This window comes from Kitasatospora sp. NPDC098663, assembly GCF_044760075.1.
Classification (GTDB): Bacteria; Actinomycetota; Actinomycetes; order Streptomycetales; family Streptomycetaceae; genus Kitasatospora.
Genome location: NZ_JBIWAP010000018.1, coordinates 1 through 115343 on the forward strand (window position 1 = coordinate 1; position 115343 = coordinate 115343).

The 115343-nt window shown below is 74.3% G+C and carries 87 protein-coding genes (1 of these 87 running past the window's edge); 45 read left to right on the plus strand and 42 right to left on the minus strand.

Features of this window, described 5'->3' with window-relative positions; all coding sequences use genetic code 11:
* The 7 genes from ACIQVZ_RS20525 to ACIQVZ_RS20555 form a co-directional block, all read left to right on the plus strand.
* The coding region (locus ACIQVZ_RS20525; RefSeq protein ID WP_402451793.1) for a phosphopantetheine-binding protein at nt 1-717 on the plus strand (717 nt) is incomplete at its 5' end.
* Between the two features lie 42 nt (nt 718-759).
* The gene (locus ACIQVZ_RS20530; protein ID WP_350886618.1) at nt 760-984 is read left to right on the plus strand and encodes an MbtH family protein; all 225 of its coding nucleotides are present in this window, start codon (nt 760-762) and stop codon (nt 982-984) included.
* Nucleotides 985-1049: 65 nt separating this feature from the next.
* On the plus strand, nt 1050-2876 hold the full coding sequence (locus tag ACIQVZ_RS20535) for an ABC transporter ATP-binding protein (RefSeq protein WP_402451796.1): 1827 nt from the start codon (nt 1050-1052) through the stop codon (nt 2874-2876).
* Nucleotides 2869-4626, plus strand: a complete 1758-nt coding sequence (locus ACIQVZ_RS20540) for an ABC transporter ATP-binding protein (protein ID WP_402451798.1) — start codon at nt 2869-2871, stop codon at nt 4624-4626. The genes ACIQVZ_RS20535 and ACIQVZ_RS20540 overlap by 8 nt, the downstream gene beginning before the upstream one ends.
* A gap of 97 nt (nt 4627-4723) precedes the next feature.
* Nucleotides 4724-5563, plus strand: coding sequence for a siderophore-interacting protein (locus ACIQVZ_RS20545; protein ID WP_402451799.1), 840 nt, complete (start codon nt 4724-4726; stop codon nt 5561-5563).
* Nucleotides 5560-6627, plus strand: a complete 1068-nt coding sequence (locus tag ACIQVZ_RS20550; protein ID WP_350886607.1) for an iron chelate uptake ABC transporter family permease subunit — start codon at nt 5560-5562, stop codon at nt 6625-6627. Before ACIQVZ_RS20545 ends, ACIQVZ_RS20550 begins: the two co-directional genes overlap by 4 nt.
* Nucleotides 6624-7748, plus strand: coding sequence for an iron chelate uptake ABC transporter family permease subunit (locus ACIQVZ_RS20555; protein ID WP_350886604.1), 1125 nt, complete (start codon nt 6624-6626; stop codon nt 7746-7748). Before ACIQVZ_RS20550 ends, ACIQVZ_RS20555 begins: the two co-directional genes overlap by 4 nt.
* Nucleotides 7749-7799: 51 nt before the next feature.
* On the opposite strand, the gene ACIQVZ_RS20560 is transcribed toward ACIQVZ_RS20555, so the two are convergent.
* The 6 genes from ACIQVZ_RS20560 to dhbA all read right to left on the minus strand — a co-directional run bounded on the left by ACIQVZ_RS20560 (nt 7800) and on the right by dhbA (nt 13359).
* The gene (locus tag ACIQVZ_RS20560) at nt 7800-8297 is read right to left on the minus strand and encodes a GNAT family N-acetyltransferase (RefSeq protein WP_402451802.1); all 498 of its coding nucleotides are present in this window, start codon (nt 8295-8297) and stop codon (nt 7800-7802) included.
* Nucleotides 8294-9106, minus strand: coding sequence for an ABC transporter ATP-binding protein (locus ACIQVZ_RS20565; protein ID WP_402451805.1), 813 nt, complete (start codon nt 9104-9106; stop codon nt 8294-8296). The genes ACIQVZ_RS20560 and ACIQVZ_RS20565 overlap by 4 nt, the downstream gene beginning before the upstream one ends.
* Entirely contained in the window at nt 9103-9735 is a 633-nt protein-coding gene (locus ACIQVZ_RS20570; protein WP_402451807.1) for an isochorismatase family protein, read from the minus strand. The genes ACIQVZ_RS20565 and ACIQVZ_RS20570 overlap by 4 nt, the downstream gene beginning before the upstream one ends.
* Nucleotides 9736-9753: 18 nt before the next feature.
* Nucleotides 9754-11346, minus strand: a complete 1593-nt coding sequence (locus ACIQVZ_RS20575; protein ID WP_402451808.1) for a (2,3-dihydroxybenzoyl)adenylate synthase — start codon at nt 11344-11346, stop codon at nt 9754-9756.
* On the minus strand, nt 11343-12524 hold the full coding sequence (locus ACIQVZ_RS20580) for an isochorismate synthase (protein WP_350886590.1): 1182 nt from the start codon (nt 12522-12524) through the stop codon (nt 11343-11345). Before ACIQVZ_RS20580 ends, ACIQVZ_RS20575 begins: the two co-directional genes overlap by 4 nt.
* 82 nt (nt 12525-12606) lie before the next feature.
* Complete coding sequence (gene dhbA / locus ACIQVZ_RS20585; protein WP_402451811.1) at nt 12607-13359, minus strand: 2,3-dihydro-2,3-dihydroxybenzoate dehydrogenase; 753 nt, start codon at nt 13357-13359, stop codon at nt 12607-12609.
* A 423-nt stretch (nt 13360-13782) separates the two neighbouring features.
* On the opposite strand from dhbA, the gene ACIQVZ_RS20590 reads away from it, so the two are divergent.
* From ACIQVZ_RS20590 to ACIQVZ_RS20670, 17 genes are all read left to right on the plus strand, one after another.
* Complete coding sequence (locus tag ACIQVZ_RS20590; RefSeq protein WP_402451814.1) at nt 13783-15315, plus strand: PTS transporter subunit EIIC; 1533 nt, start codon at nt 13783-13785, stop codon at nt 15313-15315.
* A gap of 371 nt (nt 15316-15686) precedes the next feature.
* On the plus strand, nt 15687-16955 hold the full coding sequence (locus ACIQVZ_RS20595) for a helix-turn-helix domain-containing protein (protein ID WP_402451817.1): 1269 nt from the start codon (nt 15687-15689) through the stop codon (nt 16953-16955).
* Nucleotides 16956-17201: 246 nt separating this feature from the next.
* Nucleotides 17202-17603, plus strand: a complete 402-nt coding sequence (locus ACIQVZ_RS20600) for a cobalamin B12-binding domain-containing protein (protein WP_402451820.1) — start codon at nt 17202-17204, stop codon at nt 17601-17603.
* Nucleotides 17600-18889 carry a methylaspartate mutase gene (locus ACIQVZ_RS20605; RefSeq protein WP_402451823.1) on the plus strand — a complete coding sequence of 430 codons (1290 nt, stop codon included), beginning with the start codon at nt 17600-17602 and terminating at the stop codon, nt 18887-18889. The genes ACIQVZ_RS20600 and ACIQVZ_RS20605 overlap by 4 nt, the downstream gene beginning before the upstream one ends.
* Before the next feature lie 91 nt (nt 18890-18980).
* A complete protein-coding gene (locus ACIQVZ_RS20610) occupies nt 18981-19973 on the plus strand; it encodes an asparagine synthetase A (protein WP_350886573.1) in 993 nt (330 codons plus the stop codon).
* A complete protein-coding gene (locus tag ACIQVZ_RS20615; protein ID WP_402451824.1) occupies nt 19970-21241 on the plus strand; it encodes a glutamate synthase-related protein in 1272 nt (423 codons plus the stop codon). The genes ACIQVZ_RS20610 and ACIQVZ_RS20615 overlap by 4 nt, the downstream gene beginning before the upstream one ends.
* Nucleotides 21242-21455: 214 nt before the next feature.
* Nucleotides 21456-26219: an amino acid adenylation domain-containing protein gene (locus ACIQVZ_RS20620; RefSeq protein WP_402451826.1), complete on the plus strand. Its 4764-nt coding sequence runs from the start codon at nt 21456-21458 to the stop codon at nt 26217-26219.
* A 32-nt stretch (nt 26220-26251) separates the two neighbouring features.
* Nucleotides 26252-30730: an amino acid adenylation domain-containing protein gene (locus ACIQVZ_RS20625; protein WP_402451829.1), complete on the plus strand. Its 4479-nt coding sequence runs from the start codon at nt 26252-26254 to the stop codon at nt 30728-30730.
* A 9-nt stretch (nt 30731-30739) separates the two neighbouring features.
* On the plus strand, nt 30740-32509 hold the full coding sequence (locus ACIQVZ_RS20630) for a non-ribosomal peptide synthetase (RefSeq protein WP_402451831.1): 1770 nt from the start codon (nt 30740-30742) through the stop codon (nt 32507-32509).
* Nucleotides 32506-33303 carry a thioesterase II family protein gene (locus ACIQVZ_RS20635; protein ID WP_402451833.1) on the plus strand — a complete coding sequence of 266 codons (798 nt, stop codon included), beginning with the start codon at nt 32506-32508 and terminating at the stop codon, nt 33301-33303. Before ACIQVZ_RS20630 ends, ACIQVZ_RS20635 begins: the two co-directional genes overlap by 4 nt.
* 2 nt (nt 33304-33305) lie before the next feature.
* The gene (locus ACIQVZ_RS20640) at nt 33306-34490 is read left to right on the plus strand and encodes a cytochrome P450 (RefSeq protein ID WP_402451835.1); all 1185 of its coding nucleotides are present in this window, start codon (nt 33306-33308) and stop codon (nt 34488-34490) included.
* A 143-nt stretch (nt 34491-34633) separates the two neighbouring features.
* Complete coding sequence (locus ACIQVZ_RS20645) at nt 34634-34846, plus strand: MbtH family protein (RefSeq protein ID WP_063350320.1); 213 nt, start codon at nt 34634-34636, stop codon at nt 34844-34846.
* An 8-nt stretch (nt 34847-34854) separates the two neighbouring features.
* Nucleotides 34855-35850, plus strand: a complete 996-nt coding sequence (locus ACIQVZ_RS20650) for a TauD/TfdA family dioxygenase (protein ID WP_402451838.1) — start codon at nt 34855-34857, stop codon at nt 35848-35850.
* Between the two features lie 49 nt (nt 35851-35899).
* On the plus strand, nt 35900-49198 hold the full coding sequence (locus ACIQVZ_RS20655) for an amino acid adenylation domain-containing protein (RefSeq protein WP_402451840.1): 13299 nt from the start codon (nt 35900-35902) through the stop codon (nt 49196-49198).
* 6 nt (nt 49199-49204) lie between these two features.
* A complete protein-coding gene (locus tag ACIQVZ_RS20660; protein ID WP_350886695.1) occupies nt 49205-50527 on the plus strand; it encodes an MFS transporter in 1323 nt (440 codons plus the stop codon).
* Nucleotides 50528-50590: 63 nt separating this feature from the next.
* Nucleotides 50591-51403 (plus strand): dimethylargininase, encoded by an 813-nt coding sequence (ddaH, locus tag ACIQVZ_RS20665; protein ID WP_402451842.1) that lies wholly within the window; start codon nt 50591-50593, stop codon nt 51401-51403.
* 134 nt (nt 51404-51537) lie between these two features.
* Nucleotides 51538-51774 carry a hypothetical protein gene (locus ACIQVZ_RS20670; RefSeq protein WP_402451844.1) on the plus strand — a complete coding sequence of 79 codons (237 nt, stop codon included), beginning with the start codon at nt 51538-51540 and terminating at the stop codon, nt 51772-51774.
* A 68-nt stretch (nt 51775-51842) separates the two neighbouring features.
* Here the strand turns inward: ACIQVZ_RS20670 and ACIQVZ_RS20675 are convergent, their stop codons facing one another.
* Nucleotides 51843-55010 carry an AfsR/SARP family transcriptional regulator gene (locus ACIQVZ_RS20675; protein WP_402451846.1) on the minus strand — a complete coding sequence of 1056 codons (3168 nt, stop codon included), beginning with the start codon at nt 55008-55010 and terminating at the stop codon, nt 51843-51845.
* A 257-nt stretch (nt 55011-55267) separates the two neighbouring features.
* On the opposite strand from ACIQVZ_RS20675, the gene ACIQVZ_RS20680 reads away from it, so the two are divergent.
* On the plus strand, nt 55268-56341 hold the full coding sequence (locus tag ACIQVZ_RS20680; protein WP_402451848.1) for a hypothetical protein: 1074 nt from the start codon (nt 55268-55270) through the stop codon (nt 56339-56341).
* A gap of 38 nt (nt 56342-56379) precedes the next feature.
* On the opposite strand, the gene ACIQVZ_RS20685 is transcribed toward ACIQVZ_RS20680, so the two are convergent.
* The 5 genes from ACIQVZ_RS20685 to ACIQVZ_RS20705 form a co-directional block, all read right to left on the minus strand.
* A complete protein-coding gene (locus ACIQVZ_RS20685; RefSeq protein WP_402451851.1) occupies nt 56380-57375 on the minus strand; it encodes a 2-hydroxyacid dehydrogenase in 996 nt (331 codons plus the stop codon).
* A 124-nt stretch (nt 57376-57499) separates the two neighbouring features.
* Nucleotides 57500-58525: a 6-phosphofructokinase gene (locus tag ACIQVZ_RS20690; protein WP_350886672.1), complete on the minus strand. Its 1026-nt coding sequence runs from the start codon at nt 58523-58525 to the stop codon at nt 57500-57502.
* 354 nt (nt 58526-58879) lie between these two features.
* On the minus strand, nt 58880-59608 hold the full coding sequence (locus ACIQVZ_RS20695; protein ID WP_350886669.1) for a glutamine amidotransferase: 729 nt from the start codon (nt 59606-59608) through the stop codon (nt 58880-58882).
* 46 nt (nt 59609-59654) lie between these two features.
* Nucleotides 59655-60917, minus strand: coding sequence for a MurT ligase domain-containing protein (locus ACIQVZ_RS20700; protein ID WP_350886666.1), 1263 nt, complete (start codon nt 60915-60917; stop codon nt 59655-59657).
* A 262-nt stretch (nt 60918-61179) separates the two neighbouring features.
* Complete coding sequence (locus ACIQVZ_RS20705) at nt 61180-61884, minus strand: GNAT family N-acetyltransferase (protein WP_402451855.1); 705 nt, start codon at nt 61882-61884, stop codon at nt 61180-61182.
* A gap of 272 nt (nt 61885-62156) precedes the next feature.
* Here ACIQVZ_RS20705 and ACIQVZ_RS20710 point away from each other — a divergent pair, with 272 nt between their 5' ends.
* On the plus strand, nt 62157-62399 hold the full coding sequence (locus ACIQVZ_RS20710; protein WP_402451857.1) for a hypothetical protein: 243 nt from the start codon (nt 62157-62159) through the stop codon (nt 62397-62399).
* A 128-nt stretch (nt 62400-62527) separates the two neighbouring features.
* On the opposite strand, the gene ACIQVZ_RS20715 is transcribed toward ACIQVZ_RS20710, so the two are convergent.
* The 5 genes from ACIQVZ_RS20715 to ACIQVZ_RS20735 all read right to left on the minus strand — a co-directional run bounded on the left by ACIQVZ_RS20715 (nt 62528) and on the right by ACIQVZ_RS20735 (nt 66924).
* Entirely contained in the window at nt 62528-63745 is a 1218-nt protein-coding gene (locus tag ACIQVZ_RS20715; RefSeq protein ID WP_402451858.1) for a sensor histidine kinase, read from the minus strand.
* Entirely contained in the window at nt 63742-64527 is a 786-nt protein-coding gene (locus ACIQVZ_RS20720; RefSeq protein ID WP_402451860.1) for a response regulator, read from the minus strand. The genes ACIQVZ_RS20715 and ACIQVZ_RS20720 overlap by 4 nt, the downstream gene beginning before the upstream one ends.
* Nucleotides 64524-65411: a hypothetical protein gene (locus ACIQVZ_RS20725; protein ID WP_350886655.1), complete on the minus strand. Its 888-nt coding sequence runs from the start codon at nt 65409-65411 to the stop codon at nt 64524-64526. The genes ACIQVZ_RS20720 and ACIQVZ_RS20725 overlap by 4 nt, the downstream gene beginning before the upstream one ends.
* Before the next feature lie 174 nt (nt 65412-65585).
* Nucleotides 65586-66395: a class F sortase gene (locus ACIQVZ_RS20730; protein ID WP_402451862.1), complete on the minus strand. Its 810-nt coding sequence runs from the start codon at nt 66393-66395 to the stop codon at nt 65586-65588.
* Nucleotides 66396-66474: 79 nt separating this feature from the next.
* Nucleotides 66475-66924, minus strand: a complete 450-nt coding sequence (locus ACIQVZ_RS20735; protein WP_350886649.1) for a sortase-dependent protein — start codon at nt 66922-66924, stop codon at nt 66475-66477.
* Nucleotides 66925-67328: 404 nt separating this feature from the next.
* On the opposite strand from ACIQVZ_RS20735, the gene ACIQVZ_RS20740 reads away from it, so the two are divergent.
* Nucleotides 67329-68069: a DUF2306 domain-containing protein gene (locus ACIQVZ_RS20740; RefSeq protein WP_402451864.1), complete on the plus strand. Its 741-nt coding sequence runs from the start codon at nt 67329-67331 to the stop codon at nt 68067-68069.
* Between the two features lie 99 nt (nt 68070-68168).
* On the opposite strand, the gene ACIQVZ_RS20745 is transcribed toward ACIQVZ_RS20740, so the two are convergent.
* The 4 genes from ACIQVZ_RS20745 to asnB all read right to left on the minus strand — a co-directional run bounded on the left by ACIQVZ_RS20745 (nt 68169) and on the right by asnB (nt 73560).
* Nucleotides 68169-68690: a hypothetical protein gene (locus ACIQVZ_RS20745; protein ID WP_350886643.1), complete on the minus strand. Its 522-nt coding sequence runs from the start codon at nt 68688-68690 to the stop codon at nt 68169-68171.
* Between the two features lie 76 nt (nt 68691-68766).
* Nucleotides 68767-70191 (minus strand): pyridoxal phosphate-dependent decarboxylase family protein, encoded by a 1425-nt coding sequence (locus ACIQVZ_RS20750; protein WP_402451868.1) that lies wholly within the window; start codon nt 70189-70191, stop codon nt 68767-68769.
* Nucleotides 70192-70352: 161 nt separating this feature from the next.
* The gene (locus tag ACIQVZ_RS20755; RefSeq protein ID WP_402451870.1) at nt 70353-71471 is read right to left on the minus strand and encodes a hypothetical protein; all 1119 of its coding nucleotides are present in this window, start codon (nt 71469-71471) and stop codon (nt 70353-70355) included.
* Between the two features lie 238 nt (nt 71472-71709).
* A complete protein-coding gene (gene asnB / locus ACIQVZ_RS20760) occupies nt 71710-73560 on the minus strand; it encodes an asparagine synthase (glutamine-hydrolyzing) (RefSeq protein WP_350886636.1) in 1851 nt (616 codons plus the stop codon).
* A 227-nt stretch (nt 73561-73787) separates the two neighbouring features.
* Here asnB and ACIQVZ_RS20765 point away from each other — a divergent pair, with 227 nt between their 5' ends.
* Nucleotides 73788-74063, plus strand: coding sequence for a hypothetical protein (locus tag ACIQVZ_RS20765; protein WP_063350341.1), 276 nt, complete (start codon nt 73788-73790; stop codon nt 74061-74063).
* Between the two features lie 100 nt (nt 74064-74163).
* Nucleotides 74164-75990: a glutamine--fructose-6-phosphate transaminase (isomerizing) gene (glmS, locus tag ACIQVZ_RS20770; RefSeq protein WP_350886632.1), complete on the plus strand. Its 1827-nt coding sequence runs from the start codon at nt 74164-74166 to the stop codon at nt 75988-75990.
* 83 nt (nt 75991-76073) lie between these two features.
* Here the strand turns inward: glmS and ACIQVZ_RS20775 are convergent, their stop codons facing one another.
* Both ACIQVZ_RS20775 and ACIQVZ_RS20780 read right to left on the minus strand, forming a co-directional pair.
* Complete coding sequence (locus ACIQVZ_RS20775) at nt 76074-77399, minus strand: lanthionine synthetase C family protein (RefSeq protein ID WP_402451873.1); 1326 nt, start codon at nt 77397-77399, stop codon at nt 76074-76076.
* Complete coding sequence (locus tag ACIQVZ_RS20780; RefSeq protein ID WP_402451875.1) at nt 77396-80788, minus strand: lantibiotic dehydratase; 3393 nt, start codon at nt 80786-80788, stop codon at nt 77396-77398. The genes ACIQVZ_RS20775 and ACIQVZ_RS20780 overlap by 4 nt, the downstream gene beginning before the upstream one ends.
* 253 nt (nt 80789-81041) lie before the next feature.
* Here ACIQVZ_RS20780 and ACIQVZ_RS20785 point away from each other — a divergent pair, with 253 nt between their 5' ends.
* A complete protein-coding gene (locus tag ACIQVZ_RS20785; RefSeq protein WP_350886623.1) occupies nt 81042-81173 on the plus strand; it encodes a hypothetical protein in 132 nt (43 codons plus the stop codon).
* A 101-nt stretch (nt 81174-81274) separates the two neighbouring features.
* On the opposite strand, the gene ACIQVZ_RS20790 is transcribed toward ACIQVZ_RS20785, so the two are convergent.
* Together ACIQVZ_RS20790 and ACIQVZ_RS20795 are read right to left on the minus strand one after the other, a co-directional pair.
* Complete coding sequence (locus ACIQVZ_RS20790) at nt 81275-82195, minus strand: JmjC domain-containing protein (RefSeq protein ID WP_402451878.1); 921 nt, start codon at nt 82193-82195, stop codon at nt 81275-81277.
* A 481-nt stretch (nt 82196-82676) separates the two neighbouring features.
* Nucleotides 82677-84062 carry an MFS transporter gene (locus ACIQVZ_RS20795; protein WP_350887872.1) on the minus strand — a complete coding sequence of 462 codons (1386 nt, stop codon included), beginning with the start codon at nt 84060-84062 and terminating at the stop codon, nt 82677-82679.
* A gap of 408 nt (nt 84063-84470) precedes the next feature.
* On the opposite strand from ACIQVZ_RS20795, the gene ACIQVZ_RS20800 reads away from it, so the two are divergent.
* Nucleotides 84471-84650, plus strand: coding sequence for a hypothetical protein (locus ACIQVZ_RS20800; protein WP_402451880.1), 180 nt, complete (start codon nt 84471-84473; stop codon nt 84648-84650).
* A 106-nt stretch (nt 84651-84756) separates the two neighbouring features.
* Nucleotides 84757-85062 carry a hypothetical protein gene (locus ACIQVZ_RS20805; RefSeq protein ID WP_350887874.1) on the plus strand — a complete coding sequence of 102 codons (306 nt, stop codon included), beginning with the start codon at nt 84757-84759 and terminating at the stop codon, nt 85060-85062.
* 87 nt (nt 85063-85149) lie between these two features.
* Here the strand turns inward: ACIQVZ_RS20805 and ACIQVZ_RS20810 are convergent, their stop codons facing one another.
* From ACIQVZ_RS20810 to ACIQVZ_RS20820, 3 genes are all read right to left on the minus strand, one after another.
* Nucleotides 85150-85872: a heparin lyase I family protein gene (locus tag ACIQVZ_RS20810; protein ID WP_350883887.1), complete on the minus strand. Its 723-nt coding sequence runs from the start codon at nt 85870-85872 to the stop codon at nt 85150-85152.
* A gap of 153 nt (nt 85873-86025) precedes the next feature.
* Entirely contained in the window at nt 86026-87447 is a 1422-nt protein-coding gene (locus ACIQVZ_RS20815; RefSeq protein WP_350883889.1) for a solute carrier family 23 protein, read from the minus strand.
* A gap of 130 nt (nt 87448-87577) precedes the next feature.
* On the minus strand, nt 87578-88531 hold the full coding sequence (locus ACIQVZ_RS20820; RefSeq protein WP_350883891.1) for a helix-turn-helix transcriptional regulator: 954 nt from the start codon (nt 88529-88531) through the stop codon (nt 87578-87580).
* A 190-nt stretch (nt 88532-88721) separates the two neighbouring features.
* Between ACIQVZ_RS20820 and ACIQVZ_RS20825 the strand changes: the two genes are divergently transcribed.
* From ACIQVZ_RS20825 to ACIQVZ_RS20840, 4 genes are all read left to right on the plus strand, one after another.
* Nucleotides 88722-89432, plus strand: a complete 711-nt coding sequence (locus tag ACIQVZ_RS20825) for a G1 family glutamic endopeptidase (protein WP_402451883.1) — start codon at nt 88722-88724, stop codon at nt 89430-89432.
* Nucleotides 89433-89598: 166 nt separating this feature from the next.
* Nucleotides 89599-90249, plus strand: a complete 651-nt coding sequence (locus ACIQVZ_RS20830) for a TetR/AcrR family transcriptional regulator (protein ID WP_402451885.1) — start codon at nt 89599-89601, stop codon at nt 90247-90249.
* Between the two features lie 43 nt (nt 90250-90292).
* Entirely contained in the window at nt 90293-91060 is a 768-nt protein-coding gene (locus ACIQVZ_RS20835; protein ID WP_350883897.1) for an SDR family NAD(P)-dependent oxidoreductase, read from the plus strand.
* 91 nt (nt 91061-91151) lie between these two features.
* Entirely contained in the window at nt 91152-92192 is a 1041-nt protein-coding gene (locus ACIQVZ_RS20840) for an NAD(P)-dependent alcohol dehydrogenase (protein WP_350883899.1), read from the plus strand.
* A gap of 94 nt (nt 92193-92286) precedes the next feature.
* Here the strand turns inward: ACIQVZ_RS20840 and ACIQVZ_RS20845 are convergent, their stop codons facing one another.
* Nucleotides 92287-92877, minus strand: a complete 591-nt coding sequence (locus tag ACIQVZ_RS20845) for a lytic polysaccharide monooxygenase (RefSeq protein ID WP_350883901.1) — start codon at nt 92875-92877, stop codon at nt 92287-92289.
* A 199-nt stretch (nt 92878-93076) separates the two neighbouring features.
* Entirely contained in the window at nt 93077-94108 is a 1032-nt protein-coding gene (locus tag ACIQVZ_RS20850; RefSeq protein ID WP_402451888.1) for a medium chain dehydrogenase/reductase family protein, read from the minus strand.
* Nucleotides 94109-94238: 130 nt separating this feature from the next.
* Between ACIQVZ_RS20850 and ACIQVZ_RS20855 the strand changes: the two genes are divergently transcribed.
* Nucleotides 94239-94934: a TetR/AcrR family transcriptional regulator gene (locus tag ACIQVZ_RS20855; RefSeq protein WP_402451891.1), complete on the plus strand. Its 696-nt coding sequence runs from the start codon at nt 94239-94241 to the stop codon at nt 94932-94934.
* A 73-nt stretch (nt 94935-95007) separates the two neighbouring features.
* Here ACIQVZ_RS20855 and ACIQVZ_RS20860 read toward each other — a convergent pair whose 3' ends face one another.
* A complete protein-coding gene (locus ACIQVZ_RS20860) occupies nt 95008-95370 on the minus strand; it encodes a hypothetical protein (protein ID WP_350883907.1) in 363 nt (120 codons plus the stop codon).
* A 179-nt stretch (nt 95371-95549) separates the two neighbouring features.
* Nucleotides 95550-95777: a hypothetical protein gene (locus ACIQVZ_RS20865; protein WP_063350359.1), complete on the minus strand. Its 228-nt coding sequence runs from the start codon at nt 95775-95777 to the stop codon at nt 95550-95552.
* A 438-nt stretch (nt 95778-96215) separates the two neighbouring features.
* On the opposite strand from ACIQVZ_RS20865, the gene ACIQVZ_RS20870 reads away from it, so the two are divergent.
* Together ACIQVZ_RS20870 and ACIQVZ_RS20875 are read left to right on the plus strand one after the other, a co-directional pair.
* Nucleotides 96216-96419 (plus strand): cold-shock protein, encoded by a 204-nt coding sequence (locus ACIQVZ_RS20870; protein ID WP_063350360.1) that lies wholly within the window; start codon nt 96216-96218, stop codon nt 96417-96419.
* 354 nt (nt 96420-96773) lie between these two features.
* Nucleotides 96774-98216, plus strand: a complete 1443-nt coding sequence (locus ACIQVZ_RS20875) for a DEAD/DEAH box helicase (RefSeq protein WP_350883910.1) — start codon at nt 96774-96776, stop codon at nt 98214-98216.
* A 77-nt stretch (nt 98217-98293) separates the two neighbouring features.
* Here the strand turns inward: ACIQVZ_RS20875 and ACIQVZ_RS20880 are convergent, their stop codons facing one another.
* The 3 genes from ACIQVZ_RS20880 to ACIQVZ_RS20890 form a co-directional block, all read right to left on the minus strand.
* On the minus strand, nt 98294-99172 hold the full coding sequence (locus ACIQVZ_RS20880; protein WP_402451895.1) for an alpha/beta fold hydrolase: 879 nt from the start codon (nt 99170-99172) through the stop codon (nt 98294-98296).
* 162 nt (nt 99173-99334) lie between these two features.
* Entirely contained in the window at nt 99335-99745 is a 411-nt protein-coding gene (locus tag ACIQVZ_RS20885; RefSeq protein ID WP_350883914.1) for a hypothetical protein, read from the minus strand.
* A gap of 196 nt (nt 99746-99941) precedes the next feature.
* Nucleotides 99942-100871 (minus strand): glutaminase, encoded by a 930-nt coding sequence (locus tag ACIQVZ_RS20890; protein ID WP_402452008.1) that lies wholly within the window; start codon nt 100869-100871, stop codon nt 99942-99944.
* 225 nt (nt 100872-101096) lie between these two features.
* Between ACIQVZ_RS20890 and ACIQVZ_RS20895 the strand changes: the two genes are divergently transcribed.
* On the plus strand, nt 101097-103190 hold the full coding sequence (locus ACIQVZ_RS20895) for a HelD family protein (protein WP_402451898.1): 2094 nt from the start codon (nt 101097-101099) through the stop codon (nt 103188-103190).
* Nucleotides 103191-103225: 35 nt separating this feature from the next.
* Here ACIQVZ_RS20895 and ACIQVZ_RS20900 read toward each other — a convergent pair whose 3' ends face one another.
* Complete coding sequence (locus ACIQVZ_RS20900) at nt 103226-103927, minus strand: DUF3152 domain-containing protein (protein WP_387813011.1); 702 nt, start codon at nt 103925-103927, stop codon at nt 103226-103228.
* A 447-nt stretch (nt 103928-104374) separates the two neighbouring features.
* Here ACIQVZ_RS20900 and ACIQVZ_RS20905 point away from each other — a divergent pair, with 447 nt between their 5' ends.
* Complete coding sequence (locus ACIQVZ_RS20905) at nt 104375-104590, plus strand: heavy-metal-associated domain-containing protein (RefSeq protein ID WP_350883920.1); 216 nt, start codon at nt 104375-104377, stop codon at nt 104588-104590.
* Between the two features lie 96 nt (nt 104591-104686).
* Here the strand turns inward: ACIQVZ_RS20905 and ACIQVZ_RS20910 are convergent, their stop codons facing one another.
* A complete protein-coding gene (locus ACIQVZ_RS20910) occupies nt 104687-105229 on the minus strand; it encodes a DinB family protein (protein ID WP_402451900.1) in 543 nt (180 codons plus the stop codon).
* A 99-nt stretch (nt 105230-105328) separates the two neighbouring features.
* Between ACIQVZ_RS20910 and ACIQVZ_RS20915 the strand changes: the two genes are divergently transcribed.
* Nucleotides 105329-106303 carry a helix-turn-helix transcriptional regulator gene (locus ACIQVZ_RS20915; RefSeq protein ID WP_402451902.1) on the plus strand — a complete coding sequence of 325 codons (975 nt, stop codon included), beginning with the start codon at nt 105329-105331 and terminating at the stop codon, nt 106301-106303.
* A gap of 283 nt (nt 106304-106586) precedes the next feature.
* On the opposite strand, the gene ACIQVZ_RS20920 is transcribed toward ACIQVZ_RS20915, so the two are convergent.
* Both ACIQVZ_RS20920 and ACIQVZ_RS20925 read right to left on the minus strand, forming a co-directional pair.
* Nucleotides 106587-107360, minus strand: coding sequence for a maleylpyruvate isomerase family mycothiol-dependent enzyme (locus ACIQVZ_RS20920; RefSeq protein ID WP_402451903.1), 774 nt, complete (start codon nt 107358-107360; stop codon nt 106587-106589).
* An 80-nt stretch (nt 107361-107440) separates the two neighbouring features.
* Nucleotides 107441-108802 carry an aldehyde dehydrogenase family protein gene (locus tag ACIQVZ_RS20925; protein WP_402451906.1) on the minus strand — a complete coding sequence of 454 codons (1362 nt, stop codon included), beginning with the start codon at nt 108800-108802 and terminating at the stop codon, nt 107441-107443.
* Nucleotides 108803-108920: 118 nt separating this feature from the next.
* Between ACIQVZ_RS20925 and ACIQVZ_RS20930 the strand changes: the two genes are divergently transcribed.
* On the plus strand, nt 108921-109370 hold the full coding sequence (locus ACIQVZ_RS20930; RefSeq protein ID WP_402451907.1) for a MarR family winged helix-turn-helix transcriptional regulator: 450 nt from the start codon (nt 108921-108923) through the stop codon (nt 109368-109370).
* Between the two features lie 37 nt (nt 109371-109407).
* Here ACIQVZ_RS20930 and ACIQVZ_RS20935 read toward each other — a convergent pair whose 3' ends face one another.
* The 3 genes from ACIQVZ_RS20935 to ACIQVZ_RS20945 form a co-directional block, all read right to left on the minus strand.
* Nucleotides 109408-110757 carry an erythromycin esterase family protein gene (locus ACIQVZ_RS20935; RefSeq protein WP_402451908.1) on the minus strand — a complete coding sequence of 450 codons (1350 nt, stop codon included), beginning with the start codon at nt 110755-110757 and terminating at the stop codon, nt 109408-109410.
* 142 nt (nt 110758-110899) lie between these two features.
* A complete protein-coding gene (locus ACIQVZ_RS20940) occupies nt 110900-112534 on the minus strand; it encodes an amidohydrolase (RefSeq protein WP_402451910.1) in 1635 nt (544 codons plus the stop codon).
* A 48-nt stretch (nt 112535-112582) separates the two neighbouring features.
* Nucleotides 112583-113215 carry a TetR/AcrR family transcriptional regulator gene (locus ACIQVZ_RS20945; RefSeq protein ID WP_402451913.1) on the minus strand — a complete coding sequence of 211 codons (633 nt, stop codon included), beginning with the start codon at nt 113213-113215 and terminating at the stop codon, nt 112583-112585.
* A 71-nt stretch (nt 113216-113286) separates the two neighbouring features.
* Here ACIQVZ_RS20945 and ACIQVZ_RS20950 point away from each other — a divergent pair, with 71 nt between their 5' ends.
* Nucleotides 113287-114723, plus strand: coding sequence for a purine-cytosine permease family protein (locus ACIQVZ_RS20950; protein WP_402451915.1), 1437 nt, complete (start codon nt 113287-113289; stop codon nt 114721-114723).
* A 185-nt stretch (nt 114724-114908) separates the two neighbouring features.
* A protein-coding gene (locus tag ACIQVZ_RS20955; RefSeq protein ID WP_402451917.1) for a DUF6461 domain-containing protein crosses the window boundary here: on the plus strand, nt 114909-115343 show its 5' portion. Its footprint extends 228 nt past the window's final position; the window shows 435 of its 663 coding nt (coding positions 1-435); the start codon lies at nt 114909-114911; the stop codon falls past the right edge of the window.

Here is a 115343-nt window from a genome sequence, read left to right on the forward strand (position 1 = left end):
TTCGTCGCGGATCCGTTCGGTGTGCCGGGTGGGCGGATGTACCGCACGGGTGATGTGGTGCGGTGGCGTGGGGACGGTCTGCTGGACTTCCTGGGTCGGGCGGACGATCAGGTGAAGATCCGGGGTTACCGGGTGGAGCCGGGGGAGATCGAGGACGCGATCGCGGCGCACGAGGAGGTGGCGCAGGCGGCGGTGGTGGTCCGTGAGGACACCCCGGGCGTCAAGCGCCTCGCCGCCTACCTGGTCCCAGGTGAGGGTACCCTTATCGAGGTCACCGAGCTCCGGCGTATGCTGGCGGCCCGCCTGCCCGAGTACATGGTCCCGTCGGCGTTCGTCGTGCTGGACGCGCTGCCGCTGACCGTCAACGGCAAGCTCGACCGCAAGGCCCTGCCGGAGCCGGGAGCCGAGGACTACACGACCGCCGGATCGCAGCGCGAACCCCGGTACCCGAGCGAGAAGGCGGTGCACGCGGCGTTCGCACACGTGCTGGGCCTGCCCTCGCTCGGCATCGACGAGAACTTCTTCGACCTCGGCGGCCACTCGCTGCTCGCCATGTCGCTGCTCCAGCGGCTGCGCGAGGAGTTCGAGGGCGACCTCTGCCTGGCCGACCTGCTCGCCAGGCCGACCGTCGCCGCCCTCGCCGACTTCCTGGTGGACCGTCTGGTCCACACCGCCCTCGGGGCGGAACCGGGCGACGGCACCGCCTGCTCCGTCTGACCGCGACCGACCCTTCGCCACACGAATCCCAAGGAGAACCAGATGAGCGCCACCAACCCCTTCGAGGACGATGACGCCCGCTACCTCGTGCTCGTCAACGCCGAGAACCAGCACTCCCTGTGGCCCACCTTCGCCGAGGTCCCGGCCGGCTGGACGGTCGTGCACGGCGAGGACACCCGCCAGGCGTGCACCGAGTACATCGACGCTAACTGGACCGACCTGCGCCCGGCCAGCCTGATCGCGCGCACCGAGGCCGCAGCCTCCTGACCCGCCCGGGCGGGGACGGCCACGCGCCGTCCCCGCCCGCATCGTTCCCCGCCGAGACCCGACGGATGGCCATCGCCGTGAGCACCCACCAGCCAGAACCCGCCGCAGGGCCGCCCGACGGCCTGACCGCCGAGCAACTAGCCGCCGAGGAACTGGAACCCGGGGCCCTCTCAGTCGAGCGCCGCCGCCGGGCCAAGGCCCTGCTGCGCGGCTCGATCCGGCCCCACCGCAGGACGGTGGCCGCCGCCATGGTGGCCGCCGCGGTCCGCCAGCTCGCCCTGCTCGCCGTGCCCTGGTGCGTCCAGAAAGCGATCGACGAGGGCTTCCAGAAGAACGACAGCGGAGCCGTGCTGACCTGGGCCGGCGCCACCGCGCTCGCCGCCCTCGTCCAGTTCGTCGGCCTCTACGGCTGGCAGTACTGGGCGGGCTACGCCGACGCCAAGGTCGGCGCCGACCTGCGCTCCCGGCTGCTCCACCACCTCTCCGGCCTGGACCGGGCCGCCCTCGCCTCGCGCGGCCACGGCGACCTCGCGATGCGCGCCACCCGTGACACCGACCTGGTGCGCGAGTGGGTGCACGGACTCTCCATCTGGGTCGTCCTGGGCACCACCTTCATCACCGTGCTGCCTGCCATCGCCATGCTCGACCTCAGCCTGCTGCTGGTGACCCTGGGCACCCTGCCCTTCCTGATCTGGGTCAACCTGCACTTCCCGCGCCGCTTCGCCGCCGCCAGCGGTGAACTCGCCAAGGCCCACGGCAGCCGCGCCGACACCGTCGCCGACCTGCTCCAGATCGGCACCGGGCTGCGCGGCACCGGCGGGCACCGGCCGCTGGTCGAACGCCACCACACGGCCAGCGCCGAGGTCACCGAGCGCACCGTCACCGCCGCCCGGATCGAGGCCAGCTGGGCCGCCGTCGCCCCCTTCGTCCCGCGCCTCGCGGTGGCGGCCGGGGTCGGCTTCGGCGGGCTCGCCGTCCTCGACGGCCGCCTCGACACCGGCGGACTCGTCGCCTTCACGACCTGGATGGCCATCGTCACCCTCGCCACCCGGGTCCTGGTCGACCGGCTCCTGGAGCGCGGGCAGGCCGACGTCGCCGCCGCCCGCATCGACGAAGCCCTGTCCATCAGCCCCGTCGTCGCCGACCCGCCGGCCGACCTGGCCGAGGACCTGCCCGCGCACGGCACGCTGGAGTTCACCGGCGTCACCGCCGTCCGGGACGGCCGCACCGTCCTCGGCCCGGTCGACCTCGCCGTCGGCCACGGCGAGTTCGTCGCCGTCTCCGGCGCCACCGGCTCCGGCAAGAGCACGCTGCTGCGGCTCGCCGTCCGCCTCGACGACCCCGACCAGGGCACCGTCCGCTACGGCGGCACCGACCTGCGCCGGACCCGCCTGGACCAGGTCCGCACCCGCATCGCCTACGTCGCCCAGCGGCCGGTGCTGCTCTCCGGCTCCGTCGCCGACAACCTGCGGCTGGGCCGGGACATCGACCTGGCGGACCTCCAGGAGGCCTGCCGCACCGCCGGCATCCACGACCAGCTCACCGCGATGCAGGACGGCTACGACACCGAGCTCGGCGAGGGCGGCACCGCGCTCTCGGGCGGCCAGGTGCAGCGCCTCGCGATCGCCCGGGCCCTGCTCGGCGACCCGACCCTCCTGCTGCTGGACGACTCCACCTCCGCCCTGGACACCAGCACCGAACGCATAGTCCTCGACCGGCTGCGCGCCTGGGCCGGAGGCGAGCGGACCGTCCTGTTCGCCACCCACCGGTCCGCCGTGCTGGACGCCGCGGACCGGGTGCTGACCCTGGAGTCCGCGCGCGGCGGCGAGCCCGACCCCGACGCACCCGACGCCCTGACCACCCCGGACGCCATGGAGGTGGCCCGTGGCTGAACAGCCCCTGCTCCAGGAGGAGGCGGACGAACGGGCGGTGCTGCGCCGGGCCATGCCCTACCTGCGCCCGCACCGCACCCGTCTCGGCATCGCCCTCAGCGTCGGCCTCGCCGACTCCGCCGCGCTGGTCGCCGTCGCCCCGCTGATCGGCCTGGCCGTCAACTCCCTCGACAGCCGCGACCGCGGCGGCCTCGGCCTCGCGGTGGCCCTGCTGGTCGGACTCGGCCTCGTCCAGCTGGTCCTCGCCCGGGTCGGCGAACTGCTGCTCATCAAGGGCGGCGAGAACGTCGTGCGCACCCTGCGCGAGCAGGCCGTGGAGAACCTCGCCACCGCCCCGCTGCGCTTCCTGGAGACCCACCGCAGCGGCGAGCTGTTGCGCCGGGCCACCGGCGAGGTCGCCGCGCTCGCCGCGTTCGTCCGGCTGCACCTGCGCAACCTGGTCTCCGCGGTCGCGACCCTGGCCTTCACCCTGATCATGCTGGTCGGCTACTCCTGGGTGCTGCTGCTCGTCCAGCTCGCCGTGTTCCTGCCGCTGACCCTGCTGGTCACCCGGTGGTTCCAGCGGGACGCCGCGGCGGCCTTCGGCGGCAAGGCCGGCGCCGAGGCGACGGTCGCCGCCACCTTCTCCGAGACCCTGACCGCCCGTGAGGCGCTGCAGACCTCCCGGGGCCTGACCGGCTGGAGCGCCCGCTTCGAGCGCGAGAACCGGCACGCCGTGCGGGCCGCCCGCCGGGCGCTGCGGGTGGAGAACCGGATCGACCTGGTCAGCCTGATCGAGGGCGCCGCCCTGGTCGTGCTGCTCGTGGTCGGCGGCTGGATGGTCACCCGGGACGCGGTGAGCGTCGGCACCGTGGTGGTCTTCGTGCTCGCCAGCCGCAACCTCTTCGACTCCTTCGCCGACCTCTCGCAGCTCGTCGGCGAGGTGCAGACCGCCCGCACCGGCCTGGCCCGGCTGCTCGACCTGCTCGCCGCCACCACCGCCCCCGCCCGGGGGCCGCAGGCCCGGAGCGGGAAGCTGCCCGCCCGGGGGGACCTGCGCTGCGTGGCCGTCGACTACCGCTACCGCGCCGAGGGCCTCGACCTGCACGGCATCACCCTGGACCTCCCCCAGGGCAGCCGCACCGGCGTGGTCGGTGAGACCGGCTCCGGCAAGACCACCCTGTCCAAGCTGCTCTGCGGCCTCTACGAGCCCGACGGCGGCTGCGTCACCTTCGCCGGCACCGATCTGACGGACATTCCGGAGGAGGAGCTGCGCCGCCGGATCGTCCTGGTGCCGCAGGAGGTGCGGCTGGTCTCCGGGACCATCGCGGACAACCTCGCGCTGGTCCAGGGCGCGCCCGACCGGGCCCGGATCGAGCGGACCGTCGACCAGCTGGGCCTGCGGGAGTGGCTGGCCGACCTGCCCGGCGGGCTGGACGCCGAGGTCGGCCAGCGCGGCGGCAACCTCTCGGCGGGGGAGCGGCAGATCCTGGGCGTGGTGCGCGCCGTCCTCGCCGACCCGGCGGTCCTGGTCCTGGACGAGGCGACCGCCGACATCGACCCGGTGACCGCGGGCCGGCTGGAGCACGCGCTCGACGAACTGCGCGCCGACTGCACCCTGGTGGTCATCGCCCACCGCCCGGCGACCATCGCCCGGCTGCCCCGGGTGGTGCGGCTGGACGGGGGACGTCTGGTGAGTGACGGTCCGGCGGGAGACGGTCCGGGGGACGGAACCCCGCTGGTCTCCGAACTGCAGGTTAGGCTAACCTAATCGAACGATCGCCCTGTGCCGCCGTCCCGGCTTCCCTCGGGCCGGCGGCACAGGGCTGTCCGGGCCTGCACGCTCTCTTCACGGATTGGGCTGACCGATGAACACCGACACGGCGCCGCCGCGCATGCGAATAGTCCGCCATCCGCTCAAGTACCGCCTGCTGGAGGTCAAGCAGGTCACCAGGGTCAGCCCGGGCACGGTCCGGGTGACGTTCCACGGCGACGCGCTGGAGGGCTTCTGCGAGCAGGCGCCCACCGACCACGTGAAGCTCTGCTTCGCCGAGCCGGGCGCCGACCTGCCGGTCGAGCCGATCGTCGAGAACGACACCTGGATGGACGCCCCCGAGGGCATGTCCGAGCCGCTGACCCGCGACTACACCGTCCGCGGCTACCGCCGCGAGGCCCACGAGCTGGACATCGACATGGTCCTGCACGGGACCGGCATCGGCTCCACCTGGGCGGCGGCGGCCGAGCCCGGCATGCGCCTGGGCGTGTTCGGCCCGCGCGGCTCCGAGGAGATCCCCTTCGTCCACGACTGGTACCTGCTGGGCGCCGACGAGACCGCGTTGCCCGCACTGGCCCGCTGGCTGGAACTGCTGCCCGCCGGCGTCAAGGTCCTGGCCTTCGTCGAGGTCCCCGGCCCCGAGCACGAGCAGGTCCTCGCGACCTCCGCCGACGCCACCGTCACCTGGCTGCACCGGGGCGACGCCGCGGTCGGCAGCACCGACCTGTTGGAGCAGGCGATCCGGGCCGCGGAACTGCCCGGGGGCATGGGCTTCGCCTGGGTCGCCGGCGAGGCGAACACCCTCAAGCCGATCCGCCGTTACCTGCGCAACGAATGCGGTCTGACCAAGAACCAGGTCGACGTCGACGGCTACTGGAAGCGTGGCGTGGCCAACCACGACCACCACGAGGACGAGCACCAGCAGCACGCATGACCGTCGAAACCCTTGACCAGCCCGCCGCCCCCGCCGCCACGGCGCCCGTGCCCCGGGGGCGGCCCGGCACCGCCCGACGTGCCGCCTGGCTGCTGGGGGCGCTCCTGCTGCTCGCGCTGCTGGTCCTCGCCAGCATCGCGATCGGCGCGCGCTCCGTCTCCCCGGGGCAGGTGCTGCACGTCCTGCTGCACCGTGAACCGTCCTCCGAGGACTGGATCGTGGTGCACCACTCCCGCATCCCCCGGACCATGCTGGGCATCGCCGTGGGCGCCGCCCTCGGCATCTCCGGGGCGATGATGCAGGCGCTCACCCGCAACCCGCTGGCCGACCCGGGCCTGCTCGGCATCAACGGCGGCGCCGCGGCGGCCGTCGCGGCCGGCACCGCGCTGTTCGAGCTGAAGTCCTTCGGCGCCTTCGTCTGGTTCGCGCTGGCCGGCGCCGCCGTCGCCGCGCTGATCGTGCAGCTCCTCGGCGGCAGCGGCCGGGCCTCGGCGACGCCGGCCCGGCTCGCGCTGGCCGGCACCGCCGTCACCGCCGTGCTCACCGCCTTCGTCAACGGGCTGATCCTGCTCGACCCGCTGACCCTGAACCGGTTCCGCTTCTGGCAGGTCGGCACCCTCGCCGGTGTCGACGGCGCCGTCGTCGGGCAGGTCCTGCCGTTCCTGGTGGTGGGCGGCGTCCTGGCGCTCGCACTGGCCAGGCCGCTCAACGCGCTGGCCCTCGGTGACGACGCCGGGCACGCGCTCGGCGCCAACCCCGGTCGGACCAGGCTGCTCAGCCTGGTCGCGATCACCCTGCTCTGCGGGGCGGCCACCGCGGCCGTCGGGCCGATCGCCTTCGTCGGCCTGGCCGTTCCGCACCTGGCCCGTCACGTCTGCGGGCCCGACCAGCGCTGGATCATGCTGCTGTCGGCCGTCTTCGCCCCGGTGCTGCTGCTCGGTTCCGACATCGTGGGCCGGCTCCTGCTGAGTCCGGCGGAGCTCCAGGTCGGCGTCGTCACCGCGTTCATCGGGGCCCCGCTCTTCATCGCCCTGGTACGCGGCCGGAGGATCGCCCAACTGTGAACAGCCCCACCGCGGTCGAGCCGACCGCCGTACCCACCACCCCCGCCGCGCGCGCGGCCGGGTCGGCCGCCGGCCGTCCGGGCGCCGTCCCGCTGGCCGCCGTCCGGCTCCCCGGCGGCCTGTCGTTGCGCTGGCACCGCCGGGCCACCGTGGTCTCCGTGGTCCTCCTCGTGGCGCTCGTGGCCACCGCCGTCTGGTCGCTGACCGCCGGCGACTACCCGATGCCGGTCGCCGACGTCGTCGAGGTGCTGACCGGCGGCGGCCGTCGGGCCGACCGGTACATCGTCATGGAGGTACGGCTGCCCCGACTGCTGACCGCCCTCCTGGTCGGTGCGGCGCTGGGGTTGGCCGGCTCGCTGTTCCAGACCCTCGCGCGCAACCCGCTGGGCAGCCCCGACGTCATCGGCTTCACCGTCGGTTCGGCGACCGGCGCCCTGGCGGTGATCCTGGTCATCGGGGGAAGCGCCGCCGCGGTGGCCGGCGGTGCGGTGGTGGGCGGCATGCTCACCTCCGTCCTGGTCTACCTGCTGGCGCGGCGGGGCGGGACCCAGGGATACCGACTGGTCCTGGTCGGCATCGGCGTCAGCTCGCTGCTGTCCTCGCTCAACGCCTACCTGATCGCCCGTGCCTCCTTCAGCGACGCGCAGAGCGCCGCGGTCTGGCTCACCGGCAGCCTCAACGCGCGCGGCTGGGAACACTGCGGGCCGATGGCGGCCGCGCTGCTCCTGCTGCTCCCGGCGGCCGTGCTGCTGGGCCGGCCGCTGCGGATGCTGGAGATGGGCGACGACGCGGCGTCCTCGCTGGGCGTGCGCACCGAGGGCGCGCGGGTGTGGCTGGTGCTGATCGGCGTCGGCCTGACCGCCGCGGCCACCGCCGCCGCCGGGCCGATCCCCTTCGTCGCGCTGATCGCGCCGCAGGCCGTCCGCCGCCTCACCCGGGCCACCGGCCCCAACCTGCTCGGCTCGACCCTGCTCGGCGCCCTGCTGCTGGCCCTCAGCGACCTCGCGGCGCAGCGGCTGCTGGCCCCCACCCAGCTGCCCGTCGGTGTGCTCACCGGTGTGGTCGGCGGCTGCTACCTGGTCTGGCTGATCCTCGGCCAGTGGCGCGCCAAGCGCGGCTGATCGGAGGTCGCGGTCGGGTGCCCGGCCGCGACCCGGCGCCCGGGCGCGCCGTCAGACCAGGCGGGTGAACACCTGGGAGTGCCGGGCCGGGTCCAGGCCGGCGGCCCAGTCGCGGGGCGCGGCCGAGGCGGGGATCTCCCGGAAGCCGCGGCGCAGGAAGAGCGCGCCGCCGCCGGTGGTGGCGGTGACCAGGGCGCGCAGGCCCCGGCGGCGGGCCTCGGCGACGACGGCCGTCACCAGGAGCGAGCCTTGGCCCGCGCCCTGTCGGTCCGCCCGGACGCACAGGTTGTGCAGCAGCCCGGTGGCGGGTCGGCCGGCCTCCGGGGCCAGTGCGCGCAGCGCGACGCAGGCGTCCAACCGGTCGCCGTCCGGGCCCTGGCCGTGGACCACCAGGAAGGTGTCGGCCGGGTGCCGATAGGCGTCCGGCGCGCGCTCGCGCAGCGCGCCGGAGCGCATGAACGGGACGGAGAGCGCGTACAGCGCCGCCGCGTCCGAGCGTTCGGCGCGGACCGCCCGCAGGACCTGGGCCGCGTACGGCGCGGCGGTCACCGGACGGTGCCGCGGCGTGCGGGGGCCAGCGGGACGACCAGCGGGGTGCCGGTCTGCGGGTCCTCGATCACCTGGCAGGGCAGGTCGAAGACCTTCTCGACGAGGGCCGCCGTGACGATCTCGGCGGGCGGGCCCTCGGCGACCACCGTGCCGTCGCGCATGGCGATCAGGTGGCTGGCGTACCGCGCGGCCTGGTTGAGGTCGTGCAGCACCGCGACCAGGGTGCGGCCCTGCTCCTCGTGCAGGCGTGCGCACAGGTCGAGCACCTCGACCTGGTGGGCGATGTCCAGGAAGGTGGTCGGCTCGTCCAGCAGGAGCAGCGGGGTCTGCTGGGCGATGGCCATGGCGAGCCAGACCCGCTGGCGCTGGCCGCCGGAGAGCTCGTCGACGAAGCGGTCGGCGAGGGCGTCGACGTTGGTGGCCGCCATGGACTCGGCGACGATCCGCTCGTCCTCCCGCGACCACTGCCGGAACAGGCCCTGGTGCGGGTAGCGTCCGCGGGCCACCAGGTCCGCGACGGTGATGCCGTCCGGGGCGGTGGAGCTCTGCGGGAGCAGTCCGAGCCGGCGGGCGAGCTCCTTGGCGGGCAGCGCCCCGATCTGCTCGCCGTCCAGCAGCACCCGGCCCGCGGCGGGCTTGAGCAGGCGGGCGAAGGCGCGCAGCAGGGTGGACTTGCCGCAGGCGTTCGGACCCACGATCACGGTGAACGAGTCGTCCGGCACCGCCACCGACAACTCGGTGGCGATGGCGCGCTCGCCGTAGCGCAGCGTCACCCGCTCGGTGAGCAGGCGTCCTTCGGCGGTGGTCACTTCTCCTCCAGCAGTTCGTCGGTGGTCAGGACGACGGCGCACTTCTCGGCGGCCCAGCGCAGGGCCTCGCGGTGCTTCTCGGCGGAGAAGTCGGCGACGGCGTCGCCCACCACGAACGCCTGGATGTCGCGCGTCCACGCGTCGCAGGCGGTCATCATGACCCCGATGTGCGCGTAGACGCCGACGATCACCAGCTGGTCGCGGCCGGTCTCGCGGAGGATCCGGTCGAGGTCGGTGCGGGCGAAGGCGCTGTACTTCCACTTGAGCAGCATGACGTCCTGCTCGGCGGGTGCGACCACGTCGGGTACCGCCTGGGCCCGGGGGTCGGCGGGCAGGCCCGGTCCCCAGAAGTCGAGCTGCAGACCGCGTTCCCCGGGGGTCTGGCCGCCGCGCTGGTGGGAGTAGATCACGGGCATGCCCAGGGTGCGGGCGTGCGCCAGGATGCGCGCGGTGTTGGCGAGGGCCGGGGCCAGTGGGGGGCCCTCGGCGGGGAAGGCGCCGAGGAAGTAGTTCTGCAGGTCGTGGACGAGGACGGCGGCCCGCGAAGGGCTGACGTGCCACGGCACCTTGCGAGGGGGGAGGTCCTCGGGGCCGGGCAGGCGGTAGGGGGCGATGGCGGGCAGAGCCATGCGGGTGGCCTTTCTGGGCTAGCGGGTGGTGGTGCGCAGGTCCTTCTTGCTGACCTTGCCGATGCCGGTGCTGGGGAAGGCGTCGACGAACTCGACGCGGTCCGGGACCTTGTAGGCGGCCAGGCCGGCGGCGTGGACGAAGGACTTGAGCTCGGCGGGGCGCGGCCGGTCGGCGCCGGGACGCAGGATGACGTAGGCGCAGCTGCGCTCGCCCAGGTACTCGTCCGGGGTGGCGACGACGGAGACGTCGTGCACGGCGGGGTGGGCGAGCAGGACGTTCTCGACCTCCTCGGCCGCGACCTTCTCGCCGCCCCGGTTGATCTGGTCCTTGGCCCGGCCCTCGACGACGAGGTGGCCGGTGGGCGTGCGGCGCACGATGTCGCCGGTGCGGTAGAAGCCGTCGGCGGTGAACGAGCGGGCGTTGTGCTCGGGAGCCCGCCAGTAGCCGCGGATGGTGTACGGCCCGCGGGTCAGCAGGTGCCCGGTCTCGCCGTCGGGCACGTCGACGTCCTCGTCGTCGACGACCCGGACCTCGTCGTCGGGGGAGATCGGCCGGCCCTGGGTGGTGAGGACGGTGTCCTCGGGGTCTTCGGGGCGGGTGTAGTTGACCAGGCCCTCGGCCATGCCGAACACCTGCTGGAGCCGGCACCCGAGGGCCGGGCCGAGTCGGCGGGCCGCCTCCTCGCTGAGCTTGGCACCGCCGACCTGGAGCAGGGCGAGGCTGGACAGGTCGTGCCCGCTGCCCGGTGCGGCCTGGGCCCAGGCGAGGGCCAGCGGTGGGACGACGCCGGTGATCGTGACGCGTTCGCGGGCGATCAGGGACAGCGCGGTCTCGGGGCTCGGTTCGGGGGCGAGGACGACCCGTCCGCCGGCGTGGAAGGTGCCGAGCGTGCCGGGGGAGCTGAGCGGGAAGTTGTGGGCCGCGGGCAGCGCGCACAGGTACACCGTGTCCGCCGAGAGCTCGCAGATCACCGCGGACTCGCGGACGCTGTACAGGTAGTCGTCGTGGCAGCGGGGGATGAGCTTGGACAGGCCGGTGCTGCCGCCGGAGAGCTGGAGGAAGGCCAGTTCGCCGGAGTGCGGCGGGTCGGTCGGTGCCACGGGGACGTCCGCGCGCAGCTCGGCGAGCGGGGTGAAGCGGGCCGGGTCGCCCACGACGAAGACCTCGCCGAGCCCGGGCACCGCGGCGCACACGTCGGCGGCCAGCTCCCGGTAGTCGAAGCCGCCGTGGCGGTCGGCGATGAACAGCGCCTTGGCCTCGGCGAACTCGCAGAAGTACGTGATCTCGGCCCGGCGGTGTGCGGGGAGGGCCATCACGGGCACCACGCCGGCCCGCAGCGCGCCGAAGAACACCTCGAAGAACTCGGCCACGTTGGGGAGTTGGAGGACGACCCGGTCACCCTTGCGCAGCCCGCGGGCGAGCATTCCGGTGGCGAGCCGGTCGGCCCGGGCGTCGAGCTCGGCGTAGGTCCAGTGCCGGTCGCCGTCGGTCACGGCGACCCGCTCCGGTGTCGTGGCGGCGTGGCGGCGGATCATGGCGTCCAGGGGCTCGCCGGTCCAGTGGCCGGCCGCCCGGTAGCGCTCGGCGGCTTCTTCGGGGTAGAGGCTCATTCGCTGTCCTTCAGTCCGACGGCGTGCAGGAAGGTGCGGAACTTGGCGTCGGTCTCGGCGAGTTCGTGTTCCGGTACGGAGGAGGCTATGACCCCGGCGCCGGCGAACAGCCGGAGCCGGTCTCCGTCGGCCTCGGCGCAGCGCAGGGTGACGACCCACTCGCCGTCACCCGAGGCGTCGCCCCAGCCGACCACCCCGGCGTAGAGTCCGCGGTCGAAGGGCTCCAGGCCGGCGATGAGGTCCCGGGCCCGGTCGGTCGGGGTGCCGCAGACGGCGGGAGTGGGGTGCAGGGCCAGCGCGAGGTCGAGGGCGCTGGTGGACGGGTCGCGCAGGGTGCCGGTGACGGTCGTGGACAGGTGCCACATGGCCGCCGTGCGGACGAGCGAGGGCCGCTCGGGGACGACCAGGTCCACGCAGTGGGGTGCGAGCGCCCGGCGGACGGCGTCGGCCACGAAGGCGTGCTCGGCGAGGTCCTTCCCGGAGCGCATCAGGGCCTCCGCCCGCTGCCGGTCCTCCACCGGGTCGGTGCTGCGGGCGGCGGAGCCGGCCAGCGGGTTGGACACCACGCGGGTGCCCCGGCGGGAGAGCAGGAGCTCGGGGCTGGCCCCGATCAGCGTGGCGGTGCCGCCGGCCGGTACCGCGAAGGTGTGGCCGCGCGGATCGCGGTCCAGCAGCCGCCGCACCATGGCGGGGATGTCGGTGCCGCCGGGGGAGGTGAGCTCCAGGGTGCGGGCGAGGACGATCTTCGCCAGGTCCGGGTCCTCGTTCATGAGCCGCACCGCGGTGGCGACGGCGGCGCGGTAGCCCTCGGGAGCGGGGACGGGGCGTTTGGTCCACGCGCCGCCGGTGGCCGGGGCCGGGACGGGCGGGCGCGGGAGGTCTTCGGTGACCGGGCCCGCGTGCCGGACCCGTTCCGGGATGAAGAGTTCGGCGGGTCGACCGGGGGAGAAGGGGATCGCCCCGACCACGACGGCCTCGCGGCCGTCGGCCCGGGCTTCGGCCAGCAGCCGGCCGGCCGCTGCCGGGTCGGGTACGGACCGGTGCCGTCCTTCGGCGAGGAGAGTCCGGGTGGGGCCGGCCAGGAAGGCCCGGTCCGGTCCCGGGCGGTAGGCGGCGAGGAGTTCACCGCAGGTCGCGGAGGACGAGGCGGTGGACCGGGCTTCGAACGCCGTGGTCATGGTGCTCCGTTCTGACGGCGCCGCAGGGCACCGGGGTGATGGGGCTCGTGGGACGGACCGCGCGGGACCGCCCGGGCGGAGGTCAGGCCCGCAGGGTGGCTCCGCCGTCGACGTACAGGTCGTGCATCGTGATGTGGCGTGCGCGGTCGCCGGCGAGGAACAGGACGGCCTCGGCGATGTCGTCGGGGTCCGCGATCCGGCCGAGCGGGATACCCACCCGGAAGGTGGCCGGATCGCCGTCGAGCACCCGGCGTTCGGCGTCCGGGTCGGTCCACAGCGAGCGCTGCATGGCGGTGTCGGTCGAACCCGGCGAGACCAGGTTGCACCGGACGCCGGCGCCGGCGAGCTCCAGGCCGAGGCAGCGCATGAACATCGTGGTGGCGGCCTTGGAGGCCGCGTAGGCCGCCATGTTCATCCGTGGCACGCCGGCGGCGTTCGACCCCACGGTGACGATGCTGCCGCGGCCTCGCTCGGCCATGCGCCGCCCGACGGACCGGCAGGTGTGGAACACGCCGGTGGTGTTGACGGCGAAGGTGCGCTGCCACTGTTCGTCACTGGTGTCCAGGACGGATCCGGCGTGCAGGACGCCGGCCACGTTCACCAGGATGTCGATCGGGGCGTGCTCACGTTCGACCCGGTTCACCAGGTCTTCGACGGCGTCGGCGTCGGTGACGTCGAGCCGGCGGACCGACGGATCGGAGGGACGCAGGTCGCAGGCCACGACCTGGGCCCCGCGTGCGGCCAGCAGGCGGGCGACGGCGGCTCCGATGCCCTGGGCGGCGCCGGTGACCAGCGCGGTGCGGCCTGCGAACTCGGAGGACGATATCGGATCCATCGGTTACCGCACTCCTACGGCGGTCGAGGTGTCGGCGCGCCGACCGGTGGGGCGTGGCCGGACGGCACGATTGGGGACGGGGGGCATGTGAGGACTACTTCCGGAGGTCGGACCGCAACGGCGCGGACAAACGTACGACTTGGTGAGGTAAGGTTAGCCTAACCGCGCCTGGGGGTTCGGAGAGGGACGGTCGGTACGGTTCTCCGGTACTCGCTCCCGTACGACTCCCACGGCTCGCGGCCCTCCCGGGGCCCCTCGACCGGGCGATCCTTCGGTGAGACGTCCCGCGACGGGACGTTCGGCGACGACACGGGTGTCGGACGTCTGGCGGGCCGGCCCGCCGAGTGGTTCGCTGGGTACTCGACGCGGGAGCGCGCCGCCCGCCGCCTTCCGACCCCACCCCCCAGGATCCCGGGGCCCCTCATGCCGGACGAGAAGCACCGCGGCACCGCCGAAGCGATCCTCCCGCTCGTCGGCGGCCCCGCCAACATCCACTCCGTCGCCCACTGCATGACCCGGATGCGGCTGGGCCTGAACGACCGCTCCCTGGTGGACGAGGACGCGCTCAGGGCCCTGCCCGCCGTGCTCGGCGTCGTGGCGGACGACACCTACCAGATCGTCCTGGGCCCGGGCACCGTCGCCCGGGTCACGCCCGAACTCCAGCGGCTCGTCGACGCGTCCGCGCCCCGGGCCGCCGGCGGTGCCGGGGAGCCGGCGGGCTCCCGGGAGCCCGCCGGAGGCGAAGCCGCCGTCGACGCCGGGGAGCTCGCCCGGCGCGGCGCGCGACTCAGGGCACAGGCCGGGGCCAGGAACGCGACGCCGGTCAGACTCCTGCTGCGCCGGGTCGCGAACATCTTCGTGCCGCTGATCCCCGCCCTGATCGGCTGCGGCATCGTCGCGGGCGTCAACGGGGCCCTCGCCAACCTCGGTTGGGCCACCGGGCTGGTCCCGGCCCTCGCCGCGATCTCCTCGGGGTTCATGTCCCTGATCGCCGTCTTCGTCGGCTACAACACGGCGAAGGAGTTCGGCGGCACACCGATCCTCGGTGCCGCCGTGGCCTGCGTGACCGTCTACGCCGGGGTCGCCAAGGTGGAGGCCTTCGGGCACCACCTCGCGCCCGGCCAGGGCGGTGTGCTCGGGGCGCTCGGCGCCGCGCTGCTGGCGGTCCAGGTGGAACGGTGGACCCGGCGCGTGATGCCCGACGCCCTGGACGTCCTCCTCGCCCCGATGGTCACCGTCCTCGTCACCGGCCTGGTCGCCCTGTTCGGCCTGATGTTCGTCGCCGGGGAGGTCTCCACCGGGATCGGCGATCTCGCCACCTGGCTGCTGGCCCACGGCGGAGCCCTCGCCGGGCTGGTGCTCGGCGGCATGTTCCTCCCGCTGGTCATGCTCGGCCTGCACCAGGCGCTGATCCCGATCCACACCACCCTCATCGCACAGCAGGGTTCCACCGTGCTGCTGCCGATCCTCGCCATGGCCGGGGCCGGCCAGGTCGGCTGCGCCCTGGCGGTGTACGCGCGGCTGCGCCGCAACCCCTCGATCCGCGCGACCATCCGGTCCGCACTGCCCGCCGGCCTCCTCGGCGTCGGCGAGCCGCTGATCTACGGCGTCTCGCTGCCGCTCGGCCGCCCGTTCGTCACGGCCTGCGTGGGCGGGGCCTGCGGCGGGGCCGTCGTCGGGCTCCTGGGCCAACTCGGTACCGCCGTCGGCTCGACCGCGATCGGCCCCTCCGGCTGGGCCCTGTTCCCGCTGCTGGCCGGCCCGCACGGGTTCGCGGCGAGTGCGGCCGTCTACGCCGCGGGCCTGGTGACGGGGTACGCGACGGGCTTCCTGGCGACGTACTTCTTCGGCTTCACCCGCGGGATGCTCGCCGAACTCGACGTGCCCGCACCGGGGAACGACCGGAGCCCGGCCCCGGGCGACGCGGCGGACCCCGGCCGCCGGAGCACGGGCTGAACCCGTTCCGCGGCGCGGGTGGGCCTCCCGCGCAGCCTCCGTCGAGCAGTGCGGTCGCCCCGGCTCCGACGAGCCGGAGGAAGCGGGCATCCGACGGCCGTCAGGGCGCCGGGTGGGCTGTGAGGCCCGGGTGAAGGTCGTGGGTGGGGCCGGTGATCGGCCGTTGATCGGGCGTAGACGGGGAGCCTGGAGCATCTGGAACCGGAGGGGACCGGTTCGGAGGCCACAGCCTGACCACCGGGTTCCACGCGGTCGGACCACGGACCGCGCGGGTGCCCAGCGCTGATGCCGCCACTGGTCCCGACCCCCTATCAGGAGTCCGGACCACGAAGGGCAGACGAGGCATGGACGGCGGACAGTGGGTGCAAGCGGTGAGGACGGCGACGGGCTTCGGAGAGCAGCTGAGGGTGCGGCGCGAGCGGATCGGCCTGACCCAGCAGTGCCTGGCCGATCACGCCACCCTGAGCGTGCGGGCCATCCGGGACATGGAGAGCGGCCGGGTGAGACGGCCTCGGAACGAGACCGTCCGGCTGCTGGCGGACGCGCTGCGGCTGGAGGGCCGCAGCCGGGCGGACTTCGAGGAGGCCGCCCGCCGGCACCCGCTCGCCGATGAGCCGGCGGCCGTGGCGCCGGTCGCCCCGCCGGTGGCGCGGGGGGCCATCGTCGGCCGGGAGATGGAGGCCGAGGTGCTGTCCGACGCCTTCGCCGTGCACGGGGACCGGCTGGTCTCGCTGGTGGGGCTCGGCGGGGTCGGCAAGACCCGGCTCGCCCTGGAGGTGGCCCGCCGCCTGCACCTGGCCGCCTGCTGGTCGGTGCGCTGGGTGGACTGCTCCGGCGACTCGGCCCCCTGGCACGGCCGGGTGGACGACATCGTCCGGGACATCGGCGACCGGCCCGCCCTGCTGGTGCTGGACGGCGCCGACGGCGGGGTGGACGCCGACCGGCTGGACGGGCTGTTCCACCACTGCCCCGGGCTGCGGGTGCTGATCACCGCCCGGGAGGCCTGGCCGCTGCCGGGCGGGCAGGTCGTCCCGCTCGCCCCACTGCCCGTACCGTCCCCCGAACTCGACGCCCAACCCGAGGCGTTGGCGCAGATCGGCGCCGTCCGGCTGCTGCTCTCGCACCTGCGCCGGCTGCGCCCCGGCTACACCCTGGAGCGCTCCGAGGCCCCCGCCGTGGCCGCGCTCTGCCGCCAGCTGGACGGCCTGCCGGGGGCGCTGGAGCGCGCGGCGGGGTGGACGCTGGTGCAGTCCACCGCCCAGCTGCTGGCCCGGCTGTCGGCAGGCCCGTTCACGCTGGCGGCACCGCCGGTGGTGTACGGCACGCGCGGCGACGTCCGGGACGAGGTGGAGCCGGCGATCCAGCGGTTGACGGAGCGCCAGCGGGCCCTGCTGGAGGTGCTCGTGGACGAGCCCGGCGACTGGTCGGGGGAGGACGCGGTGGTCCGCAGCGGCTGGGCGCCGCAGACCTGCCTGGCGACGGTGCACGAACTGCTGTCGCGCGGACTGATCCGCAGCGTGCCCGCCCGCGACGGGGTGCGCTTCACGGTGCTCAACGTGTGCCGCCGCCTGCTCCGGGAGGAGCCCGGGCACCGGTTCGCGCCGGCCGCGGACGTCCAACTGCTCGCCGTCGCGGGCTGACCGCGCGGCGGCCGGCCGGCCGGGTGTCGATACTGCCGCTTCTTGCCCGCATCTTGCCGCACGAGCTGCCGGTCGCCGGGCCCGATCGTTCCTAGCGTTCTCCGTGGGGCTGGACCGCCGCGGAATACGCGCCGGAATTCCCGGGCCGCCGGCAGGGGCGTCGGCGGAATTCCATCGACGATCGCTACCGACGAGGGCTGGGCTGTGGAGTACGGAAACGCGGGAGAGAGCAGACCGGACGTCGTCGTGACGACGACGGCCTCGGATTCGCACACCTGGAACCTGGTGTTCCTGCAACTGCTGCTGGAGGAAATGGGCCACCGGGTGACGAACCTGGGCGCGTGCGTCCCCGACGCCCTGCTGATCTCCGAATGCCGCCGGATCGAACCGGGCCTGATCGTGGTCAGCAGCGTCAACGGGCACGGGTACCAGGAAGGGCTGCGGGTGATCCCGGCCCTGCGCGCCTGCCCGGAACTGCGGCGCACCCCGACGGTCATCGGCGGCAAGCTCGGCATCGCCGGAACCGACGACCCCGACCGCGAGCGCACACTGCTCGCGGCCGGCTTCGACCGGGTCTTCGAGGAGGGCTCCGCGGTGGCCGGGTTCCGCGAGTTCGTCGACGGGCTGCGCTCCCGGGTCCTGCTGTGACGAGCTTCGGCGCGTTCGTGGCGCAGGCCGCGGAGACCGGCGCCCTGGTGGTCCAGCCCCGGATGGGGATGGCACAGGCGGCCCGGATGCGGGAGGGCCTGCTCGCCACCCGGGCGGCGGCCGCCGTCACCGTCGGCACCATCACCCTGGACAGCTACACCCGCACCGGCGACCTCGACGCCGCGCGGCGGGCACTGGCCGCCGGGGCCGGCCTCAACGGCTACCCGATCGCCACCCACCCGGTCGAGGTCACCCGGGCGGTCCTGGCCGGGGTGGCGGACGCGGGCTTCCCGGTGCAGGTCCGGCACGGCTCGGCCGCGCCGGAGCACATCATCGGGGTGCTGCTGGCGGCCGGCCTGGACGCCACCGAGGGCGGACCGGTCTCCTACTGCCTGCCGTACGGCCGCACCCCGCTGCACGAGGCGGTGGCCCGCTGGCAGCGCAGCTGCGAACTCCTGTCTTCCATGCGGGAGTTCGGTGCGGATCCGCACCTGGAGACGTTCGGCGGCTGCATGATGGGCCAGCTCTGCCCGCCCTCGCTGCTGATCGCCATCAGCGTCCTGGAGGCGCTGTTCTTCCGCCAGCACGGGCTGCGCAGCATCTCGCTCAGCTACGCCCAGCAGGCCAACGCCCGCCAGGACGAGGAGGCGCTGGCCGCGCTCGGCCGGATCGCGGGCGAACTGCTCGCGGACGTCGACCGGCACCTCGTGGTGTACGCGTACATGGGCGTGTATCCGCGCTCGCCCGGCGGCGCCCGGCTGCTGCTGGAGGACGCCGCGCGGCTCGCGGTGCGCGGCGGTGCCGCCCGGCTGATCGTCAAGACCACGGCCGAGGCCCACCGCATCCCGACCGTCGCCGAGAACGTCCGGGCGCTGGAGACCGCCGCCGCGGCCGCCACGGCGGAACGCGCCCGCCCCCGGCCCGCCGCCCCGCCGGACACCGGGATCGAGGCCGAGGCCAGGGCCCTGATCGGCGCGGTGCTCGACCTGGACACCGACGTCGGACGGGCCCTGGTGCGGGCGTTCGCGGCCGGCTACCTGGACGTGCCGTACTGCCTGCACCCCGACAACGCCGGGCGGACGCGCAGCTCGATCGGCCCGGACGGACGGCTGCTGTGGTCCGCCGTCGGCTCGATGCCGATCGCCGGGCTCGCCGAGGGCGGCCGCGCGCCGATCCTCGGCTCGGCCGGGCTGCTGGCCGCGCTCTCCCAGGTCCAGCAGCGCTACGACGGGCGGGCCGAACGCCCGCCCGCACCCGCACCCCGGGGCCTGCCCGCCGGCCGGTGAGGCGCCGGGTGAGACGTCCGGTGAAGCGCCCGCCGAGAAACCACGCTCCACGCTCACGCTCCACGAGAGAACGAGAGAAGAGGACCCGACCATGCCCGACGCCACGCCTCTGCCGCCGACCGACCCGGGCCGGCACCTGACCGCGCCGGCCACCCGCAGCGCGCTCCGGATCCAGCAGCACCTGCTCACCGCGGCCCGCGAGTTCCTGCGCGGCCGGGGCTTCACCGAACTGCTGCCGCCGATCATCGGCCCCGTCACCGATCCCGGTGCGCGCGGCTCCAAGCAGGTGGACATCGACTTCTACGGCCACCGCTACAAGCTGATGACCAGCGCGATCCTGTACAAGCAGGCCTCGCTGCTCGCCTTCGACAAGATCTTCTGCATCGCCCCGAACGTCCGCCTGGAACCGCTGGAGACCGCCGGGACGAACCGCCACCTCGCCGAGTTCCACCAGCTGGACGTGGAGGTCGCCGGCGCGAGCCGGGACGACGTCGTCCAGCTGGCCGAGGACCTGGTGGTGCACATGGTCGACAGCACCGTCCGCGCGCTGCCCAAGGAGTTCGCCGAACTCGGCCGGGACCGGCTGGCCTTCGCCGAACTGCTGCGGGGCTCCTTCGGCCGCATCCGGCACGCCGAGGCGGTCGCCGAACTCCAGGGCATCGGGCACCCGCAGCGCGCCGAGGCCGAACTCGACTGGGAGGGCGAGGCGTTGCTGTCCGCCCGGCGGGACCGTCCGTTCTTCGTCACCGACTACCCGAAGGGCTCGCGCGGCTTCTACGACCGCGAGCACCCCGACGACCCGGGCCTGCTGCGCAACTTCGACCTGCTGGCACCCGAGGGCTACGGCGAACTGTGCAGCGGCAGCCAGCGCACCAACGACTACGCGGAGATCGTCACCCGGATGCGGGAGACCGGCGAGAACCCGCAGAAGTACCGCTGGTACCTGGACCTGGTGCGCGAGGGCGTACCGGCCAGCGCGGGCTTCGGCATCGGGGTCGAGCGGCTCACCCGGTACGTCGCCGGGCTGGACGCCGTCTGGCAGGCCAGCGCCTTCCCGAAGATCGCCGGGGTGGTGTCCCCGTGAGCGACCTCAGCGCGCCGGGATTCCCGGAGGAGGAGGTCCGGCAGCGGGCCCGCGCCGGGGCCGCCGCCGCCTTTCCGCCCGCCGAAGAGTACGGACACGTGCTGTTCGGCGCCGGCCGGTCGGGCGCGGCGGACCGGGCGGCGCCGCCGGACGCCCTGGACGCGCTGCGGATCGTCCCGCCGCTGTTCCTGCCGCAGCGGCTCGCCAAGCTGATCGACCTCGGTCGCGAGCCCGACTACCGGGACGTCAAACTGGCCACCACCATCGGCGGGTTCGCCTCCGCGCTGCCGGTGTACGTCTCCGCGACCGGCTCCACCCGGGCCGCCGGCGGTGACCTCGGGCTGGCGCTGAGCCGGCAGGCCGGGGCGCTCGGCATCCCGATGGTGATCGGCGAGAACGTGGTGCCGGTCAACGGCTACGGCCGGCTCGGCGAGGCGGCCGACCGCACGCTGCTCGGCCGGCTGCGCGCCTACACCGAGGAACTCCCGGACGGCCTCGGCGGCGTGGCCGTCCAGCAGAGCACCGAGGACGCCGACGCCGAGGTGTGGAACCTCGTCCACAGCGACCCGGCCGCCCTGCCCCTGCTGGAATCCGGGCGGCTGGCCTTCGAGTTGAAGGTCGGCCAGGGCGCCAAACCGGGCCTGGGCGGCATGACCGTGCTGGAGGCCGAGGCCGCCGCCGCGCTGGGCGACCGCTTCGGGCTGGACCCGTTGTTCGGCGACGGGCGGGTGCTGCGCGCCGCCACCCCGGGCACCTTCACCGCGGAGATCCTGCGCCAGCAGATCCGGCTGATGCGCAACAACTACCCGCGGGTGCGGATCTGGGTGAAGCTCTACCCCGGCCGGGACGTGGCCGAGGCCGCCCGGGTGGCGCACGAGGCCGGGGCGGACGCCGTCGTGGTGGACGGCGCCGAAGGCGGAACCGGCTGGGCGCCCGGGGTGTTCCTGCCGCACGTCGGACTGCCGCTCGCGGAGTGCCTGCGTCGGCTGGCGGTCGAGCCGCCGCCCTCGCTGCTGGTCTCCGGGCGGATCTGGGAAGGCGCCCGAGCGGTCAAGTGCCTGGCCCTGGGGGCCCGCGCGATGGGCCTCGGGCGGGCGGCGCTGCTCGCCGTGGCGGAGGACCGGGAATCCGGACTCCGCCGTTTCGCGGACTGTCTGGCGCTGGAACTCCGGCTGCTGATCAGTGCGCTCGGAAAGTACGCGCCGCAGGCCCTGGACCGGGAGGACGTCTGGTCCCCCGAGGAATACGGAATCACCGCCGGCCGGTAGCCCCGGCCTGCCCGGGTCGATTCCTGCGGCAGGCCCGGAAAAGCGGCACCGGAAACTGCCGATTTACTTCCTGATTTTCTGCCGATAGGGCCGTCGAATTCCCCCTATCGTCGAACTCGTCGCCGATTCATCTCACTTCTGGGGCTGAATGATGTCCTCTCGCGGTTTCCCTACTGAGAATGCTGCGCCCGAAATCACGGCGCCTGAAATCACGGTGCCCGCTTTCGAGCCGCCCGCTTTCGAGCCGTTCGCCTCCGCCGTCCGCCGCTTTCCGGAGCGGCCGGCCGTCCGCACCGGCGGCCGGACCGTCAGCTACCGGGAGCTGGACGGCCTGACCGCCGCGCTCGCCGCCCGGCTCGCCCCCGGGGGGACGGTCGCCGTCACCGGCCGCGACCGGCTGGACCACGTGGTCGCGCTGCTGGCGGTCCTGCGGGCCGGCGCCACCTACCTGCCGCTGGACCGGGAGGCCCCGGAGGAGCGCAACCGCTGGATCGCCGAGGACGCCGGGGCCTCCCTGGCCCTCGGCGGCGAGGAGCTCACCGAACGCACCGAACGCACCGAACGCACCGAACTCACCGGGCTCAGCGACGGCGCGGGCGCCGGTGCCGGTTACGTCATCTACACCTCCGGCACCACCGGGCGTCCGAAGGGCGTGCACGTCCCGCTCGCCGCGCTGACCGGCCACCTGGCCGCCGCCGTCCGGACCTTCGGCCTGACCGAGCGGGACGTGGTGCTGCAGTTCGCCCGTCCGACGGTGGACGTGGCCGTGGAGCAGGTCCTCGGCGCGCTGTCCGCCGGGGCCTGCCTGGTCCTCCCGGAGCACCGGCTCCTCTCCCCGGCCGAACTGCTGGACCTGCTGGACGCCGAGGGCGTCACCGTCGCCAACCTGGCCGCCGGCTACTTCCAGGACGTGGTGGCGGCCCTGGGCGGCCGGGTGCCGCGCACCCTGCGGCTGATGATCTCGGGCAGCGACAAGCTGGAGCCCGCCACCGCCGCGGCCTGGTGGGCCGCGACCGGGGTGCCGCTGCTGAACGCGTACGGACCGACCGAGACGGTGGTCACCGCCACCACCCACCGGCTCGCGGGCGAGCAGCCCGAGGCGGGCGTGCCGATCGGGACCGCGCTCGGCGGGCGGCGGCTCTACGTGCTCGACGAGCGGCTGCGTCCGGTGCCGCCCGGCACGGCCGGCGAACTGTACGTCGGCGGGCCGCTGCTGGCCTCCGGCTACCTCGGCCGCCCGGGCCTGACCGCCGACCGCTTCGTCGCGGACCCGTTCGCGGCCCTGCCCGCGGACCCGCCCGCGGCCCCGTCCGAGGACCCGTCCGCAGACCCCGCCGCAGCGCCGAGCGGCGCTCCCGGCGCGCGGATGTACCGCACCGGCGACGTGGTGCGCCGCGCCACCGAGGACGGGCCGCTGGAGTTCGTCGGCCGCGGCGACCACCAGGTGAAGGTCCGCGGCTTCCGGGTCGAGCCGGGCGAGATCGAGCAGGTGCTGGCCGGGTACCCGGGCGTCACCGGCTGCGTGGTGGTGGCGCGCGAGGGCCGGCTGGCCGGGTACCTGACCGGCGCCGCGCCGCGGTACGCCGAGGCGCGGGCCTGGCTGGCCGAGCGGCTGCCCGAGCACATGATCCCGGCGACGCTCACGGCGCTGGACGCCTTCCCGCTGACCGGCGGCGGCAAGGTGGACCGCCAGGCCCTGCCCGAGCCGCAGGCCGCGCCCGAGGCCCGGCCCGCCGGCCGCCCGCCGCGCACGCCCGCCGAGCAGCTGATCGCGGCGGTGTGGGCGGACGTGCTCGGGGTGCCCGAGGTCGGGGCGGACGACAACTTCTTCCACCTGGGCGGCGATTCGCTGACGGCCGTGCGGGTGGTGGGCCGGGTCTTCGACGTCTTCGGCATGGTGTCCCCGTACACCATCTTCGACGCGCCGACGCTGGCGGAGTTCGCCGCCGCGGTGACCGCCGCCTCCGGCGGTGAGCGCCCGGCGCTGGTCCGCTCGGGCGCCGCCGAGGCCCCGCTGTCCAAGTTCCAGCGCGGCCTCTGGTTCCTCGACCAGTGGAACCCGGACGCGCCGACCTACGTGGTGCCCTGGGTGTTCCGTTTCGCCGGGCCGGTCGACCCCGAGCTGCTGCGGCAGGCGCTGGCCGGGGTGGTGGCGCGGCACGAGAGCCTGCGGACGACCTTCGAGCTCGCCGAGGACGGCCCGCGCCAGATCGTCCATCCGGCCGTGGAGCCGCCGTTCACGCTCACCGAGACCACCGCGGACCAGGTGGACGACCTGGTGGCCGAGGCCGCGCTGGAACCCTTCGACCTGGAGGCCGGGCCGCTGGTGCGGGCGCGGGTCTTCCGGGCCGCCGGGGCGACCACCCTGCTGCTGCTCTTCCACCACATCGTCTGGGACGAGGGCTCGCTGCCGGTGCTGGAGGCCGAACTCCAGGAGCTGTACGCGGCGGCGGCCGAGGGGCGCCCGGCCGAGCTGCCGGAACTCGCCGTCCAGTACGGCGACTACGCGGCCTGGCAGTACCAGGACGACACCGCCGAGCAGCAACTCGACTACTGGCGTGAGCAGTTGGCCGACGCGCCGGACGCCGACGCGCTGGTGCCAGACCACCCCCGCCCCGAGGAGCAGGCCTTCCGCGGTGCGTTCCACCGCTTCGCGATGCCGGATCCGGTGGCCGGGGCCGTCCGGGCGCTCGCCCGCAGCGAGGACGCGACCCCGTTCATGGTGCTGCTCGCCGGGCTCGCGCTCACCCTGCACCGCCGCTCCGGGCAGCGCGACCTGGTGCTCGGCTCGCCGGTGAACGTCCGCGGCCGAGCCGAACTCGACGGCCTGATCGGCTACTTCGTCAACCTGCTGCCGCTGCGCCTGAACGTCGAGGAGGGCGTCTCCTTCCGCGAGCTGGTCCGGCACGTGCGCGAGGTGTCGATCGCCGGCTACCGGCACCAGGAGGTGCCCTTCGACGACATCGCGAACGCGGTGCTGGAGGAGCGCCCCGAGGACCGGAACCCGCTGTGCCAGGTGCTGCTGGAGCTGCACCCGCTGGACACCCGCCCGCTGACCGTCGGCGGGTGCGAGGTCACCCGCCAACTGCACTCCAACCCCGTCTCCCGCTTCGACCTGTCCGTCTCGGTGGACGACCGCGGCACCGGCTTCACCGGCCGCTTCGAGTACGACAGCGACCTCTTCGAGGCCTCCACCATGGCCGGACTGTGCGAGCAGTGGCTGGGCACCCTGGCCGCCGCCCTGGAGGTGCCGGGGCACGCCCTGTTCGAGGCGCAGGCCGCCCGGGCCCCGCAGGCCACCGCCCTGATCTCCGGTGAAAGGACCGTCCCGTACGGCGAGTTGAACGCCGCCGCGAACCGGCTGGCGCGCCACCTGGTGGGCCTGGGCATCGGCCGCGGCGACACCGTCGCCGTACTCGCCGACCGCGGCCCGGAGATGGTCACCGCGCTGCTGGCCGCCCTCAAGACCGGCGCCGCCTACACCCTGCTCGACCCGGACTTCCCGGCCGAGCGGCTGGCCGGCGCGGTCGCCGACACCGGCGCCGCCACGGTGATCACCCACCGCCACGCCACCGTGCCGTTCGCCGTCCAGCGCCAGGTGGACCTGGACGCCGCGGCCGCCGAACTGGCCCGGTACGCGGCGCACGACCTCGGCCTGCCGGTCGACGGCGGCGACCTCGCCTGCGTGATGTTCACCTCCGGCTCCACCGGCCGCCCCAAGGGCGCGGCCGTCCCGCACCGCGCGCTCACCATCACCTACCTCGGCCAGGACTACGCCCGCTTCGGCCCGGACGAGGTCTGGCTGCAGTGCTCGCCGGTCTCCTGGGACGCCTTCGCGCTGGAGCTCTACGGCGCGCTCTGCTTCGGCGGTGCGTGCGTCCTGCAGCCCGGCCAGCGCCCCGACCCGCAGGCCATCGCCGAGCTGACCCGCCGCCACGGCGTCACCGAACTCCAGCTCTCCGCCAGCCTGTTCAACTTCCTGCTGGAGGAGCTCCCGGAGACCTACGACGGCCTCAAGCTGGCCATCACCGCCGGCGAGCGGGCCTCCGTCACCCACGTGGCCAAGGCCCTGGAGACCTACCCCGGCCTGGTCGTCGCCAACGGCTACGGCCCGGTCGAGAGCCTCGGCCTGACCACCTGCCACCAGGTCGGCCCGGAGGACGTCACCGGCAGCTCCGTCCCGATCGGCGTCGCGCTGAACGGCAAGGGCATCCTCGTCCTGGACGAGCTGCTGCGCCCCGTCGAGCCCGGCGTGACCGGCGAGCTGTACGCCTCCGGCGGCGGTCTCGCCTACGGCTACCTCGGCCGGCCCGGCCTCACCGCCGAGCGCTTCGTCGCCTCCCCGTTCGGCGCCCCGGGCGAGCGCATCTACCGCACCGGGGACCTCGGCTACGTCAGCGCCGGGGGCCTGCTGGAGGTCACCGGCCGGATCGACGACCAGGTCAAGATCCGCGGCTTCCGGGTCGAGCCCGGCGAGATCGAGGACGCGCTCACCCGGCACCCCGCCGTCCAGGAGGCCGCCGTCACCGTCCACGAACCCGCCCCGGGCGACCACCGCCTGGCCGCCTACGTCACCGTCGGGGCCGACGCACCGGACCCGGAGGTGCTCCTCGACCACCTGGCCGGCCTGCTGCCCGAGCACATGGTGCCCGCCACCCTGGACGTCCTGGACGCCCTGCCGCTCAACCACAACGGCAAGGTCGACCGGAAGGCGCTGCCCGCCCCCGCCGGGCGCCGGGCCGCCGCCCACGACCCGCTGACCGAAGCCGAACGGCTGGTCGCCGAGGCCATGTGCGAGGTCCTCGACCTCACCGAGGTCGGCCGGGAGGACAACTTCTTCCGGATCGGCGGCAACTCGCTGGCCGCCGTCCGGGTCGCGATGCGGCTGTCCCGGGAGACCGGCACCCGCGTCCCCCCGCAACTGGTGTTCCGGGCCAGGACCGTGAGCGCCATCGCCGAACGGCTGGCCGCCCGATGACGGGCCGCACCGCACACGAAGGGAACGAGGCCGTGAGCCCGTCCGACCACCCGGCGCGCACCGCGCCCGCCTCGGGGCTGCAACGCGGCCTCTGGTTCCTCGACCGCCTCGATCCGCGGCAGGTCACCTACTGCACGCCCTGGACGGTCGACGTCACCGGCCCGCTCGACCTCCCGCTGCTCCAAGGCGCGCTGGACGCCCTGGTGGCCCGGCACGAGGTGCTGCGCACCACCTTCGCGCTGCACCCCGACGGCCCGCTCCAGCAGGTCCACCACACCCTCGCCGTGCCGCTCGCGGTGACCGATCTGCGCCCGCAGGGCGGCCCCGGGCAGGCCGGACGCCTGGAGGAACTGCTCACCGCCCGCTGCGCCGAACCCTTCGACCTGGCCGCCGGCCCGCTGCTGCGCGCCGAGGCCTTCCAACTGGCGGACGAGCGCACCACGCTGCTGTTCACCGTCCACCACATCGTCTGGGACGGCTGGTCCGCCGAGGTCTTCGAGCGCGAACTCGCCGGCCTGTACGGCGCCGCGCTGCGGGGCCGGGCCGCCGACCTGCCGGAACTGACCGCGCAGTACGCCGACTACGCGGTGGAGGAGCTCGGCACCTCCTTCGAGGAGCACCTGACCTACTGGAAGGAGCAACTGCACGGCGCACCCGCCCTGCTGGAGCTGCCCACCGACCGGCCCCGGCCCGCCGAGCGCGGCGCGGCGGGACGGACCGAGGAGTTCGGGCTCGCCCCCGGCACGGCGGCGAAGGTCCGCGCCCTGGCGGAGGCGGAGGGCGTCACCCCCTTCACCGTCCAACTGGCCGCCTTCGCCCTGCTGATGAACCGCTGGACCGGTGCCGACGACCTGGTGATCGGCACCCCGGTCACCACCCGCAACCGGCCCGAACTGGAGCACCTGCTCGGCTACTTCGTCAACCTGCTGCCGCTGCGCCTGCGGCTCGCGCCCGGGCTGAGCTTCCGCGCCCTGCTGGAGCACGTCCAGGACGTCGCCTTCGAGGCCTACGGCTACCTCGACGTGCCCTTCGACCAGCTGGTCGACCAGCTCGGCACCGCCCGCACCGCGCAGCACCCGCCGCTGGTCCAGGTGGTGTTCGGCGCCCACAGCGAGGACCGCACCCCGCTCGCGCTCGGCCCGGCCACCGCCGAGAGCCGGGTGCGCTCCAACGGCACCAGCAAGTTCGACCTCACCTGGTCCGTCTTCGACAGCGGCGGGACCGGCGGCGGGACCGGCGACCCCGGGGACTGCGGCGGCGAACTGCGCGGCGAGGCCGAGTACCGCAGCGAGCTGTTCGACGCCGGGACGGTGCGCCGGCTGGCCGCCGACTTCGGCGCCCTGCTCACCGCGGCCCTGGACGACCCCGACGCCACCGTGCTGCGGCTGACCGGCCGCACCGCCGCGGCCGAGGCCGTCCGGGCCACCGACACCCCCGGCCACTGCCTGCACCGGCTGTTCGAGCAGGCCGCCGACGCCCACCCCGACCGGCCCGCCGTCAGCGACTCCGGCCACACCCTGAGCTACGCCGAACTCGACCGCCGGGCCAACCGCCTGGCCCACGCCCTGCGCGCCCGCGGGGCCGGCCCCGGCGACCGCGTCGGCATGCTGCTGGACCGCACGGCCGACGTCCTGGTCACCGTCCTCGGCGTGCTCAAGACCGGCGCCGCGTACGTGCCCGTCGACCTCGCCGCCCCCGCCGACCGCGCCGCGCTCGTCTTCGCCGACGCCGACGTCACCCTCGTCGTCACCGACCGCCCGGACCGGGCCCCCGAAGGCCCCTGGCAGGCCTACGACCTGACCGCCGAGGCCGCCGACCTGGCCGGCCGGCCGGACCACCGCCCGCCGGCCGCCGGGCGCCCCGGCGACGTCGCCTACATCATCTTCACCTCCGGCTCCACCGGCCGCCCCAAGGGCGTCGCCGTCGCCCACGAGCACGTCAGCCGGCTCATGGCGGACGGCGCGGAGCACTTCGGCTTCGGCCCGGAGGAGACCTGGACGCTCTTCCACAGCTACGCCTTCGACTGGACGGTCTGGGAGATGTGGGGCGCCCTGCTGCACGGTGCCCGCCTGGTCGTCGTCCCCTACGTGACCAGCCGCTCGCCGGAGGAGTTCGCCGAACTGCTGGAGGAGGAGCGGGTCTCCTTCCTCTGCCTCACCCCGTCGGCGCTGCGCCAGCTGGAGCCCGTGCTGCGGCGCGGCCCGCGCGACCTGTCCGCGCTGAAGTGGATCATGCTCGGCGGGGAGGCGCTGGACCCGGGCGTCGTCCAGCGCTGGTTCGAACTCGACCCGCCGCCCCCTGCCCGGCTCTGCAACCTGTACGGCATCACCGAGACCACCGTCCACGTCACCACCCACGACCTGGCCGGAAGCGCCGGCTTCGAGCGCAGCCTGATCGGCGCGCCCATGCCGCACCTCACCGCCCAGGTCCTCGACGACTGGCTGCGGCCGTGCCCGCCCGGCGCGGCCGGCGAGCTGTACATCGGCGGCGGCAGCCTCGCCCACGGCTACTGGGGCCGCCCCGGCCTCACCGCGGGCCGCTTCGTCGCCGACCCCTACGGCCCGCCCGGGACGCGGCTCTACCGCACCGGCGACGTCGCCCGGCGCCTGCCCGGCGGCGGCCTGGAGTACATCGGACGCGCCGACTTCCAGGTCAAGCTGCGCGGCTTCCGGATCGAGCTCGGCGAGATCGAGAACGCGCTCGCCGCCCACCCGGACGTCGACGCCTGCGTCGTCACCGTGCACGACGACCGGCTCGCCGCGTACGTCACCGGGCGCGAGCCCGCCGACGTGCGCGCCTTCCTCGGCCGCTCGCTGCCCCCGTACATGGTCCCGGCCGTCTTCACCGTCCTGGAGTCGCTGCCGCTCACCGTCAACGGCAAGGTGGACCGCGCCGCGCTGCCCGCCCCCGGCCAGCGCAGCACGGCCACCGGAGGCCGCCACGTCGAGCCGCGCACCCCGGAGGAGGAGGCCTTCGCCGCCGTCTGGACGGAGGTCCTCGGGGTGGACGGCATCGGCGTCCACGACGACTTCTTCCACCTCGGCGGCGACTCCATCCGGGCCGTCCAGCTCGCCGGCGCGCTGCACGAGCGCGGCTGGGGGGTGAGCCTGCGGGACGTCTTCAACGCCCCCACGGTCGCCGCCCTGCTCCCGCTGGCCGAGCCCGTCGCCGAAGGCCCGGACGACCACGAGCCCTTCGCCCTGATCAGCCCCGAGGACCGCGAGGACCTGCCGCCCGGCCTGACCGACGCCTACCCGATGGTCTCCATGCAGCTCTCCATGGTCTTCCACATGGAGATCGCCGGCGGCACCGACAGCTACCACAACGTCAACTCCTACCGGATCTCGGGCGACCTCGACGAACAGGCCTTCCGCCGCTCGGTCACCGAGGCCATGGAACGCCACGCGGTGCTGCGCACCGGCCTCGACCTGTCCGGCTACGGCGAACCGCTCCAGCTCGTGTACGGGCGGCTGCCCGCGCCCGTCGAGTTCACCGACCTGCGCGGCGAGCCCGACCAGGACACGGCGGTCCGCGAGGTGTTCGACACCCACCGGTGGACGCCCTTCGACCTCACCGCCCCGCCGCTGTTCCGCATCACCGTGCAGCGCCTGGCCGAGGACGCCTTCCAGCTCACCATCTCCGAGCACCACGCCATCCTCGACGGCTGGAGCTTCACCTCGCTGTTCACCGAGATCCTGGAGCGCCACACCGCCCTGGCCGCCGACCCGCTCGGCGCCCCCACCCCGCCGCCGCGCACCGCCTTCCGCGACTTCGTGGCCGTCGAACGGCAGGCCGCCGGGGACGAGCGCTCGCTCGCGTACTGGCGCGACCGGCTGTCCGGCGTCAGCGGCCAGTCCTTCCCCGGCAGCGAGGACGTGCACGAGGCGCCGCGCACCGTCGAGCGGGTGCTGCCCGAGGCGCCCGAACAGCTGCGGCAGGTCGCCGACGCCCTGGCCGTGCCCCTCAAGTCGGTCGCGCTCGCGGCCCACCTGCACGCCCTCGCCGCCATCACCGGGCGACGGCGCGTCACCACCGGCCTCGCCGTGAACGGCCGGCTGGAACGGCTCGGCGGCACCGAGGTGTACGGGCTGTTCCTCAACACCGTCCCGCTGACCTGCGAGCCCACCGACGACCTGCTCGCCCTGGTGCGCGAGGTGCACCGGGAGGAGCTGGACATGATGCCGCACCGCCGGGTGCCCTTCGCCCGGCTCGCCCGGCTGATGACCGACACCGCGCTGGACAGCCAGTTCGGCTACCTGCGCTTCCACGCCCTGGGCCAACTCAGCTCCGCCCGCATCGTGGACGGCCGGATCGGCTGCGAGCCGACCCTGCGCCACGAACCCAACAGCTTCGCGTTCGGCGCCTCGCTGATCCAGGACCCGGTCTCGCAGCGCGTGCTGCTCGCCGTGGACCACCAGCGCTCCCTGGTCACCGACACCACCGCCGAGCAGTTCATCGACACCTACACGGCAGCCCTGCACGCCATGGCCGCCTCCGTCCGAGAGTCCTGAGGAACCGTCATGACCGACCTCCTGCACCGCCTGCGCGATGCCGTCGCCGCCCACCCCGAGCGCCCCGCCGTCCTCGCCGGAACGGCCCGCCTGGACTTCGCCGAACTCGACCTGCGCACCGCCGCGCTGGCCCGCGCCCTGCGCGCCCACGGCGTCCGCCGCGGCGACCGGGTCGGCGTCCACCTCGCCCGCACCGCCGACCTGCCGGTCGCGCTGCTCGCCGTCTGGCGGGCCGGCGCCGCCTACGTCCCGCTCGACCCGGCCTACCCCGCCGAGCGGCTGGCCTTCATGGCCGCCGACGCGCGGCTCGCGGCCCTGATCAGTACGGACGGCCTCCCGGCGGCCCAGGGCGTGCCGGTCCTGCGCCCGGACGCCGCCGGGCCGGACACCGCCGACGGGTCGGACCTGCCGGAGGCGGCCGACCCGCTCGACCCCGCCTACGTCATCTACACCTCCGGCTCCACCGGGATCCCCAAGGGCGTCGAGGTGCCGCGCGGCGCCGTCGCCGCCCTGGTGGAGGCACTGGAGGCCACCGGCGCCTACCGCGCCGAGCCCGGGGTGGTCGGCTGGAACGCCAGCGTCTCCTTCGACGCCTCCGTCCAGCAGTGGGCCCGGATCTGCCGCGGCGACACCGTCCTGGTCATCGGCGACGACGACCGCGCCGACCCGGCCCGGGTGGCCGCCCTGCTGGCCGAGCACGCCGTCACCGACCTCGACCTGACCCCCTCGCACTGGGAACTGCTGCGCGAGCCGCTCACCGGCGCCCGGGTGCCGCGGCTGTTCATGGGCGGCGAGCCCGTCCCCGAGCACACCTGGCGGGAGCTCGCCGACGGCGGCATCGACGCGCTCAACCTGTACGGGCCCACCGAGTGCACCGTCGACGCCGTCACCGCGCCGATCAGCGGCCCCGGGCCGCACCTGGGCGAGCCGCTGCCCGGCGTGCGCCTCCACCTGCTGGACGAGAAGCTCGCCCCGGTCGCCGACGGCGCCGTCGGCGAGCTGTACCTCGCCGGGCCCGGGCTCGCCCACGGCTACCCGGGCCGCCCCGGGCTGACCGCCGGACGCTTCGTCGCCGACCCGACCGCCCCCGGCGAGAGGATGTACCGCACCGGCGACCAGGCCCGGCGCGGCGAGGGCGGCCGCCTGGAGTACGTCGGCCGGGTCGACCGCCAGGTCAAGCTGCGCGGCTACCGGATCGAGCTCGGCGAGGTCGAGCACGCGCTGGCCCGGCTGGAGGGCGTCCAGGCCGCCGCCGTCACCGTCCACGAGCCCGCCCCCGGCGACCGCCGGCTCATCGGCTACGTCACCGGCGCCGCCACCGCCGCCGAACTGACCGAGCGCCTGCGGGCCACCCTGCCCGCGCACCTGGTGCCCTCGGCGATCACCGTGCTGGACGCCATGCCGCTCACCCCGAACGGCAAGGTCGACCACGCGGCCCTGCCCGCCCCCGCGGCGCAGCCCGCCCCCGCGGCCGAGGAGGCGCCCGCCGAGGGCGCCGACGGGCTGGCGGAGCAGGTCGCCGAGGTCTGGCGCACCGTGCTCGGCCTGACCGGCGTCACGCCCACCGACGACTTCTTCTCGCTCGGCGGCCACTCGCTCGCCGCGCTGCGCGTCGTCCACCTGCTGCGCCGCCGGCTCGGCATCGAGCTCCAGCTGCGCCACCTGCTGGACTCGGCCGACCTGGCCGCCTTCACCGCCACCGTCGGGAAGGCCGTCGAGGCCGGCACCGCCGCCCCCCGGCCCGCCCTGACCGCCCGCCCCCGGGTGAGCGGCGCATGACCACCACCGCACGGGTGCGCCCCCGCGTCGAGGGGGACTGGCTGCTTGTCCCCGCGCCCCAACCGCACCGCCCGTTCCGGCTGTTCTGCTTCCCGCACGCCGGGGGCGACGCCACCGCCTACACCCCGCTGGCCCGCGCCCTCGCCCCGACCGCCGAGGTCTGGGCCGTGCGCCCGCCCGCCCGCGGCGGCCGCCTCGGCCACCCGATGCCCGCGAGCTTCGACCTGCTGGTCGACGCCGTCGTGGACGCCCTCACCCCGTACCTGACGGGCCGGTTCGGCTTCTACGGGCAGAGCTTCGGCGCCCTGCTCGGCTACGAGGTCGCCCGGGCGCTGCCCGCCGAACGGCGGCCCGAACTCGTGGTCGCCGCCTCCGCCTCGCCGCCCGCCACCTGGGCCGGCCGGGACCGCCCGCAGCACACTGCCGACGACCTGCTGCGGCTCGCCGGTATGGGTGAACTCATCGAGGGCGAACAGGAGTTGAAAGAGCACGCGCTCCAGGGCATCCGTACCGACCTGGCGGTGGTCGCCACCTACCGCCCCCGCCCGCACCCGCCGATCGGCTCCGACCTGCACACCGTCGCCGGCGCCGACGACCCGATGCTCGCCTCCGCCGGACTCCAGGGCTGGGCCGTCCACACCCGCGGCGCCAGCGGCCACCACATCGTTCCCGGCGGCCACCTGCTCGCCACCGTCGACGGGCCCGGCCCGGTCGACCTGCTGACCTCCCTCATCGAGCGACCGGGCCCGGGCCACCGGGCCGGCGCCGCCGCCGACCAGTCCACGACGGAGTAGCCGTGCTGACCACCACCCCGGTCGACCTCACCGACCCGGCCCTGTGGGCCCACCCCGACACCCCCGCCCTGGTCGCGGAGCTGCGCCGGGAGGCCTCCGTCCACCGAACCGACACCGTCGACGACGGGCCGATCTGGTCGGTGCTCTCCTACCGGCACTCCGCGGAGGTGCTGCGCAACGCCACGCTCTACAGCTCCGAGCAGGGCTCGCTGCTCGGCGCCGGCGAGGGCAACGTCCCGGTCGGCTCCGGCCGGATGATGGCCCTCACCGACCCGCCCCGGCACCGCGAACTCCGCGCGCCTGCCAACCCGTTCTTCGCCCCCGGCCCGGTGCGCGGAGCATCCCGCGGCATCGCCGAACTCGCCGCCTCGATCGTCGACCGAGCCGTCGAACTGGGCGAGGTCGACCTCGTCGACGCCGTCTCCGCCCTGCCGCTGTCCGTCATGTGCGACCTCCTGGACGTCCCGGAGAAGGACCGCGAGATGGTCGAACGGGTCTGCGACGTCGCCTTCCTCGGCCGCACCCCCGAGGAGCGCCGGGCGGGCCACCAGCAGCTCATCCCCTACCTGCTGCACCAGGTGATGCTGCGTCGCACCCACCCGCGCGACGACCTGATCAGCAAGATGGCCACCTACCGGGTCGGCGGCAAGCTGCTGCCGATCGAGGACGTCGTCCTCAACCTGGACAACATCGTGGTCGGCGGCGTCCAGACCGTCCGCCACACCGCGGCCATGGGCCTGCACACCCTCGTCCAGCACCCGCAGCTGTGGCGGCAGTTGCAGCGGGGCGAGGTCGGCATGGACTCGGCGCTGGACGAACTCCTGCGCTGGACGTCCGTCGGGCTCCACACCCTGCGCACCGCCAGCCGGGACACCGAGCTCGACGGCCGCACCATCCGGCGCGGCGACCGCGTCGCGGTCTGGGTGTGGTCCGCCAACCGGGACCCGGAGGCCTTCGACCGGCCCGAGGAGATCCTGCTCGACCGCGCCCCCAACAAGCACCTCGCCCTCGGCCTCGGCGCCCACTACTGCATCGGCGCGCCGCTGGCCAAGGCCGAACTCGGCGCCCTGTTCACGGCGATGCTGGAGCGCGTCGCCGAGATCGAACCGACCGGACCGGTCGTCCACAACCGCTCCATCATCAACTTCGGCCTGGACCACTTCCCGGTGCGCCTCACCCCGCGCTGAACCGGCCCGCCCCACCCCGCGCTGAACCCGCCCGCCGCGGACCGCCGACGGGGGCCGAGTCGAACTGCCGCGTTCCTGCCGCGACTCCTGCCCTTGCGCCCCCCGGCCCGCCCCTACCTTCGAAACAACCCAAGGAGGACACCATGAGCAACCCGTTCGAGGACGACAACGCCGGCTACCTGGTGCTGGTCAACGACGAGAACCAGCACTCGCTGTGGCCCGTCTGGATCGACGTGCCGGCCGGCTGGACCACCGTCCACGGCGAGGACACCCGCCAGGGCTGCCTCGACCACATCGAGGCCAACTGGACCGACATCCGGCCCGCCAGCCTGACCGCCTCCCTCGCCCGGCAGTGAGCGCGACCATGCTGAACTGGGAACTGAACCCCGGCCGCCCGGCCCTCGCCCACGCCCCGCGCCTCGCCGACATCGGCGAGGCCGGCGCGTGGCTGCGCGAGAACGAGACCGAGCTCACCGAAGCCCTGCACCGGCACGGCACGATCTTCCTGCGCGGCCTGCCGGTCGCGAGCACCGAGGACGTCGCCGCCGTGCGCGACGTCCTCATCCCCGAGCGCACCCCCTACCGGGAGAAGGCCACCCCGCGCAGCGACTACGGCAACGGCGTCTTCTCCTCCACCGACCTGCCGTCGCCCCAGCCGATCCGGATGCACAACGAGAACAGCTACACCCTCACCTTCCCGGGCCGGCTGCTCTTCGCCTGCCTGACCGCCCCCGAGGAGGGCGGCGCCACCCCGACCGCGGACTGCCGCCAGGTGCTCGACCACCTGCCCGCGCACCTGGTCGAGCGGATGCGGACGTCCGGCTGGACGCTCACCCGCAACTACTCGGACTACGTCTCCCTCGGCTGGCGCACCGCCTTCGCCACCGAGGACCGGGCCGAGGTCGAGGCCTACTGCCGGGAGAACGGCATCACCTGGGAGTGGCTGCCGGACGGCAACCTGCGCACCGGCCAGCTGCGCCCCGGCACCATCCACCACCCGGCGACCGGCGAGGAGGTCTGGTTCAACCACCTCGCCTTCTGGAGCGAGTGGTCGCTCGACCCGGACATCCGCGAGGCGATGACCGACGAGTTCGGCCCGGACGGCTTCCCGTTCAACACCGGCTTCGGGGACGGCGAACCCCTGGAGCGCGCCGACGTCGACGCCCTCAACGAGGCGTACCACGCCGCGACCGTGCGCGAGCGCTGGCAGGTCGGCGACGTGATGCTGGTCGACAACGTGCTGTGCGCGCACGGCCGGGACCCGTACCGCGGCGACCGCAGGATCGCCGTCGCGATGGGGCAGCCCCTGGACGTCCTGGACTGCCGGCCCAGCGTCCGGCCCACCATGGCCTCCGCCTGACCGTCCGCCCAAGACCACCCCGTGCCGTGACGTGAGTAGAGGAAGCACCGTGATCCCGGTTTCGTACGCACAGCAGCGTCTCTGGCTGATCGACCAGATCGAGGGCCCGACCGCGCTGTACAACCTTCCGTTCGCCCTGCGCCTGCGCGGCGAGCTCGACACCGCCGCGCTGCGCGCCGCGACGGTGGACGTGGTCGCCCGGCACGAGGCCCTGCGTACGGTGTTCCCGGTGGCCGGGGGAGTCCCGGTGCAGCAGATCCTGCCGCCCGAGGAGGCGCAGCCGCGCTTCCTGGTCGTGGACTGCGCACCGGACGACTACCCCGCCCGCCGGGACGCGGCCGCCGCCGAGACCTTCGATCTGAGCCGCGAACTGCCCATCCGGGTCACGGTGTTCACTCTCACCCCGACCGAGCACGTGCTGCTCGTCGTCCTGCACCACATCGCCGGCGACGGCTGGTCGCTCGGCCCGCTGCTGCGCGACCTCGCCACCGCCTACCGGGCCCGGCTCACCGGCCGCGCCCCCCACTGGGAGCCGCTGCCCGTCCAGTACGCCGACTACGCGCTCTGGCAGCGCGACCTGCTCGGTGACGAGCGCGACCCCGAGAGCCTGCTCGCCCGCCAACTCGACCACTGGCGAACCGCCCTGGCCGGGCTGCCGGAGGAGCTGGAGCTGCCGACGGACCGCCCACGCCCGCCCGCCCCCACCGGCGCCGCCGACTCCGTCGACCTCGTCTGGGGCGCCGACCTGCACACCGCCCTGCTCGACCTCGCCCGCGCGCACCGCACCACCCTGTTCACCGTCCTCCAGGCCGGCCTCGCCGCACTGTTCACCAGGCTCGGCGCCGGCACCGACATCCCGCTCGGCACCGGCCTCGCCGGCCGCGCCGACGAGGCCCTGGACGACCTGGTCGGCTTCTTCGTCAACTCCCTGGTGCTGCGCGCCGACACGTCCGGCGACCCGAGCTTCGCCGAGCTGCTCGGCCGGGTCCGGGAAGCCCAGCTCGACGCCTTCGCCCACCAGGACATCCCCTTCGAGCGCCTCGTCGAGGAACTCAACCCGACCCGCGCACTCGGCCGCCACCCGCTGTTCCAGACCCTGCTGGTGCTCCAGAACCACGGGCAGGACGCCGAACTCGACCTGCCCGGGCTGGAGTCCGCACCCGAGCCGATCGGCCTGCGGGTCGCCAAGTTCGACCTCAACATCGGCATCGCCGAACGCCACGGCCCCGACGGTGCCCCCGCCGGGCTCACCGGCTCGATCGAGTACGCCGCCGACCTCTACGACCACACCACCGTCGTCGCCCTGGCCGCCCGGTTCGGCCTGCTGCTGACCGGCGCCGCCGCCGACCCGCACGCCCCCATCGCCACCCTCGACGTCCTCGCCCCCGAGGAGCGCACCCGCATCCTCACCGAGTGGAACGCCACCGGCGCCCCGGGCCGGCCCGGGACCCTCGCCGAGTCCTTCGAGCGCCAGGCCGACCGCACCCCGCACGCCACCGCCCTCGCCCACGACGGCGGCACCCTCGACTACGCCGAACTCGACGCCCGGGCCAACCGCCTCGCCCACCACCTGATCGCCCTCGGCGTCGGCACCGAGACCCCCGTCGCGATGCTGATGGAGCGCTCCGTCGAGGTCGTCGTCGCCACCCTGGCGATCCTCAAGGCCGGCGGCTGCTACGTGCCCATGCACCCCGGCCTGCCGCCCGAGCGGATGACCGACGTGCTGGCCGACACCGGCGCCCCCGTGCTGCTCACCGACCGCGCCGACCCCGGCTTCCCGCACCGGGCCGTGGTGGTCCGCCCCGGCGACGAGGCGGCCGCCCCCGCCGACCGCCCCGGCGTGCCCGTCCACCCGGACCAGCTCGCCTACGCGATGTACACCTCCGGTTCCACCGGCCGCCCCAAGGGCGTCGCCGTCCGCCACCGCGACGTCCTCGACCTCGCCGCCGACCGGCGCTGGCAGGACGGCCGGCACGAGCGGGTCCTGCTGCACTCCCCGCACGCCTTCGACGCCGCCACCTACGAGATCTGGACGCCCCTGCTGGCCGGCGGCACCGTCGTGGTCGCCCCGCCCGGCGCCCTCGACGCCACCTCCCTGCACGTCGTCACCACCCGCCACGACGTCACCGCCGTCTTCCTCACCAAGGCCCTGTTCGACCTCGTCGCCGAGCAGGCCCCGCAGACCTTCGCCGCCCTGCGGGTCGTCTGCACCGGCGGCGAGGCCGCCTCCGGCACCCTGATGCGGCGCGTCCTGGACGCCTGCCCCGACCTGCTGCTCGCCCACGTCTACGGGCCCACCGAGACCACCACCTTCGCGACCCACCACCCGCTCGTCCACGCCGACCTCGACGGCCCCCGGGTGCCGATCGGCGGCCCGCTCGACGCCATGCGCAGCTACGTCCTCGACGCCCGGCTGTGCCCCGTCCCGCCCGGCGTCCCGGGAGAGCTGTACATCGCCGGTGCCGGGCTGGCCCGCGGCTACCTGAACCGGCCGGCGCTGACCGCCGAGCGGTTCGTCGCCTGCCCGTACGCGCCCGGAGAGCGGATGTACCGCACCGGCGACCTGGTGCGGCTGCGCGCCGACGGCGCCGTGGAGTTCCTCGGCCGGATCGACGGCCAGGTCAAGCTGCGCGGCTTCCGGATCGAACTCGGCGAGATCGAGGCGGCGCTCTCCCGCCACCCCGCCGTGCGCCAGGTCATCGTGATCGCCCGTGAGGACCGCCCCGGCGACACCCGGCTGGTCGCCTACTGCACCGCCGACGCCTCGCTCACCCCGGCCGAGCTGCGCACCTTCGCCGGCACCACGCTGCCCGGCTACATGGTCCCCGCCGCCGTCGTCCTGCTCGACGCGCTGCCGCTCAACGCCAACGGCAAGGTCGACCGCCGGGCCCTGCCCGCCCCGGACGTCGCCGCCGACGGCACCGGCCGCGAGCCCCGCGACGAGCGCGAACGGGCACTGTGCGAGCTCTTCGGCGACCTGCTCGGCATCGACGACATCACCATCGACGACGACTTCTTCGCGCTCGGCGGCCACTCGCTGCTCGCCACCCGCCTCACCGGGCGGGCCCGCGCCGAACTCGGCATCGAACTCGCCATCGGCGACCTCTTCCAGGCCCCGACCGTCGCCGGGCTCACCGACCGGCTCGCCGACCGCGCGGCCGACGCGCCCGCCCCGGCCCGCCCGGCGCTGCGGCCCGGCCCCCGGCCCGACCGGGTGCCGCTCTCCTTCGCCCAGCGCCGCCTCTGGTTCCTCGCCCAGGCGGACGGCCCCGCCAGCACCTACAACGTGACCCTCGCGCTGCGGCTGCGCGGCCCGCTGGACCCCGCCGTCCTCGCGGACGCCCTCGGCGACACCGTCCGGCGGCACGAGGCCCTGCGCACCGTCTTCGGCGAGCAGGACGGCGTCCCGTACCAGCACGTCCTCGACGGGCCGACGGCCCCGCTGCTCACCGTCACGGACCGCCCGAGCGGCGAACTCGCCGGCCACACCTTCGACCTGGCCACCGACCTGCCCCTGCACGCCTACCTGCGGCCCGAGGGCCCGGACGAGCACGTCCTGGTCCTGGTCGTCCACCACATCGCCGGGGACGGCGCCTCGCTGGGCCCGCTCTACCGCGACCTCGCCGCGGCGTACCGGGCCCGCCTCGCCGGCGCCGCCCCGGAGTGGACGCCGCTGCCCGTCCAGTACGCCGACCACGCGCTCTGGCAGCACGCCCTGCTCGGCGACGAGCACGATCCCGAGAGCCTGGCCGCCCGCCAACTCGCCCACTGGCGGGACGCGCTGGCCGGCCTGCCCGACGAGCTGCCGCTGCCGCTCGACCGGCCCCGGCCCCCGGTCGCCAGCCACCGCGGGACCGTCCTCCCACTGGAGCTCGACGCCGAACTGCACGCACGCCTCGGCGAGCTCGCCGTCGAGCACGGGGTCACGCTGTTCATGGTCCTCCAGGCCGCCTACGCCACCCTGCTGCACCGCTTCGGCGCCGGCACCGACCTGCCGATCGGCACCCCGGTGGCCGGCCGCCTGGACGAGGCCGTCACCGACCTGGTCGGCTACTTCGCCAACACCCTGGTGCTGCGCACCGACCTCTCCGGCCGGCCGAGCTTCGCCGAACTGCTGCGTCGCGTCCGGGACACCGACCTCGCGGCCTACGAGCACCAGGACCTGCCGTTCGAGTCGCTGGTCGAGGAGCTGAACCCGGCCCGGTCGCTGGCCCGCCACCCCCTGTTCCAGGTGATGCTGGCCTTCTCCGGCACCCCCGAGGACGGGCCGGACCTGCCCGGCATCACCGTGACCGAGGAGCCGGTCGACTTCGGCACCGCGACCTTCGACCTCACCCTCAGCCTGGTCGAGCGGCTCGCCGCCGACGGCTCCCCGGCCGGGCTGAGCGGCGGCCTGGAGTACGTGACCGACCTGTTCGACCGGGAGACGGTCCGGCGGCTCGCCACCGCCCTGGAGCTGATCCTGCGCCAGGCGGTCGAGGACCCCGAACGCCCGGTCGGCGCCCTGGAGGTGCTCGGCGAGGCCGAGCGGGACGCTCTCGCCGCATGGAACGACACGGCGCTGCCGGACGCCGGCACGCCCTACCTGACGGTGTTCGAGGAGCAGGCCGCGCGCACCCCGGGGGCCGTCGCCCTGGTCTGCGGCCCCGAGTCGCTGACCTTCGCGGAGCTGAACGCCCGGGCCAACCGGCTGGCCCGGGCCCTCGTCGACGGGGGCGCCGGACCGGACAGCGTGGTCGCCCTCGCCCTGCCGCGCTCGGTGGAGTCGGTGGTCGCCGCGCTGGCGACGCTGAAGGCCGGCGCGGCCTTCCTGCCCCTGGACCCGGAGTACCCGGCGGAGCGGATCGTCCACATGCTGGCCGACTCCGCCCCGGCGGTCGTGCTCACCGACGACCGCTGGCCGCTCGCCGAGTCGCTGGACGGACACACCGTGCTGCCCGTCGACGAGGAGCTGTGGGCCTTCCACGACGCCCACGACCTGCCCGGCACCACCGACCCGGGGCACGCCGCGTACGTCATCTACACCTCCGGCTCCACCGGCAGGCCCAAGGGCGTCGTGGTCTCGCGCGGCAACTTCGCCAATCTGCTGGCCTTCCACCGCGCCGAGACCGTGGCCGCCGCCGAGCGCGCCCGGCCGGGCCGCCGGCTGACGGTCGCGCTCACCGCCTCGCTGTCCTTCGACTCCTCCCTGGAGAACTACCTCTGGCTCGCGGCCGGGCACGAGCTGCACCTGATCGGCGACGACGTGCGCCGCGACGCCGCCGCGCTGGTGCGCCACATCGAGCGCACCGGGATCGACGTCCTCGACCTCACTCCCACCTACGCGGAGCAGCTGATCGAGGAGGGACTGCTCACCCGCTGCCCGCCGGCCCTGCTGCTGTTCGGCGGCGAGGCCGCCGGCCAAGCCCTGTGGACCACCCTGCGGGACACTCCGGACCTGATCGCGTACAACATGTACGGCCCGACCGAGTGCACCGTCGACGCCCTGTACCACCACCTCGCCGACAGCGAGCGCCCGTCGATCGGCCGCCCCCTCGGCAACCTCCGCGCCTACGTGCTGGACGGGCAGTTGAACCCGGTGCCGGCCGGGGTGGCGGGTGAGCTGTATCTGGCGGGTGCGGGTCTGGCCCGGGGGTACCTGAACCGGCCGGGGCTGACCGCCGAACGGTTCGTGGCCTGCCCGTTCGAAGCCGGCGGGAGGATGTACCGCACGGGCGACCTCGTGCGCCGCCGTCCGGACGGAGACCTGGATTACCTCGGCCGCACCGACCACCAGGTCAAGATCCGCGGCTTCCGGATCGAACTCGGCGAGATCGAGACCGTGCTGACCGCGCACCCCGAGGTGCTCCAGGCGGCGGTGCTTCCGTACGAGCAGGGCCCGGGCGGGGCGCGACTGATCGCCTACCTGGTCGGTGCCTCGTCGCTGGAGCCCGCCGAGCTGCGCGCCCGGGTCGCGGCCGAGCTGCCCGCCCACATGGTGCCGGCCGCCTTCGTCCGGCTGGACGCGCTGCCGCTCAACGCCAACGGCAAGCTGGACCGCACCGCCCTGCCGGCGCCGGACTTCACGGAGTCCGCGGTGGGCGGCCGGGCGGCGCGGACGGCGCAGGAGGAGATCCTCTGCGGGGTGTTCGCCGAGGTGCTCGGTGTCGAACGGGTGGGCGTCGACGACGACTTCTTCGCGCTCGGTGGTCATTCCCTGCTGGCGACGCGGTTGTTGAGCCGGGTGCGGTCGGTGCTGGGGGTGGAGCTGGGCGTGCGGGACGTGTTCGAGGCGCCGACGGTGGCGGGGCTCGCGGCCCGTTCGGGTGCGGCGGCCGGTCGGCCGGTGCTGTCGGGGGGTGTCGAGCGTCCGGAGCGGGTGCCGCTGTCGTTCGCGCAGCAGCGGTTGTGGCTGATCGACCGGATGGAGGGCCCCAGCGCGCTCTACAACGTGCCGGTCGCGCTGCGGCTGGGCGGTGAGCTGGACGTGGCGGCGCTGGAGGCGGCGCTGGGTGATGTGGTGGCGCGGCACGAGAGCCTGCGCACGCTCGTGGCCGAGGTGGACGGTGAGCCGTATCAGCGGATCCTGCCGCCCGAAGAGGCCCGGGTCGCCGTCGAACGCCGGGACTGCCCGGCCGACGCGCTGGCCGACGCCGTGGACGAGGAGTCCCGCCGCCCCTTCGACCTGGCGGCCGAACCCCCCTTCCGCGCGACCCTGCTGAGGACGGCCGAGGAGAGCCACGTGCTGCTCCTGGTGCTGCACCACATCGTCAGCGACGGCTGGTCGATGGGTCCGCTGCTGCGGGATCTGTCGACGGCGTACGCGGTGCGGTGCGGGGGCGAGGTGCCGGTGGTGGAGCCGCTGCCGGTGCAGTACGCGGACTACGCGCTCTGGCAGCGTCGGCTGCTGGGGGAGGAGTCGGACGAGAGCGGCCTGCTGTCGCGTCAACTCGACTACTGGCGTGAGGTCTTGACCGATCTCCCGGAGGAGTTGGCGTTGCCGGTGGATCGTGCGCGTGGTGCGGTGGCGTCGCATCGGGGTGACCGGGTGGTGCTGCCGTTGGGTGTGGAGCTGCATCGTGGGTTGGTGGGGTTGTCGCGTGTGCATCGGGTGACGTTGTTCATGGCGGTGCAGGCGGCGTTGGCGGCGTTGCTGACCCGGTTGGGTGCGGGGACGGATGTGCCGATCGGCACGGTGGTGGCGGGTCGTTCGGACGAGGCGTTGGACGAGTTGGTCGGGTTCTTCGTCAACACGTTGGTGCTGCGGACCGATACGGCGGGTGACCCGAGTTTCGCGGAGTTGCTGGGTCGGGTGCGGGAGTCGGATCTGGGGGCGTTCGGGCACCAGGATGTGCCGTTCGAGCGTCTGGTGGAGGAGCTGAACCCGGCGCGGTCGCTGGCCCGCCACCCCCTCTTCCAGGTGATGCTGGTCCTGCAGAGCAACGAGCAAGCCGAACTGGAGCTGCCCGGACTGCGCGTCGAGACCCTGCCGGCCGGGACCGGGGTGGCCAAGTTCGACCTCAACGTGATCATGGAGGAGGTCTTCGGCCCGGACGGCGAACCTGCCGGGATCGACTGCGCGATCGACTTCGCGACGGATCTGTTCGATCGGGAGACGGTGGAGTCGCTGGCGGTGCGGTTCGGGCGGTTGCTGCGGGCGGTGGTGGAGCGTCCGGAACTTCCGGTCGGGCGGGTGGAGTTGCTGGCGGAGGAGGAGCGGGCCGGGCTGGTGGGTGGCGGGTTCACGTCGCTGCCGTCGCGGGTGCCGTTGGTGCCGGCGGTGTTCGAGGCGCAGGTCGCGCGGACTCCGGAGGCGGTGGCGCTGGTGTGTGGCGCCGAGGCGTTGACTTTCGCCGAGTTGAATGTGCGGGCGAATCGGTTGGCGCATCGGCTGATCGCCGCGGGGGTGGGGCCGGAGTCGGGTGTGGCGTTGGCGCTGCCGCGTTCGGTGGAGTCGGTGGTGGGGTTGCTGGCGGTGTTGAAGGCCGGTGGTGTGTACCTCCCGCTGGACGCCGAGTACCCCGCCGACCGCACCGCCGACACCCTGGCGGACTCCCGTCCGTTGCTGGTGCTGACCGACCCGCGGTGGCCGCTGCCCGAGGTCCTGGCGGGCCTGCGAACGCTTGACGTCACCGAGGACGGCCCCGGCCCCGAGAGCGATCCGGCCCCCCGCGTCACCGCGCAGGACGCGGCGTATGTGATTCACACGTCGGGTTCGACGGGTCGTCCGAAGGGTGTGGTGGTGTCGCACGGGAGCCTGGCGGCTCTGTTGGCGGCGCATCGCGCGGGTGTGATGGCGGGTCGGGTGCGGTCGAGGGTGGCGTTGACGGCGTCGTTGTGCTTCGACGCGTCGTGGGATGGCGTGTTGTGGCTGGTGGCCGGGCATGAGCTGCACCTCGTCGGTGATGAGGTGCGCCGGGACGCGGCGGCGCTGGTGCGCCGTGTCCGCGAGTGCGGTATCGGGGTGTTGGAGGTGACGCCGTCCTTCGCCGAGCAGTTGGTGGAGGAGGGGTTGTTGGCCGAGTCGGCGCCGGGGCTGTTGCTGCTCGGTGGTGAGGCGGTGGGCCAGGCGCTGTGGACCGCCCTGCGGGAGGCGTCGGCGACGGAGGCGTACAACCTGTACGGGCCGACGGAGGCGACGGTGGACACGCTCGTCCACCCGCTGGCCGCGACGGAGCAGCCGGTGCTGGGCCGTACGGTCGCCGGGACGCATGCCTATGTGCTGGACGAGTGGTTGAACCCGGTGCCGGCGGGGGTGGCGGGTGAGCTGTATCTGGCGGGTGCGGGTCTGGCCCGGGGGTATCTGAACCGGCCGGGGCTGAGTGCGGAGCGGTTCGTGGCCTGCCCGTTCGTGTCCGGCGGGAGGATGTACCGCACGGGCGACCTGGTGCGTCGTTCCCGCGAGGGTGAGCTGGAGTACCTGGGCCGTACCGACCAGCAGGTCAAGATCCGCGGTTTCCGGATCGAACTCGGCGAGATCGAACAGGTGTTGGTCCGCCACGACGCCGTCCGCCAAGCGGTCGTCACCACCCGGGAGAGCGACGACGGCGACCGCCGGCTGGTGGCCTACTGCGCGGTGACCGAGCAGATCCCCGGGATCGCCCTTGACCTGCGGGAGTTCGTCGCCCGGGCACTGCCCGGCTACATGGTGCCGGCCGTCGTCGTCCCGCTCGACGCGCTGCCGCTCACCGGCAGCGGAAAGGTGGACCACCGGGCCCTGCCCGCACCGGACTTCGCGGAGTTCGCGGGTGGCCGGGCGGCGCGGACGGCGGCGGAGGAGATCCTCTGCGGGCTGTTCGCCGAGGTCCTGGGGATCGCCGGGGTCGGCATCGACGACGACTTCTTCGCGCTCGGTGGTCATTCCCTGCTGGCGACGCGGTTGTTGAGCCGGGTGCGGTCGGTGCTGGGGGTGGAGCTGGGGGTGCGGGACGTGTTCGAGGCGCCGACGGTGGCGGGGCTCGCGGCCCGTTCGGGTGCCGGCGCCGGTCGTCTGGTGCTGTCGGCGGAGGCGGAGCGTCCGGAGCGGGTGCCGCTGTCGTTCGCGCAGCAGCGGTTGTGGCTGATCGACCGGATGGAGGGCCCGAGCGGGCTGTACAACCTCCCCGTGCTGCTCCGCTTGGGCGGTGAGCTGGATGTGGCGGCGCTGGAGGCGGCGCTGGGTGATGTGGTGGCGCGGCACGAGAGCCTGCGCACGCTCGTGGCCGAGGTGGACGGCGAGCCGTACCAGCGGATCCTGCCGCCCGAAGAGGCGCGGATCGCCGTCGAGGTCCTGCCCGTGGGCACCGACCCCGAGAGCTGCGTCGACCGGCCGTTCGACCTGTCCGCCGACCTGCCCATGCGCGTCCAGGTGATTCCGGGCGGGTCCGACGGGGACCTGCTGGTGCTGGTGCTGCACCACATCGCCGGTGACGGCTGGTCGATGGGTCCGCTGCTGCGGGATCTGTCGACGGCGTACGCGGTGCGGTGCGGGGGCGAGGTGCCGGTGGTGGAGCCGCTGCCGGTGCAGTACGCGGACTACGCGCTCTGGCAGCGCGGGTTGTTGGGGGAGGAATCGGATTCCGGGAGTGTGGTTTCGCGTCAGTTGGATTACTGGCGCGGGGTGTTGGACGGCCTCCCGGAGGAGTTGGCGTTGCCGGTGGATCGTGCGCGTGGTGCGGTGGCGTCGCATCGGGGTGACCGGGTGGTGCTGCCGTTGGGTGTGGAGCTGCATCGTGGGTTGGTGGGGTTGTCGCGTGTGCATCGGGTGACGTTGTTCATGGCGGTGCAGGCGGCGTTGGCGGCGTTGTTGACCCGGTTGGGCGCGGGGACGGATGTGCCGATCGGCACGGTGGTGGCGGGTCGTTCGGACGAGGCGTTGGACGAGTTGGTCGGGTTCTTCGTCAACACGTTGGTGCTGCGGACCGATACGGCGGGTGACCCGAGTTTCGCGGAGTTGCTGGGTCGGGTGCGGGAGTCGGATCTGGGGGCGTTCGGGCACCAGGATGTGCCGTTCGAGCGTCTGGTGGAGGAGCTGAATCCGGCGCGGTCGCTGGCCCGCCACCCCCTCTTCCAGGTGATGCTGCTGCTGGAAGGCGACCGGACGGCCTCGGCGCCGCTGACCCTCGGCGCTCTGCCCGCCACCGTGCAGTCGACGGCCGGATCGGTGGCCAAGTTCGATCTGAGCATCGGCATGGGCGAGACCTTCGACGCGGACGGCGAACCTGCCGGGATCGACTGCGCGATCGACTTCGCGACGGATCTGTTCGATCGGGAGACGGTGGAGTCGCTGGCGGTGCGGTTCGGGCGGTTGCTGCGGGCGGTGGTGGAGCGTCCGGAACTTCCGGTGGGCCGGGTGGAGTTGCTGGCGGAGGAGGAGCGGGCCGGGCTGGTGGGTGGCGGGTTCACGTCGTTGCCGTCGCGGGTGCCGTTGGTGCCGGCGGTGTTCGAGGCGCAGGTCGCGCGGACTCCGGAGGCGGTGGCGCTGGTGTGTGGCGCCGAGGCGTTGACTTTCGCCGAGTTGAATGTGCGGGCGAATCGGTTGGCGCATCGGCTGATCGCCGCGGGGGTGGGGCCGGAGTCGGGTGTGGCGTTGGCGCTGCCGCGTTCGGTGGAGTCGGTGGTGGGGTTGCTGGCGGTGTTGAAGGCCGGTGGTGTGTACCTCCCGCTGGACGCCGAGTACCCCGCCGATCGCACCGCCCGTACGCTCGCCGACGCGCGGCCCGTCCTCGCCGTGACCGACGATCGCTGGCCGCACCCGGAGTTGCTGGCCGGGCTGACCGTGGTGGAGGCCGGTGATGTGGCCGGTCCGGAGTCGGACCCGGTCGCGCGGGCTTCGGCCGGGGACGCGGCGTATGTGATTCACACGTCGGGTTCGACGGGTCGTCCGAAGGGTGTGGTGGTGTCGCACGGGAGCCTGGCGGCTCTGTTGGCGGCGCATCGCTCGGGTGTGATGGCGGGTCGGGTGCGGTCGAGGGTGGCGTTGACGGCGTCGTTGTGCTTCGACGCGTCGTGGGATGGCGTGTTGTGGCTGGTGGCCGGGCATGAGCTGCACCTCGTCGGTGATGAGGTGCGCCGGGACGCTGCGGCGCTGGTGCGCCGTGTCCGCGAGTGCGGTATCGGGGTGTTGGAGGTGACGCCGTCCTTCGCGGAGCAGTTGGTGGAGGAGGGGTTGCTCGGCGGCTGCCCGCCGGAGTTGTTGCTGCTCGGTGGTGAGGCGGTGGGCCAGGCGCTGTGGACCGCGCTGCGGGAGGCGCCGGCGACGGAGGCGTACAACCTGTACGGGCCGACGGAGGCGACGGTGGACACGCTCGTCCACCCGCTGGCCGCGACGGAGCAGCCGGTGCTGGGCCGTACGGTCGCCGGGACGCATGCCTATGTGTTGGACGAGTGGTTGAACCCGGTGCCGGCGGGGGTGGCGGGTGAGCTGTATCTGGCGGGTGCGGGTCTGGCCCGGGGATATCTGAACCGGCCGGCTCTGACCGCGGAGCGGTTCGTGGCCTGCCCGTTCGTGTCCGGCGGGAGGATGTACCGCACGGGCGACCTGGTGCGCCGCTCCCGCGAGGGTGAGCTGGAGTACCTGGGCCGTACCGACCAGCAGGTCAAGATCCGTGGCTTCCGGATCGAACTCGGCGAGATCGAACAGGTCCTGAGGAGGCACCCCCAGGTGTCGGCGGCCGTCGTCCGCCCGGTCGAGGACCGGGCAGCGGGCACTCGTCTGGTCGCCTACGTGGTGGCCGACGGCCGGCTGGACCAGGCAGGTCTGCGGGCCTTCGCGGGCGGGTTCCTGCCCGGCTACATGGTGCCGGCCGCCGTCGTCCCGCTCGACGCGCTGCCGCTCACCGGCAGCGGCAAGCTCGACCACCGGGCCCTGCCCGCGCCGGACTTCGCCGAACTCGCCGGGGGCCGCGCGCCGCGCACCGAACAGGAGCGGGTCCTCTGCGGGCTGTTCGCCGAGGTCCTGGGGATCGCCGGGGTCGGCATCGACGACGACTTCTTCGCGCTCGGCGGTCACTCCCTGCTCGCGATGAAGCTGCTCGCCCGGATCCGCGCCGCCCTCGGCGCCGACCTCGGGATGCGCGCGCTGTTCGAGGCCCCGACCGTCGCCGGACTGGCCGCCCGGCTCGGTGCCGGGCCGGCCGCCGACGCCCTGGACGTGCTGCTGCCGCTGCGCACCGGTGGCGGCCTGGCCCCGCTGTTCTGCGTCCACCCGGCCGCCGGCATCAGCTGGGTCTACTCCGGCCTGCTGCCGCACCTCGGCGCCGACCGGCCGGTCTACGGTCTGCAGGCCCGCGGTCTGCGCGGGGAGGCACCGGCGAGCGTCGCCGAGATCGCCGAGGACTACGTGCGGCAGATCCGGGCGGTGTGGCCGTCCGGCCCGTACCACCTGCTCGGCTGGTCCTTCGGGGCGGTGGTCGCGCAGGAGATGGCCGTCCGGCTCCAGGCCGAGGGCGCACAGGTCGGTGTGCTCGCCCTGCTCGACGGCGCACCGGTCACCGACCACGGTCCGGCGGCCGCCGACGGGCCGGAGGAGGACGAACCCGTCGACACCCTGGCCGAGTTGCTGCTGTCACTGGGCTACGACCCGGAGGCCGGGCGCGGCCAGGCCGAGCTGGCCACCGTCCTGGGGGAGGCCGCCGCCGAGCTGCCCGGAGTGTTCGAGCGGCACCGCAAACTCATGGCCGAGCACGTGCCCGGCCGCTACCGGGGCGACGCCGTCTTCTTCGGCGCGACCCTCGACAAGCCTGCCGACTGGCCCTACGAGCGGTCCTGGCGGCCGTACCTGGACGGCCGGATCGAGCCCCACCGCCTCGCCTGCGCGCACGGCGAGCTGACCCGTCCGGAACCCCTCGCACGGATCGCCTCCGTGCTCGCCGAGAAGCTTGGAGAGTGACCCGCGATGTCCGTCACCACCCCCGCCGTGGCTCCGCCGGAGCCGTCCCGCAGCCGCTGGGGGCTGTGGGCCCAGGCCGACTTCCGTCGGCTCTGGATCGGTGAGACCACCAGCGGTCTCGGTACGGCGGTCGGCAACGTGGCGCTGGCCCTGGTGGCCGTCGTCACCCTGCACGCCAGCCCGCTCGCGGTCGGCCTGCTGACCGCCTCGGCCTGGCTGCCCTGGCTCTTCCTCGGGCTGCCGGCCGGTGCCTGGGTGGACCGTTGGCGCAAGCTGCGGGTGATGCTGGTCTGCGACCTGCTGCTGCTCGTCCTGTTCGTCAGCGTGCCGGTGGCCGGCTGGCTCGGTGTGCTGACCATGGCCCAACTGGTGCTGGTGGCCCTGCTGACCGGCGGGGTGAAGGTGTTCTTCTCCACCGCGTACGGGGCGGTGCTCCCGTCGCTGGTGGCCAAGGAGGACGTGCTGGAGGCGAACGTCAAGCTGCGCTCCGGGGAGTCGGCGGTGGAGATCGCCGGGCCCGGTGCGGCCGGCCTGCTGTCGCAGGTCTTCGGTGCGACCAGCGGCCTGCTCGCCGACGCGGTGAGCTACCTCGTCTCGGCGGTCTGCGTGGCCCGGATCACCGTGGTGGAGCAGCCTCCGCCGCCGTCGCAGCGGCGGGGCATCCTGAAGGAGATCGGCGAGGGCGTGGGCTTCCTGGCCCGCGACCCGTACCTGCGGACGCTGGCCTGCTTCGGGGCGGTCGGCAACCTCGGGCTGAACGGCATCCAGGCCGTCCAGACGGTCTTCCTGGTGCGCAGCGTCGGCATCGGATCCGGCGAGGTGGGCCTGGTGTTCGCGGTGGTGAGCATCGGCGGGCTGGCCGGCGCGGCGGTGGCCGGGCGGCTGGCCGGGCGGCTGGGCAGCGCCCGCGGGCTGCTGCTGTGCGAGCTGGTGGTCGCGCCCTTCATCTTCCTGCTGCCGATGGCCGGCGACCAACTGCCGCTCGCGGTCAGCGCGCTCGCGTGGTCGGTGGCCGTCTGCGGCGTCGTGGCCGGGAACGTGCTGGCCGGCAGCTTCTACCAGTCCTACTGCCCGCCCGCGATGATCGGGCGGATCAGGGCCAGCGCCTCGACCGTCAACTACAGCGCGATCCCCCTCGGCGCCCTGCTCGGCGGCTGGCTCGGTGAGGTGCTGGGCCCGCGCACCACGATCTGGATCATGGCGGGCGTGCTGCTGTCCGCGGGCGCCGTGCTGCTGGCGAGCCCGTTGCGCGGAATGCGCGACTTCCCGTCGCGCCCCGAGCACGACGACCACCGCGCCCAGGACGCGCGGCCCGAGCCCGCCGCCTGATCCCGCCGCCTGACCCCGCACACCCCGCCCCGACCGCCCGAACCCTCACCCCGGAGCCCCCTGATGACCCGCACCGCCCGCCCGCGCCACTACCTGATGTGCCGTCCGACCCATTTCGAGGTCACCTACGCGATCAACCCGTGGATGGACCCGGCGAAGCCGGTCGACACCGGGCTCGCCGTGGCGCAGTGGGAGCGGCTGTACGCGCTCTACCAGGAGCTCGGCCACCGGGTCGACCTGATCGACCCGATCCAGGGCCTGCCCGACATGGTCTACGCCGCCAACGGCGCCACCGTGGTGGACGGCAAGGTGCTCGGCGCCCGCTTCCGCAACGCCGAACGGGCCGCCGAGGGCCCCGCCTACCTGGAGTGGTTCCGCGCCCGGGGCTTCGAGACGCGCGATCCGGAGCACGTCAACGAGGGCGAGGGGGACCTGCTGCTGACCGCGAGCTCCGTACTGGCCGGGCGGGGCTTCCGCAGCGTGGCCGACGGGCACGCGGAGGCTGAGGAGTTCTTCGGGCGCCCGGTGATCGGCCTGGAGCTGATCGACCCGCGCTACTACCACCTGGACACCGCGCTGGCCGTGCTGGACGGCGACGAGATCATGTACAACCCGGAGGCCTTCTCGGCCGGCAGCCGTGCCGTCCTGCGCCGGCTGTTCCCCGACGCCCTGCTGGTGGACGGCGCCGACGCGGCGGTGTTCGGCCTCAACGCGGTGAGCGACGGCCTGCACGTGGTGCTGCCGGAGGCGGCCGTCGGCCTGGCCGCGCGGCTGCGGGAGCGCGGCTTCCAGCCGATCGGGATGGACCTCAGCGAGCTGCTCAAGGGCGGTGGCAGCATCAAGTGCTGCACCCTGGAGATCCGCGCGGCGGCCTGAACGGCGGCCTCGACGGGTGGCAGTGATCACCGGTGCTCGGTTGTAGATCCGCCGTTGAACGCCCCCGGCCAGACTGGTGGCACACCACGACGGAAGCCCTTCCCCCAGGGAAGCGAGCCAAGGGAGCACCAGAGATGACGCAGCGTCCGGCCACCGCCCCCGTCCGCCTCCGCCTGTTCACGGTCGGTCTCGGGGTGGCCGTCGCCCTGGGTGCCGGTCTCTGCGCCACGACCGCCGTGGCGGAGACGGCCGGCACCGGGACGGCGACGGTGGTGAGCGGCGGCGCGACGCCGACGCCCACCCCCGCCCAGCCCAGCCCCACCGGCACCGTCCACGGCAGCACCGGCGACTGGAACAGCACCGGCTCCTGACCGCACGGGCTCCTGACCGCGACAAAAGAGCGGCAGGATCGATTCTTCAGCAGCTGGTCGTCAGCTCGTCAGCGGCCCGGCCCGCAGCTCGTCACCGGAGCGCCCGACGCCCCCCGGCCACCGCCCCGACGCCCATCCGGGACGGACGCAGCCGTAGCAGCCGCAGCCGTCGAAGCAGCCGTAGCGGCCGAAGGGTTCGAACCCTCCCCCCGGGGCAGCAGCCCCGCCACCTCCTCCGCCTCCGGCAGCCCCAGCCGCACGAAGATCCGGTGCGCCTCCCGCAGCCGGCCCCACGCCTCGGCCTCCCGCCCGAGGTCCGCCAGCGTCCGGCCCAGCACCACCAGCGCCTGGCCCTGGTCCCGCTCGGCCCCCAGCTCCTCGCACAGCGTCAGCGCCTGCCCGGCGTGCTCCAGCGCCTCGTCCGTCCGGCCCAGCGAGCGCAGACTGTCCGCCATCCGGTAGCGGGCGTGCGCCGCCCGGGCCCGCAGCCCGGCCGCCGAGGCCACCGCCAGGCACTCGCCGAACCAGGTGACGGCCTCCTCGTGCCGCCCCAGCCCGTGCAGTGCCAGCCCCAGCACGTACAGCGTGTACGCCCGGCCGGGATCGTCGTGCCGGGTCCGCAGCTCGGCCAGCGCCTCGTGGCAGATCGGCACGGCCTCGGCGGCCCGCCCGCTGCGCACCCGGGCCAGCGCGGCGTTCACCGTCGTCACCAGCGCCCCGGAGCGGTGGCCGAGTTCGCGCGCCAGCAGCAGCGCCTCGTCGTAGTGCCCGACGGCCTCGTCGTAGCGGCTGAGGAACTGGCAGACCAGGCCCAGGTCGTTCAGCGCCTGGCGCAGGATCACCGTGTCGCCCGCCGAGCGGGAGGCGGCCACCGCCAGCCGGGAGGCCGCCTCGGCCTCCTCCAGCCGGGTAGCGGCCAGGGCGACGTTGCCGCGGAGGAAGTGCGCCCGACCAGCTGCCCGGTGGTCGGTGTGGTGGTCCGCGGCGGCGGCCAGGGCCTCCGCCGTACTGGCGAGCTGGCGGCTGGGCGGGGCGAGGACGAACGGCGTGAGCGCGATCAGCAGGTCGATCGCGGCGCGCAGCGGGTCCGGTGCCGCGCCGTCGGCCGGGGCCGGCGCGGTGTCGTCCGCGACGGTCCAGCCCGCCACCTGGGCGGCGAGCGCGATCGCCCCGGAACCCTCCGCCTCGGCCCAGGCCCGGGCGCCGTCCGGGCCGCCGAGGTCCACGCCCGCGCTGCGGGCCGGCCCGAGCGCACCGGCGGCCGGATCTCCCGGGACGGCGTGCTGGAAGGCCGCGCACGCGGTGGCCAACAGGTGGTCCAGCAGTCGGTCACGGGCCTCCACGGCCGCGCCCGGGTGGTCCGGGCGCCGCCGGGCGAAGGCGCGCAGCAGGTCGTGGTAGCGGTAGCGGCCGGGGAACGGCGACTCCATCATCGCCACGTCCACCAGGGACTCCAGCAGGTCCTCGGCGTCGTACTCGTCCAGGTCCAGCAGGGCGGCCGCGGCGGGCAGCCCGATGTCCGGGCCGTCCACCGAGGCGGCCAACCGGAACGCCCGGGCCTGGGCGGGCGTCAACTGGCGGTAGCTCAGTTCGAAGGCGGCCTCCACCGCCAGGTCGCCGATGCGCAGCTCGTCGATCCGCCGCCGTTCGACCGCCAGCCGGCGGCCCAGCGTCTGGACCGTCCAGCTCGGCCGGGCCGCCAGCCGGGCCGCCACGATCCGCACCGCGAGCGGCAGGTGGCCGCAGACGAGCAGCAGCTCCCGGGCGGCCTCCGGTTCGGCGGCCAGCCGCTCGGCGCCGATCGTGCGGCCCAGCAGTTCGAGCGCCTCCGCCGGCTCGAACACGCCGAGGTCGGCCTGGACGGACGCGGGCAGGCCCGAGAGCCGGGTACGGCTGGTGGTGAGCACGGCGCAGCCGACCGCGCCCGGCAGCAAGGGCCTGATCTGCGCGGTGTCGTGGACGTTGTCGAGCACCAGCAGCAGCCGCCGGCCGTCGACCACCGAGCGGAACAGCGCCGAGCGGGCGTCCAGCCCGTCGGGCACCCCGTCGGCCGGCACGCCGAGCGCCACCAGGAAGCTGCTGAGCACCGCCTCCGGGTCGGCCGGGGTGGTGTCGGCGCCCCGCAGGTCGACGTAGAGCTGCCCGTCGGGGTAGGCGTCGCGGGCCCGGTGGGCGACGTGCAGGGCCAGCGCGGTCTTGCCGACCCCTCCCATGCCGACCACGGTCGCGATCACCAGCGCCTGCTGGTCCGGGGCGCCGAGGGCCGCGCCCAGCCGCTCGACCAGGACGGTTCGGCCGGTGAAGTCCGCCGCGTCGGGCGGCAGCTGGGCAGGTCGGGGCGACGCCGTGCCGGTGCCGGCGGGCGCGGCGGGCGCACCGGCCGCCGCGGGGCCGTCCGGCGGATCCTGCGCCTCGGGCCCGGGCCCGGCCGGCTTCACCGGGCCGGAGAGCGGCGCCGCGGCCGGCGCCGGGGCGGCGAGCGACAGGTCGCCCTCCAGGATCCGCCGGTGCAGCTGGTCCAGGTCGGCCCCGGGCTCCACCCCCAGCTCGTCCAGGAACAACTGACGCGCGTTCCGGTACACCGCCAGCGCGTCCGCCTGCCGCCCGGCCTGGTACAGCGCGCGCATCAGCAGCCCGTACGCCCGCTCGTGCAGCGGGTGCTCGGTGGTCAGCGCGGTCAGCTCCGGGATGCACCGGGAGAAGCGGCCCAGCGTCAGATCCAGGGCGATCCGTTCCTCCAACAGGGTCAGCCGGAGCTCCTGCAACCGCTGGCGCTGCCGCTGCGCGAACGGGCCGGGGATGCCGGCCAGCGGCTCGCCCTGCCACAGCTCCAGCGCCTGGTTCAGCAGGTCACGGGCCTGCTGCGGCTGTCCGGAGGCCGCCGTGCGCTCGGCCTGCGCCGCCAGTTCCTCGACCTGCGCCGCGTCCACCGAGTGCTTGGGCAGCACCAGTCGGTAGCCGTCCCCGACCGAGGTCAGCACGGTCGGCGCGTCCGGCTCGTCGCCGTGCAGGATCTTGCGCCACCGCCAGGCGTACGTCCGCACCGTCGTCACCGCGGTGCTCGGCGGCTCCTCACCCCACAGGGCGTCGATCAGGTCCGTGGCGCTCGCGCCGTGCCCCGGCCGGAGCAGCAGCACCGCCAGCATCGCCTGCTGCTGGGGACTGCCGACCTTCAGCGCGGTCGTGCCGCGCTGCGCTCTCATCAACCCCAGCACCGAGAACCGGAAATCACTCATTCGTGCACCTGCCCGCTTCATGTGCCCGCCCCCGCCCACGCACGCGTCTGCCCCCCGATTGATGAGTCCCTATCAACCCACGCCAGCCGGTGGGCTGTCGAGAGATCATCGACCCCGTAGTGATCCGGTGTTGATCGCCCACCGTCACAATCACTGGTGTGGCCCCAGCCGTCGGCCCGGTACGACCCGCCGGGCCCGCCACACCCCCCGGGTGCCGCCGCCCGGGCGACCACCACGTTTCTCGGAGGCCGACGCCAGTGAACACCGACCTGCTCTACCGGTTGCTCGACGTCGACCCGGTCGCCGGACCGGTCGAACTGCTCCACCGCGCCCGCGGCGCCCGCGACCTCCCCTACCTGGTGCTCGCCGCGCTCGTCCGGGAGGACGTCCGGATGGGCGAGCACGCCCGCGCCGAACTCCAGCGCGCCCGCGACCGGGCCGACTGTTACGCCCGGCTCGCCCGCGACCTCGCCGACGCCACCGGGGTGCGCCCGATCCGCGACCTCCCGCTGGCCGGCTACTACCCGTCCGACCTGCCCCGGCCGCTGGGCGAGCTCACCCTCGTCAGCCCCACCGAGGCCGCGCTCTGGCAGGCCGTCAGCAGACTCGTCACCCAACACCCGGTGGAGTCCGTGGAGGTCACCCTGCTCGGCGAGCGCCCCCGGCACACCTCCGTCACCCTGCGCTGGCCGGCCGAGGACCCGCTGCTCGACCCGTGGTACCAGGTCCGGCTCGGAACCGCCGCGCTCACCGGCGACCTCGCCACCGTCCCGGTCCGGCCCTACCTGGCGGCCGACGACCACGTCGAGTGCCTGATCGCCCTCGCGGAGGAGGGGCTCGGCCGCCCCTTCCGAGTGGGCGACGTGATCGACGTGGCCCGCCTGGCCCGGCAGTCCTACGAACCCGTCGAGACCGCCGCCGTGGTCGCCGCCTACCGGCTCGCCCCGGAGGCCGTCGCACTGCTCGACCTCGCCGCCGAACACGTGCCGCTGGGCTCCCTGGGGGGCGTGCGCACCGTCCTGGAAGCCGAGGTCGCCCCCGAACTCCGCCGCCGCGAAGCCCTCGCCCGCCCGCTCCACCCGCGGCACGGCACCCTGCTGCGCCGCACCGTCATCCGGCACCAGTGGGACGAGGCCCGCCTCCTCCCGGCCGGACCCGCCACCCTGCTGCTCACCCCGGTCGCCGACTTCCTCCTCGCCCCGGAGGGCGTCCGTCCGACGGCCCCCGCCCGCGCCGCCGCCCTCACCGCCCTGCGAGCCTGGGACACCACCGCCCCCGACACCCCGGACGGCACCCCCCGCGCCCGCCTCCCGGAGTCCAGACACGGCTGAACACGACCGATCCCCGGGCCGCCCCCTCCGACGACGGGTCAGCTCCTCGGGACGAGGGTGTTCTCGCTGCGCCGGCCGGCGGCGTAGTCGTCGATATTGCGGGTGGTGGCGTCGATGATCTGGCCGACGGCGGTGTGGGTGAAGTAGGCCTGGTGGCTGGTGACGAGGACCTGGGGGAAGGTGACGAGGCGGGCGAGGACGTCGTCGGTGATGCCCTCGATCGAGCGGTCGGTGAAGAAGACGCCGGTCTCCTCCTCGTAGACGTCGAGGCCGACGCCGGAGAGGCGGCCGGCGCGCAGGGTCTCGACGAGGGCGGCGCTGTCGATGAGGCCGCCGCGGCTGGAGTTGACGAGGATCGCGTCGTCCTTCATGCGGGCGAGGGCGGCGGCGTCGATGAGGTGGTGGGTGGCGGGCAGCAGGGGCACGTGGAGGCTCACCAGGTCGGCGCGGGAGAGCAGTTCGGGCAGTTCGGTGTAGTGCATGCCGAGGTCGAGGCAGGCCGGGTTCTGGGCGATGTCCCAGCCGAGGAGTTCGGTGCCGAAGCCGGCGGCGATGCGGGTGAAGCATTCGCCGATCTTGCCGGTGCCGATGACGCCGATGGTCATGCCGTGGATGTCGCGGCCGAGGAGGCCGTCGAGGCGGAAGTCGAACTCGCGGGAGCGGCTGGCGGCGCGGGTGAGGCGGCGGTTGACGGCCAGGGCCAGGGCCCAAGCGTGTTCGGCTACCGAGTATGGGCTGTAGGAGGAGACCCGGGCGACGGTGAGGCCGAGGTCGGCGGCGGCGTCGAGGTCGATGTTGTTGAAGCCGGTGGAGCGTTGGGCGATGAGTTCGGTGCCGCCGGCGGCGAGGACGGTGAGGGTCTCGGCGTCGAGGACGGCGTTGACGCTGCTGCTGACGGCCGGGTAGCCGGCGGCGAGCGGGGCGGTGTCGCGGTTGAGGAACATGCTCAGGCAGCGCAGCCCGTGCCGGCCGGCGAAGGCCTGTTCCAGCAGCGGCCGTTCGTCGGCCTGCACCCCGTACGCGAGGATCTCCATCGGTTGCCCTTCCGTCAGTGGTCCGCTCCACCGGTCACGCTAGCGGGGCCGTCGCGGGGGCGCCCGTCGGACGCGCGAGGGCCCGGACCGGTAGCGGTCCGGGCCCTCGGCGGGGCGGGAGAGGTCAGATGACCGTCTCCGCCTCCAGGTAGCGCTCCTGCGGGACGGTCTTCAGCTCGGCGACAGCCTCGGCGATCGGCACCAGGTTGATGTCGGTGCCCTGCAGCGCGGTGATGTGCCCGAACGCGCCCTTGTGGACGGCCTCGACGGCGTGCCAGCCGAAGCGGGTGGCGAGCACCCGGTCGTACGCGGTCGGGGTGCCGCCGCGCTGGGTGTGGCCGAGGATCACCGGGCGGGCCTCCTTGCCGAGCCGGTGCTCCAGCTCGCGGGAGAGCTGGGTGGCGATGCCGGTGAACCGCTCGTGGCCGTAGATGTCCTTGGTGCCCTCTTCCCAGTGCATGGTGCCGGGCTCGGGCTTGGCGCCCTCGGCGCAGACCACGATGGCGAACTTCTTCTGCCGGTCGAAGCGTTCGCGGACGACGGCGGTCAGCTTGTCGATGTGGAACGGCCGCTCCGGGACGACGATGGCGTGCGCGCCGGCCGCCATGCCCGCGTTGAGCGCGATCCAGCCGGTGTGCCGGCCCATGACCTCGACGACCATGACCCGCTGGTGGGATTCGGCGGTGGTCTTCAGCCGGTCCAGCGCCTCGGTGGCGACCGAGACGGCGGTGTCGAAGCCGAAGGTGACGTCGGTGGAGGCGATGTCGTTGTCGATGGTCTTCGGGACCCCGACCACCGGCAGTCCGGCGTCGCTCATCAGCTTGGCGGCCTTGAGGGTGCCCTCGCCGCCGATCGGGATCACCGCGTCGATGCCGAGGTCGGCGCACAGTCGCTTGGCGCGCTCGACGCCGTCGCGCAGGTGGCTGGGCTGGACCCGGGACGAGCCGAGGATCGTGCCGCCCTGGGCCAGGATGCCGCTCACCGAGTCGAGGGTGAGCGGCCGGTGGACGCCCTCCAGGAGACCGCGCCAGCCGTCCTGGAAACCGATGATCTCGTCGCCGTGGTCGACCACCCCCCGGTGGACCACGGAACGGATCACCGCGTTCAGGCCGGGGCAGTCACCGCCGCTGGTCAGCACTCCGATACGCATTAGCTTTGCAACTCCCGAGCAGAACCGAGGAACGGCCGGACTACAGGCTGGGACGACGAGCCGTCACCGTAGCGGGGCGCTCCCACGCCGGAGTGGCGGGGAGGTGGCCGCGGGGTGAAGGACCGGCCGATCCGGACAGAACGCCCGAAAACGGCCGCGAAGTCGAGCATACGGCCCCTGGTCCGGCCGGGCAGGAGCCGACGCGGGAGCGGCGCCGTCGGCGCCCCCGCGCGGAAGTGCAGCCTGCTGCCGAGGAGGGTGTGCAGTAGGCAGCCCCATTGTGGTACGTCCGGGGCCGCCCCTGAACCGGGTGACCGCATCGCGGGCACCCGGGCTTCGGGGCGGGCGGACGTACTACGCGGGGCGCGTCGTGGCGGCGATGCGCTCGGCGCGCAGCGCGTCGTACCAGGTGGTGTCCGCCGGCGGCAGGGCGTTGACGTCCAGTGCCAGCTTGATCAGCATGTCGGCCACGGCGGGGTTGCGGGCCAGCACCGGGCCGTGCAGGTAGGTGCCGAACACGGTGTCCCGCCAGGCGCCCTCGGTGCCGTCGCCGGTGCCGTTGCCCCGGCCCGCGACCACGGTGGCCAGCGGCTGGACGCCCTGGCCGAGGTGGGTGACGCCCTGGTGGTTCTCGAAGCCGGTCAGCTGCGGCAGGCCGAGGCGCGGGTCGACGTCGGCGAGGACGTCGCCGACGCAGCGGGCGCCGTCGCCGCGGGTGGTCCAGACGTCGAGCAGGCCGAGGCCCGGCTCGCGCTCGCCGAGGTCGTTGACGAACTCGTGGCCCATGATCTGGAAGCCCGCGCAGACGCCGAAGATGATCGCGCCGTTCTCGGAGGCCCGGATCAGGCCGGTGTCGTTGCGCAGCCGCTCGGCGGCGAGCCGCTGCGGACGGTCCTCGCCGCCGCCGATCAGGTAGATGTCGCCGCTGGTGGGGACCGCCTGGTCGGAGCGGACGTCGATCCGGGTCACGTTGAGATGGCGCTGGCGGGCCCGGCGCTCCACGACCAGGGCGTTGCCGCGGTCGCCGTAGGTGCTGAGCAGGTCCGGGTAGACCCAGACCACGCGCAGGCTGCTCTCACTCATCCTCGAAGGCCTTCCGTCACGATCAGATGGGGCTGCAGGCGCGGCATCAGCCGGCCACGACCTTCCGCAGCTGCTGGAAGGCGGTGTAGTTGGCGATGGCCTCGATCCGGCCGGGCGGGGCCATCCGGACGGCCTGCTCCAGCGTGTCCACCACGTGGAACTGCAGTCCGGCGACCTCCAGGCGGACGGCCAGGTCCAGCTTGCGCTGCCCCATCACGAACACCGGGTGCCCGGCGAGGCGCTCGTAGTCGACGTCCCACAGCCAGGAGGTGTCCGTGCCGTCGGCGTCGAGCGCGTTGACGGAGAGGATCACCGGTGCGGGCGGGCCGTCGATCAGCGAGAAGGTCTCCAGCCAGCCGGCCGGGTTCTTGGCCAGCAGCAGCCGGATGTCCCGGCCCTGGTACTGGACCACGTCGTAGCGGCCGGCGACGGCCGTGACCGAGCGCATCCGCTCCAGCGCGACCTGCGGGGAGACGCCGAACACGGCGGCGACGGCGGCCGAACTGGTGGCGTTGGCCAGGTTGGCCCGGCCGGGCAGCTGGAGCTGGATCGGCCAGGCGCCGCGCTGCGGGTCGATCACGTGGGTGCCCTGGAGCGCCCAGTGCGGGTTGGGGCGCCGGAAGCCGCACTCCTGGCAGAACCAGTCGTCGCCGGGGCGCTGCATCACACCGCCGCAGGCGGGGCAGGACCAGGCGTCCTCCTTCCAGGCCTGCCCGGCGGCCACCCAGACCACCTTCTTGCAGGACGAGGCGGCCCAGGTCACCAGCGGGTCGTCCGCGTTGGCGATGACCACGGCCTCGGTGTCCTGGAGGCCCTCGCGCCACTTCTCGGCCATCATCCGGGTCTCGGCGGCGCGGTCGAGCTGGTCGCGGGAGAGGTTGAGCAGGGCGATCGCCTTGGGGCGGGTGTCGCGGGCGACGCCCGCCAGGTACTTCTCGTCGACCTCGATCACGCCGAAGCGGGCGTCCGAGCCGCCGGCCAGGGCGGAGGTGATGCCGGCCGGCATGTTGGCGCCCAGGGCGTTGGAGACCACCGGGCCGGCGGCGCGCAGCGCCTCGGCGATCAGGCGGGTCGTGGTGGTCTTGCCGTTGGTGGCGCTGACCAGGACGACGTCGAGGTGGTCGGCGAGGGTGGCGAGCAGGTCGGGGTCGAGCCTCAGGGCGACCTTGCCGCCGATCACCGAGCCGCTTCCGCGTCCGGCCTTGCGGGACACGGCGGCAGCGACCCGACCGGCCGTGACCGCGATCTTGGCGCGGGCCGGCAGCGAGGCGTCGCGTGCGCCTGTGGGCTCCGATTCGGTGCCTGCCATGCTCAGTGGTTCCTCCTTGCTGCGGCACCACCCGGGTCCGGATTAACGGGCCGTCGGGCGGCGGGGACGGGGCCAGCCTACCGACTCCGCCGCCCGGCTCGACGATCCGGACCCCGGACAGCCTGCTGTGACGCGGCCGGAGGCGCCGCCCGGGGCGCCCTGACGGCTCGTCGGGGAAGACGGTGTACGGAGGGGGCCTTCGCCGCTTGGGACGCTCTCCGGGCCCTCGGGGTTCCCGGGTGAGGATGTGGTGAAGAAAAGATCAGCGGCCCGGGCGGGCGCAGGAGACCGGCTCGTCCGCGGCCAGCGTGGCGGTGATCACCAGGGTGCCGTCCTCGGCCCGGAAGTCCAGCGGCGCGGCCAGCCGGCGCATCGCGGCGATCAGCCCGGTGTTGGCGGCGTGGGTCACCGCGTACACCGTCGTGACACCGGCAGCCCTGGCCGCCGCCGACAGCTGCCGCAGCAGGGCCGGACCGAGTCCGCGCCGCTGCCACGCGTCCTCGACCAGCACCGCCAGCTCCGCCTCGTCGTCGTCCCACATCAGGTGCCCGAGGGCGACGATCCGCCCGTCGGCGGCCGTCGCGGCGAGGCTGTGGCCGTGCCGGGCGTCCAGCAGGTGGTCCAGGTAGCGGCCGGCGTCGCGGACGGGCCCGTGGTAGCGCAGCCGCAGCGAGGCGGGGGAGCAGCGGAGGTGCATCGCCAGGGCCGCGGCCCGGTCGGCCGGTCCGGCGGGGCGCAGCGTCAGTGCCGTCCCGTCCGCCAGCGTCAACCGGGACGGCGCCTCCCGGTCCGGCTCCGTCACGGCTCGCGGCCGGTCGACCGGGGGGTGCGGACGGGCGGGCCGCAACGGGCCCCCGGTGAGCGCGGGCAGCCGGGCGGCCTGGCCCTCGGGCGCCGCGCACCTGCGGTCGGACCTGCGGAATGGCCGGTGCCAGAGCCGTTCGGGGCGAGTGCGTGATGCCGTCATGCCGCCGACGCTACCGACGCCGCGCTTCCGGCCGGTTACGTGATCGTGAACGCAGGAATGACCTGGACGGTTCCGGAGCGTGACCGTGTTCGGGGGGCTCGGCCGGGCTCGGGCACCTGGGCGGCCGACCGGTCCGGGGCGATCGCCCGGCCCTGGCCGGAGAGTTGACCTGGACACGCTCACGGATGGCGCAGAATCCGGGAACGGGCGAGCCCCTTCGGATAGGGATGGCTCGGCTTTTCGCCGATCCCACCTCCCCCGAAGGGGCTCACATGTCCTTCCCGTCGTCCTTCCCGAAGAAGTCCGCCCTCGTGCGGCGGTCCGTACTGGGCGCGGCGTGCTGCGCACTGCTGCTGGCCGCGCCGATCGCCCTCGCCCAGCCGGCGGCCGCCGCCGACGGTCCCAAGACGCCCCAGGAGGCCGCCGCCTGCAAGGCTGTCGTCTCCACGCTGCTCGGCGGCTTCGGGTCGATGCTCGCGAACTCGGCGTGCGTCGTCCAGCCGAGCGACAGCTGAGCAGCGGCCGGGCGACGGCCGAGTGACGGCTGAGCGACCCGGCGGGCCGGGGCCGCCCGAGGGACCGCCTCAGGCCCCGGCCACCGCTGCCACCTGGTCGGCCGGGTCGCACGGCTGCGGTCGGGGGGTCAGGGGTGCGACGGGTCGTCGGGGAGGGTGAGGGTGGCGAGGGCGCCGCCGTCGGGGTGGTTGGTGAAGGTGAGGTCGGCGCCGATGACCCGGGCGTGGCCGGTGGCGATGGTGAGGCCGAGGCCGTGGCCGCGCCCGCGTTCGGGGGCGTTGGTGCGGAAGCGCTGGGGGCCGCGGGCGAGGAGGTCGTCGGGGTAGCCGGGGCCGTGGTCGCGGACGGTGATCCGATGGCCGTCGACGTGCAGCCGGATCGGCGCGGTGCCGTGCCGGTGGGCGTTGATCAGCAGGTTGCCGAGGATGCGGTCGAGGCGGCGCAGGTCGGTGCGGACCTGGCGGTCGGCGGCGACGTCCACGTCCACGTCGACCTCCAGGCCGGTGAGCGTGACGGTGCGGCGCACCGCTCGCTCCAGCGGTACGGGGGCGAAGTCCGGGATCTCGGCGTCGGCGTCGAGGCGGGAGACCTCCAGCAGGTCCTCGACCAGCGAGCGCAGGGCCTGCACCCGGTTCTGGACGAGCTGGGTGGGGCGGCCGGGCGGGAGCAGTTCGGCCGCGGTGACCAGGCCGGTGAGCGGGGTGCGCAGTTCGTGGGCGACGTCCGCCGTGAAGCGCTGCTCGTCCTCCAGCCGCTGGTGCAGGGTGCGGGACATCAGGTCGACGGCGGCGGCGAGGTCGGCGACCTCGTCCTTCCCGTCGACGAGCTCGCCGATCCGGGTGTCCGTCCGGCCGGCGGCGATGCCCCGGGCGGCCGTCGCCGCGGTGCGCAGCCGGCGGCTGATCCGGTCGGCGACCAGGACGCCGGCCAGCACGGTGGTGAAGACGGCGGCGACGACGGTGATCAGGATGATCCGGTCGAGGTCGGCGATCGCCTGCCGGTCCTGGGTGAAGTCCACCCGGACGGAGAGCACCCCGGTCTGGACCGGTCGGGCCGCCCACATCGACTCGCCCTGCGGACCGCCGGCGAGCAGCGAGCCCTCGCGGCCGTCGGCCGCGAGCGTCCGCAGCCCCTCGGGCAGCGCCGGGTCGTCCAGGGCGAACCGGTCGGTGACCTCGCCGCGCTTGTAGGTGTCCACGGCCGAGCCGAGCGCGGCGAGCGCGGCGGCGCGGGCCTGGTCCACGTGCTGACGGATCATCGCCTGGTGGACGAGCAGGCCGACGGCCACCGCCACCAGGACGGCGATGGCGGCGACGGCGGTGGCGATCTGACGGCGCAGGGTCATGCCGGACGCCGCAGCTTGTAGCCGAACCCGCGGACGGTCTCGATCCGGCCGGAGCCGATCTTGGCGCGCAGCCGCTGCACGTGGACGTCCACCACCCGGGTGTCGGCGCCCCAGTCGTAGTCCCAGACGCGTTCCAGCAGGGTGGAGCGCTCCAGCACGATGCCGGGCGCGGCGGTGAACTCCAGCAGCAGCCGCAGCTCGGTGGGGGTGAGCGGGACGAGGCGGCCGTCGACGCGCACCTCCATGCTGTCGGTGTCCACCTGCATGCCGTCGAAGCTGCGCAGCGCGGGGGAGGGGGCGTCCGCGGGCACGGCGGTGGCGGTGGCGGCGGTTGGCGCTGTGACGGGGACGGCGGGGTCCACCGGCTCCCCGGGCGGCGCGGGTTCGACCGGGACCACCCGCACCCGGCGCAGCACGGTGCGGATCCGGGCGACCAGCACGGCGCTCTCGAAGGGCTTGACGACGTAGTCGTCCGCCCCGGCCTCCAGGCCGGACACCACGTCGACCGGGTCGGTGCGGGCCGACATCATCAGGATCGGCAGCTGGCTCTCCTCCCGGATCCGGCGGCAGAGGCCGACCCCGTCGAGGAGCGGCAGCATGACGTCCAGCAGGAGGAGGTCGGGGCGCACGGCGTGGAAGGCCTCCAGGCCCTCCAGGCCGTCGGCGGCCGTGGTGACCGGGAAGCCGTAACGCTCCAGGGCCATCCGGGTGGCCTCCCGGATCACCTCGTCGTCCTCGACGAGCAGGATGTGCGGGTGGGCGGGCGCGGCTGCGGGGTTCATGGCTTCGCTTCCGAGGGAGCCGAGGGCGGGCGGATGGGGACCGGGACGGCCGTCCTCGGGGAGGAGACGCCCGCGCCGGCGCCCGGGCTGGGCGCGGAGGGCTTCGGCTGGAAGGGTGAGCCGCCGACACCGTTCGGGGCGACGGCGGGGCCGGCGGAGGGCGTGCTGGTGGGCGTCTGGGTGTTGCCGTTCGCGGCTCCGCCGGCCGGGCCGGCGATCGGGCCGGTGTCCTCGACCTTCCGCTCCAGCAGGCCGAGCCGGACGCCGTCCCACTGGTAGTGGCTGCTGGTCCGGACGAACGCGCCGGTCGGCTCGTAGAGCCACAGGTCGGATCCGACGGTCGCGGCGCTGAACCCCTTCAGCACCTCGACCTGGAGGATGGGCAGCAGCCGGTCGTCGGCCAGCAGGTAGACGTGCAGGACGACGGGCCCGGGGGTGGCGACGGCGACGACCAGTTCGTCCCGCCCGTCGCCGGTGAGGTCACGGAACTCGGGGCTGCGGACGTCGCAGGCGGGGCAGGAGTCCAGGGCGCGCCGCTCCTCCGGGCCCACCGTGGAGTCCTTGGCGAGGACGGTGCGGACGTCGACCGTCCTGATGTCGTGCCCGGGCACGGTCACGTCCGGGACGGGTTGCGGCGCGGCCTGCGTGGCGGCCCCGGCGCCGGTGGCCGGAGGGCGCGGCGGCGGAGAGGCCGCCAGGCCGGGCCAGAGCGGCTGGGCCACCAGCGGCGGTGCCACCGGCTGGGTGGAGCCGTGGTCCTGGAGCCCGCCGGGGGTGGCACGGCCGAGGGCCAGGGCCGCGAGCGTCACGAGGACGGCCAGGGCGGCGAAGGCCGCCACCGGCACGGCGACGGGCCGGCGGCGGGGTGGGGATGCTGCTGCCACGGTCGGTGCTCGTCCTCCTGGTCTGCGGCGATGCGCCGGTTCGTCCCCGCACCGGCCTCGGTGGTAGGTCGCGTGGACGGCGGTCGGTGGTTCCCGTCCCGCCGTCCCGGCCGTCGGATCGTTTCGGCTGTCGAACCGGCGCGGCGGCCGGGACGGCGGGACAGCGCGGCGGCTTCAGCCGGTCGCGCCGCCCGGACCGGCCAGGTCCGCCAGGACGATGATGTTGTCCGTCCAGTGCCCGTCCGAGCCGATCCGCCCGCCGCAGGTGATGAGCCTGAGAGCGGGTTCGGGAGTGTCACCGTAGACCGCTTCGGTCGGGAAGCGGTCCTTGGCGGCCTGAAGCAGCGAGCGGACCTTGAAGTCCACGGTGCTGCCGTCCGCGCGCCGCACCTGGATCAGGTCGCCCGGCCGCAGCTTCGGCACGCCGTGGAAGACCGCCGGGCCGTGCGCGGTGTCGTAGTGCCCGATGAGGACGGCGGGGCCGGCCTCCCCGGGCGTCGGCCCGTTGCGGTACCAGCCGACCTCGCCGGCGCGGTCGGCGGCCGGCACCTCGACCGTCCCGTCGGGGTTCAGCCCGAGGTCGGTCACCGGGGCGTCCACCCCGGCGGCCGGGACCAGCAGCCGGGTCGGCGCCGAAGCGGCGAACGGCTTCGGCGCACCGGCCGGGCTCCCGGCGCTCCCGGCCGTCCCGGTGGTTCCGGGGCCTCCCGAGGGCGCGGCCGCCGGGTTGTCGGTACTGCCGTGCACCGAGGGCTCGACCCGCACCACCGGGGTCTGCTGGCCGGACAACGCCACGGTGGTGCCCAGTACCAGGCAGGCCAGGCCCGCCGCACCGAACGCCGTCCGGCGCAGTGTGCCCGGGCCGGGGGAGGCCTTGCGGCGCCGCCGGCTGCGGCCACCGCGCGGGAGGCCGTGGCGGGCCGGCCCGTCGGCGCCGGGCGTGCTGTCGGGCTGCCCGCCGCCCGCCGGGGCCCCGGTACCCACCGGGCCCCCGGCGCCGCCTCCCCGCCCGGTCAAGGGCGGGGGAACGGCGCCGGGGTGCCCGGCGGACTCGGGGCCGGTGTCAGCCGCGCGCACCGGAGCGGCGGCGCAGCATCGCGAAGCCCAGCGCACCGGCGCCGACGGCCGCGACGGCCCCGCCGCCGGCCAGCATCAGGCCGTTGCTGTCGGTCTCGCCGGATCCGTCGCCGGCCTGGGCCGCGCCCTTGGGCACCTCACGGACCTGGGCCGTGCCGTCACTGGAGACCGCGGCGCCACCGGCGGAGGGCTTCGCGCTGGGCGTGGCAGTGGCGGTCTTGGCCGCGACCGACGGGGCGGCCGGGGCGGGCTGGCCCTGGCTGGGCGTCGCGGTGGGGGCGGCCGACACGCCGGCACCCGCAGCAGGCGCGGCGGACGGGGTCCCGTCGGCGAAGGCCTGACCGCCGGTGACGACGGTCAGCAGCGCGCCGCCGGTCAGGGCGCAGACGGCCAGCACGCGGCGGGCGGGGGAGCGGTGGGTACGGCTCCTGCTCATACGGTGTTCTCCTTCGTCATGGACGCCTCCCGGCCGGGGTGGCCGGTGCGTCGTCCATGACGGTAGGAGGGCCGTGTCGCGGTCCCCGGCCGGTCGTGTCACGGCCGCCCATCGGCTGCGTAACGAACCCCGGGGCCCGTTGCGGCCGGGTGGCGGCGCCGCCGGAGGGTTGGGGGCGCGCCGGCTGACGCCGCGTCGGGTCGTGGGGGTAACCCCCTCCCGGCCCGGGGGACCGCTCCATGGCCCGGGGCCGGGGGCCCGGCCACACTGGCTGCGGTTCGAACAGCGTGGCGGTAGGCCCCGGTTCAAGGGGTGGTGGGCGCCGGGAGCAGAGCGCCGGCCGACCGCGCGCCGCCGCACCGTGCACGTGATGCCGTCCCACCTCCAGCCGATCGGGGTCACCGATGACCAGTACCTCCGCCCGCGCCGCGACCGCCCCAGCCCCCGCCCCGACGAGCAGGAGGGGAGGGCGCGTCCGCTGGACCGTCGTCCTGCTGACCTCGCTCGCGATCGTCGGGTACGCCGTGGGGACGTACGCCCAGGCCGGCCTGCCCATCACCGCGTCGAAGGGCGGCGTGTCCGCCACCTACGCCGAGCGCCCGATGGCCGTCCAAGTCACCTTCTACGTCCACATCGTGACGGCCGCGCTCGCGCTGCTGGTCGGCCCGTTCCAGTTCTCCACCGCGCTGCGCCGGCGATCCCCCGCCGTCCACCGCTGGACCGGCCGCGTCTACGTCGTCGGGGTCGCGGTGGGGTCCCTGGCCGCGTTCGTCATGGCGTTCTTCAACTCCGCCGCCTTCAACGGTTTCTTCGGCTTCGGCGGGCTCGCCCTGCTCTGGGCCTGGACCACCTGGCGCGGCTACCGCGCCGCCCGCGACCGCGACCTGCCGGGCCACCGCGCCTGGATGATCCGCAGCTTCGCCCTCACCTACGCCGCCGTCACCCTCCGGTCCTGGCTCGGCGTCCTCATCCTCCTCCAGACGCTCACCGCCCAGGGGGCCGTCGACGGCGAGCGCTTCTTCGACAACGCCTACGCCGCCCTCCCGTTCCTCAGCTGGCTGCCCAACCTGATAGTCGCCGAATTCCTCATCCGCCGCCGGGGCCTGCCCGCCTACCGTCTCACTCCGGCCGGCCCGCGGTCCTGAGCCGGACGCGGCGGGCGGGCTCGCGGGAGGGGCGTCAAACCCCCTCCTGCGGACCGGTGTCGGGGAGCCCGCCGCGTCGCGTGGTCGCGCCGGCCGCAGTCAGCCGATGCGGGTGGGGGTGTCGAGGAGGGGGTGGCCGGTGGTGGCGAGGAGGGTGGTGAGGTCGGTGGGGGTGAGGGTGTGGGGGGCGCGGAGGTAGAGCTCGTCGACGGTGGTGCCGGGGAGGGGGTGGGGCTGGCGGGAGAGGACGGCGACGTGCTGGTCGGCCAGGGCGGTGTGGACACGGGCCAGGCCGTCGGGGGTGCTGCGGGCGGCGGTGCGGACGCGCCACAGGGCGGTCGGGGGCGCGGGGGAGTGGGGGTGGTGGCGCTGGGACCACCAGGTGTGGAAGAGGGCGGTGGCGAGGAGGGCGAGGGCGGCGGCGGCGAGGACCACCGGGCCGTCGGGGCCGCGGACGACGATCTTGGCGACCAGGTCGGCCGCGGTGACCGAGACGAAGACGGCGGCGAGTTCGACGCTGTCGCGGCGCCAGCGGTGGGTGCCGGCGCCGCGTCGTCGGGCCCGGGGGAGGGTGGGCGTCGGCTGCATGGTCGGGTGCTCCGTGTGCTCCGTCTGCTCCATGACAGCACCCTGCCCGACGGGTGTTTCCTGTCCACGAACCCGCCGTGACCTGGTGGTTAAGGCCGCCGGGCCCGCGTTACGGTCGCAGGTCCGCGGCCGCCGCCTTGACATCGGCGAGCAGGAGCTCCAGGTCGGCCTCGGTGGTGGCGGCGTTGAGCAGGCAGGCCCGGAGCATCTCGCGGTCGCCGAGACGGGCCCCGGTGACGAAGACCCGGCCGCGCCGCTGGACGGCGGCGGGGAGTTCGCGGTTGAGGGCGTCGACGGCGGCCTCGTCGTGCCCGGGGGTGCGGTGGCGGAACGCGACGATGGAGGTCTGGACCTCGGCCAGTAGCTCCAACTCCCCGTCGGCCTGGATCAGTTCGCCGAGGCGGCGGGCGAGGGTGGTGCAGCGGGCGATGTCCCGGGCGATGCCGTCGCGGCCCTTGTGGGCGATGGTGGCCCAGACCTTGAGCGCGCGGAACGGGCGGGTCTGCTCGGTGCCGTACTCGGAGAACCAGCCGAGCGCGCCGGCCGCCTCGTCGCGCAGGTAGGAGGGGACGAGGCTGAAGGTGGCGCGCAGTTCCTCGGTGTCGCGCACCAGCGCGCAGCCGCAGTCCACGGGCACGCCCAGCCACTTGTGCGGGTCGAGGGCGAGGGAGTCGGCGCGCTCCAGGCCGGCGTAGCGGTGGGCGATGGCCGGGTCGAGCCGGCCGAAGGCCCCGTACGCGCCGTCGACGTGCAGCCACAGGCGCTGCTCGGCGCAGAGGTCGGCGATCGGGCCGAAGTCGTCGACGGCGCCGGTGCCGACGGTGCCGGCGGAGGCGACGACCAGGAAGGGCAGCAGCCCGGCGGCCCGGTCGCGTTCGACGGCGGCCCGCAGTTCGGCGGGGTCGAGGCGGCCGTCCGGCCCGGTGGCGACGGTGCGTAGGTGCCGGCTGCCGAGGCCGAGGAGTTCGGCGGCCTTGCGGACGCAGGAGTGGGTCTCGCCGGTGACGTAGCCGACCAGCGGCGGCAGGCCGGCCAGACCGTCCTCGCGGACGTCCCAGCCGGCCCGGCGGGCGGCGCGGTTGCGGGCGGCGGCCAGGCACACGATGGTGGCCATCGAGGTGCCGGAGGTGAGCAGGCCGCCGCCGGCCGGGTGCGGGAAGCCGACGAGTTCGGCGATCCAGCGGACCACGGCGCGTTCCAGGTGGACGTCGGCGTGGTCGCCGCCGGCCGAGCTGGGGTTCATGGCGGAGGCGGCGAGGGTGGCGAGGACTCCGGCGGGGGCGGGGGCGGAGTTGACCCAGCCGAAGAAGCGGGGGTGGCCGTTGCCCATCGGGTGGGGGAGGACGTCCTGCCCGATGGCGGCGAGGAGGTCGGCGAGCGGGCGGCCGTCGGCGGGCAGCGGGGCGTCGAGCAGGGCCCGGCGGGCGGTGTCGTCCATCGGCTGCCAGACCGGTCGCCCGGGCAGTTCGGCGAGGTAGTCGCAGACGAGGTCGGCGGCGGTGTGCGCGGCGGCGCGGAAGTCCTCGGTGGTCATGGTGGCGGCTCTCCAGGGGCGGGGGAGGCGCGGCGTCCTCGGCGCACCCTGATCGTCCGGTCCGGTGGACCGGTCGGCCGATCCTACGGAAAGGGCCCGCGCCGTGCGGCGCGGGCCCTCCAGGTGAGACGGGGCGGTCGGTCCCGGCGGGGCGGGCGAGGTCAGTCGAGCGAGCCGGACAGGCCGCTGGCGGAGCGGCAGTAGCCCTGCATCTCCCTGTCGGTGATCTTGGCGCAGAGCCGGCCGGCCGCGCCGTCGTCGGTGTAGTTCACCGTGTAGTAGCTGACCAGGCCCTCGGCGCAGGCCTTGCGCTGCCAGCCGTCGGCGGCGGTGCCGCACTGCTGGGCGGCCCAGTCCTCGCGGTCGAGGTTGTACTTCATCGTCCGCGAGCCGACGCCGCGGCTGCAGTCGGTCGCCCCGCCGCTGGACTTGCCGTTGAGGCACCACTTGAGGGCGTCGGCGTAGACCTCGGGGTGGTTCGGGTAGTCGTGCGAGGAGAGGTAGAAGGTCGGGGCGTAGAAGAAGCACGCGGACTGGAACAGGGCCGGCTGGTCCTTGCACGGGTACAGCGGGTCCTGGGCGAGCTTGTCGGCGGGCAGGTTCGCCTTGGCCTTCTCGTCCTCCTCGTCCGGGCCGAAGAGCTGCATGAACAGCCCTTCGGAACAGCGGATCTTGTTCTGGTCGCCGGGGAACTTGCTGCACAGCTCGCGCGCCTTGGGGACGTCCTGCTTGGCGACGAACATGGTGCCGTGGCCGACGCCGTGGATGCACGGGCCGGTGTTCTTGGGCGCGCAGAGCTTGAGCAGGTCCACCTCGGGCTGGGTGGAGGCGTTGAGCATCTCCTCGACCGCGCCGTGCAGGTAGCCGGCCGCGCAGGTCTCGTGCGGGAAGGAGATGACCTTCTGGAAGTCGGCGTTGAAGCGCTTGACCGCCGCGTGGCCGAGCTCGTGCGCGATCGGGTGGCAGAAGCGCACGGTGTACGGCTTCTCCTTGGTGATCTTGTCGAGGTCGGCGAGCGCGACGCCGGGGTCGGTGGCGTCCATCTCGGCCATCAGCTTGTTGCGCAGTGTCGAGCGGGTCCACACCGCCGGGTCGCCGGTCGGGGTGGCGCTCGCGGCCGCCGGTGCGACGCCGGGCGCGGCGGCGCCGGTGCCCGCGGTGGGGGCCGGGGCCGCTGCCGCGGTGGCGGTCGCGGGCGACCAGTCGGTGACGGCCACCGACCCGAGGCCCAGGACGCCCAGGAGCAGGGCGGTGAGAATCGCGAATACCCGCGGTTGCATGAGGTGATCCCCCGGCGGATCGAGGTGGACGGTTCGCTCCCATCCTGACGGCACGCCGGCGGGAATCCGCGTTATCGCCCGCCATTCGGGAGGTGTCGGCGACGCTACCGCACCGTCCGACGCCCGGGCGCGGCGGGTTGGTTCCGGATGATCACCGGGATTCGTCACCCGGATCAATCACCCGAACGGCGCAACGGCCCGCCGTCACGGCCGCCGCGCCGCCCGGGGCGGCCCGCCGTCAGATGTCCAGCGTCACCTGGTAGTCCGTCAGCCAGGTGTGCAGTTCGAGCGCGAAGTCGACGGCCAGCCGGACGGACTGCGGGTCGGTGCCCGGATCGAGCGCGTCGGCGAGGCGCCGCCGGTCGAGCAGGGCGAGCGCCGGGGACTTCTGCTCGGCGGCGAGCCGGGCGAGCTCGGCCCGCAGCAGCGCCGGGTAGTGCGGGTCCTCGGTGACCGGGTACGGGCTCTTCACCCGGTCGGCGACGGCGTCCGGCAGCACGTCCCGGACGGCGGCGCGCAGCAGGCTCTTCTCCCGGCCGTCGAAGTGCTTCATCGCCCACGGCGTGTTGAAGACGTACTGGACCAGCCGGTGGTCGCAGAACGGCACCCGCACCTCCAGGCCGTTGGCCATGCTCATCCGGTCCTTGCGGTCGAGCAGGATGCAGACGAAGCGGGTCAGGTGGAGGTACGAGATCTCGCGCATCCGCCGTTCCAGCGGATCGGCGTCCGGCAGGTGCGGGACTTCGGCGAGTGCCTCGTGGTAGCGGGCCCGCCGGTAGCCGGCCAGGTCGAGCTCGGCGAGCAGGCCGGCGTCGAGCAGGTGTTCGCGCGGGCCTGTGCCCTGGCCGCCGAGGCCGGTCAGCGAGACCGCCCAGGGGAAGTCGTCGGCGGCGACGGCCTTCGGGTCGTGGAACCAGCGGTAGCCGCCGAACAGCTCGTCCGCGGACTCGCCCGACAGGGCGACGGTGGACTGGCGGCGCACGCCCCGGAAGAGCAGCAGCAGCGAGATGTCCATGTCGCCGAAGCCGCCGGGCAGGTCGCGGGCGCGCAGGACGGCGTCCCGCTGGGCGAGGTCGGTGAGCGCGGCGGCGTCCAGCTCGATCACGTTGTGGTCGGCGCCGACGTGTTCGGCCAGCATCCGGGCGTACGGGCCGTCCAGGGTCGGCCGGACCTCGCTGGCGTGGAAGTTCTCGCTCTGGCCGGCGAAGTCGACGGCGAAGGAGCGCACCGGGCCGGCGCCCTCGGCCCGTAGGACCCGGGCGGCGAGGGCGGTGACGGCGCTGGAGTCCAGGCCGCCGGAGAGCAGCGAGCAGAGCGGGACGTCCGAATCGAGCTGGCGGTGGACGATGTCGTCCAGCAGGGCCCGGACGGTGGCGACGGTGGCCTCCAGGGTGTCGGTGTGCTCGCGTGCCTCCAGGGCCCAGTACCGGCGCACCGACACGCCCTCGCGGCGGACCCGGACGACGTGCCCGGGCCGGACCTCGACGATGCCCCGGTAGGGGGTGATGCCCGGGGTGCGGGTGAAGGCGAGCAGTTCGCGCAGCCCGTCCAGGTCGACCACCGGGCGGACGGCGGGGTGGGCCAGGATGGCCTTCACCTCGGAGCCGAAGAGCACGCCGTCGGGGGTGAGGTGGTAGTGCAGCGGCTTGACGCCCATCCGGTCGCGGACCAGCAGCAGTTCCTCGCTGAGGGCGTCCCAGATCGCGAAGGCGAACATCCCGTTGAGGCGTTCGGCCAGGCCCTCGCCCCACTCCAGGTAGGCGTGCAGCACGACCTCGGTGTCGCTGCGGGTGCGGAAGCGGTGTCCGGCCGCCTTCAGTTCCGCGCGCAGCTCGCGGTGGTTGTAGACCTCGCCGCTGTAGGTGAGCGCCGCCAGCAGCCGGCCGTCGTGCTCGACGGTCATCGGCTGGACGCCGCCCTCCACGTCGATCACCGCGAGGCGGCGGTGGCCGAGGGCGGCGTGTCGCTCCAGGTGGACGCCGCCGGCGTCCGGGCCGCGGCAGATCTGGGTGGCCGTCATGGCGTCGACGACGGCCCGTTCGGCGGTGAGGTCACGGTTGAAGGCGACCCATCCGGTGATCCCGCACATCAGCAAGCCTCCGGTCTTCCGCTACGTATGCGGAAAATGACGCTACGTGTCGGAGGGGTGCGGCTACAAGGGTGCGTCGCCAAGGAGTCGGGAGGGGGTCGGGAAGGGGGCGGGAGGGGCTCGGGAGGGTGATGTGACTGGTTGTTTGAGCTGAAAGTCGTAAAGTCTGCCCGAATTCGGGCAGGATTCTTGGCCCCGGCGGGCGGTGCGGCCTAGGCTCCTCACTCGTGCCGAGCTCACCCCACCCTCACGACGACCTCCTCGCCCACCTCACCCGGACCAGCCCGCTCGGGCCCCGGGAGGCGGCGCGGGTCGTGGCGGAGGTGCTGGCGTACTTCTCCGAGAGCACCGAGGAGTACGTCCGCCGCCGCCACGGCGAGCTCCAGGCGCGCGGACTGACCAACGAACGGATCTTCACCCGGCTCGCCGAGGAACTCCCCGCCCGCCGGGTCGCGGCACCCGAGCTCTCGGCCCGCCAGCTGCGCCGGATCGTCTACGGCTGAGCGCTGCCGGGGCGGGGGGTACGGCACCGGCGCGTTCACAGCACTTGCGGCATTCACGGCATTCACGGCATTCACGGCATTCAAGAAGAGGAGACCACGCATGTGCGGAATCGTGGCCTACATCGGCCCCAAGGACGCGACCCCCTTCCTGCTGGAGGGCCTGGCCCGGCTGGAGTACCGCGGCTACGACTCGGCCGGCGTGGCGGTCACCGGGCGCACCGGCGGGCTCAAGGTCCGCAAGGTGAAGGGCAGGGTCGCCGACCTGGCCGCCGCCGTCCCGGCCCGGTTCAAGGGCAGCACCGGCATCGGCCACACCCGTTGGGCGACCCACGGCGTGCCCAGTGACGCCAACGCCCACCCGCACCTGGACGGCGCCGAGCGGATCGCCGTCGTGCACAACGGCATCATCGAGAACGCCGACGAACTGCGCGCCAAGCTCACCGCCGACGGCGTCGTGTTCCGCTCCGAGACCGACACCGAGGTGCTCTCCCACCTGATCGCCGCGCACGTCGGCGAGGGCGTCGAGCTGGAGGACGCGGTGCGCGCCGCGCTCGGCCGGGTGGTCGGCACCTACGGCATCGCGGTGCTCGACGCCGAGCAGCCGGACCGGATCGTGGCCGCCCGCAACGGCAGCCCGATAGTGCTCGGCCTCGGTGAGAAGGAGATGTTCGTCGCCTCCGACGTCTCCGCCCTCGTCCGCTACACCCGCCAGGTCGTCCACCTGGAGGACGGCGAGCTGGCCACCGTCCGCGCCGACGGCTTCCGCACCTTCACCACCGACGCCCGCACCACCCACCACCAGCCGTCCACCGTGGACTGGGAGATCGACTCCTACGACACCGGCGGCTACGAGCACTTCCTGCTCAAGGAGATCCACGAGCAGCCCGGCTCGGTCGAGCGCACGCTCAGCGGCCGGCTCGACGAGCGCTTCTCCACCGCGCACCTCGGCGGCCTCAACCTGGACGCCCGCGAGCTGCGCGAGATCCGCCGGGTGAAGATCCTCGGCTGCGGATCCGCCTACTACGCCGGCGAGATGGGCGCCCAGCTGATCGAGGAGCTCTCCCGCATCCCCGCGCACAGCGAGCCCGCCTCCGAGTTCCGCTACCGCAACCCGGTGATCGAGGCGGACACGCTCTACATCGCGGTCAGCCAGTCCGGCGAGACCTACGACACGCTGGCCGCCGTCCAGGAGATCAAGCGCAAGGGCGGCCGGGTGCTCGGCGTCGTCAACACCGTGGGCAGCGCCATCGCCCGCGAGTGCGACGGCGGCATGTACCTGCACGCCGGGCCGGAGATCTCGGTCGCCTCCACCAAGGCCTTCACCTCCACGGTGGTCGCCTTCGCGCTGCTCGCCCTGCACTTCGGCCGCATCCACGACCTGTCGCCCGCCGACGGCCGCCGGATCGTCGCGGCCCTGAAGGCGCTGCCGGACCAGATCCGCGAGGTGCTCGCGCAGACCGAGGCCATCGCCGAACTCGCCGCCGAGTACGCCGGATCGGCGGGCATGATGTTCATCGGCCGGGTCCGCGGCTACCCGGTCGCCCGGGAGGGTGCGCAGAAGCTCAAGGAGATCTCCTACGTGCACGCCGAGGCCTACCCGGCGAGCGAGCTGAAGCACGGTCCGCTGGCGCTGATCAGCCCCGAACTGCCCACCATCGCACTCGTCCCGGACGACGAACTGCTCGACAAGAACCTCACCACCCTCGGTGAGATCAAGGCCCGCTCCGGCCGCGTGATCGCCATCGCGCACCGCCGCCCCGAGGACAAGCTCGCCGACCACTGCGTCCTCGTCCCCAAGAGCGAGCCCGAGCTCGACCCGCTGCTGCTCAACATCCCGCTCCAACTCCTCGCGTACCACGCCGCCGTGGCCCTCGACCGTGACGTCGACAAGCCGCGCAACCTGGCGAAGAGCGTGACGGTGGAGTAGGGCGCTCCCGGAGGAGTGACGACCCGGCGGGTGGGGCGGCCTTCCTGCGGCTCAGCTGCTCAGCAGCTCAACAGATCGGCAGCTCAGCAGATCAGGAGGAAGGCGTCCCACTCCTCGGCGGGGTCGCCGGTGCCCGCCGAGGACGCCTGCGCAGCGGTACGGGCACGGGCACTGGCGTGGGCGTGCAGGGCGAGGGCCGCGCCTGCCGTCCCCTCCAGCAGGCCGGGCGGGTCGCCGGCGCCGAGTGCCGTGTCGAGCCGGCTCGCGACGGTGGCGGCGAGGGCGGGCAGACGGGCGGTCAGTTCGGCGGAACCGGAGTCCTCGGCCATCCGTTGGGCGATCCGCAACAGGCCGCCGGTGCCGTGGCAGAGTCCGGGGCCCTGGAGGTTCCAACCGTCGGGGTCGCGCAGCGTGTCGGCCAGCGCCGCGACGGCGGTGGTCCGCCAGTCGGAGCGGCCGCGGGCCGCACCCGCCAGGAAGAGCGCGCGGGCCGTACCGGGGGTTCCGTAGCACCAGGCCGCCCGTGTCGGCTGGTCCGTCGGCAGCCGGCCGGCCTCCTCGTCCTCGACGCGCACGGTCAGCGGCCAGGAGCCGCCCGCGCCGAGCCGACCCCCGGCCGGGTCGACCGGGCCGGGGATCCGCCGGGCGGCGAGCCAGCTCGCCAGCGCCTCGATCGCCTCGTCCTGGCCGGGCACCTGCACACCGCGCAGCCGGGCCAGCGCCAGGAGGGCCAGCGGGCCCGGGACCCCGTGGGCCAGGCCCAGGTTGAGGTGCCCCCGGGGGAACCCGGGATCCGCGCCGGGCAGTCCCGGTCCACCGGCGGTCCACCAGCGCGGCAGCACGCCGCCGGTCGGCTCGGCCAGCGCGACCAGCGCGCTGAGCAGGTCGGCCAGCGCCGGTCCGGCCGGCTCCAGCGCGAGCAGCAGCCGGCCCAGGCCCGCCGCGCCCGAGACGGCGTCGAAGGTGTGCGCGCGCAGGCCCGTGCCGGCGGCCAGATCGGCGCGCAGGTCGGCGACGCGCCCGGCCGCCGCCTGCCGGATCCGGGGCGTCAGCCCGTCGAGCAGCGTGCGGTACTCGCCGGGGCGCCGCGCCATGGTGCGGGCGGCGAAGGCGATCGCGGCGGCGCCGGAGAAGAGTCCGCCGCCCCGCATCGCCCCGGGGGCTTTCACGGCGGCCGCGAGGTGCCCGTGCGCGGCGCGGCGCAGCGCGGCGTCGTCCTCGCGGTCGGCCAGCACGGCGAGCGCGAGCGCGGCGCCGCTGCGGCCGGCCCCGAGCGAGTGCGCCGCTGCGCGCGGCGCGGCCGGTGACGTCGTGGCGGACGCGCCGCCGCCCTCGGCGGCCGGCTCTTCGAGCGCACCGGGCCTGCTGAGCAGGTCGGCCACCGCGCGGATCGGATCCGTCGTGTTCATCGCCCCTCCCGCGGGTTGGAGCGGCGGGCCCGGTGGGCCTCGACGGCGCCTCTGGCCAGTGCGTGGGCCCGGCGTTCGGCCTCGCGGTCGATCCCGATCAGCCGGTTGTGGCCCATGTGCAGCAGCGAGGCCAGTGCCGGGTCGGCCGACGACGGCTCCACCCGGGACGCGTACCGCGCGAGTGCGACGGCCCGCTGCTGCCAGGCGTCGGCCAGTGCCGGGTCGGCGGGCAGCAGGCCGCCCGCCGGGACGGTCGGCCCGTCGGGGCCGATCGCCCGCAACGCGGCCGCGCGCTGGGCCCGGAACGCCTGGTGGTGGCGTTCCGACTTCGGATACACCCCCGCCAGCCAGGCCCCGACCGAGGGCCCGCCGTCAGGAACGCGGTCTTCCGCCGGCTGCCCCGCCGGCTGCCCCGCGCGGCCGGCCAGGAAGCCCTGCGCGGTGCCGGCGAGGTTCACGGCGGCGAGCAGGTCCCGGGAGAGCGAGCGCTCCGACCGGGCCAGTCGCAGTGCCGCCAGCGCGACCAGGCTGTCGGCCTGGAAGACCCGCTCGGCGTCGGCGAGCACCTCGGCGCCGCCGTAACGGTCGGTCTCCGGCGCGTACCCCTCCAGGCGCAGGTCGGCGGAGAGCCCGGCCCGGTGCAGCTCCCGTACCCAGTCGTGCACGGTGGGCAGCAGTTGGGCGGCGAGGACCGGCGGTGCACCGTGGAAACGCAGTCGCAGATGCGGCGCGGAGTCCTGGTAGCGGATGAAGAACCAGCGGTCCACATCGGCGGGTAGGGCGTCGAGCAGCCGGGGCAGGTGTTCGACCAGGATCTCCTCCTGGCGCGCCTCGGTGGCCGCCAGCCGGGCGAACAGCCAGGATCCGCCGGGGAGTTCGACGGTCCGGTCGCGCCGGGCGGGCAGCGGGCGGCGCGGTCCGGCCGCGGTCGGGCCGGTCGTGCTGCGGCGCAGCGGGACCACCAGTTCGACGGTCCGCGCACCATCCGGTCCGCACAGCCAGCCGCCGTCGCCGGCCGGGTTGGGGTCCTCCTGGAGCACGGTGGGCTCGGCGGACCGCCGCGCCTGGCTGTGCAACAGCCGCCGGTGCCACGGGAGGTCGAGGTCCAGGCTGATCCGCTGGTCGCCGCTGATCAGACGGACGGCGGCCGGCACTCCCCACCGTCGGCGCCAGCGGGCCAGGCCCTCGTCCCACTGCTCGAACGGGGCGGTGGCCGCCGGGACGGGCGCGGTCAGCCGCCAGGTGGCCGGGGCCAGCACCACCCGGCCCCGGCGGACCCGCGGCAGCACGGGCGCGCTGCTCGCCGCCCCCCAGTCCCAGGGCTGCCAGGGCCGTTGCCCGGTCAGCGTCACCTCCTGGAGGAAACGGGCCGCGTTGGGCGCACCGCTGCGCAGGTTGAGCACGTGATGGGTGGCGACGCGGACCTCCCGGCCGAGACGGCGGGAGTACACCGCGAGCCGGTCGGGGTCGGCCAGCACGACCAGGTCGTCCAGCGGCAGTACGGAGGGGCCGCCCGGGTCGGCGAAGGCGCTGACCACCACCCGGTGGTCGAGCCAGCGCGGGGTCAGGGCGATGTTGGCATGGCGTGCGCGGTACGGGGTGAACTCCAGGTGCGCTTCGAGTGCGCCGTCGTCGCCGGACCCGGTGGGCTCGGCGGACCGCACGGATCCGGCGGCCTCGGCCAGCAGGGCCCCGCCGGCCGCTGCGGGGTCACCCGTCGACCGGCCCGGGTCTGCGCCCGGGTCTGCGCCCGGTTCGGTATCCGGGCCGGGGTCGCCGCCCGCGCCCGCGAGCAGGGTGGCGAAGCGGCCGAAGGTGGCTCCGGCGCGGTCACTGCCGGCGACGGGGGAGAGCACGAGCCGGAAGTCCCCGGCGTCCAGCGCCTCCAGGGAGTCCGCCGCCAGTTCGGCGTACAGCTCCAGGGAGGCGGGCGGGGTGTCGACGGCGCCGCCCGCCCCGTCGCGCGGCGAGGTCAGCCGGGCCAGCAGGTCGTCGTCCAGGAGTACTTCGGGCAGCGTGCCGTCCGGCTCCCGGTCGGCGAGGGCGCCCGCCGCCAGTTCGGCCAGCAACCGGTCGCGGGCCGCGTCGGCGTCGGTGCGGGCCCGGGCGGGCTGGGGGTTGGCCGTGCCGCGGGGGCCGGCCGGGCGCCGGTAGCCGGCCGGCGGGCCCAGACCGGTGTCGGGGTCGAGCAGTTCGGCCAGCGGGACGGGGCTGTCCGTGCCGTACCGCTCGACGAACTCCGCGTGGTACGAGCGCAGGTGCTCGGGCGCGTGGGTCTGAGGCGACAGGCGCCAGAGGAGCGCGGCGGTCCGCACCAGCTCGGTGCGGACCTGGTCCGGCAGGACCACCTCGGCGTCCAGGGCGAGGTCCGCGTGGAGCGGGCGGTCGGCCGGGGCGAGCCGGGTCATCCGGGTCCGGAGCTCGCGCAGCAGGTCGGTGGCCTGCCCGCCGGGCAGGGCGGCCGCCTGCGCCAACGCGCTCCGGACGGCCGTCAGTTCGGGGTGCACGGGGTGGTCGGCGGGTATCCGGTCGAGGACGTGGCCGAGCAGGTCGGTGCTGTCCGGCGGAGGCGTCAGGTCGGTGAGCAGGAAGCCCTGGCCGACCAGGGAGCGGATCAGGGCCGAGACGGCCTCGGCCGGGGCCGTGGGGAAGTCGGCGGTCAGCGCGGCCAGCAGGTCGCCGTGCCGGACCGGTTCGGCGGCGGTCCGGACCGCTGCCCGGACGACGGCGGTGGCGCGTACGGTCCGTTCGGCGACCGGCTCCGCCTCGGCACCGACGCCGGCACCCGCACCCGCACCGGCACCCGCACCGGGACCGGCGGCGGGCCGACGCTCGGGCACGTACGGCAGCACCAGGCGGCCGCCGCGCAGCCGGGCCTGCTGGTCCACGGCCAGCCGCAGGCCGGGCAGCACCGCGGGGTCGGTCCGTAGCCGGTCGAGCAGCGGGAGCAGCCAGCCCAGGTCGGGCCGCAGGGCGCGGCGGTCGGCCCCGCCCCAGCGGACCTTGGCCGCCGGGCCGAAGCGCGCCGGCACGACCGCGGCCATCAGTCCGAACGGCGTCGGCCGGGTGGTCATCCGCAGCCGGTAGCGGCTGACCGCCTCGGCCGCGCGGCGCAGCGCGGCCGGGCGGGGCACGGTGCCTGCGGCGACCTGGTCGAGCAGGTCGGCGAGGGAGGGGCTGGAGAGCTCGATCGCCTCGCGCAGGGCCGGGTCGGCGGAGGCCTCGGCGAGGTGCGCCAGGAGCGCGGTGTCGGCGGACCCGGGCTCGGGGTGCGCGGGGTCGGCCGGGACGGTGTGACGGCGTGAGCGCGGCAGTGCGGGTGTCCGCAGCAGGACCGGGCCGGTCGCGGTGAAGAGTCCGTCCTGGGGCGCTCCGTGCGTCTCGACCACTGTGCTCCTCGTGCCTCGTGCCGGGTGGCTCATGCCCGTACCGATGCCGTCACGTGGCCGGCACTCCTGACGGCGGGTCGGGTCGTGTCTATCTCGGCGATCGAAAACTGTCCACCATCGATCGAACTGTTTCGATTTTTGGCTGAGTTAATCCATTCATCCGTGCAGAACCATTGCTGGGCCCATGCAGGAGTGCCTAACGTCCGCTGCAGTCCGCCGCGGTCAACCGTGGCACTGACGAAGGGAGGCCTTCATGGCCGACGACATGCTGGAGCTGTTCGACCTTGACGTGCAGGACCTGGTCTCGACCGAGCTCGGCGAGCACGAGGAGTCCGCGATCAGCATCTCCTGTGAGGGGTCCTGCACCCGTCCGTGGTGCATCTAGTCCGGTAGCAGTACCGGCACTACGGGGCGCGGCTGCCCGGACCAGACGGTCCGGGCAGCCGCGCCCTCGTGCGTTCGGGCCCCGCCCGGTCTCAGCCCGGCTCAGCCGCCGGCGGCCAGCGGTCCGTGACCCGGCGCCGCCCGACCGTCGTCCGTCACCGGCGCGGGCAGCGGCCCCCGGGCCAGCCGCAGCAGCTCCTGCGGGGTCAGTTCGGCCAGCCGGGCGCGGCCCAGTCGCAGCACCTCCGTGGCCGTGTCCAGCAGTTCCGCCGGTGTCGCCGGGCGCTCCGGCAGCCCGGCCGCCCAGCCACCGCCGGCCAGCCACTCGCCGACGGCGCCGCGCAGCTGCCCCGTGCCCGCCTCCCGGATCGTGAACGAGAGGTGCACCGACAGGCCCTGATAGCCCGTCGCGGTGTGCGGCGCCCCGCGCGGCACGTACAGCACCTCACCCGGCCCGAGCACCGAGTCGAGCGCCACCGCGCCGGGCTCGGGGGCCGGCCCCGGGCGCCAGCGCCCGTCGGCGGGGGCCTCGTGGACCGTCCACTCCTTCTTCCCCGCGAGCTGGACGACCAGCACGTCCGCGTCGTCCCGGTGCACGTCCAGCCCGCGCCGGCCGGCCCCCGTCGCGAAGCAGAACGCCTCGGTCCGGCGGCCCAGTTCGACCGCGATGTCGGTGGCCAGCGCGCGCACCGGCGCGTGCCACTGGTCCAGTTGCGGCAGCAGCAGCGTGGCGCCGTCGGCCAGCAGGCCGGCGATCCGGTCAGGGTCGGCGAAGCCCTCCTCCCGGCGCCCGGCGACCACCCGGCTCGTGCAGAACTTCGCGGGCGGGACGACCTCACCCGCCCGGACCATCTCGACGTAGGGCACCCGCAGCAGTCCGCCGCGCAGCGTCTCGTCCAGCTCGTCCGGCCGGGGCAGCCCCGACGGCCAGCCCGCGGCGCGGAACACCTGCGGCCGGCGCTCCTGCAGCGCCTCGGCGAACGCCGCCGCGTCGCCCACCAGTTCGGTCAGAACTCGTCCCATCGTCCATCCCTCCGTCCAGCGGCCCACCACGGGTCGACCGTCGCATAACCTACGGATGAACATCTGAGTCGGGTTCAGCGAGAATCCGCCAACCAGCCCGGCATCGGCCAGCTTCGCGCCACGGGGCGACAACCGCGATGCGCTGCGGGGGCCCGTCATGGGCGGCCGGGCCGAGGGGTGAACCGGGCGAGCGGCACCGGGATCGGCTCCCGGTCGGCGAGTCCCGACCTCCAGGTCGGACGGCCGGCGGCGGCGGGCGCGGCCCGTTCCCGCGGCAGCCCGCCCGCCCTCCGGCGCGACAGGCGCCGCCGCCGGGGCGCCGGCCGCCCCGCACCGCCCCGAGGGTGCCGGCGGGCCGTTCCGATCGCCTGTGACGAGCGTCACATTCCGGCCCCGGTCGGCCGGGCGGCGCTGCCCGGAAGGTCCCGGGCAGCGCCGCCGGTGCGTCACACGGTGGCGGTCAGCGCAGCTCAGCGCCCCCTCAGCGCGCCGTCTGCGGGACGCGCCGGCCCGGGACGGCCGGCCTGGCGGCCGCGCGGCCGGCGGCCGGGGCGGCGCCCAGGGCGGTGCCCCGGGTCTCCTCGGCCCACAGCACGCACACCAGCAGGCCGACCACGGTGGTGCCGGCCGCGATGAGCATGGTCGGACCGGTGCCCAGCCCGGACAGCGACAGCGGCAGCAGGTAGGTGCCGACGGCCGCGCCGATCCGGCTCACCGAGGTCGCCACACCCACCGCCGTCGCCCGGATCTCGGTGGGGAACAGCTCGTTGGGGTAGGTCCAGTCGAGCACGTTGGGCCCGCCGCACAGGAAGGCGTACGCGCACAGCGCGGTCAGGGCGACGGCCGCCGGGGCGGTGGGCCACACGCCCAGCAGGGCCAGCGGGACGGCCATCAGGGCGAACGACCAGATGATGACGGGGCGCCGGCCGCGGGTGTCGATCAGGCGCAGGGCCGGGTAGCAGCCGAGCAGGAAGACGAGGCTGATCAGCCCGGTGCCCAGGGTCTCCATCACGGTGCCGCCGGGCATGCCGAAGGACGAGAGGATCTGCGGGCCGAAGGTGAGCATCGCGAACAGCGGGCCGACCTGGCAGAGGAAGAACAGGCCGCAGAACAGGGTGCGGCGCCGGTAGGGCGGGGTCATCAGCAGGCGCAGCCCGCCGGGGCGGTCGCGCTCGGCCGGGTCGGGCATCAGCTCGCGGCCGTCCACCCGTACACCGAGGTGCTTCTCGACCACGCGCACCGCGTCGCCGACCCGCCCGTTGGCGGCCAGCCAGCGGGGGGACTCCGGCGAGCCGCGACGGATCACCAGGAACACCACGCACAGCACCGTGGAACTCGCGAGCATCCACCGCCAACTGCCGGGCCCGGCCAGCTCCAGGAACGCGTAGCCCACGACGTAGGCGAGCACGGAGCCGGCGTACCAGGCGATGATCTGCTGACCGAGCAGCCGCCCGCGCTTCTTGGCGGGCAGCCACTCGGCGAGCAGGGAGGTGGCGATGGGGTAGTCGGCGGCCACGGCCATGCCGAGCACGAAGCGCAGCACGGCGATCGCCCACACCGTGTCGACCCAGAAGGAGAGCACCGAGCAGGCGACCATCACGAGCAGGTCGGCGGTGTACATCACCTCCCGGCCGATCCGGTCGGTCAGCACGCCGAAGAGCGCGCCGCCGACGAACATGCCCACCAGTGCGGCGGCGCCGATCAGGCTGACCTCCGCGGTGGACAGGCCGAGCTCGGGTCGCATTCCGATCAGGGCGACGCCGACGATGCTCAGGATGTAGCCGTCGAGCAGCGGCCCACCGGAACAGGCGAGGGCCAGTCTCCGGTGGAAGGCGGTATACGGGGCGTTGTCGATGGTCTGGGACATGTGCTGGGGGTCCTCCGGAGCGTACGGCGGCGGATGACCGCTCACCGTGCGCCGGGTAGACGGCAAGGAAAGACGCCGTCCGGCGGACGGCGCCATCACCCGCTCACACCGGGCGACCGTCCACGGTTGCCCGGGTGCGAGGGGGCCGCCACCGGGCCGAAGGTCGGCCGGAGTCGCGACGAAGGTCCCGAAGCGGACAGGACCTCGGACCATGTCGCGACCCCGCCCGCCCAGTCCTGCCGGGCCCTGTCGCCGTCCGGGCGCCCGCCCGCCCGCCGGGCGTGACCCTTCTCACCCAAAGGCCCCCGAGGGCCCCGATCGTGTGACCGGTGCCACATTCGGCCGTTCCGTTCGGCGGGCGCACCGGCCCGCGCCCTGCGCTCGGTCATCCCCTGCCTGCATGGCTCGGTGACCCTCCCGGCCACCCCTGGGCCGGAACTGGTCGCGCTGCTCCGGCGCGAACTGGGCCGGCTCGACGAGCGCATCGGCTGCCTCACCCGTAACCGCGACGCGATCCGCGACTACCTGGAACCCCGGCCTGAATCGGCGGCCGCAGGGGCTCGGTGGGTAAGCGGGACGGCCGGCTAAGCGGAACGGCAGGTTTCGGCCAGTTGTGCCACCGGTGAATACAGACGATCACATCTTCGGCATGCTGACCGCACACGTTGTTCGAGACTCGACAGGGGAGTTTGGCATGCGTCGAATTGCGGCTCTGGGTACCGGGGCGGCGCTGCTGGTGGCCGCCGGAGTGATGGCGGCGCCCAGCGCGTCGGCCACCTCGTACTGCTTCACCAGCCAGGGGGCGAACTGGGGCTCGGTGAGCTGCCAGACCACCGCCCCGAAGAACCACTGGCAGCTGGTCCTGGTCTGCAACAACGACAACGTCAACGGCAGCCAGAGAACCGTCAACGGTGTCTGGCGCACGGGCGACGGCAGCGACACCCTCTACTGTCCGACCGGCTACAGCGCGGCCTACACCAAGGTCAACAACGACAACTGAACCTCCGGGCGGGGGTGTCGGCCCCCATCGCGGGGGGCCGACACCCCGGCGGGCCCGGACCGCTCACCGGTCCGGGCCCGCGCGCCGTTACGAGCCGGCGGTGGCCGCCTCCAGGGTGGTGGCCATGATCGGGCTGGTGAAGGTGTTCGTCGCATCGCCCGTGGAGGGGTGGTAGGAGCCCCACTTGAGGTAGTTGCGGTCGCCGTCCCAGGTGGTGCCCGTGAAGGTGCCCGAGCCGGTGGTGAAGGTCTGCTTCACGCCGTCGAACCAGAAGTCGATGGTGCCGTCCGTCCGCCCCAGGTGGATCTTCAGGGCGTAGGAGTGCCAGGTGTTGTTGGTCGTCTGCGCGGTCCACAGCGAGTGCGACACGTGGTCGATGTCCCACTCCTGGAGACGGACGCGCCCGTTGACGATGTCGATCTCGATGGGGTGGTTGGCCGTGTCGGTGCTCGGCGAGCACTTCAGCTGGAAGACGTACCGGCTGTTGGTGTCCTTGATGTCCACCTTGGACGACCAGCCCAGGTAGAAGGTGTCGCCCTCCTTCAGGTCCGGGCTGAGCGTCTCGCAGCGCTCCTCGCCGGCGGCCTGGAAGGCCCGCCACACGTTGCCCTTGGCCGCGTCCTTGACGACGCCGAAGTTGTTCGCCGCGCACTGGACGGCCTTGAACGAGGACGGGCCGGTGCTGGTGCTCGGGGTCCACAGGACCTGGCCGGCCGCGCTGCTGGGCGTCACCCCGGCGCAGGTGATCGCGAACGTGCCGAGGGCGGCGGCCGCGGCGGCGGCCTTGCGGCGGTGGTTCAGAAGGGACATGCCTCTCCCGGGGGGATGAGTGGCCGATACGAGCGATCAGTGATTCGACCACCGCCGGGCCCGTCCGGCCACATGGAACGGCTGACGGAAGGTCCCTTTCGGACACTTCCGCCGGCCGTCCTGTCAGCCTGAACCCGAGCCCGGGCCCGTCCGTTACGGGGTGCGCGGCCCCCCGGAGCCCTCAGCACCGGCGCTGCCCTCAGCGCCCTCGTCGTAGGAGGAGGTGCCCTCGTCCAGCAGCGGCTCCTGCGTCTTGAGGTGTGCGGGGGCCAGCGCCCGCAGCGTGTGGTAGCCGGTGATGACGACCAGGGTGCCCAGCGCGATGCCGCTGAGGCTGAAGGTGTCGGTGAACTTCAGGGTGACGTTGCCGATGCCGATGATGATGCCCGCCGCGGCCGGCACCAGGTTCAGCGGGTTGCGCAGGTCCACCTGGGCCCGGGTCCAGATCTGCGCGCCGAGCAGGCCGATCATGCCGTACAGGATGACGGTGATGCCGCCGAGCACCCCGCCGGGGATCGCGGCGACGACGGCGCCGAACTTCGGGCAGACGCCGAACAGCAGCGCGAAGCCGGCCGCGGCCCAGTAGGCGGCGGTGGAGTAGACCCGGGTGGCGGCCATGACGCCGATGTTCTCGGAGTAGGTGGTGTTCGGCGGGCCGCCGAGCGCGGTGGAGAGCATGGAGCCGACGCCGTCGGCGGAGATCGCGACGCCGAGCTTGTCGTCCAGCGTCTGGCCGGTCATCTCGCCCACGGCCTTGACGTGTCCGGCGTTCTCCGCGACGAGGGCGATCACCACGGGCAGGGCGACCAGGATCGCGGACCACTGGAAGGAGGGGCCGTGGAAGTCGGGCAGGCCGATCCAGTCCGCCTTGCCGACGCCCGACAGGTCCAGGCGCCAGTGGTCGGTGAGGTGGCCGCCCGCGTCCACCGAGTGGATCTTGCCGAAGACCTGGTCGAACAGCCAGGAGATCCCGTACCCGAAGAGCAGCCCGAGGAAGATCGCCACGCGCGACCAGAAGCCGCGCAGGCACACCACGGCCAGACCGGTGAACAGCATCACCAGCAGCGCCGTCCACTGGTCCTGCGGCCAGTAGGTCGACGCGGTGACGGGGGCGAGGTTGAAGCCGATCAGCATGACGACCGCGCCGGTCACGATCGGCGGCATCGCCGCGTGGATGATCCGTGCCCCGAACCGCTGGACCGCGAGGCCCACCAGGAACAGCGCCGCGCCCACCACGAACACCGCACCGGTCACGGTCGCGCTGGTGCCGCCCTGCGCCCGGATCACCGCGGCCACGCCCACGAAGGACAGCGAGCAGCCGAGGTAGCTGGGCACCCGGCCGCGGGTGGCCAGCAGGAAGATGATCGTCGAGACGCCGGACATCATGATCGCCAGGTTGGGGTTGAGCCCCATCAGAACGGGCGCCACGAAGCTCGCGCCGAACATGGCCACCACGTGCTGGGCGCCGAGCCCTGCCGTGCGGGGCCAGGAGAGCCGTTCGTCGGGGCGGACGACCGCCCCCGGCGCGGGCGTACGCCCGTCACCGTGCAGCTTCCAGCGCACGCCGAGATCCATGGTGGGGGTTCGCTTTCTCTGTACTTCCGGTGAACTGTCCGCACCATTCTCCCGGTCACCGGGCCTCCCGCGCGCACCCGGCCCGGCCTTGACCTGCGCACTCGCGCGGCGCGGGGGCGACGCAGCCGGTCTACAGCAGCTCGGCCCGGGCGGCCTGGATGCCCGCCTGGAACCGGGTCCGGGCCCCGAACCGGTCCATCAGCTCCCGAACCCAGCGCTGCACCGTCCGGGTGGACACCCCCAGCTGGCGGGCGATCGACTCGTCGGTGAGCCCCGCCGCGAGCAGCGGGAGCAGCTGGCGGTGCCGGTCTTCCGGATTCTCCTCCGGCAGGGCGGGCAGCCGCATCGCCTGCGCCCAGTACAGCTCGAACAGCCCGGTCAGCGCGTCCAGCAGGGTGGAGGGCCGGATCAGCAGCACGCTCTGCAGCTCGGTGCCCGCGCTGACCGGCAGCAGCGCCCAGCGGTCGTCCAACAGCGCCAGCTTCAACGGCAGTTCGGTGTGCACCCGGGCCTGCTCCCCGGCCGTGGCGAAGGAGTGGATCTCCGCCAGGCGCTCCGGATCGCGCAGCACCTGGCTGTGGTACACCACCCTGGTCGTCACCCCCCGTGCCAGCAGGGCCAGTTCGGTCTGCGGATCGCTGCGCCGGATGTACGGGGGCCGGTCCAGGACCCGCAACTGCCGGCGCACCCCCTGTTGCAGGGTGCGCCACAGCTCGGCGACGGACCTGCGCCCGCAGATCACCTCGGCCGGCCCGTCGGAGCCGGTGCCGTCCCGGCCCTGCCGGTAGGCGCGCATCAGCTCGCCCATCCGCCCCCGGGCGCGCCGCAGTTCGACCTCGCGCCGCAGCAGCAGTTCCTCCACCGCCACGTCCGGCGGCACCGCCGCCCAGGCCCCGGCCGCGCAGGCCTCCACGAGCCCCTGCGCGGCCAGCGAGACCAGCGCCGCGAGCACGATCGAGGCCTGGAGGTTCATCTGGGTGGCCAGCCACTGCGGGTCGGCGGCCTGGACGCCGAGCAGCCGCAGGTAGAGCTGTTCCTCGACCGTGCCGAGGCCGAGTCCGGCGAGCATGCCCGTCCCCGACACTGCGCCCTCCTCGTCCTGCACCGCCAGTGGACGAGCCGACTGTGCGCCACTCGGTGCCCGAAATCAAGGGATTGATCGGTCGACATGTTCCCGCCATGTCGGGTTCCTGCCCGTGCGACTCCCTTCCCGGCCGCCCACGGCGCCCGCAAGCTGGGCGGCACCCCCTCAACCCCCAGTGAAGGAGCCCCCCATGGCCCTTTCCCGCACCGGCCGGCTCGTGCTCGCCGCTCTGCTGGCCCTCCCGGCCGCCGCGGCCGCGACCCCGGCCACCGCCGCCCCCGCCACCCACTCCGCCGCGCACGGCTACGGCGCCGCGCACCGCTTCGGCCACGGCGCCCGCTACGACGGCGGAGTCTGGGGCGGCTACGTCGCCCAGGGCAACGGCTTCCAGAGCGTCTCCGGCTCCTGGACCATGCCCGCCGTGCAGTGCATCACCACCAACGACCTGTTCGCCCCGTGGGTCGGCATCGACGGCTACGGCTCGCAGACCGTCGAGCAGACCGGTGTCCAGGCGGACTGCTCCAGCGGCTCCCCGGTCTACTCGGCCTGGTACGAGATGTACCCGGCCCCGCCGCAGTACTTCAGCGACCCGGTGGACGCCGGTGACAGCTTCACCGCCTCGGTGGTCAACAGCGGTGGTTCCAGCTACGCCCTGCAGATCACCGACAACACCAAGGGCTGGACCGAGACCACCACCCAGCAGCTCAACGGCCAGAACGTCAGCGCCGAGGCCGTGATCGAGTCCCCGAGCCAGAGCTACCCCTCCTTCAGCCGCCTGGACTTCTCCGGCGTCACGGTCAACGGCCAGGTCTTCGACGGCTACTCCCCGCAGGCCATCAACAGCGGCCCCTACACGGAGACCCCGCTCAGCAACGGCTCCTTCGCGATAGTCCCCGCCTGACCCGCCCCGCCTGCACCGTCGGCCTGACCCGTTCCACCTGACCCGTTCCACCTGACCCGCCTCCGAGCCCGCCCCGGCCCCCGCCATCCTGCGGGGGCCGGGGCAGGCTCGCGTCTCATCGGGACTCATGTCCCAATGAGACATTTCCGGGTGTACGGTGGCTCCCGTGACCACCGAGAAGGCCGAGCGCAGCACCGAGGGACGGCGTGACCGCAAGGCACGCCGCACCCGCGAGTCACTGGCCACCGCCGCCCTCCAGCTGGTGCTGGACCACGGCCTGGCCGCCGTCTCCGTCGAGGACGTCACCGACCGGGCCGACGTCTCCCGCCGCACCTTCAGCCGGTACTTCGCCTCCCGCGAGGACGCCGTGCTGGACTGCCTGCGCGCCGACTTCGGCCGGATCAACGCGGCGCTGGCGGCCCGCCCCGCCGCCGAGACCCCGGTGGCCGCCTACCGCGCGGCGCTGCGGATCTGGCTGGGCGACGAGCGGGACCCGGCCTGGCACCGGCGCCCCGGCGTGCGGGAGCTGTTCGGCCTGATCGCCGCCGAGCCCTCGCTGACCGCCGCCTACCGGCGGATCTGCGTCGACGAGGAGGAGGCCTCCATCCGGATCGCCGCCGCCCGCCTCGGCCTGGACGCGGAGTACGACCTGCGTCCGGCCGTCGCCGTCGGCCTCGGCGTGGCGGCCCTCCAGGCCGCCGCCCGCGCCTGGGTCCGCCACCCCGTCGGCGCCGACGAACCGGACCTGCCCGACCTCGTGGAACGGGCCTTCGACCTGCTCGCCGCCGAACCGCCCCCCGACGGCCCGGCGGCCTGAACCACCGCGCCCCCCGGCGCACCCGCACGAAAGGACGTACGCCATGACCGGCACCGACCACCCCCAGGAGTTCACCGGCAAGGCCGCACTGGTCACCGGTGGTGCCTCCGGCATCGGCCTCGCCGTGGCCCGCCGCCTGGCGGCCGGCGGCGCGGCCGTCGCCGTCGCCGACTTCGACCTGGAGGGCGCCCGCAGGGCCGCCGCCGAACTGGAGGCCGCCGGCGCCCGGGCCCTGGCGATCGGGACGGACGTCACCGACCCGGAGTCGGTGCGGGCCGCCGTCCAGGCCACCGTGGACGGCCTCGGCGCCCTGCACCTGGCCGTCAACAACGCCGGCATCAGCGGCGCGAAGGCCCCCACCGGCGCGTACGAGCCCGAGCAGTGGCGCCGGGTCCTGGCCACCAACCTCGACGGAGTCTTCTACTCGCTGCGCTACGAGATCCCCGCCATCCTCGCGGCCGGCGGCGGCGCCGTCGTCAACATGGCCTCGATCCTGGGCACCAACGGCTTCGCCGGTTCGCCCGCCTACGCCGCCGCCAAGCACGGCGTGGTGGGCCTGACCAAGACCGCCGCCCTGGAGTACGCCGCGCAGGGCGTGCGGATCAACGCCGTCGGCCCGGGCTTCATCGACACCCCGCTGCTGAGCGCGGCCGACGAGGAGGCCCGTCAGGCGCTGGTCGCCCTGCACCCGGCCGGCCGGCTCGGCCGTGCCGAGGAGGTCGCCGAACTGACCGCCTTCCTGCTCTCCGACCGGGCCTCCTTCATCCACGGCAGTTACCACCTGGTCGACGGCGCCTACGCGGCCCGCTGACCGGCCCGTCACCGGCCCGTCCGGGAGCCGGGGCAGCGCAACCGGGGGGACAGGCAAGTCCGGGGGAGCAGAGAGAGGGAGTCCGAAACCCATGAAGGCAGTCCAGTACCGCAGCGTCGGCGCCGCCCCCGAGGTGGTCACCGTCCCCGATCCGGAGCCCGGCCCCGGCCAGGTCCTGCTCAAGGTCACCGCGGCGGGGGTGTGCCACTCCGACATCGCCGTGATGAGCATGCCCGCCGAGCGGCTCTCCTTCCCCCTGCCGCTCACCCTCGGGCACGAGGGCGTCGGCACCGTGGCCGCGCTCGGCGCGGGTGTGACCGGCCTGGCCGAGGGCGAACCGGTCGCCGTCTACGGGCCGTGGGGCTGCGGCGGCTGCGCCAAGTGCGCGGAGGGCAAGGAGAACTACTGCCTGCGCGCCGCCGAACTGGGCATCCGCCCGCCCGGCCTGGGCGCCCCCGGGGCGATGGCCGAGTACATGCTGGTGGACAGCCCCCGGCACCTGGTGCCGCTCGGCGACCTCGACCCGGTCCGGGCCGTGCCGCTCACGGACGCCGGCCTGACCCCGTACCACGCCATCAGGCGCTCACTCGGCAAGCTGACGCCCGGCAGCACCGTCGTGGTGATCGGCACCGGCGGCCTGGGTCACGTCGCGATCCAGCTGCTGCGTGCGATGACCGCGGCCCGGGTGATCGCCCTGGACGTGACGGAGGAGAAGCTCGCGCTGGCCCGCAGCGTCGGCGCGCACGAGACGGTCCGCTCCGACGCCTCCGCGCCCGCCCGGGTGCGCGAACTCACCGGCGGCGTCGGCGCCCAGGTGGTGCTGGACTTCGTCGGCGCCCCGCCCACGGCGGCCGCGGCCGGCGCGATGGTGGCGGTGGAGGGCGACGTGACGATCGTCGGCCTCGGCGGCGGCACCCTGGCCGTCGGTTTCGGCGCCCTGCCGTACGAGGTCTCGGTGTCCTCCCCGTACTGGGGCACCCGCGCCGAGCTGATGGAGGTCCTCGACCTCGCCCGGGCCGGCGCGGTGGACGTGCGCGTCGAGACCTTCGGGATCGACGAGGCGCCGCTCGCCTACGAGCGCCTGCACAGCGGCCGGATCAACGGGCGCGCCGTCATCCTCCCCAACGGCTGACGGCTGACGGCTGACGGCTGGGGCCCCGGTCCCGCCGCCCCTGGTCGGGGCCGGCGGGACCGGGGCCGTCAGCACGGTGCAGCGGTCAGGAGCGTCAGAACTGGACGTCGGTGCAGGAGTAGAAGGCGTTGCCGGTGTCGGCGACGTCCCAGACCGCCACCACCACCTGGTGCCCGGTACGACCGCTGGGGAGGGTCGCGGTGTGGGTGGTGGTGGCGGCGGGCTGGCGGCCGTTGTAGGGGACGGTCAGGAAGGGGGTGAGGTCCAGGCTGGCCCGGGTGATCGGCTGGCTCGCGTCGTAACCGGGCTTGGTGAGGAAGTACCTGAAGTTCGTGGTGGAGTGCCGGGCCTCGATGTACCAGGTGAAGGTGAGCTGCTGGCCCGCCGTCACCCGGGTGGTCGGCCAGGTGCCGTTGCGCGGGTTGTCCAGCGGGGCCCAACGGGCGTCCCCGCCGGCGCAGATGGTGCCGTCGGCCGGGCCCCGGCCGGGGAAGCCCTTCGGGCCCTCGACACTCTGCGGTTCCCATTGGATGTCGCCGCAGTCCCACGGCACCCCGCCCGCTCCGCAGAGCGCGGACCGGCTGGGCGGCAGGTTGATGTAGCCGTGCGACTGGGCGGGCAGGGCCAGCACGAGCGGGAGCGCGATCGCGGCTGCGGCCGCGCCGGCGAGATGACGTTTGCGCATGGTGCTCCTCCGTGGGGGTGGATGGAGTGTGCGCCCGACGTAGGACGCGCGCGTGGGGGCGCGGCCGAAGATCGTGGCATGCCTGCGTCAGGTCGGTGCTGACACCGTAGAAGCCCCCGCCCGGGCCGTCAATGGTCTGAACCATTGCCGGGTCATTGCCGAGCCATTGCCGTGCCCCGGACCTCCGCGCCCCCGCAGGTCAGGGAGTCAGGACGATCTTGCCGCTGACGGTCCCGGACTCCGCCAGCCGCAGGGCCTCGGCGGCCCGGGCGAGCGGAAGCCGGGCGGCGATCCGGGCGGTGACGTCACCGCGGGCGACGGCGGCGAACACCTGGGCGAGGTCGGACCGCAGGCGGGCGCGGAAGCGGTCCCGGCCGAGGGCGCGGTCGGCCCAGATGTTGTAGAAGTGGGCGCGGCGGCCGTTGGGCAGGGTGTTCCAGAGCCAGGTGCGGGCGAGGATCTTCAGCACGGGCCACTGCTTGGAGCCGGTGTCGTCGCGGGTGGAGGCGCTGCCGTAGGCGACGAGGGTGCCACCGGGGGCGAGCAGGTGCCAGGAGTCGATCACGCTGCGCCCGCCGACGTGGTCGAACACGGCGTCCACCCCGCCGGGCGCCAGCTCCCGGACCCGGGCCGCCACGTCCTCGGTGCGGTAGTCGACCGGGGTCGCGCCGAGCTCCCGCAGGGCGTCGTGGTGCCGCGCGGACGCGGTGCCGATCACCTGTACGCCGGCCGCGCGCGCCAACTGGACCAGCACGGAGCCCACCCCGCCGGAGGCGCCGTGCACCAGGATCCGCTGCCCGGTGCGCACCCGTGCCCGGCGGTGCAGCAGCTGCCAGGCCGTGATGCCGTTGACCACCACGGTCTCCGCCTCGGCCGCGGTGAGGCCGTCCGGGACGGGCACGGCGTCGGCGGCGTCGACGGTCACGTGGCTGGCCCACCCGCCGACCTTCATCAGCGCGGCCACCCGCTGCCCGGCCAGCCTCGGGTCGACGCCCTCGCCGGTGGCCAGTACCCGGCCGACCAGGTCGTAGCCGGGGACGAACGGGAACGGCGGCTGGTCGTAGTACCGGCCGCGGCGCATCTGCTGCTCGGCGAACGAGACGCCGCTCGCCTCCATGGCGATCAGGACCTGTCCCCGGCCGGCCCGCGGCACGGCTCCGTGCCGGATCTCCAGGCCCTCCGGCGCCACGACGCCCGGCAGTACGACCTGGACGAGGCGTTCGGTGTCCATGACGCCCTCCTTCTCGGTAGATGCTGTTGCCTTCGTTAGAAGTTATAACGGCAGGCATCGGTGAGAGTCAAGAGGGGGAGTGATAGCCTCTAACGAGATGGTGATGTCGTCGTGAGGTCTGGAGGCGGCCATGGGCGCGTCGGATGTGAGGACTCCCCGGGAGCGCTACCGCGCCCAGGTGCAGGAGGAGATCAAGGAGCGGGCCTGGGAGCAGATCGCCACCGCCGGGGCCTCCGCGCTGTCCCTCAACGCCATCGCCAAGCGGATGGGCATGAGCGGCCCGGCCCTCTACCGGTACTTCGCCAGTCGCGACGAGCTGATCACCGAACTCGTCCGGGACGCCTACCGGAGCCTCGCCGACGCCTTCCGGGCCCGCGCCGCCGCGGGTGCCGACGTGGCCGGGCTGGCGCAGGCGCTGCGCCGGTGGGCCCTGGACGACCCCCAGCGGTACCTGCTCGTCTACGGCACTCCCGTGCCCGGCTACCGGGCGCCCGAGGACACCACCCGGATCTCCGTGGAGATCATGGCCGTCCTGCTCGATGCCTGCGCCGCCGAACCGTCGCTCGTCGAACAGCCGCCCGTCGAGCAGCCGCCGGCGGAGCGGTCACCGGCCGTGCCGCCGTCCCCGTTCGACGCCCACCTCGCCGAACACCGGGCCTGGGCCGGGGAGCACCCGGCCCCGCCGGCGGTCCTCCACCTGGCCCTCGCCGTCTGGACCCGGCTGCACGGCGTGCTCTCCCTCGAACTCGCCGGCCACTTCGCCGGCATGGGGTTCGACCCCGCCGAGCTCTACGCCGCCGAGCTCCGCTCGCTCACCGGCCGCTGACGGCGCGGCGCGGGCCCGTGTGTACGGACGGGGCCCCGGGCGGCCGTGCGGCCGCCCGGGGCCCCGTCGGAGGTCAGGCGTCGGAGTAGCTGAGGTCACCCACCGTCCAACTGCTCACGTCCTCGATGGCGATCCGGTACATGCCGCCGGTGTGGGGCAGTCCGAAGTCGCCCTGGAGGATCCGCGCCCGGTGCAGGTGCAGGTGCGTCGGCCGTTCGGGCACGCTGGCGGAGGGCGGCGAGAAGAGGGCGGCGAACGGCTTCAAGTGCTGTGAGGTGTGCAGGACTTCCGACACCCGCTCGAACCAGAGGGCCATCGGTGCGAGCCGGCCGGTGATGACCGCTCCGGGGACGACCACGGTCAAGGACATCTGGTTGCTGTGCTCGGACTCCACCATGGCGGCGATGTCAACGAGGAGCTCATCAGAGTTCGACATGCACCCAGACTATTGCGCCGCCGCCGGCTTCGGTGGTCTCGTGCACGGTTCGGTGCAGGCCGGGCGCGTGACCGTGCGCGTGGCCTGTCCTACGGCCTACGCACGGTCCGGCGTCCTGGGGAAGGTCTCGTGGAACCTTCCGGGGCCCGGGCCCTGGTGTCCCGGGGGGGAGCCCCGGGTCAGAGCTTCCACATCTCGGCGTACGGAGGGGTGAGTCGCTCCTGGCGGGAGCCGAAGTCGACGAGGACCGCGATGTCGCTGCCGTCCTCGACGTCGACGACCCGGCCGAGGCCGTGCTTGTCGTGGGTGACCCGGTCGCCCGCGGCGAACCGCTTGCGGGGCACCTCGGCCGGGGCTTTGAAGGGGCTGGTGGGCAGGTGGCGCCGGACTGCCGGTGATTTCGTCATCCCGATCAGTATGCTCCGAAAAACCGGGGAGCGGACCCTTCCGGAGGGCCGGAACCCCGCCGGGTGACAGGGCGCCACCAGTCGGCCCCGGCTCGGCGGACCCGCCCGGCCCGAAAAAATTCTCCGCCCGACCGGGCCCCGCCGCCGCCACCCCAACTGCCCTGGCGGCACCTCCCGTTGCCGACCCCGTCGGCGGGCGAGCCGATCCCGTGGGGGAGGGGCGGGAAAGACCGGGTGCGGAACATCCACCGCGACGAGCCCGGGCCTGCTACAGTCGATTTAGTTGCAGTAGTGGTTCCCATGAACTTTGTGTGCGCCTGCTGATGTATTGCAGGCGCATTTTTTGTTTTCCGGCTCTTTCCCCGGCGGGTGCTCATCGCGGCGACTCGACGTCCGCACGGTGCGGACTTCGTACAGTCTCTCGAAGGAGATTTTTTAATGGCTACTGGTACCGTGAAGTGGTTCAACGCGGAAAAGGGCTTCGGCTTCATCGAGCAGGAGGACGGCGGCGCTGACGTCTTCGCCCACTACTCGAACATCAACGCCCAGGGCTTCCGTGAGCTGCTCGAGGGCCAGAAGGTCGAGTTCGACGTCACGCAGGGCCAGAAGGGCCCGCAGGCCGAGAACATTCGCCCGCTGTAGTTCTCTGCCACGGCACTCGCCTGGTAGCGAGGGGCCCGCACCGTGCACTACGCCCGGTGCGGGCCCCTCGGCCGTTCCACCCCCGATCGCCTCCGGCCGTTCCGGCCGCCAGGCCGCCCCGGCCGTACCGGGCCCCGTGGATCCGCCCTCGGCCGTCGTCCGCCGTTCCGCGCGGGCCGTGTCGCGCCGACCGCGCGCACCGGCGCCCGCCCACCGGTGGCTGCACCGTCCATGCCTCGCCCGGCCGCATCGTCCGCGCCCCGCCCGGCACATCTCCGGCCCGTTTCTTGTGATCTCCGCGCGTCCGTGCAGCGGAGCCTTCCTCGCGACGTGCCGTCCTGAGGAAGGTTCCGTATGAACCGCTCGACTCGCCCGTCGCACCGCAGCCCGCACCGCCGGACCGGAGCCCCGAACCGGGCCCAGGGCCGCTCCTCCCAGCAGGAGTTCGAACTCCCGGTCAGCACCACCCCCGCCCTGCCCGCCGTCGAGTCGTTCGACGAACTGGACATGCCCGCGGCCCTGTTGAAGACGCTGACCCGCCAGGGCGTCACCTCGCCGTTCCCCATCCAGGCCACCACGCTGCCGAACTCGCTGGCCGGCCGTGACGTGCTCGGCCGGGGCCGGACGGGCTCCGGCAAGACCATCGCCTTCGGTCTCGCCGTGCTGGCCCGCACCGCCGCGCGTGCCGCCGGCCGCAGGGCCGAGCCGGGCAGCCCGCTGGCCCTGGTGCTGGTCCCCACCCGGGAGCTCGCGCAGCAGGTCACCGAGGCGCTCACCCCTTACGCGCACTCGGTGCGGCTGCGGATGGCGACCGTGGTGGGCGGCGTGTCGATCGGCCGCCAGTCCCAGGTGCTGCACCGGGGCGCCGAGGTCGTCGTGGCCACCCCCGGCCGGCTGAAGGACCTGATCCAGCGCGGCCACTGCCGGCTGGACGACGTCGACATCGCCGTCCTGGACGAGGCCGACCAGATGGCCGACATGGGCTTCCTGCCCCAGGTCACCGAGCTGCTCGAACAGGTCGCCGCCGACTGCCAGACGCTGCTCTTCTCCGCCACCCTGGACCGCAACGTCGACCGGCTGGTGCGCCGTTTCCTCAAGGACCCGGTCACCCACTCGGTGGATCCGTCGGCCGGAGCGGTCACCACCATGGAGCACCACGTGCTGCATGTGCAGAACCACGACAAGAACACCCTGATCGTCCGCATCGCCGCCCGGGACGGCGGGGTGATCATGTTCACCGAGACCCGGGACCGAGCCGACGCGCTGGTCGAGGACCTGCTCGCCAACGGGGTGAAGGCCGCGGCCCTGCACGGCGGCAAGTCCCAGCCCCAGCGCACCCGGACCCTGGAGCAGTTCCGCACCGGCCAGGTCACCGCGCTGATCGCCACCAACGTCGCCGCGCGGGGGATCCACGTCGACGGCCTCGACCTGGTCGTCAACCTGGACCCGCCGGTCGACCACAAGGACTACCTCCACCGGGGCGGTCGTACCGCCCGGGCCGGCGAGTCCGGCACCGTCGTCACCCTCGTCCTGCCCAGCCAGCGCCGCCAGATGGCCCGGCTGGCGGCCACCGCCGGCATCGCCCCCACGACCACCCGCGTCCACTCCGACGACGACGAACTCGCCCGCCTCACCGGGGCCCGCGTTCCGACCGGCATCCCCGTGACGATCCCCGACCCGGTCGTCGAGCGTCCCCGCCGCTCCGCCCGGGGCGCCGTCGGTGGCGGGCGCCGCCGCCCGGCCGGCGCTGCCGCCGCCCGTCATCCGCGCTCCGTGAGGTCCGCCGCGCGGTCCTGACCTTGTTCGTGCGGGCCCGGTACGACGGCCCCGTGCTCCCCGCCCCGACGGGCGGTGGAGCGCGGGGCCGTTCGCGTTCAGGCCTGGGGCGGGCCGCCTTCCGCGGCGAGGAGGAAGTCGAGGGCCGGCCTGGTCTGGTCCCTGAGCAGGTGGCCGGCCTCGGGGAGGAAGGTGACCGAGACCCGGGGGGCGGCCCGCTGGAGCCGGCGGCGGGTGTCGTGGGAGTCGATGAGCCGGTCGCGGCCACCGATGGTGACCTGCACCGGCATCTCCAGGCCCGCCAGGTCGGCGTCGGTGACGACCGGGAGCTTCTCCCGCCGCGGCCGGAAGTGCTGATGGATGAGCAGCACGTACTCGCCGAAGGCGCGCTGCTCGGCCGTGGGCGGGGCGGTGGTGGGGGCGGGGCCCAGGGCCAGCCCCAGCATCGTGCGCCGCCCCCACTCCCCGAACGGCAGCACGAACAGCGCGGCGACCAGGACGCCCCACTTCTGGCGGCCGATCCCGCTGGGGCAGCGCAGCGCCAGCCGGTCCACCCGCTGCGGGCGGCGGATGGCGTAGTCGAGGGCCAGCAGCCCGCCCAGCGACGTCCCCGCGAAGGCGGCGCGCTCGACGCGCAGCGCGTCCAGCACGTCGTCCAGCCACAGCGCGTGCGCGTCGGAGTGCAGTTCGGGGCGTACGGGGGCGCTCAGGCCGGGCTCGCCGATCACGTCGACGGCGTAGACGCGGAAGTGCCGGGCCCACAGGGCCACGTCGTCCGCCCACATCGCCGCGTTCGCCCCGGACCCGTGCAGCAGGACCAGGGGCGCCGCGTCCTCGGGGCCGCAGGCCAGGACGAAGGTCGAACCCTGGCGGGTGGGGACGTGCAGCCGTTCGGCGGGCACGGGCCAGCGGTCCAGGAGGGCGGTGTACTCCTGGGCGAGGACGCGGGCGCCCTCGTCGGAGGTGTAGATGGTCATGCCGTACTCCAGCTCGCTCGATAGGTAGGTATCTATCCTTAAACTACCGCGAGAGGTGAAGTAAAGGTGATTTTAGGGAGTGATGGGGAGTGGGTCGCCTCGGGCGGAAACGACTCCGGCCCGGCCGCCGTTGAGGGCGACCGGGCCGGGAGGCGGGAAGGCTCAGGAGCGCTTGGGCGGCATCACGGCCAGTGCGAGGAGGAGCACCAGGACGCCGCCGCAGGCGTTCCAGAAGCCGTTCTCCAGATCGCCGATCCCGAGCGAGAGCGGCTTCAGCTCCCGCCCCTTCTGGTACACCCAGAGCACGCCGGTGACCACCGCGACCACGGCGGCCAGGAGCAGGCCCGGGCGCGAGCGCACCAGCAGCGCCAGCACCGCGATCGCCGCGGCGACGGCCAGCAGCAGGAACATCGACATACCGGTCGACGTGGTGCGGGTGGGTGACATGCCCCGGAACAGGTCGGCGACCGGTACGGACCTCGGATCGCTCTTGGCGTACCAGGGCTGGAACGAACTGAGCACCAGCCCTGCCGCGCCGGCCAGGGCCAACAAGCTTGCTACGGCGGTTCGCATGGGACGGGACCCCCACTTTCCTCTTGGTCGTGTTCCTCATGGCCGGCCGATCGTCATCACGATCGGCGCCCCCGCCTGGAGCATGCCATGGACGACCGGCCGGTCGGTGCCCAACAGCCGGATCAGCGCCACAAGTCGGGCGACGGCCGGGTGCGGCGCGCGAGCCCGCGGAAACGACGGGGCGGCAGCCGGAGGGTCAGAAGATCGAGCAGCCGGAGAGCGTGGTCAGGGCGTCCAGGGCGGTGACCGCGGCCACCGAGTTGCCGGCCTGGTCCAGCCGGGGGCCCCAGGCGCAGACCGCGGCCCGCCCGGGCAGTATCGCGAGGACGCCGCCGCCCACGCCGCTCTTGCCCGGCAGTCCGACCCGGAAGGCGAACTCGCCCGCCGCGTCGTAGGTGCCGCAGGTGAGCAGGACGGCGTTGACGCGCTTGGCCTCGCTGCGCGACATCAGCCGGGTGCCGTCGGTGCGCACCCCGTAGCGGGCCAGGAAGGCGCCCGCCAGGACCAGGTCCCGGCAGCTGGCGGACACCGCGCAGTGCGCGTAGTAGTGGTCGAGGACGGTCTCGACCGGGTTCTCCAGATTGCCGTGGCTGGCGATGAAGTGGGCCAGGGCGGCGTTGCGGTGGCCGTGCTCGGCCTCGGACGCGGCCACGACCGGATCGGTGTCGAGCAGCGGGTTGCCGGACTCCCGGCGGAGGAACTCGCGGACCGCCCCGGCGGCGTCGCCCGTCATGGTCTGCAGGCGGTCGGTCACCACGAGCGCGCCGGCGTTGATGAACGGGTTGCGCGGGATGCCGTGCTCGCTCTCCAGCTGCACCAGCGAGTTGAAGGGATTGCCGGACGGCTCCCGCCCCACCCCGCGCCAGAGCGTGTCCCCGCCGTGGGCCAGGGCAAGCGCCAGGGTGAACAGCTTCGAGACGCTCTGGACGGAGAACGGCTGCTCCCAGTCCCCGACCCCGTACAGCTCGCCGTCGACGGTGGCCACCGCCATGCCGAAGGCGTCCGGGTCGACCGTGGCGAGGGCGGGGATGTAGTCGGCGACATGCCCTTGGTCGCCGGTCGCCCGCGCGGCCGCCGCCGCGGCATCCAGCAGCAGCCGGTAGTCGAGGTTCTCTCCGGCGGGCATACCGTTCAACGCTGTTCCTCCATGAGCACGATCAGGACCACGACCTGGTCCGATACAGGATTATCCGTGCTCCGGGACGCGCGGACGCGCACCCCGACTCCACCTGAAACACAACTCAGTCATTCTCTTAACCGGGTTCAGTTATGCTGCTCCGTGCGTACGCGCTGCGGGCGCACGGCCGGGCGGAACCGGTGGCAGGGAAGTGACGGGGAAAGGGGTGCGGCGATGGCGGGAGACCTCCGGCGCGCGGACGGCGAGCGGAAGACGGCCGGTCTCGACGGGGAACTGGAAGGCGAACGGGCCCACGTCGAGGCCTGCCGGGCGGCCCTGGCCTGGCAGGTCGAGGACGCGGACCACCAGGTCGCCGCCGCGGAGGACGTCTCCGGCGACGGCGCCGGCGCGGAGGCCCTCGGCCGTTACCTGCGGACCCGGGCCCGGCGGATGCGGGAACTGCCGCAGAGCCCGGCGTTCTTCGGCCGGCTCGACTTCGACGACGCCCCGGAGACCGGCGACCACCGGCGCCAGCGCTACTACGTGGGCCGCCGCCGGATCTCGGCCGACCCGGCCGCGCCGCCGCTGGTGATCGACTGGCGGGCCCCGGTCTCCCGGGCGTTCTACCAGGCGAGCGCAGACCGGCCGCTCGGCCTCGCGAGGCGACGGCGCTTCGGCTGGGCGCCGTCGAGCCCCGGCGCGCCCGAGGACCTCACCGGCCTGGAGGACGAGCACCTGGACCGCGCCGGGGCGCTGGGCGGGCGGCGAGGCACCGGCGGCATCCTCGCCGCCGAGATCGAACGCCCCCGGACCGGGCCGATGCGTGACATCGTCGCCACCATCCAGCCCGAGCAGGACGCGCTGGTGCGCGGCGGGCTGACCGAGTCGGTGTGCATCCAGGGCGCGCCGGGCAGCGGCAAGACCGCCGTCGGCCTGCACCGCGCCGCCTACCTGCTCTACACCTTCCCCCAGCGGATCCAGCGCGGTGGCCTGCTGGTCGTCGGCCCGAACCCGACCTTCCTGCGCTACATCGCCGAAGTCCTGCCCGCGCTCGGCGAGATCGACATCGCCCAGTGCACCGTCGAGGACCTGGTGGCCACGCACCCCGTCCAGGCGGAGGACGACGATCGGGCCGCCGCGGTCAAGCAGGACGCCCGGATGGCGGCCGTGCTGCGCCGGGCGCTGTACGGGCGGGTCGACGCGACCGGCTCCGAGGCGTTGGTCGTCCCGGACGGCTCCTACCGCTGGCGTGTCCCGGCGGACGAACTGGACCGGATGGTCACCGAACTGCGCGAGCAGGACGCGCCGTACGCGATCGGCCGGGAGAACCTCCGCACCCGAGTGGTGGCCGCGCTCCAGGACCGGGCCGAGCGGCGGTCCGGGATCAAGGGCGGAGCCTGGCGGGCGAGGATCGGCCGCTGCCGGCCGGTGGCGGCCTTCCTCGACGCGGCGTGGCCCGCGCTGCGCCCGGAGGCGGTGCTGGCGGCCCTGCTCGGCGACCCCGCCGTCCTGGCCGAGGCCGCCGACGGCCTGCTCACGCCGGCCGAGCAGGCGGCGATCCGCCGGCACCGGCCGCCGCGCTCGCCGAAGAGCGCGCGCTGGTCCGGGCACGACCTGCTGCTGCTCGACGAGGTGGCCGGGCTGATCGAGCGGCCGGCCGGCTTCGGCCACGTGGTGGTCGACGAGGCGCAGGACCTCTCGCCGATGCAGTGCCGGGCGATCGCCCGCCGCAGTGCCTTCGGCTCGCTCACCGTCCTCGGCGACCTCGCGCAGGCGACCGCGCCGTGGTCGGCGCGCAGCTGGCCCGAGCAACTGGCGCACCTGGGCAAGCCGCAGGCGGCCGTGGTGCCGCTGACCACCGGTTTCCGGGTGCCGGCGGCCGTCCTGGCGCTGGCCAACCGACTGCTCGCCGCGCTGGACGTGGGCGTCCCGCCGGCCCGCTCGCTGCGCCAGGACGGCGAGATGATGGTGCGTCATGTCGGCGACCCGGGTCGGGCGGTGGTGCAGGCGGTGCGCGGCGCGCTGGAGCGGGAGGGGTCGATCGCGGTCATCGCCGCGGACGCGGAGGCCCCGGGGGCCGCCTCGGCGCTGCGGGAGGCCGGGGTGGCGGCCGCGTCGGCGGCGGAGGTCGGCACCCCGGCACGGGTCACGGTGCTACCGGCCTCGCTGGTCAAGGGACTTGAGTACGACCATGTGATCGTGCTGGAGCCCGCCGCCATCGTCGAGGCCGAACCGCGCGGCCTGCACCGCCTCTACGTGGTTGTGACCCGGGCGGTGTCCCGGCTGGACGTGCTGCACGCCCGTCCGCTGCCGGCCGCCTGGTCCTGAGGGCGGCCGGCAGCCGGGCGGCCGCGCGCGGGCCGTCAGGGGGCGGAGGTGGGGGCCTGGACGGGCGGGCCGGTGAGGAGGGTGCCGGTGTCGGAGTAGGGCCAGCCGTTCGGGACGCAGCCGTGCAGGCCCTTGATCTGCTGCATCATCACCGGCGCCGGAGCGCCCGGGCCCGGGCAGTCGACGTGGCCGTTGCCGAGGATGTGGCCGACCTCGTGGTTGACGGCGAGCGCGTGGTAGAGCTCGGGCTTGCCGACGTAGAACTCCGAAAGCTCCGTCCAGCGCTTGAGGTTGATGACGACCTGGTGGCCCACGCCGCAGTTCACCGTGCCGCCGGTGTCCAGGCCGTACTGGCCGCAGATCCGGTCGGTGGTCTTCGGGGTGGCCAGGTAGACGGTGAAGTCCACCGGGTCGGCGGGCATGCGCTGGAAGGAGGCGGTGCCACCGGCGGCCCAGCCGTACTGGACGTTCCCGAGGACCGCGTCGACCTCGGCGGCGAACTGCCCGGGGCTCTCGGCGATCCCGTTCTCCGCCCGCACCTTGTAGCGGTACAGGTGCTCGCCGGTGCCGAAGCGGGGCGAGTCGCCGGCGGCCGTGGTGAACTCCATGGGCTTCTGCCCGTCGCCCGGGGCCCACGGGTGCCACCACAGCAGGCCGGCGGTCACGGCGCCCGCCACCACCAGGGCGAGCGCGCCGTGCCAGAGCCGCAGGCGCCGGAATCCGGTGAACCTCTTCATCGGCTGCCCCCGGCTGCGAGGCGCGCCCTCGCTCCGGTGGTCGGGTCGGGTCCGGTAGACCCGCCGGGTATGGAGGTGTGGGGCGTCGGGGTGGGCATGGCGGTGAAGGGCTCCTGGGCGGGTTCGGTCGGGATCAGACGAGTCTAGGCGGAGTTCAGACGGGTTCAGACGGGTTCGGACGGGGTTCGGTCGCCGAAAGGAAGGGCGTTATGGGGAGGAACGGGCGAAAGCGGACCACCGGTTCAGTCGGTCGGTGACGGTCCGTCGGTCGCGCGGCCCGATCGGTTCCCGGAACCACTCGAAGGTGCCACCCGTGCGGCGTGTCCCTCGGCGTCGGCGGCGCTTTCCGCTGTCGTGGTGCACGTTGATCACCGGCCGCGTCCGAGCGGACCCGGCCGGGCTTCCCCACCCCGCCCCATCCCACCTCACCTCACCGGAGGCACCGCCATGTCCATCACCACCGTCCTCACCGTCGACGGCATGAGCTGCGGCCACTGCGAGAAGACGGTCAGCGCCGGGCTGGCCGCCCTCCCCGGCGTCACCGGAGTCAGCGCCGACGCGCCGACCGGCCGCGTCACCGTGGCGTCCGCGCAACCGCTCGACGACGCCGTACTCCGTGGCGCGGTCGCCGGGGCCGGGTTCACCTTCGTCGGCCGGGGCTGACCCGCCCCCGGCAACCGGCTGAGGGGGAGGGGCGGCCCGGGGCCTGCCCGGCGGATCCGCCGGGCAGGCCCCGGGCGCCCGGGCCGTCCGCCGGCGTCAGCCCATGCTCTTCGCGCCGTCCAGGGCCTCGCGGATGATGTCGGCGTGGCCCGCGTGCTGGGCGCTCTCGGCGACGATGTGCATCAGCACCCGGCGGGCCGACCATTCGGTGTCGGCCTCGAACCAGGGGGCCTTCGGCAGCGGCTGGGCGGCGCCCAGGTCGGGGAGGGTGGCGACCAGGTCGTCGGTGCGGCGGGCCACCTCGGCGTACTCGGCCAGGACGCGGGCCAGCGTCTCGCCGGGCAGCAGGCGGAACTCGTCCGCACGGCGGGCGAAGTCGGCCTCGGTGAAGCTGCTGAAGTCGGGCATCGCGGACGGGCCTTCCACGATGAAGGCCACCCAGAACCGCTCGACCGCGCTCACGTGCTTGATCAGGCCGCCCAGGCACAGTGCGCTGACGGTGGTCCGCAGACCGGCCTGCTCGTCGGTGAGGTCGCGGGTGGTGAAGCGCAGGAAGTGCCGTTGCTTGGCCAGGGCCGCCAGCAGGTCGGCGCGCTCGCCGGTGGTGGTGCTGTTGTTCGGGGTCGCGGTGCTGGTCATGGTGGTGGCCTTCCGTTCGGTTCCTGCTCCTTCGGACAAGGTCCACGCTAGACGCGATAGCGGCCACTTCCTGGCCTGAATTCCGGGATGATCGGCGTCATGGCGAACACCAGCACCCGGACGCTGCGACTGCTCTCCCTGCTCCAGACCCACCGTTACTGGCCCGGCGAGGAGCTGGCCGACCGGCTCGGGGTCTCGATCCGCACCCTGCGCCGCGACATCGACCGACTGCGCGAACTCGGCTACCCCGTGGAGGCGCAGCGCGGCGTCGACGGCGGCTACCAACTCGCCGCGGGCGCCGCGCTGCCCCCGCTGGTGATCGACGACGAGGAGGCGGTCGCCCTGGCCGTGGGCCTCCAGGCCGCGGCGGAGAGCCCGGTGGAGGGCATCGCCGAGGCCTCGGTGCGGGTGCTGGCCAAGGTGGTGCAGGTGATGCCCGCCCGGCTGCGGCACCGGGTCGAGGCGCTGCGCGCGGTGACCGTCCCCGTCGGCGGGGGTGCCACGGCCGGGCCGGGCGTCGACCCCGACCGGCTCACCGTGGTCGCGCTGGCCTGCCGGGACAGCGAGCGGCTGCGCTTCTCCTACACCGCCGCCGACGGTCGGCACGCCGAACGGCAGGTCGAACCGCACCGGCTGGTCTGCCTGCACCGCCGCTGGTACCTGGTCGCCTACGACCTCGACCGGCAGGACTGGCGCACCTTCCGGCTCGACCGGCTGAGCGCGCCGCAGGGCGGCGGCGTCCGGTTCGGGCCCCGTTCGCTGCCCGCCGCCGACGCCGCCGAGTTCGTCCGGGCCGGTCTCAACGGCGTGCCGCGCCCGTACCGGGTGTCGGCGCTGGTGGACGCTCCGGCCGCGACCGTCCGCGCCCGGGTCGGCCGGTGGGGCACCGTCGAGGAGGTCGACGCCGGGCGCTGCCACCTGGAGATGACCGCAGACTCCCTGGACTGGCCCACCATGGCGCTCGGCTCGCTGGGCGCGGACTTCCGCGTCCTCGGCCCGCCCGAACTGCTCGACCTCGTCGAGGAGTGGGGCGCGCGGTTCACCCGGGCGGCGCGGGGCGGCCTGGGGGAGTAGGGCACCGGGGCGGGACATCCGCGGCGAGCGGGACCAGCACGTCGTCACCCTGACCATCGACCGCGCGCACGAGCTCGACGCGCTCGACCACCCGACCATCGACGCGCTGCTCGCCGAACCCGACCGCGTCGACGCCGACGACACCGTCCGAGGTCGTGCTGACCGGCGCCGGGCAGCGGGCGTTCAGCGCGGGTGCCGACATCCCGCCGCTCAGGACGACGACAACGCGGACGGCCGGGCCATCCGCTCGGATGGCCCGGCCGCCGCCCCTCGCCCGGGCAGGTCAGAACGCCGAGTTGGCGCACCAGTGCGCGAGCAGTTCCTCGTCCCCGCGCACGTCGAGGCGGGCGGAGGCCAGGTCGAGGCGGCCGTACAGGAGCAGCAGCAGATCGGCGGCGCTCGCCCGGACGGTCGCGTCGGCCTCCGGGCCCGGGCCGTCCGCGTCGAGCCCGAAGCCGTCGGGCCGCAGGCGGATCAGCCAGTCGCCGTCCGCGGAGCCGGCGTTGCCGTCGGTGCGGGTGAAGCGGACGGTGCGGTCCGCGCCGCGCAGTTCGGCGGTCCCCGGGGCGAAGAAGGCGGCGAAGGGCAGGTTGGTGAGGAATTCGGACACCCCGTCGGCGGCCGGCTCCGGGTCGAGCACCGGGGTGCGCCCGAGGGCGAGTTCCGCGTCGGCGCGGTGCACCAGGGTCTCGAACAGCATCCGCCGTACCCAGAAGCGGGCGTGCTGGTCGGCGCCCCAGGCCCACATCGGGGCGTCGAGGTCGGTCTCCGCGAACGCGGCGCCGGCCTCGGCCGCGGCCTCCGCCAGCCAGGCGGGGTAGCCGTCCGGCCCGGCGGGCAGCCGGAGGTCGACCTCGCGGCTGCGGGGCGGCTGCTGGATCCGCTGCCGGAGCAGGACGGTGAACCAGCGCTGCACGCTGCCGGTGTGGCGGGTGAGGTCGGTCAGTGTCCAGCCGGGGCAGGTGGGCACCGGGGTGGCCGGGTCGGCGTCCTGGAGGGCGGCGACGAGCCGGGCGGTCTCCGCGGCGACGGCGGCGCCGTGGTCGATGGTGGTCATGAGGGTGCTCGCTCGGTGTCGGGGTGGCGGGGAGGGGAGAAGCGGTCGGACGAGGGGGCGGTCCGACGAGGGGGGAGCGGTCAGGCGAGGGGCTTGTCGACGACGGCCTTGGCGTGGCTGAAGGTGTCGAGGGAGTACTCGCCGTGGTAGCGGCCCATGCCGCTCTCGCCGACGCCGCCGAACGGCAGCTCGGGCATGGCGAGGTAGGAGACCGGCAGTCCGAAGGAGAGCGCGCCGGAGGAGGTCTCCTCGGTCAGGCGCTGCTTGGTGTGCGCGGACTCGGTGAAGGCGTAGAGGGCGAGCGGCTTGTCGCGCTCGTTGATGAAGGCGATCGCCGCGTCGAGGTCGGGCACGGCGACGACGGGGAGGATCGGGCCAAAGATCTCCGCCCGCATCACGGGGGCCTCGGGGGAGACGTCGGCGAGGACGGTCGGGGCGAGGTAGCGGTCGGCGCGGTCGTGGGTGCCGCCGGTGACGGTCCGACCGTCGGCGAGCAGGGCGGTGAGCCGGTCGAAGTGGCGCTCGTTGACGATCCGGCCGTACTCGCCGCCGGTCGCCGGGTCGTCGCCGTACAGTTCCCGGACGGCGTCGGCGAGGTGCGCCTCCAGCGCGGGCGCGCTCTCGCCGATGGCGAGGACGTAGTCGGGGGCGACGCAGGTCTGGCCGGCGTTGAGGAACTTGCCCCGGGCGATCCGCCGGGCGGTGACCGCGAGGTCGATGCCGGGTTCGACCACCACCGGGCTCTTGCCGCCGAGTTCCAGGGTGACCGGGGTCAGGTGCCGGGCGGCGGCCGCCATGACGATCCGGCCGACGGCGCCGTTGCCGGTGTAGAAGATGTGGTCGAAGCGCTGCTCCAGCAGTGCGGTGGTCTCCGGGACGGCGCCCTCGACGACGGCGACGGCCGCCGGGTCGAGGTAGCGCGGGAGCAGCCGGGCGAGCGCGGCGGAGGTCGCGGGGGCGAGCTCGCTGGGCTTGAGGACGGCCGCGTTCCCGGCGGCCAGCGCGCCGACCAGCGGGGACAGGGCGAGCTGGAGCGGGTAGTTCCAGGGCGCGATGATCAGGACCACGCCGAGCGGATCGCGCACCATGCGGGCCGCGGCGGGCTGGAAGACCTCGGGCACGGCGGCGGGCTTCGGCCGCAGCCACTGCTCCAGGTGGGCGACGGTGTGGTCGAGCTCGTTGAGCGTGAAGCCGATCTCGGTGCGGTAGGCCTCGGTGGTGCTCTTGCCGAGGTCCTCGTGCAGGGCTTGGAGGAACGCCTCGGACTGCTCGGTGAGCAGCGAGCGCAGCGCCGCCAGCTGGGCCTGGCGCCAGGCGAGCGGCTTGGTCCGGCCGGTGTCGAAGGCGGCGCGCAGGCGGGTGACCGTGGCGGCGGCGGTCTCCGGGGCGGCTTCCGTGGCTTCGGGGGCGGTGTCCGGGGTGGCGGCGGGGGTGTGGTTCATGAGGGTCTCGGGGTCCTTCCAGCTGGCTTGAGGACGTCGATGGTTTATGACCTCAAGCATTCTTGGACGGTAAACCTCAATGGTTGAGGGTGTCAAGCAATGTGCCTATGCTCGAACCGTGCACCAGAACCCCCACCCGGACCCACCGGCCACGCCGGGCGAGCTGATGGATCAGCTCGCCCGGGTGGCCGCGGCCTACTACCGCCACTTCGCCTCCGCCGCGGCCGGGCACGGGCTGACCCTGATGCAGGGCAAGACCCTCAGCCTGCTCACCCGGCCGCGCTCCATGCGCGCCCTCGCCGGACTGCTGTCCTGCGACGCCTCCAACGTCACCGGCATCGTGGACCGGCTGGAGGGCCGCGACCTGGTCCGCCGCGAGCCCGACCCCGCCGACCGCCGGGTCAAGAGCATCGCCCTGACCGACCGGGGCGAGCAGACCGTCCGGCTGATCCGGGCCGACCTGATGTCCGGCCTGACCGCGCTGGAACAGCTCTCCGGCCAGGACCGGGCCGCTCTGGGCGCGCTGCTGGACCGGGCGTTCCCCGAGACGGCGCCCCCGCCGGCCTGAGGCCGGGCCGCCGATCCGGGGCTGGGCCGGAGCCCGGTCAGAGCTTCTCGGCCTCGTGGACCTGGTGGAGGTGGATGAGGACGTCGTGGGCCCGGCCGAGGGCGATGGAGGGCAGCGGGTCCTTCGTGAACGTGGACCCGGCCTCGTACACGGGTCGGGCGGTGTCCAGCCAGTCGCGGACCACGCGCGGGGCGGTGCGCAGGTCGACGTAGTAGTCCTGGCGGCGGACCTGGTCCAGGGTGTACTCGTTCATGCCGGGCGTGGCCGGGGGCACGGTGTTCTTCTCCCAGTCGGTGTCGAGGGCGGCGCCCATGGTGAGGAAGGAGCCCTGGTCGAAGGTGAACCCGATGTTCAGGTAGTCCGGGCCGAAGGCGTCGCGCAGGATCGCGCCCTGCGTCTTGGGGTACATCTCGGGATCGCTGGCCAGGTAGCCGACGTGCCCGTTGTGGGCCGAGAGCAGCATCCGGTCGCCGGTGCGGCGCTGCCACCACGCGGTGTTGTCGGCCATGGCCTGGTCGCGGAGGACCTCCGCGGCGTTCACCGAGGCCGTGTCGGTGAGTTCGAAGGTGGCGAAGGCGAAGGTCTGGGCGATGACGCGGGCGTGCTGCACGGCCCAGTCGTACTCCTCGCCGCCGGTGCCCCTGGCGGCGGTGACCAGGTCCAGCGCCTGCTGCGCCTTGGCGGCGTTCTCCTTCCGCTCGGCCACCGGCCGCTTCAGGTAGCCGACGGTGTCGTCGAGCGGGCGCAGGCCCGCGTACAGCCCGTCCACGCGCGCCAGGGCCGCGGGGTCGGCCTTGCGCAGGTAGGCGTCGACCCGGGCGAAGACCTCCTCGCCGAGCTTGGGGGCGCCGACGTCGTCGCCCATGAAGTGGACCGGGCGCTGCGGGTGCTGGCGGTTGTACTCGCGCATCCAGCTGATCAGGTCCACGAACTCCTGACGCTCCCAAGGTGATTGGCCCAGCTCGTCCTTGACGATCTGCCGGGCGTCGCCCTTGCCGTCCTGGAGGAACTTGTCGATCTTCAGGCCCGCCGACCAGCTCATCTCCAGGGCGAAGGTGGTGAAGCCCTTCTCCTGGACCAGGTAGCGGAAGACCCGCTCCTTCATGGTGAAGAACTCGTGCGAGCCGTGCGTGGCCTCGCCGAGGCCCACCACCTTGGCGTCCCCGACCATCGCGCCGAGCGCCCGCAGGTCGCTGGTGCTGCCGCCGGGCTCGGTCGACCGCAGCGGGTGCGCGGACCGCTCCAACGCGCGGACCACCGTGCTCCGCGGGCCGTCCGCCGCGGGGGCGGCGGAGGCCACCGGGGCCAGCAGGGCGGTGGTGGCGGCCGCCGCCGTCACCGCGATCAGTCCGCGTCGGCCGACCATTCGCTTGTTCGCCGTGGTCATGATCTCTCCTCAGATTCCTTGTCCCGAAAGCTCGGTGAGAAGATCATCGGTCGCGGCGGGGGTGCGGCGCGCTGGGGCCGACCGCCGGGTTCTTCGGGGGGATAACCCCCGACCTGCGTCGATGCGGGCTCCGCCCGGTGGGTCAGAGCGCGGCGGCGCGGTGCGTCGGGCGGCCGTCCAGGACGGTGAGCAGCACGGGGACGTCCGGCAGTTCGGTGGCGGGGGTGGTGAGCGGGTCGGCGGCCAGGACGGTGAGGTCGGCGCGCTGCCCGACGGCGATCCGGCCGGCCCGCTCCTCCTCCCCGGCCGCGTGCGCGGCGTTGACGGTCATCGCCCGCAGCGCCTCCAGGGCGGTGAGCGCCTGCCCGGGGTGGTGCGGCGGCTGGGTCAGGTCGCGGCTCGGGCGGCGGTGGCGGGCGCCGGCCAGCACGCCGAGCGGCGGGTACGGGGCGATCGGCCAGTCCGAGCCGAGCACGACGGTGGCGCCCGCGTCCCACAGGTCGCGGCAGCGCCAGGCACGGTCTGCGCGCTCCTCGCCGAGGCGGCGGGACCAGTTGTCGGTGTGGTCGGCCCGGGTGAAGTCGCAGCAGTGGGTGGGCTGCATGGAGGCGATCACGCCCAGTTCGGCGAAGCGCCGCACGACGGAGTCCGGGACGGTCTCGATGTGTTCGATCCGGTGCCGGACGGTACGCGCCCCGGCGGCCGTCTCCGGGCCTTGCGCCGAGGCCACGGCGTCGAGCGCGTGGCGGACGGCGGCGTCGCCGATGGCGTGGGTGGCGGTCGGCACGCCGGCGCGGTGCAGGTGCGCGATGACGCGGGTGTACTGCGCCGGGTCGGGCCAGAACGCGTGGGTGGACTCGCCGTGGCAGTCCGGGCGTTCCAGCCAGGCGGTGCCGTTGTCGATGGTGCCGTCCATGAACAGCTTGACGCCGTCGACCTGCCAGAGCCGGCCGCCCCGGTGCTGCTGTTCGACGAGGGCGCGCAGCCCGTCCGCGTCCACGCCGGGTTGGCACCAGGGGGCGACCCGCAGCCGCAGCGGCAGGTCGCCCGCCTCGTCGAGTTCGGTGTAGAGGTCGAGGCTGTCGCCGTTCGCGTCCATCGCGTGTCCGCCGGTGAGGCCGGTGGCGGCCATGGCGGCGAGCGCGGCGGCCAGGCGGGCGCGGCGTTCGGCCCGGGTGGGCTGCGGGGCGGCACGTTCGACCAGTTCGCAGGCGGCGTCCTCCAGCAGCAGGCCGGTGGGACGCCCGACCGCGTCGCAGACCACCTCGGCGGCCTGGGCGAAGCTGCGCGGGCCGTCGACGCCGGCGAGTTCCAGGGCGCGCGGGCTGGCGAGCATGGAGTGGGCGTCGAAGAGCTGGAGCAGCGCCGGGACGCCGTCGAGGACGGGCGCGAGCGCGGCGGATTCCACCGGCCGGTCGCCGAAGACGTTCGGGTCCAGGCCCCAGGCGTGCAGCCAGGCGCCGGGGGCGAGGGTGCGGACCTCGGCGGCGAGGGCGGCGCGGACATCGGCGAGGTCGGTGCAGCCGGAGAGGTCGAGGCCGTGGGTGAGTTCGGCGCCGGTGACCGGGTGCAGGTGCCCGTCGACCAGCCCGGGGGTGACGACGGCGCCCTTCAGGTCGACCACCGTGGTGGCGGCGTCGGCGAGTCGGCGGATCTCGCGGTCGTCGCCGAGGGCGGCGATCCGGCCGTCGGCGACGGCCAGGGCGGTCTGCGGGAGGGGGCCGCCGGTCGCCGGGTCGAGCAGGCGGGCGGACAGGAGGACGAGGGACGTGCGCACATCGACTCCAGCGGTGTTGCGGGGTGGGGGAGTTGTGAGGTGGAGGGGTCAGTCTTTCCAGGTGAGGGAGCCGCTGGGCAGGCCGAGTTCACGTTCGGCGGTGACCACGGCGAGCCGGGTGACGGCGGAAGGGTGGTCGCGCAGGCCGGTGTTGGCGTGGGCGGCGAGACCGTCGATCACGACCAGGATCTGAAGGGCCGCCACATCGGCGTCCTCGGTGCGGAACTCGCCCTGGGTGGCGCCCGCCTCGATGACGCCGCCGAGCCGTCCGCGCCAGCCGGCCTGCTGCTCCAGGACCCGGCCGCGCAGGACGGGCCGGTAGCGGCTGAGGTGGCGGGCGTTGATCCAGAGCCGGCTCATGTCGTCGTAGGCCGGCCCGGTGGCGCGGGCGAAGAACCGTGCGAGGTGGTGCAGCGGCGACCCGTCGTGCGGGTCGGCGGGCAGCAGCGTCTCCAGTTCGGCGGTGGCGGCGCTGCCGAAGGCCTCGGCGACGAGGTCCTCGACGGCGGGGAAGTAGTGGCTGATCAGACCGGGTCGGACGTCGAGCTGCTCGGCGATCCTGCGCAGCGTGATGCACTCCAGGCCCTCGGTGAGGGCGACGGCGGCCGCCGCCTCGACGATCTCCGCCCGCCGGTCGTCGGCGGATTTGCGGACCCGTTTGCGCTGAACGCTTGACGTCATGTGCCGGATGCTATTGAGTGTGCGACCAATAAGCAAGCAGGTGGGCACGACACCCCCACGGAGGGCCCCCAATGGCGTCCACGCTCCCGGACCACCCCCACCCCGACACCCGCGCCGCCGCGCCGCTCCAGCAGGAGCGGGCCGGCCGGGTCGAGGTCCACGGCATCGACCACATCCCCGAGACCGAACGGCGCGGCCGCGCCCGCGAACTCTTCCCCGTCTGGGCGGCGGCCAGCGTCAACTACCTCAACCTGGTCGTCGGCGGCACCCTCGTCCTGGCCGGGCTCGACCTGCCCCAGGCGTTCGCGGTGGTCGTCGTCGGCAACCTGTTCTGGCTGGGCACCGGCCTGCTGGCGGTCTCCGGACCGGCCGCGGGCGCGCCCAGCGAGGTCATCACCCGCGCCATGTACGGCGTCCTCGGCAACCGCGTGAACAACGCCGTCACCGGCTGGATGATCTCCGTCTGCTACTTCGCGCTCAACCTCGCCGCGGCCGCCGTCGCCGCGTTCTCGCTCGCCGAGCAGGCCGGGATCACCCCGACCACCCCGATCAAGATCGCCATCGTGGTGGCCATCGTCGTGGTGACGCTCACCATCAGCGTCTACGGCCACGCCGCGATCCTCCGGCTCTACCTGCCGATCACCTTGGTGCTCGCCGCCGCCTTCGCCGTCGTCGGGTACGCGGTGCTCCGGCACGCCGACTTCGGCTACACGCCCGCCGAACCGCTCTCCGGCGCCCGCCTGTGGTCCGCCGTCCTGGCCGGCGTCACCCTGATCGCCTCCGGCCCGCTGTCCTACACCACCAGCGCCGACTTCTCCCGCTACCTCCCGCACACCACCTCCCCCCGTGCCGTCCTCGGCTGGACCGCCCTCGGCGGCTTCCTGCCCAGCGTCGCGGTCGGCGGGCTGGGCGTACTCGCCGCCGGCGCCGTCGACATGACGGACCCGCAGGCCGCCCTCCAGCGGATCCTGCCCGGCTGGTTCGACCCGGTCTTCCTGCTCGCCCTGGTCGTCGGCACGATCGCGGTCAACGCGCTCACCGCCTACAGCGCCGGCCTCGCCCTGCAAGCCGTCGGCATCCGGATCCGCCGCACGCTCAGCGTGCTCGTCGACGGCACCGTCGCCGTCTGCCTCACGCTGTACGCGCTGCTGGTCTCCAACTTCCTCGACACCGTCAGCAACGTGCTCCAGCTGACCGTCGTCCTGCTCGGTCCCAGCACCGCGATCTACGCCACCGACATCCTGCTGCGCCGCAACCGCTACGACGGCCGCGCGCTCACGGACGAGAGCCCGGGCAGCCCCTTCTGGTACCGGGCGGGCGTCAACCCGGCCGGCGCGCTCGCCCTCGCGGCCGGGGTGGCCGGCGCCGCGCTCTGCGTGGACACCCTCTACACCGGGCCGGTGGCCGCGCTCGTCGGCGCGGACCTCGCGCTGCCGGTCGGCATGGTCGTCGCGGCGGCGGTGTACGCGGTGCTGGTGCGGGGGACACCGGGGCGTCGGGGTGTCTGAGTGCCTGAGCGCCTGAGCGCGGCCACCCGGCGGCCCCGGCGAACTGCCCCGCCTCCGAAGGGCGCTGAGGGCGCCCGGCCGGGGCGCCACCGGGGACCGGTCAGCAGTATCAGTGTCAGTGGCGTCCGTTAGGGTGCGGACCGGCGGCCCGGCCACGCGGGCCGGCCGCGAGGTGAGGGGGCGTCATGACGGACGGTACCAAGAGGGCGGGGGGCGAGGAGGGCATCCGGTGGCTCGCGGACGCCGGGTGCTCCGTCGACGGCGTCCTGTTCGCCCGGGGGATACCGCCGCAGGAGCTCGCCCGCCGGATGGGCGCCGATCCGGCCGCCGCGGCCGGGCCGCTCAGCGGCACCGAGGTGTGGGACCTCGACATCGAGGTGTTCCGCCCGAGCGACGACGGCGACGGCGTGATCCGGGTCGGCGAGTCCGGTGACTGGTCCTTCGCGGTCGAGTACGGCGACTCCACCGGCGGCGAACGGCTCACCGAGATAGCGCGCGACGGGGTCGAGGTGGTCCACTTCCGCCCGATGCCGGACCACCCGCCCGCGCTGCTCGACTACGCCCGCGACGGCGCCGTGCTGTGCGGGTTCGGTCTCGCCGAGGAGCGCTGGCGCTGGGGC

What these genes read in the sequence shown, in the direction of transcription:
- ACIQVZ_RS20530 (WP_350886618.1), top strand. Translation starts at nt 760, where the DNA reads ATGAGCGCCACCAACCCCTTCGAGGACGATGACGCCCGCTACCTCGTG.
- ACIQVZ_RS20535 (WP_402451796.1), top strand. Translation starts at nt 1,050, where the DNA reads ATGGCCATCGCCGTGAGCACCCACCAGCCAGAACCCGCCGCAGGGCCG.
- ACIQVZ_RS20545 (WP_402451799.1), top strand. Translation starts at nt 4,724, where the DNA reads ATGAACACCGACACGGCGCCGCCGCGCATGCGAATAGTCCGCCATCCG.
- ACIQVZ_RS20550 (WP_350886607.1), top strand. Translation starts at nt 5,560, where the DNA reads ATGACCGTCGAAACCCTTGACCAGCCCGCCGCCCCCGCCGCCACGGCG.
- ACIQVZ_RS20570 (WP_402451807.1), bottom strand. Translation starts at nt 9,735, where the DNA reads ATGGCTCTGCCCGCCATCGCCCCCTACCGCCTGCCCGGCCCCGAGGAC.
- ACIQVZ_RS20575 (WP_402451808.1), bottom strand. Translation starts at nt 11,346, where the DNA reads ATGAGCCTCTACCCCGAAGAAGCCGCCGAGCGCTACCGGGCGGCCGGC.
- ACIQVZ_RS20580 (WP_350886590.1), bottom strand. Translation starts at nt 12,524, where the DNA reads ATGACCACGGCGTTCGAAGCCCGGTCCACCGCCTCGTCCTCCGCGACC.
- dhbA (WP_402451811.1), bottom strand. Translation starts at nt 13,359, where the DNA reads ATGGATCCGATATCGTCCTCCGAGTTCGCAGGCCGCACCGCGCTGGTC.
- ACIQVZ_RS20590 (WP_402451814.1), top strand. Translation starts at nt 13,783, where the DNA reads ATGCCGGACGAGAAGCACCGCGGCACCGCCGAAGCGATCCTCCCGCTC.
- ACIQVZ_RS20610 (WP_350886573.1), top strand. Translation starts at nt 18,981, where the DNA reads ATGCCCGACGCCACGCCTCTGCCGCCGACCGACCCGGGCCGGCACCTG.
- ACIQVZ_RS20630 (WP_402451831.1), top strand. Translation starts at nt 30,740, where the DNA reads ATGACCGACCTCCTGCACCGCCTGCGCGATGCCGTCGCCGCCCACCCC.
- ACIQVZ_RS20635 (WP_402451833.1), top strand. Translation starts at nt 32,506, where the DNA reads ATGACCACCACCGCACGGGTGCGCCCCCGCGTCGAGGGGGACTGGCTG.
- ACIQVZ_RS20645 (WP_063350320.1), top strand. Translation starts at nt 34,634, where the DNA reads ATGAGCAACCCGTTCGAGGACGACAACGCCGGCTACCTGGTGCTGGTC.
- ACIQVZ_RS20650 (WP_402451838.1), top strand. Translation starts at nt 34,855, where the DNA reads ATGCTGAACTGGGAACTGAACCCCGGCCGCCCGGCCCTCGCCCACGCC.
- ACIQVZ_RS20660 (WP_350886695.1), top strand. Translation starts at nt 49,205, where the DNA reads ATGTCCGTCACCACCCCCGCCGTGGCTCCGCCGGAGCCGTCCCGCAGC.
- ddaH (WP_402451842.1), top strand. Translation starts at nt 50,591, where the DNA reads ATGACCCGCACCGCCCGCCCGCGCCACTACCTGATGTGCCGTCCGACC.
- ACIQVZ_RS20670 (WP_402451844.1), top strand. Translation starts at nt 51,538, where the DNA reads ATGACGCAGCGTCCGGCCACCGCCCCCGTCCGCCTCCGCCTGTTCACG.
- ACIQVZ_RS20675 (WP_402451846.1), bottom strand. Translation starts at nt 55,010, where the DNA reads ATGAGTGATTTCCGGTTCTCGGTGCTGGGGTTGATGAGAGCGCAGCGC.
- ACIQVZ_RS20685 (WP_402451851.1), bottom strand. Translation starts at nt 57,375, where the DNA reads ATGGAGATCCTCGCGTACGGGGTGCAGGCCGACGAACGGCCGCTGCTG.
- ACIQVZ_RS20690 (WP_350886672.1), bottom strand. Translation starts at nt 58,525, where the DNA reads ATGCGTATCGGAGTGCTGACCAGCGGCGGTGACTGCCCCGGCCTGAAC.
- ACIQVZ_RS20695 (WP_350886669.1), bottom strand. Translation starts at nt 59,608, where the DNA reads ATGAGTGAGAGCAGCCTGCGCGTGGTCTGGGTCTACCCGGACCTGCTC.
- ACIQVZ_RS20700 (WP_350886666.1), bottom strand. Translation starts at nt 60,917, where the DNA reads ATGGCAGGCACCGAATCGGAGCCCACAGGCGCACGCGACGCCTCGCTG.
- ACIQVZ_RS20705 (WP_402451855.1), bottom strand. Translation starts at nt 61,884, where the DNA reads ATGACGGCATCACGCACTCGCCCCGAACGGCTCTGGCACCGGCCATTC.
- ACIQVZ_RS20710 (WP_402451857.1), top strand. Translation starts at nt 62,157, where the DNA reads ATGTCCTTCCCGTCGTCCTTCCCGAAGAAGTCCGCCCTCGTGCGGCGG.
- ACIQVZ_RS20715 (WP_402451858.1), bottom strand. Translation starts at nt 63,745, where the DNA reads ATGACCCTGCGCCGTCAGATCGCCACCGCCGTCGCCGCCATCGCCGTC.
- ACIQVZ_RS20720 (WP_402451860.1), bottom strand. Translation starts at nt 64,527, where the DNA reads ATGAACCCCGCAGCCGCGCCCGCCCACCCGCACATCCTGCTCGTCGAG.
- ACIQVZ_RS20735 (WP_350886649.1), bottom strand. Translation starts at nt 66,924, where the DNA reads ATGAGCAGGAGCCGTACCCACCGCTCCCCCGCCCGCCGCGTGCTGGCC.
- ACIQVZ_RS20740 (WP_402451864.1), top strand. Translation starts at nt 67,329, where the DNA reads ATGACCAGTACCTCCGCCCGCGCCGCGACCGCCCCAGCCCCCGCCCCG.
- ACIQVZ_RS20745 (WP_350886643.1), bottom strand. Translation starts at nt 68,690, where the DNA reads ATGGAGCAGACGGAGCACACGGAGCACCCGACCATGCAGCCGACGCCC.
- ACIQVZ_RS20750 (WP_402451868.1), bottom strand. Translation starts at nt 70,191, where the DNA reads ATGACCACCGAGGACTTCCGCGCCGCCGCGCACACCGCCGCCGACCTC.
- ACIQVZ_RS20755 (WP_402451870.1), bottom strand. Translation starts at nt 71,471, where the DNA reads ATGCAACCGCGGGTATTCGCGATTCTCACCGCCCTGCTCCTGGGCGTC.
- asnB (WP_350886636.1), bottom strand. Translation starts at nt 73,560, where the DNA reads ATGTGCGGGATCACCGGATGGGTCGCCTTCAACCGTGACCTCACCGCC.
- glmS (WP_350886632.1), top strand. Translation starts at nt 74,164, where the DNA reads ATGTGCGGAATCGTGGCCTACATCGGCCCCAAGGACGCGACCCCCTTC.
- ACIQVZ_RS20775 (WP_402451873.1), bottom strand. Translation starts at nt 77,399, where the DNA reads ATGAACACGACGGATCCGATCCGCGCGGTGGCCGACCTGCTCAGCAGG.
- ACIQVZ_RS20785 (WP_350886623.1), top strand. Translation starts at nt 81,042, where the DNA reads ATGGCCGACGACATGCTGGAGCTGTTCGACCTTGACGTGCAGGACCTG.
- ACIQVZ_RS20790 (WP_402451878.1), bottom strand. Translation starts at nt 82,195, where the DNA reads ATGGGACGAGTTCTGACCGAACTGGTGGGCGACGCGGCGGCGTTCGCC.
- ACIQVZ_RS20795 (WP_350887872.1), bottom strand. Translation starts at nt 84,062, where the DNA reads ATGTCCCAGACCATCGACAACGCCCCGTATACCGCCTTCCACCGGAGA.
- ACIQVZ_RS20805 (WP_350887874.1), top strand. Translation starts at nt 84,757, where the DNA reads ATGCGTCGAATTGCGGCTCTGGGTACCGGGGCGGCGCTGCTGGTGGCC.
- ACIQVZ_RS20810 (WP_350883887.1), bottom strand. Translation starts at nt 85,872, where the DNA reads ATGTCCCTTCTGAACCACCGCCGCAAGGCCGCCGCCGCGGCCGCCGCC.
- ACIQVZ_RS20815 (WP_350883889.1), bottom strand. Translation starts at nt 87,447, where the DNA reads ATGGATCTCGGCGTGCGCTGGAAGCTGCACGGTGACGGGCGTACGCCC.
- ACIQVZ_RS20825 (WP_402451883.1), top strand. Translation starts at nt 88,722, where the DNA reads ATGGCCCTTTCCCGCACCGGCCGGCTCGTGCTCGCCGCTCTGCTGGCC.
- ACIQVZ_RS20835 (WP_350883897.1), top strand. Translation starts at nt 90,293, where the DNA reads ATGACCGGCACCGACCACCCCCAGGAGTTCACCGGCAAGGCCGCACTG.
- ACIQVZ_RS20840 (WP_350883899.1), top strand. Translation starts at nt 91,152, where the DNA reads ATGAAGGCAGTCCAGTACCGCAGCGTCGGCGCCGCCCCCGAGGTGGTC.
- ACIQVZ_RS20845 (WP_350883901.1), bottom strand. Translation starts at nt 92,877, where the DNA reads ATGCGCAAACGTCATCTCGCCGGCGCGGCCGCAGCCGCGATCGCGCTC.
- ACIQVZ_RS20850 (WP_402451888.1), bottom strand. Translation starts at nt 94,108, where the DNA reads ATGGACACCGAACGCCTCGTCCAGGTCGTACTGCCGGGCGTCGTGGCG.
- ACIQVZ_RS20855 (WP_402451891.1), top strand. Translation starts at nt 94,239, where the DNA reads ATGGGCGCGTCGGATGTGAGGACTCCCCGGGAGCGCTACCGCGCCCAG.
- ACIQVZ_RS20860 (WP_350883907.1), bottom strand. Translation starts at nt 95,370, where the DNA reads ATGTCGAACTCTGATGAGCTCCTCGTTGACATCGCCGCCATGGTGGAG.
- ACIQVZ_RS20865 (WP_063350359.1), bottom strand. Translation starts at nt 95,777, where the DNA reads ATGACGAAATCACCGGCAGTCCGGCGCCACCTGCCCACCAGCCCCTTC.
- ACIQVZ_RS20870 (WP_063350360.1), top strand. Translation starts at nt 96,216, where the DNA reads ATGGCTACTGGTACCGTGAAGTGGTTCAACGCGGAAAAGGGCTTCGGC.
- ACIQVZ_RS20875 (WP_350883910.1), top strand. Translation starts at nt 96,774, where the DNA reads ATGAACCGCTCGACTCGCCCGTCGCACCGCAGCCCGCACCGCCGGACC.
- ACIQVZ_RS20880 (WP_402451895.1), bottom strand. Translation starts at nt 99,172, where the DNA reads ATGACCATCTACACCTCCGACGAGGGCGCCCGCGTCCTCGCCCAGGAG.
- ACIQVZ_RS20885 (WP_350883914.1), bottom strand. Translation starts at nt 99,745, where the DNA reads ATGCGAACCGCCGTAGCAAGCTTGTTGGCCCTGGCCGGCGCGGCAGGG.
- ACIQVZ_RS20890 (WP_402452008.1), bottom strand. Translation starts at nt 100,871, where the DNA reads ATGCCCGCCGGAGAGAACCTCGACTACCGGCTGCTGCTGGATGCCGCG.
- ACIQVZ_RS20895 (WP_402451898.1), top strand. Translation starts at nt 101,097, where the DNA reads ATGGCGGGAGACCTCCGGCGCGCGGACGGCGAGCGGAAGACGGCCGGT.
- ACIQVZ_RS20900 (WP_387813011.1), bottom strand. Translation starts at nt 103,927, where the DNA reads ATGAAGAGGTTCACCGGATTCCGGCGCCTGCGGCTCTGGCACGGCGCG.
- ACIQVZ_RS20905 (WP_350883920.1), top strand. Translation starts at nt 104,375, where the DNA reads ATGTCCATCACCACCGTCCTCACCGTCGACGGCATGAGCTGCGGCCAC.
- ACIQVZ_RS20910 (WP_402451900.1), bottom strand. Translation starts at nt 105,229, where the DNA reads ATGACCAGCACCGCGACCCCGAACAACAGCACCACCACCGGCGAGCGC.
- ACIQVZ_RS20915 (WP_402451902.1), top strand. Translation starts at nt 105,329, where the DNA reads ATGGCGAACACCAGCACCCGGACGCTGCGACTGCTCTCCCTGCTCCAG.
- ACIQVZ_RS20920 (WP_402451903.1), bottom strand. Translation starts at nt 107,360, where the DNA reads ATGACCACCATCGACCACGGCGCCGCCGTCGCCGCGGAGACCGCCCGG.
- ACIQVZ_RS20925 (WP_402451906.1), bottom strand. Translation starts at nt 108,802, where the DNA reads ATGAACCACACCCCCGCCGCCACCCCGGACACCGCCCCCGAAGCCACG.
- ACIQVZ_RS20935 (WP_402451908.1), bottom strand. Translation starts at nt 110,757, where the DNA reads ATGACCACGGCGAACAAGCGAATGGTCGGCCGACGCGGACTGATCGCG.
- ACIQVZ_RS20945 (WP_402451913.1), bottom strand. Translation starts at nt 113,215, where the DNA reads ATGACGTCAAGCGTTCAGCGCAAACGGGTCCGCAAATCCGCCGACGAC.
- ACIQVZ_RS20950 (WP_402451915.1), top strand. Translation starts at nt 113,287, where the DNA reads ATGGCGTCCACGCTCCCGGACCACCCCCACCCCGACACCCGCGCCGCC.